The organism is Spirochaetota bacterium (genome assembly GCA_026415295.1).
Classification (GTDB): domain Bacteria; phylum Spirochaetota; class JAAYUW01; order JAAYUW01; family JAOAHJ01; genus JAOAHJ01.
The window spans coordinates 1-111320 of the sequence record JAOAHJ010000004.1; the positions used below are offsets into that span (position 1 = coordinate 1).

Annotated in this window: 98 protein-coding genes, 1 tRNA gene and 1 pseudogene; 72 read left to right on the plus strand and 28 right to left on the minus strand. The window is 22.2% G+C overall.

Translation table 11 applies throughout. The features are described 5' to 3' along the window. Positions 1-131 precede the first annotated feature (131 nt). Together N3A58_00905 and N3A58_00910 are read left to right on the plus strand one after the other, a co-directional pair. Complete coding sequence (locus N3A58_00905; protein ID MCX8057958.1) at positions 132-551, plus strand: DUF1232 domain-containing protein; 420 nt, start codon at positions 132-134, stop codon at positions 549-551. Positions 552-618: 67 nt separating this feature from the next. After that, positions 619-960, plus strand: coding sequence for a DUF3147 family protein (locus tag N3A58_00910; protein MCX8057959.1), 342 nt, complete (start codon positions 619-621; stop codon positions 958-960). Between the two features lie 16 nt (positions 961-976). Here the strand turns inward: N3A58_00910 and N3A58_00915 are convergent, their stop codons facing one another. Then, on the minus strand, positions 977-2098 hold the full coding sequence (locus N3A58_00915; GenBank protein ID MCX8057960.1) for a GGDEF domain-containing protein: 1122 nt from the start codon (positions 2096-2098) through the stop codon (positions 977-979). Between the two features lie 107 nt (positions 2099-2205). Between N3A58_00915 and N3A58_00920 the strand changes: the two genes are divergently transcribed. Further along, positions 2206-3168: a DMT family transporter gene (locus N3A58_00920; GenBank protein ID MCX8057961.1), complete on the plus strand. Its 963-nt coding sequence runs from the start codon at positions 2206-2208 to the stop codon at positions 3166-3168. Between the two features lie 57 nt (positions 3169-3225). Here N3A58_00920 and N3A58_00925 read toward each other — a convergent pair whose 3' ends face one another. Continuing rightward, positions 3226-4107 carry a DUF4349 domain-containing protein gene (locus N3A58_00925; protein ID MCX8057962.1) on the minus strand — a complete coding sequence of 294 codons (882 nt, stop codon included), beginning with the start codon at positions 4105-4107 and terminating at the stop codon, positions 3226-3228. Between the two features lie 96 nt (positions 4108-4203). Between N3A58_00925 and N3A58_00930 the strand changes: the two genes are divergently transcribed. Both N3A58_00930 and N3A58_00935 read left to right on the plus strand, forming a co-directional pair. After that, positions 4204-4276: transfer RNA gene (locus tag N3A58_00930), tRNA-Met, on the plus strand. A 256-nt stretch (positions 4277-4532) separates the two neighbouring features. Beyond that, positions 4533-4997 carry a hypothetical protein gene (locus tag N3A58_00935; protein ID MCX8057963.1) on the plus strand — a complete coding sequence of 155 codons (465 nt, stop codon included), beginning with the start codon at positions 4533-4535 and terminating at the stop codon, positions 4995-4997. Between the two features lie 24 nt (positions 4998-5021). Here N3A58_00935 and N3A58_00940 read toward each other — a convergent pair whose 3' ends face one another. Next, complete coding sequence (locus N3A58_00940; protein ID MCX8057964.1) at positions 5022-5318, minus strand: tetratricopeptide repeat protein; 297 nt, start codon at positions 5316-5318, stop codon at positions 5022-5024. 190 nt (positions 5319-5508) lie between these two features. On the opposite strand from N3A58_00940, the gene N3A58_00945 reads away from it, so the two are divergent. Both N3A58_00945 and N3A58_00950 read left to right on the plus strand, forming a co-directional pair. Beyond that, positions 5509-5910 carry a hypothetical protein gene (locus N3A58_00945; GenBank protein MCX8057965.1) on the plus strand — a complete coding sequence of 134 codons (402 nt, stop codon included), beginning with the start codon at positions 5509-5511 and terminating at the stop codon, positions 5908-5910. Positions 5911-6079: 169 nt separating this feature from the next. Continuing rightward, the gene (locus tag N3A58_00950) at positions 6080-8068 is read left to right on the plus strand and encodes an exodeoxyribonuclease V subunit gamma (GenBank protein ID MCX8057966.1); all 1989 of its coding nucleotides are present in this window, start codon (positions 6080-6082) and stop codon (positions 8066-8068) included. Positions 8069-8204: 136 nt separating this feature from the next. On the opposite strand, the gene N3A58_00955 is transcribed toward N3A58_00950, so the two are convergent. Both N3A58_00955 and N3A58_00960 read right to left on the minus strand, forming a co-directional pair. Continuing rightward, entirely contained in the window at positions 8205-9758 is a 1554-nt protein-coding gene (locus N3A58_00955) for a hypothetical protein (protein ID MCX8057967.1), read from the minus strand. Positions 9759-9829: 71 nt separating this feature from the next. After that, positions 9830-10072, minus strand: coding sequence for a hypothetical protein (locus N3A58_00960; GenBank protein MCX8057968.1), 243 nt, complete (start codon positions 10070-10072; stop codon positions 9830-9832). 172 nt (positions 10073-10244) lie between these two features. Between N3A58_00960 and N3A58_00965 the strand changes: the two genes are divergently transcribed. The 9 genes from N3A58_00965 to N3A58_01005 all read left to right on the plus strand — a co-directional run bounded on the left by N3A58_00965 (position 10245) and on the right by N3A58_01005 (position 20811). After that, positions 10245-11588 carry an ABC transporter permease gene (locus N3A58_00965; protein MCX8057969.1) on the plus strand — a complete coding sequence of 448 codons (1344 nt, stop codon included), beginning with the start codon at positions 10245-10247 and terminating at the stop codon, positions 11586-11588. A 36-nt stretch (positions 11589-11624) separates the two neighbouring features. Further along, positions 11625-12872: an ABC transporter permease gene (locus tag N3A58_00970; protein MCX8057970.1), complete on the plus strand. Its 1248-nt coding sequence runs from the start codon at positions 11625-11627 to the stop codon at positions 12870-12872. A gap of 63 nt (positions 12873-12935) precedes the next feature. After that, entirely contained in the window at positions 12936-13910 is a 975-nt protein-coding gene (locus tag N3A58_00975; GenBank protein ID MCX8057971.1) for an ABC transporter ATP-binding protein, read from the plus strand. Positions 13911-13938: 28 nt separating this feature from the next. Next, entirely contained in the window at positions 13939-15087 is a 1149-nt protein-coding gene (locus N3A58_00980) for an ABC transporter ATP-binding protein (protein MCX8057972.1), read from the plus strand. A gap of 61 nt (positions 15088-15148) precedes the next feature. Continuing rightward, complete coding sequence (locus tag N3A58_00985; GenBank protein ID MCX8057973.1) at positions 15149-16003, plus strand: 1-acyl-sn-glycerol-3-phosphate acyltransferase; 855 nt, start codon at positions 15149-15151, stop codon at positions 16001-16003. Positions 16004-16030: 27 nt separating this feature from the next. Beyond that, the gene (locus N3A58_00990) at positions 16031-16954 is read left to right on the plus strand and encodes a PHP domain-containing protein (GenBank protein MCX8057974.1); all 924 of its coding nucleotides are present in this window, start codon (positions 16031-16033) and stop codon (positions 16952-16954) included. Positions 16955-17012: 58 nt separating this feature from the next. Further along, complete coding sequence (locus tag N3A58_00995) at positions 17013-17831, plus strand: Mrp/NBP35 family ATP-binding protein (protein ID MCX8057975.1); 819 nt, start codon at positions 17013-17015, stop codon at positions 17829-17831. 78 nt (positions 17832-17909) lie between these two features. After that, positions 17910-19613, plus strand: coding sequence for a hypothetical protein (locus N3A58_01000; protein ID MCX8057976.1), 1704 nt, complete (start codon positions 17910-17912; stop codon positions 19611-19613). Positions 19614-19686: 73 nt separating this feature from the next. Continuing rightward, positions 19687-20811, plus strand: coding sequence for an LptF/LptG family permease (locus N3A58_01005; protein MCX8057977.1), 1125 nt, complete (start codon positions 19687-19689; stop codon positions 20809-20811). A gap of 131 nt (positions 20812-20942) precedes the next feature. Here the strand turns inward: N3A58_01005 and N3A58_01010 are convergent, their stop codons facing one another. The 10 genes from N3A58_01010 to N3A58_01055 form a co-directional block, all read right to left on the minus strand. After that, a complete protein-coding gene (locus tag N3A58_01010; protein MCX8057978.1) occupies positions 20943-22181 on the minus strand; it encodes an alpha/beta hydrolase in 1239 nt (412 codons plus the stop codon). Positions 22182-22246: 65 nt separating this feature from the next. Further along, positions 22247-22987, minus strand: coding sequence for an RNA polymerase subunit sigma (locus N3A58_01015; protein ID MCX8057979.1), 741 nt, complete (start codon positions 22985-22987; stop codon positions 22247-22249). Between the two features lie 86 nt (positions 22988-23073). Then, positions 23074-24132, minus strand: coding sequence for an aminotransferase class I/II-fold pyridoxal phosphate-dependent enzyme (locus N3A58_01020; protein ID MCX8057980.1), 1059 nt, complete (start codon positions 24130-24132; stop codon positions 23074-23076). A gap of 52 nt (positions 24133-24184) precedes the next feature. Beyond that, positions 24185-25159, minus strand: coding sequence for an adenosylcobinamide-phosphate synthase CbiB (gene cbiB, locus N3A58_01025; protein MCX8057981.1), 975 nt, complete (start codon positions 25157-25159; stop codon positions 24185-24187). Beyond that, positions 25156-25611 (minus strand): hypothetical protein, encoded by a 456-nt coding sequence (locus N3A58_01030; protein MCX8057982.1) that lies wholly within the window; start codon positions 25609-25611, stop codon positions 25156-25158. The genes cbiB and N3A58_01030 overlap by 4 nt, the downstream gene beginning before the upstream one ends. A 57-nt stretch (positions 25612-25668) precedes the next feature. Beyond that, positions 25669-26805 carry a 2Fe-2S iron-sulfur cluster binding domain-containing protein gene (locus N3A58_01035; protein MCX8057983.1) on the minus strand — a complete coding sequence of 379 codons (1137 nt, stop codon included), beginning with the start codon at positions 26803-26805 and terminating at the stop codon, positions 25669-25671. A gap of 38 nt (positions 26806-26843) precedes the next feature. Then, positions 26844-27428, minus strand: coding sequence for an NADH:ubiquinone reductase (Na(+)-transporting) subunit E (locus tag N3A58_01040; GenBank protein MCX8057984.1), 585 nt, complete (start codon positions 27426-27428; stop codon positions 26844-26846). Next, entirely contained in the window at positions 27425-28036 is a 612-nt protein-coding gene (locus N3A58_01045; protein ID MCX8057985.1) for an NADH:ubiquinone reductase (Na(+)-transporting) subunit D, read from the minus strand. The genes N3A58_01040 and N3A58_01045 overlap by 4 nt, the downstream gene beginning before the upstream one ends. Positions 28037-28159: 123 nt before the next feature. Continuing rightward, a complete protein-coding gene (locus N3A58_01050; GenBank protein ID MCX8057986.1) occupies positions 28160-28981 on the minus strand; it encodes an FMN-binding protein in 822 nt (273 codons plus the stop codon). 68 nt (positions 28982-29049) lie between these two features. Then, positions 29050-29985: an RnfABCDGE type electron transport complex subunit D gene (locus N3A58_01055; GenBank protein MCX8057987.1), complete on the minus strand. Its 936-nt coding sequence runs from the start codon at positions 29983-29985 to the stop codon at positions 29050-29052. A gap of 429 nt (positions 29986-30414) precedes the next feature. Here N3A58_01055 and N3A58_01060 point away from each other — a divergent pair, with 429 nt between their 5' ends. The 22 genes and pseudogenes from N3A58_01060 to N3A58_01165 all read left to right on the plus strand — a co-directional run bounded on the left by N3A58_01060 (position 30415) and on the right by N3A58_01165 (position 54051). Continuing rightward, positions 30415-31014: a MotA/TolQ/ExbB proton channel family protein gene (locus tag N3A58_01060; protein MCX8057988.1), complete on the plus strand. Its 600-nt coding sequence runs from the start codon at positions 30415-30417 to the stop codon at positions 31012-31014. Between the two features lie 37 nt (positions 31015-31051). Further along, complete coding sequence (locus tag N3A58_01065) at positions 31052-32065, plus strand: CNNM domain-containing protein (GenBank protein ID MCX8057989.1); 1014 nt, start codon at positions 31052-31054, stop codon at positions 32063-32065. 18 nt (positions 32066-32083) lie between these two features. Then, on the plus strand, positions 32084-33349 hold the full coding sequence (locus tag N3A58_01070) for a CNNM domain-containing protein (GenBank protein ID MCX8057990.1): 1266 nt from the start codon (positions 32084-32086) through the stop codon (positions 33347-33349). 20 nt (positions 33350-33369) lie between these two features. Continuing rightward, positions 33370-35070, plus strand: a complete 1701-nt coding sequence (locus tag N3A58_01075; protein MCX8057991.1) for a VacB/RNase II family 3'-5' exoribonuclease — start codon at positions 33370-33372, stop codon at positions 35068-35070. A gap of 94 nt (positions 35071-35164) precedes the next feature. Further along, a complete protein-coding gene (locus N3A58_01080) occupies positions 35165-35566 on the plus strand; it encodes a biopolymer transporter ExbD (protein ID MCX8057992.1) in 402 nt (133 codons plus the stop codon). Positions 35567-35625: 59 nt separating this feature from the next. Then, complete coding sequence (locus N3A58_01085) at positions 35626-36309, plus strand: TonB family protein (protein ID MCX8057993.1); 684 nt, start codon at positions 35626-35628, stop codon at positions 36307-36309. 72 nt (positions 36310-36381) lie between these two features. After that, positions 36382-37629, plus strand: coding sequence for a lysophospholipase (locus N3A58_01090; protein MCX8057994.1), 1248 nt, complete (start codon positions 36382-36384; stop codon positions 37627-37629). Positions 37630-37716: 87 nt separating this feature from the next. Beyond that, the gene (locus tag N3A58_01095; protein MCX8057995.1) at positions 37717-38205 is read left to right on the plus strand and encodes an NAD(P)H-dependent oxidoreductase subunit E; all 489 of its coding nucleotides are present in this window, start codon (positions 37717-37719) and stop codon (positions 38203-38205) included. A gap of 26 nt (positions 38206-38231) precedes the next feature. Next, complete coding sequence (locus N3A58_01100) at positions 38232-38774, plus strand: ATP-binding protein (GenBank protein MCX8057996.1); 543 nt, start codon at positions 38232-38234, stop codon at positions 38772-38774. Positions 38775-38894: 120 nt separating this feature from the next. Further along, positions 38895-39248, plus strand: a complete 354-nt coding sequence (locus N3A58_01105; protein ID MCX8057997.1) for a (2Fe-2S) ferredoxin domain-containing protein — start codon at positions 38895-38897, stop codon at positions 39246-39248. Between the two features lie 45 nt (positions 39249-39293). Beyond that, positions 39294-41081, plus strand: a pseudogene (gene nuoF / locus N3A58_01110) (NADH-quinone oxidoreductase subunit NuoF). A 440-nt stretch (positions 41082-41521) separates the two neighbouring features. Continuing rightward, a complete protein-coding gene (locus N3A58_01115) occupies positions 41522-43375 on the plus strand; it encodes an ABC transporter substrate-binding protein (protein MCX8057998.1) in 1854 nt (617 codons plus the stop codon). A 167-nt stretch (positions 43376-43542) separates the two neighbouring features. Next, positions 43543-44040 carry a CvpA family protein gene (locus N3A58_01120; protein MCX8057999.1) on the plus strand — a complete coding sequence of 166 codons (498 nt, stop codon included), beginning with the start codon at positions 43543-43545 and terminating at the stop codon, positions 44038-44040. 79 nt (positions 44041-44119) lie between these two features. Further along, a complete protein-coding gene (locus tag N3A58_01125; GenBank protein ID MCX8058000.1) occupies positions 44120-44818 on the plus strand; it encodes a hypothetical protein in 699 nt (232 codons plus the stop codon). Between the two features lie 36 nt (positions 44819-44854). Next, entirely contained in the window at positions 44855-47200 is a 2346-nt protein-coding gene (locus tag N3A58_01130; GenBank protein MCX8058001.1) for a Smr/MutS family protein, read from the plus strand. Beyond that, positions 47176-47973: a hypothetical protein gene (locus tag N3A58_01135; protein ID MCX8058002.1), complete on the plus strand. Its 798-nt coding sequence runs from the start codon at positions 47176-47178 to the stop codon at positions 47971-47973. Before N3A58_01130 ends, N3A58_01135 begins: the two co-directional genes overlap by 25 nt. Positions 47974-48258: 285 nt before the next feature. Then, entirely contained in the window at positions 48259-49701 is a 1443-nt protein-coding gene (gene gatB / locus N3A58_01140) for an Asp-tRNA(Asn)/Glu-tRNA(Gln) amidotransferase subunit GatB (protein ID MCX8058003.1), read from the plus strand. 78 nt (positions 49702-49779) lie between these two features. Beyond that, positions 49780-50445, plus strand: coding sequence for a hypothetical protein (locus tag N3A58_01145; GenBank protein MCX8058004.1), 666 nt, complete (start codon positions 49780-49782; stop codon positions 50443-50445). Between the two features lie 150 nt (positions 50446-50595). Then, positions 50596-51723, plus strand: a complete 1128-nt coding sequence (gene tgt, locus N3A58_01150) for a tRNA guanosine(34) transglycosylase Tgt (protein MCX8058005.1) — start codon at positions 50596-50598, stop codon at positions 51721-51723. A 44-nt stretch (positions 51724-51767) separates the two neighbouring features. Next, on the plus strand, positions 51768-52259 hold the full coding sequence (locus N3A58_01155) for an adenosine-specific kinase (GenBank protein MCX8058006.1): 492 nt from the start codon (positions 51768-51770) through the stop codon (positions 52257-52259). 104 nt (positions 52260-52363) lie between these two features. Continuing rightward, positions 52364-53578: a lipid-A-disaccharide synthase gene (gene lpxB, locus N3A58_01160; protein MCX8058007.1), complete on the plus strand. Its 1215-nt coding sequence runs from the start codon at positions 52364-52366 to the stop codon at positions 53576-53578. Positions 53579-53625: 47 nt separating this feature from the next. Continuing rightward, the gene (locus N3A58_01165; GenBank protein MCX8058008.1) at positions 53626-54051 is read left to right on the plus strand and encodes a hypothetical protein; all 426 of its coding nucleotides are present in this window, start codon (positions 53626-53628) and stop codon (positions 54049-54051) included. A 47-nt stretch (positions 54052-54098) separates the two neighbouring features. Here N3A58_01165 and mgtE read toward each other — a convergent pair whose 3' ends face one another. Further along, positions 54099-55976 carry a magnesium transporter gene (gene mgtE / locus N3A58_01170; GenBank protein ID MCX8058009.1) on the minus strand — a complete coding sequence of 626 codons (1878 nt, stop codon included), beginning with the start codon at positions 55974-55976 and terminating at the stop codon, positions 54099-54101. A 205-nt stretch (positions 55977-56181) separates the two neighbouring features. After that, a complete protein-coding gene (locus N3A58_01175) occupies positions 56182-56634 on the minus strand; it encodes an arsenate reductase ArsC (protein ID MCX8058010.1) in 453 nt (150 codons plus the stop codon). Positions 56635-56918: 284 nt separating this feature from the next. Between N3A58_01175 and N3A58_01180 the strand changes: the two genes are divergently transcribed. Further along, on the plus strand, positions 56919-57566 hold the full coding sequence (locus N3A58_01180; GenBank protein MCX8058011.1) for a class I SAM-dependent methyltransferase: 648 nt from the start codon (positions 56919-56921) through the stop codon (positions 57564-57566). Between the two features lie 106 nt (positions 57567-57672). Beyond that, positions 57673-58551, plus strand: a complete 879-nt coding sequence (locus tag N3A58_01185) for a GGDEF domain-containing protein (GenBank protein MCX8058012.1) — start codon at positions 57673-57675, stop codon at positions 58549-58551. Positions 58552-58640: 89 nt separating this feature from the next. On the opposite strand, the gene fusA is transcribed toward N3A58_01185, so the two are convergent. Further along, entirely contained in the window at positions 58641-60728 is a 2088-nt protein-coding gene (gene fusA, locus N3A58_01190) for an elongation factor G (protein MCX8058013.1), read from the minus strand. An 81-nt stretch (positions 60729-60809) separates the two neighbouring features. Further along, on the minus strand, positions 60810-62255 hold the full coding sequence (gene lpdA / locus N3A58_01195; GenBank protein ID MCX8058014.1) for a dihydrolipoyl dehydrogenase: 1446 nt from the start codon (positions 62253-62255) through the stop codon (positions 60810-60812). 253 nt (positions 62256-62508) lie between these two features. On the opposite strand from lpdA, the gene N3A58_01200 reads away from it, so the two are divergent. From N3A58_01200 to uvsE, 4 genes are all read left to right on the plus strand, one after another. Further along, entirely contained in the window at positions 62509-64278 is a 1770-nt protein-coding gene (locus N3A58_01200; protein ID MCX8058015.1) for a S1C family serine protease, read from the plus strand. A gap of 65 nt (positions 64279-64343) precedes the next feature. Beyond that, positions 64344-64916: an elongation factor P gene (efp, locus tag N3A58_01205; GenBank protein ID MCX8058016.1), complete on the plus strand. Its 573-nt coding sequence runs from the start codon at positions 64344-64346 to the stop codon at positions 64914-64916. Between the two features lie 170 nt (positions 64917-65086). Beyond that, positions 65087-66199, plus strand: coding sequence for a hypothetical protein (locus N3A58_01210; GenBank protein ID MCX8058017.1), 1113 nt, complete (start codon positions 65087-65089; stop codon positions 66197-66199). Between the two features lie 81 nt (positions 66200-66280). Next, positions 66281-67669, plus strand: coding sequence for a UV DNA damage repair endonuclease UvsE (gene uvsE, locus N3A58_01215; protein MCX8058018.1), 1389 nt, complete (start codon positions 66281-66283; stop codon positions 67667-67669). 8 nt (positions 67670-67677) lie between these two features. Here the strand turns inward: uvsE and N3A58_01220 are convergent, their stop codons facing one another. Together N3A58_01220 and N3A58_01225 are read right to left on the minus strand one after the other, a co-directional pair. Then, a complete protein-coding gene (locus N3A58_01220; GenBank protein ID MCX8058019.1) occupies positions 67678-68031 on the minus strand; it encodes a chorismate mutase in 354 nt (117 codons plus the stop codon). 24 nt (positions 68032-68055) lie between these two features. Beyond that, positions 68056-69957 (minus strand): hypothetical protein, encoded by a 1902-nt coding sequence (locus N3A58_01225; protein ID MCX8058020.1) that lies wholly within the window; start codon positions 69955-69957, stop codon positions 68056-68058. A gap of 119 nt (positions 69958-70076) precedes the next feature. Here N3A58_01225 and N3A58_01230 point away from each other — a divergent pair, with 119 nt between their 5' ends. Next, entirely contained in the window at positions 70077-71870 is a 1794-nt protein-coding gene (locus tag N3A58_01230) for an AMP-binding protein (GenBank protein MCX8058021.1), read from the plus strand. Positions 71871-72008: 138 nt separating this feature from the next. Continuing rightward, entirely contained in the window at positions 72009-72950 is a 942-nt protein-coding gene (locus tag N3A58_01235) for a radical SAM protein (GenBank protein ID MCX8058022.1), read from the plus strand. A gap of 59 nt (positions 72951-73009) precedes the next feature. Here the strand turns inward: N3A58_01235 and N3A58_01240 are convergent, their stop codons facing one another. Beyond that, positions 73010-74551 carry a restriction endonuclease gene (locus tag N3A58_01240; protein MCX8058023.1) on the minus strand — a complete coding sequence of 514 codons (1542 nt, stop codon included), beginning with the start codon at positions 74549-74551 and terminating at the stop codon, positions 73010-73012. 255 nt (positions 74552-74806) lie between these two features. Between N3A58_01240 and N3A58_01245 the strand changes: the two genes are divergently transcribed. Then, entirely contained in the window at positions 74807-75436 is a 630-nt protein-coding gene (locus N3A58_01245; GenBank protein MCX8058024.1) for a cyclic nucleotide-binding domain-containing protein, read from the plus strand. 2 nt (positions 75437-75438) lie between these two features. Here N3A58_01245 and N3A58_01250 read toward each other — a convergent pair whose 3' ends face one another. Beyond that, the gene (locus tag N3A58_01250; GenBank protein ID MCX8058025.1) at positions 75439-75801 is read right to left on the minus strand and encodes a cupin domain-containing protein; all 363 of its coding nucleotides are present in this window, start codon (positions 75799-75801) and stop codon (positions 75439-75441) included. A gap of 29 nt (positions 75802-75830) precedes the next feature. Here N3A58_01250 and N3A58_01255 point away from each other — a divergent pair, with 29 nt between their 5' ends. From N3A58_01255 to N3A58_01265, 3 genes are read left to right on the plus strand one after another with little or no spacing between them, the layout of a single operon-like run. Next, on the plus strand, positions 75831-76646 hold the full coding sequence (locus N3A58_01255; protein MCX8058026.1) for a hypothetical protein: 816 nt from the start codon (positions 75831-75833) through the stop codon (positions 76644-76646). Next, positions 76639-77256 (plus strand): DUF4230 domain-containing protein, encoded by a 618-nt coding sequence (locus N3A58_01260; GenBank protein MCX8058027.1) that lies wholly within the window; start codon positions 76639-76641, stop codon positions 77254-77256. Before N3A58_01255 ends, N3A58_01260 begins: the two co-directional genes overlap by 8 nt. Beyond that, positions 77243-77770, plus strand: coding sequence for a hypothetical protein (locus N3A58_01265; GenBank protein MCX8058028.1), 528 nt, complete (start codon positions 77243-77245; stop codon positions 77768-77770). The genes N3A58_01260 and N3A58_01265 overlap by 14 nt, the downstream gene beginning before the upstream one ends. Positions 77771-77871: 101 nt before the next feature. On the opposite strand, the gene N3A58_01270 is transcribed toward N3A58_01265, so the two are convergent. After that, positions 77872-78519 carry a hypothetical protein gene (locus N3A58_01270; protein ID MCX8058029.1) on the minus strand — a complete coding sequence of 216 codons (648 nt, stop codon included), beginning with the start codon at positions 78517-78519 and terminating at the stop codon, positions 77872-77874. A gap of 153 nt (positions 78520-78672) precedes the next feature. Here N3A58_01270 and iorA point away from each other — a divergent pair, with 153 nt between their 5' ends. The 20 genes from iorA (at position 78673) to N3A58_01370 (ending at position 103650) form a co-directional block, all read left to right on the plus strand. Further along, entirely contained in the window at positions 78673-80436 is a 1764-nt protein-coding gene (gene iorA / locus N3A58_01275) for an indolepyruvate ferredoxin oxidoreductase subunit alpha (GenBank protein ID MCX8058030.1), read from the plus strand. Between the two features lie 176 nt (positions 80437-80612). Further along, positions 80613-81188: an indolepyruvate oxidoreductase subunit beta gene (locus N3A58_01280; protein MCX8058031.1), complete on the plus strand. Its 576-nt coding sequence runs from the start codon at positions 80613-80615 to the stop codon at positions 81186-81188. Between the two features lie 374 nt (positions 81189-81562). Then, positions 81563-82477, plus strand: coding sequence for a UDP-3-O-acyl-N-acetylglucosamine deacetylase (gene lpxC, locus N3A58_01285; protein ID MCX8058032.1), 915 nt, complete (start codon positions 81563-81565; stop codon positions 82475-82477). Between the two features lie 222 nt (positions 82478-82699). Further along, on the plus strand, positions 82700-85432 hold the full coding sequence (locus N3A58_01290) for a hypothetical protein (GenBank protein MCX8058033.1): 2733 nt from the start codon (positions 82700-82702) through the stop codon (positions 85430-85432). Positions 85433-85468: 36 nt separating this feature from the next. Continuing rightward, positions 85469-86608 (plus strand): HEAT repeat domain-containing protein, encoded by a 1140-nt coding sequence (locus tag N3A58_01295; GenBank protein MCX8058034.1) that lies wholly within the window; start codon positions 85469-85471, stop codon positions 86606-86608. A gap of 93 nt (positions 86609-86701) precedes the next feature. Continuing rightward, on the plus strand, positions 86702-87784 hold the full coding sequence (recA, locus tag N3A58_01300) for a recombinase RecA (protein MCX8058035.1): 1083 nt from the start codon (positions 86702-86704) through the stop codon (positions 87782-87784). A 50-nt stretch (positions 87785-87834) separates the two neighbouring features. After that, positions 87835-88635: a 4-hydroxy-tetrahydrodipicolinate reductase gene (gene dapB / locus N3A58_01305; protein ID MCX8058036.1), complete on the plus strand. Its 801-nt coding sequence runs from the start codon at positions 87835-87837 to the stop codon at positions 88633-88635. 24 nt (positions 88636-88659) lie between these two features. Then, positions 88660-89088 carry a 2-amino-4-hydroxy-6-hydroxymethyldihydropteridine diphosphokinase gene (folK, locus tag N3A58_01310; protein ID MCX8058037.1) on the plus strand — a complete coding sequence of 143 codons (429 nt, stop codon included), beginning with the start codon at positions 88660-88662 and terminating at the stop codon, positions 89086-89088. Positions 89089-89165: 77 nt separating this feature from the next. Further along, positions 89166-89966, plus strand: a complete 801-nt coding sequence (panB, locus tag N3A58_01315; GenBank protein MCX8058038.1) for a 3-methyl-2-oxobutanoate hydroxymethyltransferase — start codon at positions 89166-89168, stop codon at positions 89964-89966. A 27-nt stretch (positions 89967-89993) separates the two neighbouring features. Beyond that, positions 89994-90848: a pantoate--beta-alanine ligase gene (panC, locus tag N3A58_01320; GenBank protein ID MCX8058039.1), complete on the plus strand. Its 855-nt coding sequence runs from the start codon at positions 89994-89996 to the stop codon at positions 90846-90848. A gap of 25 nt (positions 90849-90873) precedes the next feature. Further along, entirely contained in the window at positions 90874-91494 is a 621-nt protein-coding gene (locus N3A58_01325; protein ID MCX8058040.1) for a hypothetical protein, read from the plus strand. Between the two features lie 104 nt (positions 91495-91598). After that, on the plus strand, positions 91599-93260 hold the full coding sequence (locus tag N3A58_01330; GenBank protein MCX8058041.1) for a S1 RNA-binding domain-containing protein: 1662 nt from the start codon (positions 91599-91601) through the stop codon (positions 93258-93260). A gap of 28 nt (positions 93261-93288) precedes the next feature. Further along, positions 93289-94791, plus strand: a complete 1503-nt coding sequence (locus N3A58_01335; protein ID MCX8058042.1) for a sigma 54-interacting transcriptional regulator — start codon at positions 93289-93291, stop codon at positions 94789-94791. Between the two features lie 50 nt (positions 94792-94841). Continuing rightward, complete coding sequence (locus tag N3A58_01340; protein ID MCX8058043.1) at positions 94842-95582, plus strand: hypothetical protein; 741 nt, start codon at positions 94842-94844, stop codon at positions 95580-95582. 66 nt (positions 95583-95648) lie between these two features. After that, complete coding sequence (locus tag N3A58_01345; protein MCX8058044.1) at positions 95649-97730, plus strand: adenylate/guanylate cyclase domain-containing protein; 2082 nt, start codon at positions 95649-95651, stop codon at positions 97728-97730. Next, positions 97723-98283 (plus strand): hypothetical protein, encoded by a 561-nt coding sequence (locus tag N3A58_01350; protein MCX8058045.1) that lies wholly within the window; start codon positions 97723-97725, stop codon positions 98281-98283. Before N3A58_01345 ends, N3A58_01350 begins: the two co-directional genes overlap by 8 nt. 16 nt (positions 98284-98299) lie before the next feature. Beyond that, entirely contained in the window at positions 98300-98593 is a 294-nt protein-coding gene (locus N3A58_01355) for a hypothetical protein (protein ID MCX8058046.1), read from the plus strand. Between the two features lie 195 nt (positions 98594-98788). Further along, on the plus strand, positions 98789-99043 hold the full coding sequence (locus N3A58_01360) for a zinc ribbon domain-containing protein (protein MCX8058047.1): 255 nt from the start codon (positions 98789-98791) through the stop codon (positions 99041-99043). Positions 99044-99494: 451 nt separating this feature from the next. Further along, positions 99495-100853, plus strand: a complete 1359-nt coding sequence (locus tag N3A58_01365) for a UDP-glucose/GDP-mannose dehydrogenase family protein (protein ID MCX8058048.1) — start codon at positions 99495-99497, stop codon at positions 100851-100853. A gap of 127 nt (positions 100854-100980) precedes the next feature. Continuing rightward, entirely contained in the window at positions 100981-103650 is a 2670-nt protein-coding gene (locus N3A58_01370) for a glycosyltransferase (GenBank protein MCX8058049.1), read from the plus strand. Here the strand turns inward: N3A58_01370 and N3A58_01375 are convergent. The 4 genes from N3A58_01375 to ugpC form a co-directional block, all read right to left on the minus strand. Next, positions 103610-104203 carry a hypothetical protein gene (locus N3A58_01375; protein MCX8058050.1) on the minus strand — a complete coding sequence of 198 codons (594 nt, stop codon included), beginning with the start codon at positions 104201-104203 and terminating at the stop codon, positions 103610-103612. The two genes, N3A58_01370 and N3A58_01375, sit on opposite strands and share 41 nt — an antisense overlap. A gap of 594 nt (positions 104204-104797) precedes the next feature. Then, positions 104798-105628: a tetratricopeptide repeat protein gene (locus tag N3A58_01380; GenBank protein ID MCX8058051.1), complete on the minus strand. Its 831-nt coding sequence runs from the start codon at positions 105626-105628 to the stop codon at positions 104798-104800. A 154-nt stretch (positions 105629-105782) separates the two neighbouring features. Beyond that, a complete protein-coding gene (locus N3A58_01385; protein MCX8058052.1) occupies positions 105783-106616 on the minus strand; it encodes a LysM peptidoglycan-binding domain-containing protein in 834 nt (277 codons plus the stop codon). A gap of 641 nt (positions 106617-107257) precedes the next feature. Then, on the minus strand, positions 107258-108367 hold the full coding sequence (gene ugpC / locus N3A58_01390) for a sn-glycerol-3-phosphate ABC transporter ATP-binding protein UgpC (protein MCX8058053.1): 1110 nt from the start codon (positions 108365-108367) through the stop codon (positions 107258-107260). Between the two features lie 327 nt (positions 108368-108694). Between ugpC and N3A58_01395 the strand changes: the two genes are divergently transcribed. Then, entirely contained in the window at positions 108695-109930 is a 1236-nt protein-coding gene (locus N3A58_01395) for an extracellular solute-binding protein (GenBank protein MCX8058054.1), read from the plus strand. Between the two features lie 480 nt (positions 109931-110410). Then, a complete protein-coding gene (locus N3A58_01400; GenBank protein MCX8058055.1) occupies positions 110411-111310 on the plus strand; it encodes a sugar ABC transporter permease in 900 nt (299 codons plus the stop codon). Positions 111311-111320: the final 10 nt, after the last annotated feature.

Below are 111320 nucleotides of genomic sequence, written 5' to 3' on the forward strand. Positions count from 1 at the left end.
ATATTATAATTACACTAAATAAAATAAAAAACTACTAAATATTTTTTGATTTAATAAATTTAAAATTTAAAGAAGATAAATTTAGGTTAATTAAGATTTGAATTAAATAAAAAATGATATAATTTTTATTTATGAAATTAATCAATAGCAATAAAATCAAATTATTTAAGAATTATATTAAAAAAAGAATTTTCTTATTGAAGAATGATATTAAAACTATATATTTTGCTTATCAAAGAAAAGATATTGGTTTATTACCTAAATTAATTGCTTTAATAACAATTAGTTATGCTTTAAGTCCAATAGATCTTATTCCTGATTTTATTCCAATTTTAGGATATGTTGATGATTTTTTAATTTTACCTTTACTTATAATGCTATCAATTAAATTAATTCCAAAGGAAATAATAGATGAATGTAGATTAAAAGCTAAAAATGAAAAGATAGAATTTAAAAAAAATTGGAAAGTTGGTTTTATTATAATTCTTTTTTGGATATTTATTATTTTTTTATTAATATATAAAATTTTTAAGTTAATCGTAATTAAATAAAATTAATAGAAAATTAATTTAAATTAAAAATAATAAATAATAAAAAGAAATTAAAAGTTGATAGTTTATGATATATTTTTTAAAAATTATAATTTCAGCACTTTTAATATTTATTATTTCTGAAATTAGCAAAAAATATCCAAAAGTAGGTGGTTTAATTGCTTCTCTCCCACTAGTGTCTTTAATTTCTATTTTATGGTTGTTTTATGAAACAAGAGATAAACAGAAGGTTATAGATTACTGTAACTCTATATATATCTATATTTTCCCCTCTATTTTTATATTTATATTTTTGCCAATATTTTTAAAATTAAATATAAATTTCTATATTTCTCTTTTAATCTCATCATTTATTTGCATTATATTCTATTCTTTGGTTTATTTTATATTAAATAAAAAATTTTTCTAATTTTTTATTAGATTTATTAATTGTAAATTATTTTATTCTTACCTTCCTTTTTTGCTTTATATAATTTTTCATCAACATATTTTATTGCTTCTTTATAAGTAATTTTTTCTGGAATTTGACTTATACCACATGAAATTGAAAAATTGAAATTGTTGTTATCTATTGTGAGAGTTATATTTTCTATTATTTTTATAATTCTCTTCATTAATTTATAGCAATTGTATACTGAAATATTATTTAAAATTATTAAAAACTCATCACCACCATATCTGATACAAATATCAGATTTTCTAAGATTATTTAAAAAAATTCCTCCCAGTGTTTTTAATGTTTCATCTCCAGCCAGATGTCCATATTTATCATTAATTTCTTTCATATTATCTATATCAACTAAGATATAGACCTGGGTTTTTGATTGAACATGCTGTTCTGAGAAAAGTTCCTCAAATAAGTTTCTATTATATACCCCTGTTAAGGAATCTCTTAGTAATTTATTAAAAGCATAATATTGAATTGAATTATAGGATTTTATTATTTTAATTATAAATGATAAAATGAAATAACTAACAATCAAAAATGTTATTCTAATGATAAATCTCCCCCAATTTATATTTATAGTTTTTTCTGAAAGAATACATGATATTGCATAGATAAGAATTATATAAAAAATTGTTAAATTAATTGAACCTTTGTTAGGTAATAAAGTAAGATATTGCAAAATTAGAATATATCCTAAATAAAAATCAGATCTTATTCCTCCTCTCATTGTTATAATAATTGAAATAATTATAGTATCTATATAGATAGTATATTTCTCTATTTTTCTAAAAGAAATAGAATAAATTGTAAAAATTAAAAATAAATTAAATAATAAATAACTTATTAGTATTGCTTGAACAATTAGAAATGATTTAAAATAATTTGAAAAAAATAGGTTAATTATAGCAGTTGATACAGCTAAAAGTTTATAAAATATTATTTTTTTTTGAAGAATTACTTCATCGTTTATAAATATGTTAGAAAAAAGTGATTCTCTCTCTTTTTTTAATTTTTTATCAATATTCTCTCTATCAAGATATTCTGTTTTTTCTGATATTTTATTGTTTTTGTTATTTTCTTTTTCTTTCATATTTATCATATTATAATCTTTTTTTAAACAATTTAAAATTTAAATTTATTAAGTTTTATTAATCTTGTATATTTTTTTATTTTTATTAATTTAATTAAAAAAAATTAAAGATATGTATGACTGAAGAAAAAAATAACATTATATCAAATAATAGTTTTGGTAAAATAAATATTAAAGATCTTTTCATTACTATCTTTGCTCCAATATTATGGAGTTTAGGTGGTCCTGGGATAAGGTTAGTTTCTGTTTCACCCTGGACAATTATATTTTTTAGATCTATTTCAATGAGTATTACTATTTTTTTCTTTATAATAATGTTTTATAGGAAAAATTGTTTTAAAGTTTTTAAGGATTTAGGTATAGAAGGAACTTGGGTATCAATATTACTAGCTTTAACAACTTTTTTTTATGTTCTTTCAATTTCTAAAACTACAGTTGCTAATGCTCTTTTATTACAAGGGACTGCTCCTATTTGGGCTACTTTGTTTGGTTATATTTTATTAAAAGAAAAAATAAACTTTTCAATTATTTTATCTTTATTCTTTTCTTTTTTTGGAATAATTTTAATTTTGTTCAATAAAAATGAAACAAGTTTACTTGCAAACTTAAATGAGAATTTTTTTAGTTTTGATAATTTTTTCAAAGCCACTTTATCAGGTAAAAATTTATTAGGCAATATTTTTGCTTTAATTACTGGATTTTGTCTTGCAGGTCAAATTTTAATAATAAGAAAAAATCCAACTATAAATCTTATACCAGCTACTGTTGTAGGAGGTTTGTTTGCTGCGATATTATCTTTATTTTTTAGACCTGAGTTTTATATTAAATTCAAAGACTTTACTATATTGTTATTTCTTGGAGCAATTCAGATAGGTTTAGGTTATATTTTATTTTATAGGGGGAGCAAAAATCTACCAGTAAATTTGTCAAGTTTAATAACTTTACTAGAAACATTACTTGGGCCTTTGTGGGTTTTCTTGATCTTTGGGGAGTATATTTCAAAAAATACTATAATAGGTGGTATAATAATTTTAATTTCTTTAATTATTAATTTATATTCATATAAATTAATAAAGTAAAATAATAATATTTATATAAGCATATTTAATATTTAATATTAGATCAAACTTTTCTTATTATTTTTGTTTAACTTTTATATTTTTTTTTAATTTTAAAAATACTATAATTATTAAAGTAGCTAAAAAAATAAATGGCCACAAACTTACTATAAATAGAAATGTGTTTAATAAATATTTAGTTCCAGTTTTAATAGAAGATAAGAGTTTAATAAAAAAATTTGAATTTGATCTATCAAAAATTTCTGCTTCAATATTAACATTAGAATAATTTATATTATTTATTAAATAATTAAACTGGCCTTCAAGAACTTCAATTTCTTCCCTTATTTCCTTTAATGATTTTTCTATCTCTATTATTTCAGATACTTTATCTGTTCTATTAATTAAAAGTAATAATCTTTTTTCAACTTCTTTTTTTAATTTTAACCTTCTATCTATATCAATATATTGTAAAGAAACATCCTCAACAAAAAGATTTTTACTCTCAACTATTAAGAAAAATTTATCTATAATATCTAGAAATTGAAAAATTTTATTTGATGGTATTTTTAAATTAATATTAATCGTTTTGTTTTTATCATTAATTGAATTTATAATTTGATAAGATACTATATAGCCTTCAAAATTTATTGCTAATTCTTCTATTTTTTTATAAAAAAGATCTATATTTTCAACTCTTCCTTTAATATAACTATTATATATTAAAAAATCTTTTTTAATGAAATTTAGAGTATTTGAATTAGAATTATTACTTGAATTTGTAAATGTTTTTTTAATTTCTGAAGTTTTACTAAAATTAGATAAATTGTTTGTATTTTTAAATAATTTAGCATTATTTAAAGGTTTGTAATTTTTACATGAAAGAATTATTAAGGAACAAATAAAATAGAAAAGTACTATAAAACTTAATTTTAATAAATTATTATTATTTTTTAACATAAATTTATTTTAATATAATTTAAGAAAATTAAAAGTCTAATTAAAAAATTTATTGACAAAATATAATTTTTTGTTATATATTTTTTAGCAAATAATGGCGGCGTAGCTCAGATGGTAGAGCAGTCGGCTCATATCCGACCTGTCAGGGGTTCAAGTCCCTTCGCCGCTAATTTCTTAAATCTATAATAAAATAGAAAAATTTAAAAACAATTTTTTGAAATTTTTTGAAAGATAATTGTCTTTGTATAAGAATCTATATAATTTCTAATTTTTTAAAGTTACTTTTTTATTAAAATATATTTTTTTATAAAAGTAGAAATTTTTTACGTTAATATTTTATTTATTTTAATAAATTTAGGAATAGTTAAATAAATATTTTATACTAAATATTAAAATTATATTTAATTTTTTCCGAATATAAATTGATGAATAATTATTCTAGAGGAATCTATTTATTTTTATTTATTTTTTATGTCTTTTTCACTATCTTTTCTTCAATTAATTTAATTTATTTCTTTAATTTACAAAGTGAAATAAAGTATAAAAAGAATATTTTATCTGATTTAGAAAAAGAAAATAACAAATTACTAAGTGAAATCAATTATCTTAAAAATAACTCTAATCTAGAAAGTAACTCAAAAGCTATAATATTTAAAAAAAATAATAATGAAAAATTTATTTTTATTAATAATGAAAAAAAATATAAAGAATATATAAATACAGAAATAAAAAATAGAAGTATTTATATTTTAGTATATATATTTATTAACATAATAATTGGATTTATTATTGTTTATATAAAAATAATAAAAATATTAAATATTAATGGTAAAGAAGTAACAGCAGGCTACTTAATCGAAAAAAAAACAAAATATTATAAAGGTATATAACGAAAGAAACTTAAATAAATTATTTTATTTATTTTCTATATGTTTATCCTGTTTAATCCAATTACTTAAAATCTTTGCTATTAAAATACAAGTTTCATCTATTCTTTTTTGATAGTTTGCAAATTTATATAATTCTAAAGCTTTTAGTATGTTTCCTTTTTTGAAAAGATACAGATCACCTAATCTTATCAAACCATCTATATATTTAGTAAGTTTAAATAGCTTTTCTGCATTAATATAATCTTTTTTATTAAAAAGTTCATTTGCTTTTCTTATGAAATAGATTCTATATTGTGGTTTTAAAAAATCTTCACTTTTCATAAATAAATTATGATTACTATTCTATTTAAAAATTAATATAAAAATTTTAGTTATTCAATATAATAATATAAAATCTTTTTAATAAAAAAACAAATAAAAATTAAATTACAATTTTTAATTTAGAAATCCGATAATATTGACAAAAATGTAAATTACTTTAAAATTATATTAAATGGAAATGGAGTTTATTATGAAAAAAGGGATAAGATTTTTAGTTTTTATAATCTTAATTTTATTAATAGTATTACCAGTTTTAGCGCAGCAACAAGGAAGTAATAAATATCAGCATTTTGTATTTAGATTAAAAATTTGTCAACTATCTAGATATGGTGCCAAGATTCAATATTTTACGTATACAGGTTACGTTAAAACCATATATATTCCATCATCATTTGTTAATAAATTATTATTTATAAAAATTGATCCAAATACTCCATATTCATTTATGCATGTTGTTTTAAATGAAGGTAAGGTTTGGAGAATACACATTTATTTACCAAATATAATGGTTAATGAATATTCTACAATGGATTTATCTGAAGAAGAGATTAAAAAGATTCAAGAAGTAAAAGAGGTACAGATATATTTTTAACTAGGCAAATTCCTTCTTTATTAATTTTTAATAAGTTTTTAATTTTTTTTAGTCAATTTATTTTTTAGGTTTCTTTGTTTATTCAAAAAGAATTTTAAAATAAATATCAGTAAAATTAATATTTATATTTTACTAATTTATTATTTATATTTAATTAAAGTAGTTTAATATGATGAATTTATTTGAATTAAATGATAAACAAAAGGAAGCTGTTTTTTATAACGAAGGACCACTTCTTGTTCTAGCTCCAGCAGGTTCAGGAAAAACAAAAGTTTTAGCATATAAAATTGCTTACCTTATTTATAATAAAAAAGTTTCTTCAAAAAATATTCTTGCTTTAACTTTTACTAACAAAGCATCTAAAGAAATGCAATTTAGAGTTTCTTCTTTATTAAATTGTAATAAATTAGATATTAATATATCTACTTTTCATTCCTTTTTTTATAATATATTAAAAAAAGAAGCCAATTTAATAGGTTATAAAACTAACTTTTCAATATACAATGAGAACGATTGTATAGAACTATTGAATAAAATAATAGAAGAAAATGATTTGGATATAAATGTTTCTATTAGAGAACTTTATATGCAAATAAGTAAATATAAAAATTCACTATTTGAATTGAAATATGAAGACTCTAATCTAAAGAAGATAATAAAACTTTATCAAGAATATCTTCTTTCTTATAATGCTATGGATTTTGATGATATTTTATTAAACTTTTTTAATCTTTTGATTGAAAATAAAACTTTTTATAATAAATACTCTAGTATTTTTAAATATATATTAATTGATGAATATCAAGATACTAATATTATTCAATATAATATTATAAAAAAACTATGTGAAAATGGTTCAATTTTAACATGTGTTGGAGATGATGATCAAAGTATATATGGTTTTAGAGGAGCAAATTATAGAAATATATTTGCACTTGAAAGAGACTTTCCTAACCTCAAAACTATTATATTAACAATTAATTATAGAAATAGTAAAAACATTTTAGAAGCTAGCTATTCTGTAATAAATAAAAATAGATTAAGAAAAATAAAAGAAGTTACTTCTAATAGAGAAATATATGAAAAAATTGTGATATTTAAAAGCAAAAATCCAGAAAACGAAGCTAAATTTGTATATGATATTATTTATGAAAATTTGTATAAAAATGGTATAAAATATCAAGATATAGCTGTTCTTTATAGAAATAATTATCAATCTAGACCTATTGAGGAATTATTCAAAATAAAAAATGTTCCCTATAAAATTTATGGAGAAAAATCATTTTATGAAAGAGAAGAAATAAAAGATATTCTCTCTTATATTTTTTTCCTAGTCAATCCATACGATGAACTATCTTTATTAAAAATTATTAATAAGCCAAAAAGAGGTATTGGGGTTAAGTTGATAAAAAAATTAACAGAAATATCAAAAATTAATAATATAAGTATATTTGATATTATAAAAATTTTATCTAATGATAGATTAAAATTTTCATTCAAAGAGGAAGAAGTAGATAAACTTGTAGAATTTTATAAGCAAATTGAATATTTTATAGTATCAATAAAAAATATTGAAAATATGTATAGAACTTTAAAAGATTTGATAAATGTTATAAAATATGAAGATTATTTAAAAGAAAAATATGATGAAAAAACTTATAATTATAAAATTAAAAACATTAATTCTTTTATTGATTCTTTATTTTATCTTTCAAAAAATTTAAAGGATGAATCAGAGATAACAATTTATGATATTGTAAATAGGCTGAAATTTTTATCTTCAAATGATTTAGAAAAAGACGAAGAAAAAACTGATAGTGTAAATTTAATGACTATTCATTCTTCAAAGGGACTAGAATTTAGAATTGTCATTTTGATTGGAATTGAAGAAGAAATTATTCCTTCTTCTAATTGTTTAAATGATGAAGATTTAGAAGAGGAAAGAAGATTATTTTATGTTGCTATGACTAGAGCCAAGGATAAGCTTTACATTTCTTATAATGAAAAAAGATTTAAGTTTAATAATGAATATGAAACTTACCCTTCCCAATTTCTTGATGATATTCCAGAAGATTTAATATTATATGATTTAAAAGAACATGAGAATAAAGTTTCAGCGGAAGATTTTGCTAGGTTAAAAGATCTTTTAAGAAATTAAATAGAATGGTTTTTATTTTTAAAATTAAAAAATAAATAACAATTTTTTTAATTAAATATAATATTTTTTGAGATAATTTTAATATAATTAAAAAATAATCATAAAATTTTACACTTTAAAATTTCTATAATAAAATTTACTCAATTTCTTCTGTAATTTGTATTGGTACTATTTCTTTAATTATTTTATCAAGTAATCCAATAGTTTTTGAAAAATTAATTATCTCTCCAATAAAATTATCATCAAAAGATGAAGTAAGATTTTTTATTCTTAAATTTTTTTTCTGTTTATAATCATTAATTATTTCTAACAAAATTTTATTTATATAAAAATAATTATTAAATATTTCTTTTATTAATGCCAAACACTTATTATTTATTTCTAATATTTCTTGGTTGGCCAAATTTATAATTGTTTTATTTTTGTTATAAACTTCAGGTTTTTTTAATATTTGGTTGTATGTTTTTTCTAATATTGAGGCTTCCTCTTCAAATTTGTTAATCTTATTTATACTATCATTTAAGTTATGAATTGATTGATTGATTCCAGTGTTAAGATTATCATCTAAAAATATTGCTTTATAAATTATATTAAGTAGAATATTTTTATATTTACCTTCGTAAAATACTATTGTAAATGTTTTTATTATAGAATAAGGCTTTACAAATTCTAAATTTTTTAATCCAGTAGATAAAAAAATATTTGAATAGGTTTCATTATAAAAATTTGAAGTTATTATATCAACTTTATTAAATAGAGCTTTAATAGATTTATCTATATCTTTTAATTTATTGTCTTTTTCAATTTTTTCTATGTGTTCTTTAACTTTTTTTATTTTTTCATCTATTATAAATTTAGATAATCTTTCTTCAAGATTAACAATTTTAGATTTATATTCAATGGATTTATACATAAATTGTAAATATTTTTCAAACTTCATTGGATTAAATCTTACTTTTAATACTTCAAAAATATTCTTTATTTTTTTTCTATAATAATTATTTGAAAATTTTTCTCCTTTAAGAGCATAGTATCTAGATAAATATTTTTGCATAAAAATATCAAAATTTTCATCAGGATTAAAATTAATATTTAAGAAATTTAAATCTGCTAGTAGTTCTTTAAACTTTTCAGAAACTTTTATATCAGAAAAATTAGGGCTATATTTAGGATCTACATTTGAAATTAATTTAGCATCAAAAAGAGAAAGGATGCTAATGAAGTTGAACTCTACAATATCATAGAAAGATTTAAATTCATTTATTAATTTATCTACTTGATTTATAATAATATTTGTTATTTTTTCATTAATAATTTTGAATAATTTATCATAATATAATTTTGTTTTTTCAAGCCCATATTTTTCAAGTACTTTATTAACACTCTCTATCTCTAAAAGATTATAGTAGGTTAAGGTATCTTTATCTAGTAAGTCTTTTAAAAAGTTTTTAACAACAACTTCTTTTGCTGATTTATTTGAGAAAAGGTGTTCAAGTGGTTCTCTAAAATATGAAAGCTCATTTTTTAAGAAATATAAATCTTTAGCAAATGTTTTAAAAATTATTTCTTTTTTAGTATTATAATATTTAGGGGAATCTTTTAAAATTTCTTTCCCTATTCTTTTCAAAATTATTTCAGATGATGGTTGGGTTTTAAAAAGAGATTTAAAAAATTCAGAAAAAAAACTCATTAACGATTTTCTCTTTGTATATAATAATTATATATTAATTAAAAAATAAATTTAATTCCTGTATATTATTTTTATTTTGAAGTTTTCTTTTTATTTTTTGAATATTTTAAGTATTCTTTTCCTTTTGATAATTTATTGAAACCAATAATAGCAAAAAAGATAGATAAACCAAACATAAGAAAGATATAGCCAAGAGTAAAGTTACTAATAAGATATAAAGCATAGAATCCAAGAAAAGATACTAATGATAGAATAATTAATAAAATTCCTAATATTATTTTTAAATAACCATTTTTAAACAATAATATATCCATATTTTCTCCAATTTCTTAATATTTTAGATAAATTTAATTTAATTTTAATTAAAATCAATAATTTATTTTTTAATATTAATATTGACAAAAAAAAATTTATCTGTAAAAAAAATTTATAAAGAATCGTAACTTTTTATTATCCTTAAAATATTTTTATAAGGAGTAATTTTTTATGAAAATAAAATTTTTATTTTTTATTGGTATTATAGTTTTTTTATTTTCTTTTTTTCTTATAGGTTATTCATTTAATAGATTTTATGAGAGTTACTCATATAAAACATCAACATATTTTTATACTGAATTCCCCATAATATCTAATTTTTTAAAAGGAAATGTTAAAGAATATAATTCAAGAATTGACCAAATTTTCTTTTTTATACTGTTAATAGCTTCTATTTATTTTTTTATTTATAGCTTTAAATTAATTGGAGAAAATTTAATATTTAAGAGTGGAAAAACATTAGGGGGAACTATTAAATATTTTCTTATGAGCACATTACTTAAAGGAGTAACAAAGTATCCCTTATTTACATTTATTGTCAGAAGATTTTTATCTATGATACCAATAATGCTTGTTGTTGTTTTTATAACTATTGGTTTAATGGAACTTGCTCCAGGGGATATTTTAACTCAATTTAGATTTAATCCAGAAATTAAAGAAGATGTAATAAAGAAATTAGCTTCTCAGTATGGACTTGATAAGCCATTTATTAGAAAATTTTTAGATTGGATTAAAAGTGTTATAACAAAAGGCGATTTTGGAGAATCTTTAAGTTATAAGAGACCAGTTTATGAATTACTTGCAGATAATTTACCACATACTATATTTCTAAATTTCTTATCAATATTTTTTATCTATGCTTTAGCTATACCTCTTGGTGTAACGGCAGCTTTGAATCAATTTAAATGGAAAGATAGAACTATATCTTTTATAACCTTTATTTTTTTATCAACACCAGTATATTTTTTCGCGATAATGTTGCTTTATTTAGTTTATTGGATTAAAAATGGTTTAGGATGGAAAGATTTTCCTATACCAATTGGAAGTGGTACTCCGTATAACTGGATGGATCTAAGTATTTTCGAAAAAATGAAAAATTATTTTTTTAGAATGATTTTACCAGTTCTTGCAACTTCAATGGGAGGAATAGCATCATTTATTAGATTTATGAGAGGTCAAATGCTTGAAGAACTTAACAAGTTATATATTACAACTGCAAGATCTAAAGGATTGAAAAGAAGTCTAATTGTTTATAAACATGCTTTAAGAAATGCTGTTAACCCATTTGTAACTAATTTTGGTGGTATATTTGCATCTCTTCTATCAGGATCATTATTAACTGAAATTATCTTTAATTTCCCAGGAATAGGTTATATATTGTATCAAGCTTTACAAGCAGAGGATTTATTCCTTGTAATGGGAAACTTTATTTTGTCAGCATTTTTAACTTTATTAGGCATTCTTATATCAGATATTCTATTAACTGTTGTAGATCCAAGAATAAGAATTAGTTAATATCTAAATCTTCTATTAAATTAAAGGAGAAAGAATATGTTAGATTTTGATCTAAATGTAGTAAAAGAAAGAAAAGAAAAATTATATGGAAAAATAAAAAAGGAAACTGATAAACATTTAAGAAAAATAGTAAATTATCAAAAAAAGGAAAGAAAAGAAACTTCATTTACTCTTTTCATAAGAAAATTTAAAAAACATAAACTTGCTGTAATATTTTTTTGGATTTTAATGTTCTTCTATTTTTGTATGTTTTTATCTGGATTTATAGCTCCTTATTCTGCACAATATAAATTTAAAAGGAATTCTTATAATATACCAACAAGGATTCACTTTTTTGATGAAAGAGGAAAGTTTATTGGGCCATATGTTTTTAAATATAAAATGATTAACCCTATATTCAAATCCTATTCAAGAGAAGTTGAAGATGTAGTATTTTATAAAAACAAACAAATAAATATATATGTTAAATACAAAATTAGTTTTTTTGTTAAAGCAGAACCATATAAACTATTCTGGTTTATACCTACAGATATTCATTTGTTTGGTGTTAAAGGAAGTTACGATAGTAAAACAGGTGAGCATCAATATCCTATTTTTCTATTTGGGGCAGATGGTTTAGGTAGGGATATTTTTTCAAGAATATTGCATGGAAGTTGGGTTTCATTAACAGTTGGTTTTCTTGGAACTTTTATTAGTTTAATAATAGCTCTTATTTTAGGTGGAATAGCAGGTTATTTAGGAGGTAAAATAGACTGGTTGATAATGAGATTTTGTGAAATATTATTATTATTCCCTGGTTTTTACTTTTTATTATTTTTAAGATCATTAATTCCAGTTTCCATCCCTCCAGCTCAATCATATATATTAATAGTTACTATTCTTGCAATAATTAGTTTTGGAGGATTAACAAGAATTGTTAGAGGATTTTTTTTATCATTCAAAAATGAAGATTATGTTTTAGCAGCTCAAGCTCAAGGAATATCACAATCAAGAATTATATTTAAACATATTGTTCCTCAACTTTCTTCATACTTAATAGTTAGTGTTTCAATGTCAATACCAGGTTATATTTTAGGTGAAACTGGTTTGTCATTTTTAGGACTTGGAATAACAGAACCATCTGTATCGTGGGGTTTGCTTTTATCTGAATCAAATAATGTAAGTAATGTTTTTTATTATCCATGGATTTTGATTCCTTCGATTTTTATAATATTAACTACAATGTCATTTAATATGATCGGTGATGGTTTGAGAGATGCTTTAGATCCAAGAACAAAAATTTAATTTATAATTTTCTTATAAGTTATTATATAATTGATAAATTATAATAAATTAAAGGATATAAATATGCAGCAAAAAAATAAAGTAATAGAAGTAAAAAATTTGAAAACATACTATTATTTATTTGATCATGTAGCTAAAGCTGTTGATGATGTTTCTTTTGAAATATATGAGGGAGAGACTTTAGGGGTTGTTGGAGAATCTGGTTGTGGGAAATCGCAAACTGCTTTCTCAATTATGAGATTAATTGATAAACCAGGTTATATTATAAATGGTTCAATTTATTATAAAGGGGTAGATTTGCTTGGTCTAACTGAAGATGAAATGTTGACAATCAGAGGTAAAGAGATTTCAATGATATTTCAGGAACCAATGAATTCTTTAAATCCTCTATATACTGTTGGTGATCAAATAAGAGAAATGATATTAAACCATTTGAATATGACAGTTGAAGAAGCTGAAGAAAGATCTATAAAATACTTAGAACTTGTTGGAATTCCAAATCCTGAAAAGAGATTCAATGATTATCCCCATCAACTTTCAGGAGGTATGAGACAAAGAGTTATGATTGCGATGGCTCTTGCTTGTGAGCCCTCATTGTTAATTGCAGATGAGCCTACAACAGCTTTGGATGTTACTATTCAAGCACAAATATTAAAACTTATTGATGAATTAAAATCTAAGGTTAATTCTGCAATTATGTTTATAACTCATGATTTAGGTGTTATAGCCAACTTTGCTGATAGAGTTCAAGTAATGTATGCAGGAAAAATTGTAGAATCTGGAGCAAAAAGAGAGATATTTAAAAATCCACTTCATCCATATTCAAAAGGTTTACTTAATTCTATACCACCTATTGGTTTTACAAAAGAGAAGGGTAAACTTTATCAAATAGAAGGAAATGTTCCTTCACCTAAAAACTTTCCTGAAGGATGTAGGTTTAATACAAGATGTCCTTATGTAAAAGATATATGTAAAGAAAAAAATCCAGATTTAAAAGAAGTTGCACCTGCTCATTATGTAGCTTGTTGGCTATTCTAAATCATTTAAATTCATAGGAGGTTTATTTATGAAAATGTTACAAGTATATAATTTAGTTAAGCATTTCCCATTAAAAGCAGGTGGATTTAGTTTTTCTCAGTTTCAAGTTCATGCAATAAATAATATTAGTTTTTATATAAATGAAGGAGAAACTTTAGGTGTAGTTGGAGAATCGGGTTGTGGTAAAACTACAGCAGGGAGACTTGTTCTTAGAATGTACGAACCTACCTCAGGAGCATGTTATATTGATACAGAAGAAAATATTGTTAAAAAATGTGAAGAGTTGAGACAAATTTATCAAAATAAAAAAGATGAAATAAACAAAATGAAAGCTATGGGTTATAAAATAACCAAAGAGCAACTTAATGATTTTGATAAAATTAAAAAAGAATATGTAAATCTAGCTGATAAATATGATATTTTCCACATGAAACATGATTTATTGAAAAAGAAAAGAAAAGAGATGCAAATTGTTTTTCAAGATCCTTACTCTTCTCTCAATCCTAGAATGTATGTAAAAGATATTATTGCTGAAGGAATAGTAGAACATACAGGTATTCCATGGTCTGAAGCTTATAAGGAGGTGTATAAGCTTTTAGATATAGTAGGTCTTCCATCTCTTTCAGCAAATAAGTATCCACATGAATTTTCTGGTGGTCAAAGACAGAGAATTTCTATTGCAAGAGCTTTAGCAGTTAATCCAAGGTTTATTGTTTGTGATGAAGCCACATCTGCATTAGATGTTTCTATACAAGCACAAATTTTAAATCTTTTAATTGATTTACAAAAAGAATTCAAGTTAACTTATATGTTTATTTCTCATAATTTAACAGTAGTACAATATATGAGTGATAGAATTGCAGTAATGTATCTTGGGAAAATTGTAGAACTTGCATCATCAGATCAACTATATAATAATACAAAGCACCCTTATTCTGTGGCTCTTTTATCAGCTATTCCTGTAGCAGATCCAGATTATAAATTTGAAGTTATTCCTATAGAAGGTGATGTTCCATCTCCTATTTTTTTACCAAAAGGATGTTATTTTAGATCTAGATGTAGATATGCTATTGAAAAATGCGCTATAGAAGAACCACAACTAGAAGATATAGGCAATGGTCACTTAGTAGCTTGTTTTAATCCAATTAAAAATAAAAACGAGATAAAAACAAAATAATAAATAATTTAAAATAATTTTTTTAATATATAGCATTTAATTTTTTTGAGTAAAAGTAATTATGGTTGAAAATAATAACTATAAAGGAGGTTTAGTTTATAGTGAAAAAATATCTAAAACTAAATCTCCTTTTTTAGCACTTTGGAAAACTATATTTTTTGATTCTAAACAGAGAATTTTATTATCAAGATTATTTTTAAGGTCTTTTTTAGCAGGAAAAGATATTCCAAAAATATTTTTTTATAAAAATATTTCAAAAATTAAAAATTTAACATATATGGTTCTTAAATCCTGGGGAGAAGACATAATAAAAATTTTAAAATGCCAAATATATATAAATGGTTTAGATAAAATTGATAAGGAAAGGAATTATCTCTTTATTTCAAACCATTTATCTCCTGTAGATATTCCATTAATCTATTCTACTATTCCTGTTTTAGCAGGATTTGTTTCAAATTATGAACTTTCTTATTTACCTGTTTTTAATTTTTGGATGAAAAAATCTAATGCAGTATTTATTAAATTTGGAGATGAAAAGTCACTAGTAGATTCATTAAAAAAGTTAATAGATAATTTAAAAAATGGTTATAACCAAATATTATTCCCAGAAGGTAGAATGAGTCCAGATGGGTCAGTTCAAAACTTTAATAGAGGAGGCATCTTCTCTGCTTTAATTACAGGAATTCCTATAGTCCCAATGTTTATAAAAGGGACTAGGGAATGTTTGAAACCTGGTGAATTTAATTTTAATCTTTCAGTTCCTCTTTATATAGAATATTTTGATCCTATTGAAACTAATAATATAAGTAGAAATGATAAAAAAAATTTTGTGAACTACCTTTACAATTTATATAAAAAGTTTGAAGAAGAGTTTGAAAATAGAAAAGATAATTTAAAATTGTATAATTTAGAATAATTATTTATAAATTATTAAGGGAATAAATTGTTTATTGGTAATTTAATAAAAAAAAATATAAAAAATTATTTTAATTCATCAGTTGATCTTCATTTGCATTCAAATCTTTCAGATGGCACATATTCGGTAAAAGAAATTTATTTCAATGCTAAAAAGCTTAAAATGAAAATTATTTCAATAAATGACCATGATAATATAATTCCAGAAAATGAATATAACGAATTTTTAAAAGATTCTTCTCTTAAATTAATTAATGGTATTGAAACTTCATCTTTTTTGTATTACAAAGAAAAGAAATTTTCTGTTCATGTTTTAGGATATAAAGTAAAGGATTATAATAAAGTGTTAAAATTAGTTGAGGAATTAAAAAAATTTAGAAGAGAGAGAAATTTAAAGATTTTGAATAAAATGAAAGATTTTTTTTATAAAAATAATATATTATTTGATTTTGAAAGTTTTGAAAGAAATTCTGATTTTAATAAAATTTCTAGATTGCATTATGCAAAAATCTTATTTGATTTAAAAATTGAGAAATCAGTAAAAAAAGCTTTTAAAAAATATTTAACAAGAGATGGGGTACTATATTGTGAAAAGAAAAATTTTGATTTTTTAGAACTTATAAATTATTTAAAAGATTGCTTTGCAAAAGTTTTCCTTGCACATCCTTTTATTTCATTTCCGAAAGAGCTTATATCTAATAAAAAGCAACTTATGAAATATTTTGATAATATTATTTTAAATGGGATTGATGGAATAGAAGTATTTTATCCAGAATTTAAAAGTAATGAAGAAAAAATTTTATATAATTATTGCTTAAAAAATAACATTCCTATCTCTTGTGGTTCAGATTTTCATGGATTAAATAAACCATATATAAAAATTGGAGAAATATCTAAAAATTTGACAACTGAAATAGAAGAAAGAATTATAAATTATTTTATTAATATATAATAGTATTATTATTTAAAATGATAATTAAATTTTCTATATTAAAATAAGGATATTTATTATGAGTGATAAGGAAGAATATAAAGATTTTTTAATAAAAGAGAACCTTTCAAGAATTAAAAACAAAATAATAGTGCTTTCTTGCAAAGGTGGGGTTGGCAAATCAACTATTGCTACTAATATTTCATATGGTTTTGCAATTAAAGGTTTTAAAACTGCAATTTTTGATATAGATATGCATGGTCCATCAATTCCAAAAATGATAGGAAATGAATGTGTTAATCTTGAAGAAAAAAATGAAGATGGAAGGAGTAAGCCTTATAAAGTACTTGAGAATCTTTATGCTTTAAGTATGGGATTTTTTCTTAAAAACACCGATGATCCTTTAATTTGGAGAGGGCCAATAAAAGTAGGACTTTTGAAAAAGTTTTTTTCTGATATTTATTGGCCTGAACTTGATTTACTAGTTATTGATTCTCCACCTGGTACTGGGGATGAGATTATTTCATTATTTAATATTATAGGAAATATTGATGGTGCAATTATTGTATCAACACCCCAAGATATTTCTATGATTGATGTTAGTAAATCTGTAAAATTTTGTAAAATGTTTAATATAAAAATATTAGGGATCATTGAAAATATGTCATATTTTGAATGTCCCAATTGTAAAAATAGGATTAAGGTTTTTGATGGAAATGCTTCAGAAAAATTAAAAGAGTTATATGGCTTAGAGATATTGGGTGAATTACCCTTAGATCCTGATATTTCTAAATGTTCAGATATTGGAAGACCATATATTTATGATTTTGGTAAAAAAGAGGGAGGAATAATTTTTTCTAACATTGTAAATAAGCTAATTGAAAAGATTTATATTTGATTTTTTCAGTTAAATTATTTTTAGTAAAATAAATATTGAGTTTGAAAAATAATAATAAATAGATTAAAAATATTAAAAATGATTTTAAAAGTTAAAAAAACATTTTTATTTTTTATTTTTGTTATGCTTTTATTTTCTTCTTGTAATATTAGTGAAAAAAATTTAATAAAAGATAAAAATGAAATAAAAGAAGAAAAAAAAGAGACAGTTTTAGAAGATTTTAAAGAAGAAATTCCATTAAATTATATAATTAATTATAAATTTATTGATTCTTTTGAATATTCATATGAATACTTTAAAGTAAAAGAAAAATTTCCATTACAAAAAGAAAAGATCTATTTGTATTCTTTTTTATCTTTATTTTATTATATTTTCTCTTTTTATTCTGAAAGTAAAGAATTAAAAAGTTTAAATAAGATTAACGAAAAGATAAATATTGATGATATAAATAATCTATTTTTTGAAATATATTTGGAATATAAACATAATTTTAAAATTTCAAATAATAATATAATATTTGATTATTTCTTTATTTTATCTTTTTTTGTAAAAGGTGATTATTCTTCTTTTATTTTTAGAGTTAATGCTAATGATAAGTTGAAAGAGAAACTAAGTGAGGAAAAAATAGAATTCTTGTATTATCTTGTAGCATTTTCATATTTAAAAATTTATAATATATCTAAATCTTTAGAAAATTTAAAAGAAATTAAAAGAGAATTTTTAGCTAATAAAGTCAAATTATATATAGAATATTTTTTTTATAATAATCTTATAAATTCAAATTTATTATATGAAAAACTTGAAAATTCTGAATATTATATTAAAAATGATGGATATTATTTATTTTCTTTAATCGATCCATTAAAAAAAGAGATTTTTGATAATGTTAAAAAATTTAACTATTTAAATTTTTATAAAGAAGTTAAAACAAAAGAGTCATTGCCATATAGAGTAATATATTTTAAAGGATATTTTTTCGTAGGAACTTTTTTATCTGGTCTTTTTGTTTTTAATCAAAATGGAGAGCTTTATAAATATTATACACCTTACAATTCACAATTAATATCATTATTTATTAGAAATTTTTTTATTTATGAGGATAAGCTTTATATTGTTACATATGAAGGAATAAACGAGGTTATCGTTAATAATGGAAAAGTTGAAATTAGAAAGAATTTAAACTTTCCATTGAAATTAAATTATAATTCTATTTATGAGAATGAAGATTATATAGCTTGTTCAACACATTTTTATGGTGTTTTATTATGGGATAAAAAAAATAAAAAGTTACAAAAAATTTTAGATAAGTCAATATGTGAAACTGTTTTTATATATGGTAATTATTTATTTATAGGGCATCTCCAAAATGGTTTATCTATATATAATATAAAAGAAAAAAAAATAGTTAAATCTAATATTAAGGAAGCAGGGTTAGATATAAAAAGTTTTGAAGTTTACAATAATATGATCTTTATATGTTCTTATAGAAAAGGTGTTTGGATTTTGGATTATAACTTATTAAAAAGTGAAAATAAAATATTAATAAAAAATATTATTCCATCAAATATTATGGATTATATTTTGAAAATAAAAATTGTATTTGATAATTTATATATTATTTCTATAAATGGTGGTATATTAAAATTAAATTTAAAAAATTATAATTTACATTTTGTTAGTTTGTTTGATAAGATTAGGATTACAGATATAAATTACAATGACAATATTTATGTAATTTCAACATATGAACAGGGAGTTTATGCTTTTTTTGGAAATTTTTAAACTAAATAGGATTCAAAAATATCTTTTTAAACAAAATATTTTATATTATATAGGTTCTTTTTTTCTTTTTTTAATGTTATTTTTATTGGGATCTTTAAGATTAATTATAGACTCTATTTTAACGACAAGTTCTATATCTTTTTTTATTATATTGAAGCTTTTACTACTCACAATACCCCAACATATTATGATTTCAGCTCCTGTAGCAATGAATTTGTCTCTTGCTCTTCTATTTGGTAACTTGTCGGTAAATAATGAGATATTAGCAATCAAGAGTTTTGGTATAAATTTAAATGTTTTTATAAAGCCAATTCTCTATTTTTCAATTATAGTTGCTCTTTTTATATATTTTGATATGGAATATTTACTTTCATATTCAAAAAATTTATATCTTGAAGAACTGAATAAACACAGAGTTAAATCAATAGAATCTTCTATACAAGAAAAAAAAGTGGGTAAATATTCTAATTATGAAATATATGTTGATAAAATAGAAAACAATGAAAAAAATAAGAGAAAAGAATTTATTAATATTAAAATATTTGAAAAATCATCAGATTTTCAGAGATTAATTTATTCAAAAAAAGGATATATTCTTGAATTTGATGATGATGATGGAGAACCATCAATAGCACTTTATTTAGAAAATGGTTATGTTGTAAATAACATTTATAATAATGATAAACTTGAATTAATAAAAATTAATTTTTCTAATTTTGTTATATATTTCCCAAAAATTAAATATTATATGAGTGGAGATATTTTAGAAAAACGATTAAAAGATTTAAAAAATGAAATAATACAGATTAATGAAGAAAATAAAAAAATAATACATAATTTACTAAAAGAGAATCCAAATTTAAATATAAAAGAAGTTTTAAAAAGTCCATATAATTATGGATTAAATAGTTCAAGATATATAGAAAGTATATATTATCTTAAAATTGGCATAATCATTTCGACTTTTATTTTTGCTATCTCTGGATACTCTATTGTTAAAGGTTTTAGAAACTTAAATATTGGATTTTCTATTTTTATTTCTTTTATAATGATTATGTTATTTTATGGTGTATTTCTTATTTTTCTAAACTATATGGTTTCAAAAACTAAATTATCAATTCCTGTTTTATATTCAGTGGTTTTAGGATTTCTATTCTTTCTATCCTTAATTTTGATAATAAGAGGAAGAAAATTTTAAATTAATATTACTATAAATATTTTATAAAATATTTTAATATTTTTGTAAATATTATATGATATAATTATATGATTTGTTTAATATATTTATTTATTTAATATTCTTAATTTTAATAATTAAATAAAAAAGCTTTATTTATAAAAAATTTGTATTATTGGGCCAATAAATTGAAGGGTCTCTGTTTCCATTGGACAATGTCCACTTCCATTTATAATATAAAGTTTCTTGAATTTTAATCTTTCTATTATTTTTAAGTTTTCATCATTAAGCTTAACCACATTATCATTTTCACCCCATATAAACACAAACTCTCTATTAATTTCGTATATAAATTCATAAATGTTTATAATATCATTTATATCTAGCATATAGAGGACATTTTCAATTGTTTTAGGTAATATTAGAGGATTTAAATATCCATAAATATCTTTTTCTTGTGGAGATTTATTATATACAAATTTTAGTATTTTTTTGATAGAATCATAATTTAATTGAGTTTTAATAAACTCAACTAAAAACTTTTTTATAAATGATATTTTTAAAAATATATCTGATCTTTTGCTATTATTTATAGCAGGTGAAATTAATATAAATCTATTTTTGAGTAGAATTTTTTTGTATTCTTCATTGTTTGTAACTTCATTTATATTGAAAAAATTAAAAATTTTAAATAGATTTTTACTTTGTTTGATTTTTGATTCAAACAATATTTCAAAATTTTCAATAAAATTTTCATAAAGATAGATGGTATATAAACATATTCTACCGCCCATAGAGTGTCCAAACAATGTCCACTCAATATTTTCTAAATAATAATTTTTATCAAACTCTTTTAAAAGTTTTAAAATTATTAAAGAGAAATCAACCGAAGATAGTTTTATTTTTTTTCTTTCAGAATAACCAAAATTTGGTAAATCAATTGCAAATATAAAAAAAATTTTACTTTTTAAATTATTATTCTTTAAATTTTCATTGTTATTAATTATTTCTAAAAAATTTTCTGAAAAATTCTGATAAGAATATGTTGAACCTGCAAAACCATGAATTAAAAATAATTTTTCAATACATTTTTTGTCAAAATTTTTAATATTTTGGGGATATTTGTAAAATAGTTCATAATTTGTCCAGATTCTATAATGAATTTTTAATTCTGTTCTAATTCCTTTCAATGTGAAAAATTCTATATTTGTATAAAAACTGTTATTAAAGGGGGTTTTATTCTCTTTATTCTGGTTAGAATAAAAAAAGTTTATAATGTTGTCAACATTATTATTTAATTCATTTCCCATTATTATTTTACCATTAAATATTAAATAAAGGATTAATATTGTTAAAAAATTAATAATTTTTATATTTTTTCTGAATTCCATAATTGAACTCAAAATTTTTGTTTTTTGATAAAATAAATATTAAATATTTATTTTATTAAACAATATTATGTTACTTCAAGTTCTATTTTTTCCATAGCAATTGAAGCTTTTTCTTTTAAAAATATATCTACAATAGTTTTTGTAAAAATTGATTCTACAATATTTATTTCTACTATAAAGCAGTTATTTCTTTTTGCAATAAATGGTAAATTATTAGCTGGAGCAACTTCTCCTGAAGTTCCTATTATAATTAATAAATCAGCTTTATTTATTTCATCAATTGATTTTTTAATAGCATCTTCTTTAATAGCTTCACCAAAAAATATAATATCTGGTTTTAATGGAAATTTGCAATAATTACAAAATGGTGGTTTTTCTTCTATAGATATATTTTCTATGTTAAATGTTTTATTGCACTTTAAACAAATGAATTTATTAAGATTACCATGAAATTCTATAACATTTTCACATCCTCCTTCTTGGTGTAGGTTATCAATATTTTGTGTTATTACTGTTTTGACAAACCCTTTTTTATAAAGATTTCCTATTACTATGTGAGCTTTATTAGGTTTAATATTAGAAAAATAATCATAAAATATTTCTTTTATAACTTTCCAGCAACTAAATGGATTATTAAGATAATTATCAATATATAGAAACTCTGGATCGTATTTATTCCATATTCCATCTTTTCCTCTGAATGGAGGAATTCCACTTTCTACAGATATACCAGCTCCTGTAAAAATAATACAGTATTTTGAATCTTTTATTTTTTGTCCAACAATGTTATAAAAGTTCTTTTCCATTTTAGTTTTTTCTAACTTTTAAAATTAAAATCTTTAATTTATTGTTTAATTTTTTATTTTTATATTTCTATTTTTTAAATTTTATTTTATAAACAAATAAAATTTTTATTTTCTTTTAAAATTTTATAAAGAATAATATTTTCATCTTTTCTTTTTAAACCAATTCTAATGAAATCTTTTAATTTAAAATTATAAAGATCTCTAACATTTACAAAATTATTGTTTAATATTTCTAGAAATTTTTGCTTTTCCTTTAGTTTTATTATAAAAAAATTAGTATCAGATTTACAAAACATAAATCTAAAAAATTTCTTTTTCTCTTTTTCTAAAAATTTACAAGTTTCATTCCTAAATTTATCTAAATAATCAATATTTTCAATTATTTTTTCAACCAATAGATATCCACTAGAACCTATACCCCATAAAAGCCTATGTTTTTTAAAAACAGAACTATATTTTTTTGTTAAAACAAAACCTACTCTTATTCCAGGTGTACCTAGAAATTTTGTGAAGGTTTGAATATATATAATGTTGTTGTGGTCAATTTTTTTTATTTTATTTGAAAAAAGTGATTTTTTAAAATCTTCATTAATTTTATAAAAATTATCAGGAATAAAATGTATAAATGCTTCATCAATAATAGTTAAAGTCTCATATTTTTCTATTTCAACTAAAAAATCAAATAAATTTTTATATATTCCTGATGGATTATTAGGGTTTCCTATAATGATAGCAATTTTATTTTTGCTTTTTTTCCTAATTTTTTTTAATTTATCTAAAATAGTTTCTAATTCTAAATCATTTTTATTAAAGTAATTAATTTCATATAATTTATTTGTAGAATTAAATAAAGAAATTTTTTTATATTCTGAATAATTTGGACATGGAATAATAATTTCAAAGTTATTTAAGATATTATTTCCTATAATATGAAAAGCTTCTGTTGCTCCTGCAGTAATAATTGAATAATTGCCAAAATAATTTTGAAAATTATTTTCTATCCACTCTATATAATTGTATTTTCTATCTAAATAATTAAGTTCTTTATAAAAATATTTATTTATAAATTTTGGAGTTAAAGGGTTTATAGAAATTGAGAAATCGGTAAAATTTTTATTTTTTATTCCACCATGATCAATTTTCATAAATAAAAAATTTTTATTACTCAAAATATTAATTAAATTGTAAGAATTTTATTTATTTAATTATTGTTAAGCTAAAAATTGTAAATATAAAAATTAAAAAGATAATAATTTTAAAATGGTTTAATCCAACAATAATATTTTCCATTTCTGGAGGTTTTCCTTCAAATTTATAACAATTAGGTTTTTCAAAACTCAAATTTTGAATACCTGCAAATGCAGACATTGGATAGGTGCCATTTATTTTTATATTACCATATTTTTTAATATATTTTAAACTGTTTAATGGATTAATAGGAATAATAAATATTATGGACAATCGTGCTGGAATAAAGTTTAATATATCATCTGTTCTAGCACAAAATTTTCCAAAAAATTCATATTTTTCATTTCTATATCCAAATAGAGCATCATATGTATTTACAATTCTATATATTATACTTCCATATAGTCCGAATATTAAGAAGTAAAAAATAGGAGCAAGTATACTGTCAGGAATATTCTCTGAAAGACTTTCAAGGGCAGCTGAATAAAGTTGATTTTTATTAAGGTTTTCAACATTTCTACTTACTATTTTGGAAACTTCATTTCTTAATTTAAAAATGTCTCCTGTAATACAATTATTTACATGAATATAGAGTGATCTTATAGAAAATGTAGACTTTAATATTAAAGAATCTATTAAAATCTGTAAGCAAAATATTATTTTATAAACATTTTTATTAAAAATAATAGAAATTATTAATTCTAAGTATTTTTCTATTAATGATTTAAGTAAAAATATTATAAAAATCCAAAAACTTACTTCTATTATTAAAGAAAACATTCCGGAAAAAAAATAGATTGTTTTTCTAATTTTATCTTTTTTAAAATTTATTTTCTCGATAATTTTATAAGTTTTTTTCCCTAAAAACCCCATATAGCAGACAGGGTGAATAATTGAAGGATATTCTCCAAATATAATATCTATAAGAAAAGCTAAAATAAAAACAATAATTTTTTCTATAACTTTTCCTTTTTTTAATTTTATATTTCTAATACTTTTTTTAAAATTTCTGGTTCAAGTCTGTATATTGAACCTTTTCCACCAAAGAAATTATGCTTTTCTATAAGATGTATAGAGAGATCGGTATAATTAATTTCAATATTTTCTGGTAAATATTTTAATTTTATTTCAGTTTTTGGAAAAAATCCTTTATCTTCAAAAGGACATTTTGTTTTGCCTCTGGTTGAATTTACAGAAACAATCCATTTTTTATCAACTTCTACTTCCAATCCATCAAATTCAAATCCTTTTTCCCTAAAGTATTTTAGTTTAGAAACAATCTTTTCAACTGAAATTTCAAGCTGATTTAACAAAGAAATATCTTCAGAAATTATATCAAACAGTGTTCTTTTATCATTACCAAGAAAACCAACAATTGAAAACTTTCCAGGTTTCATGTTTTCTTCTATTTTTTTATATTGAGGTATACCTTTCATATAACCCCTCTTTTTAATAGAATTATTATTAAAATTAATAAATTGTAATATTCTTGATTAAGCAAATTTGTCATAATATATTTTATTAATATCTAGTCCCATTGAAGTTAGAAGTTTTACACAAGCATCTATCATACCTGGACTACCACAAAGATAAGCTTCAAGATTTGAGGTATCTTTAATATATTTTTTTACAGCATCTGTTACAAGGCCAGTTTCACCTTTCCAATCTTCTTCTGGTTTTGGTTCGGAAACGATTGGTATAAAAGTAAAATTTGGAAGTTTTTTTTCAATTTCTTTAAAATATTCAATTAGAAAGAGATCTTTTGTTGTTCTTGCGCCAAAAATAAATAGTGATTTTCTATGGGTAATATTTTTTCTTATCATGTCCAATATAATTGATTTTATTGGCGCCATTCCAGATCCACCAGCAATAAAAACAATATCAGAATCAGTCTCTCTTAAATAAAATTCTCCATAAGGTCCATTTATTGTTAATTTATCACCTACTTTAAGATACTTGTGTATATAAGTTGTGCAGATACCATTTTTTACATATCTTATCATTAATTCTATATTGTTGTACTCATAAGGTTCAGATGATATTGAATATGCTCTATAAACAGTATTTTCTGAAAGTTCATATGGAGGGACTTCTATTTGAATAAACTGACCAGCTTTAAATTCTATTTTATCAGGATTAAGTAATTTTAATTTTAATCCTTTAATGTCATATGTTAGATCAAAAATTTCAACAACCTCTACTTCAAACTTTTTAATATTAAAAAATTCTTCTGGAATAAATATTTCTAAATCTTCTTTAACCTTAAATTGACACGAAAGTCGTATATTTTGATTTATTTCATCTTTAGAAAGCCAAGGAACTTCAGTAGGTAAAATAGTTGTATTTTTTGGCGATAATAATTTAATTTTACATAAACCACAAGCACCTTTTCCTCCACAAGCAGAAGGGATAAAAATATTATTAGATGTAAGAGAAGCTAGTAAACTTTTTCCGCCTTCTACTTCTAAAGTTTTTTTGTTATTAATAATTATTTTTTTTATACCATAATTACCAACTGTTGAATCAATAATAATTATTATTAATGTTAAAATAGAAGTAAAAGTTGAGATTATTAAAATATTTTTTAGAAGATTATAAAATTCTGCTTGAATAATTAAAAAGTAAAACATAATATATCCCTTCTATCTTTTTTATAATTATCATTTATTCATATTTTTATAATGCCTGCAAAACCTGTAAATATTAAGGCCATTATACCAGCTATTATTAATGCTATTCCAGCATTTTCTAATCCCTTTGGTATTTTGTCTAATTTTAACTTTGATCTAATTCCCGCCATAACAATTATTGCAAATGACCACCCAAGTCCTCCACCAAAACCATAAATGACAGAATTTATAAAATTATAATTTCTAATAATCATGAATAAACATACTCCAAGAATAGCACAATTTACAGTTATTAAAGGAAGAAAAATTCCAAGTGAAATGTATAAATTTTCTGAAACTCTTTCAATAATCATTTCTAATATTTGAACAAAAGCAGCTATAACAATAATAAATATAATAAATCTTAAAAATTCTAATTTTAGAGGGACTAAAATAAAGTAGTATACAAGCCAATTTAAGCCAGTTGTAAAAGTCATAACAAAAGTAACAGCAAGACCTAATCCAGCTGAGGTTTTAATATCCTTTGAAACAGCCAAAAAAGAACACATTCCAAGAAAGTTAGTTAATAAAATATTATTTGTTAAAATTGATCCAATAAATATATATAAACTTATTAAATTCATTTTTTATCCTCCTCTCTAATTAAAAAAGCTTTTAGAAACCAAATTAACAAAGCTAAAACAAAGAAACCACCAGGTGCCATTACCATTAATGTCCATTTTGTGAAATTAGGATCTAATACTTGAAATCCAAAAACTGTACCCATTCCTAGCACTTCTCTTATAATAGAAATTGTGATTAAAATAATAGAATATCCAAGACCAGAAGAAAAACCGTCAATAAGTGATAAAAGTGGAGGATTTGATAGAGCAAAAGCTTCTGTTCTCCCAAGAACTATGCAATTAGTAATTATTAATCCAACATAAGGACCTAATTGTCTTGAGATATCTGGTAGAAAAGTTTTTAATATAATATCTATAACTATTACATAAGAAGCTATTATTAAAGTTTCAACCATTAATCTTATTTTAGAAGGAATACTTTTTCGCAATATAGATACAGTTAAGTTTGATAAAGTTGTTGTAAAAATAAGTCCAAAACACATTACTAAGGTATTTTTAACGAAATTTGTAACAGCAAGTGTTGAGCATATTCCAAGTATTTGAACAACTACTGGATTTTTATAAAATAAGTTATCTTTAAATATTTTTGTAATCTCTCCTTTTTTCATAAAATCCTCATTTTTGTAATCTTTTAACTAATGTTAATTTATTAATAATTAAATATTGTTTTATATAATAACACAGATTAATTTAATATAATAAAATTTTATTAAATATTTTATAAAAATTATCTATTCAAAGATCTCTTCAATTATTTTTTTTAATTCAAGGTTAAAAATAGATAAAATATAATTTGTTGTTATAGTTGCTCCAGTTATAGCTTCAATAGTATTTTTATTAATTTGAGAATCTTCTTTTTTTAATTCTAACGGTAATAGTTTCCCTTCAAAACTTCTTTTAAACCAATCTTCAGATATTCTACCACCAAGTCCAGGTGTTTCAGATTGTTTTAAAAACTCTATACCTGTTATACAATTTAAATTCTTTATAAAATTATCATCTATAGTAATAGATGGAATTATTTCTTGATTATATTTAACTCCAATAGTTGCAGTTATTTCACCCCATAATCCTGGTCCTATTACAATAAAAACAATTGAGTAAATTTTTCCATCTTTTATATATTCAAAAATAAGATTAATAAATGTTTTATTATTATTAAAATTATTATTTAAATTTTTAATCATATTTTCAAATTCTTTTTTAAAATTAAAGCTATTAAAAAAAAGATAAAAAGTATGATTTTTGAAATTTATTTTATAGAATAGATTTTTATATATACTTATTAATAAATTTTCATTTCTGCTTTCAAATAAAATATTTAAATTTTTTATTTCTAATTTATATTCTTTTTTTATTTCGTTTAAAATATTTGTATTCTTTTCAAAACCTGAAGATTTTAATAATGCTTTTATAAGAAAAATTTCTTCATTTCTTTTAATTTTCTCTTCAAAAACAAAGTTAACAAAACCTAGAAATCCAATAAAAATAAATGTTATAAAGAATATATATAGTATAGTTTTTATGTTTTCTTTTAATTTACTTTTATTCATAAAAATTTCCTTAAAGCTATTTTTTCTAAAATTAGATAAAAAATTAAGTATTATTATTTATCTTTTATTTATTTTTTGACAAAAAGTATGTCAAGAGTCGGTGCAATCATGTTACCAAAAAGAATTGCAAACATCATTCCTTCTCTCCAATTTGCAAATTCTCTTATTAATACAGTTAAAAATCCAATAATAATTCCATATAAAATTTTAGATTTGTCTTTATTTGGAGATGATACAGGGTCAGTAACCATAAAAAACAGACCGAATAAGAATCCACCAGAAAATATAGCATATATAGGGTTCATAAAGTCATTTTTATTAATTAGATAAAGTATTGTTTGAAAAATTAGAAAAGATAAAAGTGTATGGAAAACTGATTTAATATTTGCAACTTTTTTTATTAATAAAAAAATCCCACAAATTATAATAATTATTGCTGAAGTTTCACCTATTGATCCTGGAATAAAACCAGTAATTAATGATAATAGATTAAAATTTTCTGGTTTAACAAGAGGTGTTGCAGAAGTTATAGAATCATATTTTATTTTTATTAGTTTATTTATAAAATCTGAAATATTTATAGAAAAATTACTTTCTAAATTGATTATTGGGGTTACCCATTTTGAAGTCATTAAAACTCCAAAATTTATATAAATAAAAGCTCTGCCTGTTAAAGCAGGGTTAAAAATATTTCTTCCAAAACCACCAAAAACCATTTTTCCGATTACAATGGCAAAAACAATTCCTATAAGTGAAATATATAAAGGAATTGTGGGAGGTAATGTCAAAGTGTAAAGAAATGAAGTTACAAAAACAGCTTCTGATACTTTTTCATTTTTTTTATATAAAAAAAGGTACTCACATATATAAGCTACTATTGAATTTATTATTAAAAGTATAAGAACTTTTATACCAAAAATTAAAGTTGAGAATAAAATTATAGGAATTAAAGAAATTAAAACAATTGTCATTGGTTTTTGTTTTTGAATTTTCAATAATTCCATAAAATATTTCCTTTTTATAAAATTATAAATATTTTTGATTAAGTAAATCAAAGTTCACATTCCATATTTTTGATTTTGTCTATTTAATAATTGTTTAATTTATAATATAGGCTTAAAATAAATAATCTTTAAAAGTTTATTAATTTTATTGTAAATTGAAGGTATTATTAAATTCAAAATTCAACTTTATTTTATTACAATTTTGTAAAAAGTCAAAAATATATAATAAAAAATTCAATTAAGCTTGACATATAAATATATTTATAATAACTTATTTTTAGTATAATAAAATAATATTTTTTGAATAAAATTTGTTTTTATTTATTTTAAGTTTTAATAAAACAATTTTTGGGTAAATTAATACGAAGAAATTAGTTTGTAGATATTTCTTTGTTTTTGTCTAAAAAATATTAAAAAGGAGTATTTTTTATGAATAATATTTTTCAAGCTGGTGGTATTTTAATGATACCTTTATTTTTAACATCAATTTTTGCTTTTGCAATAATACTTGAAAGATTTGTTTATTATAATAAAATAAATGATTTTAAGGAAAATAATTTTTTAAGATTAAAATCTTTTATATTAGCTAAAAGTTATGATCAATCTATTGCTTATCTTAAAAATTTTAAATCTCCAATTTCAATGATATCTGAAACCTTAATAAAAGAGAAAAATTTAACAAATGTGGACCTTGAACTAGTAGCTGAGCTCGAAAACATAAAAGCTTCAAATAATATTTATAAATTTTTACCTATATTAAAAGTATTACCTAATCTTTCCACAATGCTTGGTCTTTTAGGTACTGTATTGGGAATGATTAAAAATTTTGCAATTGTAGCTCAAGTTGGGACTGGTGACCCAAAAGCTCTTGCATCAGGTATTTCTGAAGCTCTAATTACTACTGCTACTGGATTGTTTATAGCAATTCCTATAATGCTGTTTTATACAATTTTAGAAAACAAAGCTTCAAATATTGAAGATAATATTCAGGTTTATACCAGTGAAATATTAAAATTTTTAAAAGATTAAATGTTAAAATTTTTATAAGTTTATATATATTATAATTGTGGAAATTCAGATAATATTATTGATAATTTTAATTTCTTTTTCTGCTTTTTTTTCTTCTTCTGAAACTGTATTATATCTTGTTAAAGATTATTTTTTTAATAAAAAATCAAAAAATTATAGTATTTATAGTTTTATTAAAAGAAATGAAGAAAATATTCTTCCATTAATTCTTTTTTCAAATACTGTTGTTAATATATTTATAGGTTTGCTAACTGAAAATATAGGGTATAAGTTGTTTCCAACAGATACAAATATTTTTATAATAATAATTGGATCTACTATTATATTGTTGATATTTGGAGAAATACTTCCCAAAAAAATAGGTATTTCCCTACATAAAATTATATATCCTTTCAATTTTTTTATATTATATTATCTTTTTATTTTTCTTAAAAATTTAAATAAAATAATATCCTTCTTTTTGAAACCTTTTTTTAAAATAAAAAAAGAAAATAATTTTATTGAACAAAAGGAGATAATATTAATTTTGAATGATGCTTTTAAAAATAATCTTATTAATTATTATCAATATAAACTTTTTTTAAATGTAATTAATACAAAAAATAGGTTAGTTAAAGATATTATGATTCCATATAAATATGTTTTATTTATAAATGATTCTATGAACCTTAATCAAATCTATTCTATCTTTTTAAGAGAATATAATTTTTTTATACCCGTATATTATCCTGATAAAAATTTTATTTTAGGTTATATAGATAAAAGAGATTTTATAAATTATATTAATGAAGAATATGGAAATATAAGCAATTTATTAAAAATAAATAATGAAAAAGAGAAAACTATTGTTGAGTATTTAATTAAAAAATTTATTCGTAAACCAGAAATTATTTATGAGAAAGCTAATTTATCTAAAGTTTTGGATATAATTTTTAATAAGGGAGAAGAGATAATTTTTGTAATTGATGAATATTTTCAGTTTTCTGGAATAGTTTTCTCAAATTATTTAGTTAATAAAATTTTAAATGTTAATTTAAATAGTAATAAATAATTATTGAAAACTAAAGCAATGAAATTACATTATATTTTTTTATCTTTTATTTTTATTCTTTTAGAAGGTTTTTTTGCTGGTTCAGAAACAGGTTTTTTTTCTCTTGATCTTATACTATTGAAATTTAAAAGTTCATATAATAAATGGGCAGATATACTTCACAAATTTACAAAGAAAAGAGAGAAAATAATTCTTGTATCTCTTCTTGGTACCAATTTTTGTGTTATTGCTTCAACTCAATTGATGAGCTATTCACTTGGAGATATAAAATTTAAGTATTTTTTTATGATGGCAATATTCCCTTTTATTGTTCTTTTTATTGGCGAAATAATTCCAAAATTAATTTTTTCAAGAGTTCCTTTTTATTTATCAAAATATTCATATTACCCATTTAAATTTTTACAAATCATTTTTTATCCTATTATTTTTTTCTTTGAAAAATTCATAAGTATTGTTGATTTATTATTTAATATAAATAGAGAATTAAATGATGAAGTTTCGAAAGACATAGAAAGTTCTTTTATAAGAAAATCAATAAAAGACATTTTTGAAAAAGAGAGTTCAATATTGAATAATATTGTTGAATTTGAAAACCAAAAGATAATTTATTTTAAAAAACCATTTGCATTTTACCAATTAATACATTTTAATGAAGAAGAATTTCAAAATTGTTCTTTAATAAATTTAAAGGATAAAATATTAAATATTTTGAAAACAAAATCTGTTGATTATATTATTCTTATTAAAAAAGATTTTTCTAAAATATTTGGTTATATTGATATTAAAAAAATCTTTAATTTTCTATATTCAAAAGATGAAGATAATAATATAATAAAAGATAAATTTTATATCCTTGAAATACCTATCTATTTATTTGAAAGTTCAAATTTATTAAATTTACTTGAAATTTATAATAAAACCAATTCAAACTTATTTTTTTCAGTAAATCAATATGGTTCAGTTTCTGGTGTAGTAAATATAAACGATATTTTTAATTTATTTTATGGAGATATTTTTTTACAAAGAGAAAATAAAATATTTTATACTGAAAAGGTTTCTGAAAAAGTTTATATTTGTGATTCTAATTTGAATATTAAATATTTAAAAAATTTAATTAATATTGAAATAAAAGAAGGTAGATATTCTACATTAAATGGTTTTTTACAATACTTAACTGGGAAAATACTTTCCCAAGGAGATAAAATAGAATATCAAAATGTTATTTTTGAAGTAATTTCTGTTAATAAAAGGGTTCCAGATAAAATAAAGATTTCTTTAATTTAAATTTTTATCAAGGGTAAAAAATGAAAATTAAAAAGACAAACATTATTAAGTATTTTTTTACAAATGACTCTGGAAAAATCGATGATTTTAAAAAATATTTTAATGTAGATGAAAAATCAAAAATTAAAAAAATAAAAACTATATTAAATGGTCTTGTTAAAGAAAAAGTAATTTATAAAGAGAAAGATTTATATAAACCATATCTTTTTGCTATAGATAAAGATTTACAATATATAATAAAAAAAATAAAAATTAATCCATATTTCCCTAAAAAAGTAATAGACGAAGCAGTTGAAATTTTTCAAAATTATGAAAAAGACATTGAAAATGAAAAAATAAAAAAAGAAAGAGTTAATTTATGTGATTTGTTTACTGTAACCATGGATGGATTGAATGCAAAAGATTTTGATGATGCTATTGCTTTGTTAAAAGAAGACGATAATTATAAACTTTTTGTTCACATTGCTGATGTTTCTCACTATGTTAAAATAGGTTCCAGTCTTGATAAAGAGGCTCTTAAAAGAGGTAATTCCTATTATTTTGCAAAGTGCGTTATTCCAATGTTTCCATTTGAGCTCTCAAATATAGTTTGTTCATTAAATGAAGGAGTTGAAAGACTTACAGTTACGGTTGAATTGATCATTGATAAAAGAGGAGATATTATTAGTTCAAAATTTTATAACTCTATAATTAATGTAAAAAAAAGGATACCTTATGAAATAGGTAATCAGTTAATAAAAGATAAAAATAATCAATATTTTAATTTTCTTAATTTATGTTTGGAATTAAAAAATATACTTTATAAAAAAAGAATAGAAAATAATTCTATAGATTTTGATTTACCAGAAATAGAGATTGAGTTTAAAAAATCAAATATTTATCCTGATAATATTTATAAATATATTAGAGGAGAAACAGAAAGAATAATAGAGGAATTTATGTTGATTGCAAACCAAGCTGTTGCAAAATATCTCCAAGATAAGGCTCCCTTAATATTTAGAGTTCATGATAGCCCACCAGAAGAAAAAAGAGAAATAGTTTATAAATATCTTGATTTAATGGGTATTAAAAGACCTAGAAGATATAATCAAAGAGAGATAAATGAAATTTTAGAACTAATAAGAGGGAAAAAAGAGGAAAAGCTATTGTCTTCATACATTTTAAGATCTATGTCCCAAGCTATTTATTCAGATAAAAATATTGGCCATTTTGGTTTAAATTTTGAAGATTATACCCATTTTACATCTCCAATAAGAAGATATTCGGATCTAATTATACATAGAATATTAAAAGCAGTTTTAGCAGGAAAGAGGTCTCCTTATGACGAAAATAAATTGAAAAAGATAGCAGAATATGTTTCTTTTACAGAAAGAAATGCAACAGAAGCTGAAAGAGATTTTTTAAAATTAAAAGGTGCCAAATTTTTAAAAGATAAAAAAAATTTTATATTCAAAGCTTTTGTTTCTGGAATTATAGAAGATGGAATATTTTTTGAGCTCGAAGATTACGGTATTGAAGGTTTTGTTCCTTCTTTTATCCTAAATAAAAAAGGTTATTTTTTTGATAATGAATACTTGGTGTATGTAAAAAAAGATTACAAGGAAGATAGAAATAATCAAAGTATAATTAAACTAGGGGATTATTTTAATGTTTCTATATTTTATATAAATGAAAAAAGAGGTTTTGTTGATCTAAAAATAGAAGAAAAATTAAGTGATTAAATTAAATATAAATTCTAAATTGAAATAAATAAATTTTTGTCTAAGATTTATATAAATTAAAAATAAATTGTAAAATAAAAATAAGGTAGAGTTAATGAGAATTAAAAGAAAACAGAGAGAAAGATCTATTGCTTCTATTGAAATGACCCCCCTTATTGATATGGTTTTTCTATTATTGATATTTTTTTTATTATCAACAACATTAGACAATTTTAGGAGATTAAACATTAAATTACCTTCATCACAGACTGGAGAAAAAGTTAAAACAAAAGATTTATCAATATATATAGATAGGGAAAATAATATATATTTAGAAAATCAAATTGTTTCTTTAAAGATTCTTGATGAAAAATTGAAAAGTATAGATAAAGAAAGCATTTCTACTGTTTTTATTAATGGTGATGAAAATACACAGTATAAAATAATTATCGATATAATGGATATACTGAGAAAAAACGGTTTTTTTAATATATCATTAGGTGTGAAAAGTTATTAATAAAAATAATTAATTAATGAGGTTGGCTTATTAAAAAATATTTTGTTATTTCTTTAATTTTGCATCTTATAATTATTCTTTATTTATTTAATAGAAATATTTATAAAGACTTTAAAAATTCGGAGTTAAATAAAGATATAATAGTTAATATTGTTTTTACAGAAGAATCTGAATCAAATTTAAAGTTGGTAGGGAAGCAAGAAGAAATTATTGGCAAAGTAATTTACGAAAAGAAAGAAAATAAAAATAATACCAAATCCTCTGAGAATAAAATAGAAAAAAAAGAAGAAAATGCTAAAACTTATATTCAGTCAAATTTAGAAAATGAGAAAAAAATTGATATAAATAAGGAGCAACCAGAAGGAAAAGAAGAAAAAAAAGAGCAGGTTGTAGAAGAAGATAAAAGTATACTATCAGAACTTACAACAGTTAAAACTTCATCTGGTGGAGGTACCGAATCATCTGAAATTATATGGGATAATAATGTATCAAGAAAGATTCAGATCAAAATTATTCCTCAAGTACCCGATAGTTTGAAAAAGTTATCAGGAAAATTTATAGTTATAGTATATATTGAAGTTAATAAATTTGGATCTGTAATATTTGTACAAATATACCAGTCATCAGGTATACCTGAACTTGATAATATATGTAAAGAAGTAGTAAGAAAATGGGTTTTTAATATGATTTCTGAAGATAGGATAGATTCTGGGAAAGTTACTTTTATCTTTAATTTTAATTAATATTTATATAAATTTTTTTTGATGAATTTTTAAATTAAAATGCTTTTTGAAATTTTATATTAGGAGAATTTTTTGAAAATATTAGAATTTATAAAATACTTATTTCTTTCTAAAGATAATATTGATTTTAATTTGCAGAAAAAATTAAGAGAAAAGGTATCAATAGAAGATAGTTTTATTTTTAATGATAAAAAATATTATTATAAGATTGATTCTGATGAAGGTTTAGTTTTTTATGATGAAGGTATTAATAAATATCATTTTTTTGGTTATATAAATAATGATAGGGGTAAAAAAATCTTTTATCAATACTGGTTGCTTGACCCATTAAAACCAACTATTTTTTTTATTCATGGTAATGCAGAAAATTCATCTTCTCATCCATTATTCTTATTTTATTTTATAAAAAGAGGTTATAATATTCTTACTTTTGACCAGGAAGGTTATGGATCATCTGATGGCATAAGAGGTACAATTGAAGATTTAGATTATTATTTCCAAAATATAGATTTAGTATATAAATTTTATTATAACAAATTATTATTTTTAAAAAAAGGGGCTTTAAATTTAGTGTCAACTAATGAGCTAAAGGATCCAGAGTTTATATTTATTGGTTTTTCAATGGGAGGTTTTGAAGTATTTTATTATTTGTTTTTATTTTTAACAAAAACTTATATTAATAATAAAAATAACAACAAAAAAAAATGGGATAACTGTGAATTTAGATATTTAAATTCTGTTAAAAAGATTATATTACTATGCCCATGGCTGTACACTCATAAAAGATTAACTAACCATTTTATTTTGTTTTTAATAAGTATATTTTATAAATTTTTTAATCCTTATATTTTACTTTCTCAGAAAACACAAAATGAAATTTTTAAAAAAGGTGAAGAATTTTATATTGAACTTTATAAAAATTTGACTGATAATTATGATTATTTAAAGAGAAGATTTAAAGATAAGAGAATACACAGATTACGATCTATAAGGTGGCTTGCTTATATAACTAAATATCAAAATGATCTTTATAAATATATAAAAAAATTATCTATTTTGTTTAATAATAAAAAAAACAAAAGTGATTTATTAAATTTGAGAAATATTTTAGAATATTATTGTAAGAATATTATTTTTTATATTGGAGAAAATGATATAATAGTTGATCAGAAAAGAATATATAAAATTTCAGAAATAATACAAAGTATAAGTAAAGAAAAAAATTTATATTCTCTCCCTGGTTTTTGTCATGACTTTTTAGATTATGATGAAAAGAGATTAAATATATTTTTGGATCTTTTACAAAAGCATTCTTTATAAATTGAAATATAGTTAAAACAAAATTTAATTGACAATATATAAAAAAAATATTAAATAAAAGTGAAATAAATTTTTCAGGAGAATTTAATGGTTGATAAAAAAGAAATCCATGAAAAATATGATGAGTTAAAAGAATATATACTTAATGTGAAAAATAGTGCTGGTCCTTTAATTAATGTATTACATAAAGCTCAAGAAATATTTGGGTATTTACCAATAGAAGTTCAAAAATTTGTTGCAAGAGAATTAGGTGTTCCGATGTCTCAAGTTTATGGTGTAGTTACATTTTACAACTTTTTTACTATGAAACCTAGAGGTAAATATGTAATAAATGTTTGTTTGGGTACTGCATGTTTTGTTAAAGGAGCTAATAGAGTATTGGAGTATTTTGAAGAAGAACTTGGAGTAAAACATGGTGAAACAACTAAAGATTTGCTTTTTACACTGAGTTCTGCAAGATGTTTTGGTGCTTGCGGACTCGCTCCAGCAATTATGGTTAATGAAGAAGTTTATGGTAATGTTGATAAGAAAAAAGTAAAAGAAATTATTAAAAAATATAAAGAAGAGGGGAAATAGTTCTGGATGAATTATGTCTTCATATAATTGATCTTGTTGAAAATTCAATTTCTGCCAAAAGTACATTAATAAAAATAATAATAGAATTAAATGATAATAAAAATATATTGAAAATTAGAATTGAAGATAATGGGAAAGGAATAGAAAAAGACAAGTTAAATTTAATATTATCGCCTTTTTATACTACAAAACAAGAGAGAGAAAAAAAAGTAGGGCTTGGGCTTCCACTTTTCAAAATGAATGCTCTTTTAACAGGAGGTAATTTTAATATTTTTTCTGAACCAGGGAAAGGAACAATTGTAGAAGCTATCTTTGTTAAAGATAACATTGATAGACAACCACTTGGTAAATTATATGATACTATTTTTACTTTAATTATAGGCCATGAAGATATTAATTTTTATATAAAAATATCTAACAATGAGAAAGAGTTTATTATTGATACTAAGGTGATAAAAGATGAACTGCAAGGTATAAGTTTATCAAATCCTGATGTTATAAATTTTTTAAAAGATTATATTAAGAATGGACTTGAAGAGATAAATTTAAATTGTGAGAAGATTTATTAAAAAAAATAAATATTATAGTAAATATTAATATTTTAATATTTTTTAATATTTTAAGATTAAATAAATGAATTATTTGCAGTTTATTAGCGATATATTTATTAAAAAATTTAAGGGGGAATTATGAAATCACTTGAAGAATTAAGAAAAATAAGAGAAAAAGCACAAGCTGAATTACAGTTGAGAAACAGTGAAGCTAAAATAAAAATAGTAGTTGGAATGGGTACATCTGGTATTGCTGCTGGAGCAAGAGAAGTACTTAAAACATTCGTAGATGAAATATCAAAAAGAGGAATAAAAGATGTTATAGTTACTCAAACAGGTGAAAAAGGTTTATCTTCTGCAGAACCTATAGTTGAAATTGTTGAAGAAGGTAAGGAAAAAATTATATATGGTAATATTGATCCAAAAAAAGCTATAAAAATAATAGAAGATCATATTATTGGTGGTAAAGTAATTAAAGAATTTATGGTTTGATAGTGTTTAAAAAAAAAATAAACAAATATATTTAGGGAGAAAAAGATGGCAGTAAGATTGAATGTTCTTGTTTGTTCTGGGGCTGCTTGTTTATCTGCTAAATCAAAGGAAACAAAGGATGCTCTCTTACATGAAATAGATGCTCATGGTTTAAATTCAGAAGTTCAAATTATAGAAACAGGTTGTATGGGACCATGTCAATTAGGTCCTGTAGTTCTTGTTTATCCAGAAGGTATTTTTTATAAATTTGTAAAAGCTGATGATGCAAAAGAAATTGTAGAACAACATTTCTTAAAAGGAAGACCTGTAAAAAGATTGATGTATGAATCAGATGAAACTAAAGAGGTAATAAAATCGCATAAAGAAATTGATTATTTTGTTAAACAAGAAAAAATAGTTTTAAAAAATTGTGGTATAATTAATCCAGAATCTTTAGAAGAATATATAGCTACAGGTGGATATGAAGCTTTAGGAAAAGTTTTAAGCTCTATGACTCCTGAACAAGTTATAGAAGAGATAAAAGCATCTGGATTAAGAGGTAGAGGAGGAGGTGGTTTCCCAACTGGTTTAAAATGGAGTTTTGTTAAGTCTGCTAAAGGAGATGAAAAGTTTGTTATTTGTAATGCAGATGAAGGAGATCCAGGTGCATTTATGGATAGAAGTGTTCTTGAAGGCGATCCTCATGCTGTAATTGAAGGAATGACAATAGCAGGGTATGCAGTTGGTGCAAAGAAAGGCTATGTTTATGTAAGAGCAGAATATCCTCTTGCAATTAAAAGACTTCAATATGCGATTGAACAAGCAAGGAAATATGAGTTATTAGGTAATAATATATTTAATTCTGGTTTTGATTTTGATCTTGAAATAAGAATAGGGGCAGGTGCTTTTGTTTGTGGTGAAGAGACAGCTTTAATTCATTCAATTGAAGGTAAAAGGGGTATGCCACGGCCTAGACCCCCTTTCCCAGCAAATAAAGGTTTATGGGGGAAACCAACATTGGTTAACAATGTTGAAACTTATGCAAATATAAGACATATAATTTTAAATGGAGCAAAATGGTTTGCTTCAATTGGAACAGAAACTTCTAAAGGAACAAAAGTTTTTGCACTTTCAGGTAAAATAAAAAATTCTGGATTAGCTGAAGTTCCAATGGGAACAACTATAAGAGAATTAATTTATGATATTGGAGGTGGTGTTCCTGGAAACAAAAAACTTAAAGCTGTCCAATTTGGAGGTCCTTCAGGCGGATGTATACCAGCTGAGCATATTGATACTCCCATTGATTATGAATCTTTAATAAAACTTGGTGCTATGATGGGTTCTGGTGGATGCATTGTAATGGATGAATCAAATTGTATGGTTTCTACTGCTAAGTTTTTTCTTGAATTTACAACTTTTGAATCATGTGGAAAATGTGTTCCATGTAGAATTGGCTTAAAACAGATGTATGCAATTCTTGATAAAATAACAAAAGGACAAGGAACCCTGGAAGATTTAGAAAAATTAGAAGAACTTGGGAAAAATATAAATAAAACTGCCTTATGTGGTCTTGGCCAAACAGCTCCAAATCCAGTTTTATCTACCTTAAAATATTTCAAAAATGAATATTTAGATCATATAGAAAAAGGGTACTGTGAAGCAAGAGAATGTCGAGACCTTATTTATTTTGAAATAGATTCTGAGAAATGTAAAAAATGCGGTATATGTGCCAGGAATTGTCCTGTTAATTGTATTTCAGGGGAGATAAGAAAAAAACCTTTTATTATTGATCAAAGTAAATGTATAAAATGTGGAAATTGTTTTGATGTTTGTCCTTTTGATGCTATAAATAAAAATTCTGGAATAAAGATTAATATTTCAAAAGCTATAAAAAAATCTCCTTTAGAAAAAGCTGAAGAAGAGTATTATGAAATTTGATGATTGCTTATATTCTTGAATATTAAAATCAAAAAGTGGCATTGAACAAATAATAAATAAATAATAAAAAATTAATTTTAGTAAAGGAACTGAATAAATAAATTATTCAGTTCCTTTTTTTAAAAAAATTTCAATGTTATAAATTTTTAAATGATATTTGTTTATAAATAAATAACAATTAAAATAATTATCAAATAAATTTTATAAAAAATAATACATAAATATTATTATTATTAAACTTTTACTTTTTTTAATAAAACCTAATTTTAATAAAAAAATAAAAAAAATTATTGACAAAAAAAAATAATAATTTATTCTAAATATGAATTATTAAAATAATTTATGGAGGAACTGTAATGAAAAGAAGAGGTTTATCTTTTCTTTTGGTTGCACTTTTAATGGCTTCTTTTTTAGTTTTATTTGCTGGAAAAGAAGGGCAACCTACACCTGTAGCTGGTTCTCTTGATATGAGTATGTATCAGTTACAAGGAACAAAAGTTATTCAGTATCCTATTACATGGCAAATAGGAACTTATGGTGGCCAATTTAGAGAATCCATTTTAGGAGACCCAAAAACTTTTAATATGGCTGCCTCTGCTGATGCAACATCTAGTTTTATTATTGGTTTAATGTTTGATTCTTTATTTGAAATTGATCCAAATACTAAAGATTTTGTTGGTAATTTAGCTGAATCTTACCAGATAATATTGGATGAAAAATATGGTCAAACTGACCCTCAACTTAAAAAGCCAGCTGGTAAAATGGAAATAGTTGTTAAATTAAGAAGAGATGTTAAGTGGTCTGATGGAAAACCATTTACAGCTGATGATGTTGTTTATTATCACAATAAAGTTATATTGAATGAAAACATTCTTATTAATGGATATAATTCATATTTTTTAACAATGCCTGATAAGACTCAACAACCAATTAAATGTGAAAAAGTTGATCAATATACAGTTAAGTATTTATTCCCAAGAATAATTGCAAACCCATTATTAAGAATCTCTTATGCAGTTATGCCAAAACATATAATTGAACCTGTTATTTCAAAAGATGATGGAAAGACATTCAAAACATTCTGGAATGCTGGAACCAATCCAAAAGAATTTGTTGTTAATGGACCATTTATTGTTGAACAATATATAACTAACTCAATGATTGTAATGACAAGAAATAAAAATTATTGGAAGAAAGATGCAAAAGGTCAAAGACTTCCTTATCTTGATAAGATAGTTATTTCAATAGTAAAAGATCAAAATGCTGATCTTTTAAGATTTAAAAATGGTGAATCTGATATTTATGGAATGAGAGGAGAAGATTATAAGGCTCTTGTCAATGAACAAGATAAATTAGGTATTGATATATGGTCTGGGGGCCCAACACTTGGAACAACTTTCTTTGTATTTAACCAGAATCCAAATAAAGTTCCTGCTCAAAAATTAAGATGGTTTACAAATAAAAAATTTAGACAAGCTTTCTCAATGTTAATAGATAGAGAGACTATAGTTATTAACGTTCTTGATGGTATTGGAGCTCCTCAACTTTCACCAACACCAGTTCAATCTCCTATGTATGATCCTAATGTTAAAAATGTATATATGTATAATCCTGCAAAAGCTAAACAATTCTTTGCTGAGATGGGATGGAAAGATACAAATGGTGATGGTTTCCTTGAAGATGATAAAGGTGTTACAGTTGAATTTGAAATGTTGACAAATGCTGGGAACACTGTAAGAGAAAGAATATTAAATATAGTTAATGAAGAAGCTAAAAAAGCAGGTCTTAAAACAACTGCAAGACCTATAGATTTTAATACTCTTGTTTCAAAGTTAACATCTACATTTGATTGGGAATGTATACAAATTGGTTTAACTGGTTCAAGATATCCAGAAACTGGTGAAAATGTATGGATGCCAGATGGAAACTTACATATGTGGTATCCTTTACAGGAAGATATTTTCAATCCAGCATATCCATGGGAACTTGAAATTGTTAAAAACTTCTTACCATTTAAATATGAAGTTGATCAAGCAAAAAGAAAAGTTTATTGGTCAAATATCTTAAAAATATTATGTGAGGAATTACCACTTATTTATACTGTTCAATCTTTAGGTCTTGTTGCAGTAAAAAGAGGAATTAAAAACTTCTATTATGATGTTGTTATTGGAATTGATAGAAGATATTTATTCTGGGAGAAAAAACAATAATATTTAATTTAATACTTTTTAAAATAAAAATCGCTTAATTATAAAGGGGTTATCTCTTATTGAAAGGGGTAACCCCTTTTTATTTTTGAAAAAATAAAAAAATGATATATATTTTATTAAATCTATAAATATTATTTAGAATTAAGATAATATTTTAGGAGGGGGCTTTGGAAATATTTAAGATTATAAACTATTTTGATTTTTTTTCTTTACTTTTAGTTTTATCAATTTCAATCACTTCGTATTTTAAAGGATTTTTGAAAAAATTGTTTTCTTTAGCTTATATTATTGCTAGTTTTTTATTTACATTTTTTATTTCTGAAAGTATTAAAAAATTTGTTTTTTCAAAATGGGGGAAAATATACTTTTTAGTTATTATTCTATTTTTTCTTGTTTTTTTATTTTTTTATCTTATTTTGAAACTTATATTTAACCCTCTTCTTTCTGGTTATGAAAATAATGCAAATTATTCTTGGATTGGGGGATTGAATAGGAGTCTTGGATTTATAGTAGGATTTGTTGAAGCTTTTATAATAATTATATTAATATTGATTTTATATTATAAATATATAAAGAATCTTCAAATTAAATTTATCAATGATATATTTAGTTCTTCATTTTCTTATAAACTTTTTCTTAGATTGAAAGATATTTTTATTAAATAGAATAAGTTTTTATTATTCAAGCAATAACAAAGTTACAATTAATAATAAAAGAACATTCAAATTTAGTAAGAGTTTTAATATGTTATTAAAAAAGAGATTTGCAGAAAGGTTAAAAGAATTGATAAAATTAAAAAATTTATCAAATAAAGATATAGAAGTCCTTGAAAGGAAAAAATATATTCCTTTAATTGAAGAGATTATTGGAAATGGTTATATTATAAATGATGAAAAAATTAAAATTTATAAGAAAGACAAAATAATTGGAATAAAAATTGGAAATTTAATTATAAAATTAATTTACGATTTAACCTTTGATGATAATTCTAAAACTATGATAATTCCTTTATCTATTGATGAAGGTGATCTATTGATGGTTAAATTGATTGATGAAAAATCTGATATTGAATCTATTTTGAATTATATTATGAGTTATTTAAATGAAAAAGAAAAAAATGTGGTTTTAGAAAATATTAAAAATGTGGATGAAGAGTTATATTGGAAATTTTCAAAAAATTTTCCTCCAATTACAAAGATTTCTGGTATTCTTGATGATATTGTTGCTAAAACTTGTGAAAGAATGAGCAACTTAGAACTTGTTTCAATACTTTCTATAATGGATGGAAAGGAAAGAAGAAAAATTTATAGAAATGTTTCTGAAAATAGAAGTATTATTTTGCAGGAAGAACTCGATTACATAACTTATTTTACAAAAAGTGAAATAAGAAAATCTTTAAATAAATTTTATAAACTTCTTCAACAATTTTTAAATGAAAATTAAAATTTTAATTTATTTCAAATTTAAATTGTGGTGTTTATGGATTTTGATACTATAAGAATTTTAGAATTTAATAAAATAATAGAAGAATTGAGTTTATATTGTAAAACTTTTGATGGAAAAGAAAATATAAAAAATATAAAATTCTATTATGACAAAGATTCTTTAAAAATAGAGCAAGATATTATTGAAGAATTTTATAGTTTAAAAGTTAAAGGAATTAATTACAATCCAATAAATTTAGACTCATTTTCCCAAATTTTTTCTAAAATAGTTGCAGGAATTGTGCCAGAAATTGATGAATTCAAAAATATTTTTGTTTTATTGCAAGAATCGATAAATTTTAGAAACTTTTTTATAAAAAATAAGAATAATTTTATAAATTTCCTTAAAAAGTATAATATTAAGTTTTATGATTTTTCTGATATTTTGGATTTTTTCAATAAAATATTTGATAATGAATTTAATATAAAAGATAGTGCATCTGTAAGATTAAAAGAAATAAGAGTTTTAATTACTAGTATTGAGAGAAAGTTAAGAAACTTAATAGATAGTTATTTTAAGAGATCAGATCTGCAAGAAATACTTGCATCAGATTCATTTATAATTAAAAATAATAAATTTTTAATACCAGTAAAAACAAATTTTAAAGGAAAAATCAAAGGTATAATTTCAGAAATTTCATCATCAGGAAAAACTTTTTTTATAGAAACTTATGAAATGATTGAATTAAATAATAAACTTTTTAGCTTAAAGTCTGAGGAGATTATTGAGATCTATAGAATATTAAGAGAATTATCTATTAATTTAAGAAACGAAATTGATGATATAAAAGCATTTTATGATCAATATATTATTGTTGACATTTATATAGCAAAAGTTTCATATTTTTTTGATAAAAAATGGGAAAGAGCTTTTATTACTGAAAATGAAATTGTGTTAAATGATTGTTATCATCCATTTTTAAAAGATCCTGTAAAAAACAATTTAAAATTTAATAAAGATAAGCCTGTTATTATAATTTCTGGACCAAATACTGGAGGTAAAACTGTATTACTAAAAACTATAGGCTTAATTGCTTTACTTTTTCAAGCTGGTTTTTTTATCCCAACAGGTTATAATTCTAAATTGCCAATATTTAATAATATTTTTATTGATTGTGGAGATGAACAATCTATAGATAGATCTCTTTCAACTTTTTCTTCTCATTTATTAAAAATTGACAAAATAATAAAAAATTCTGACTCAAATTCTCTCGTTTTAATAGATGAAATTGGAACTGGTACATCACCTGAAGAAGGAGAAGCTTTATCTATTGCTATTGTAGAAAAATTAAAAAGTAAGGGTTGTTTTTCTATTATATCTTCTCATTTCGAAAAAGTTAAACTGTTAGGGTTAAAAAATGATAAAATTTTATCTTGTTCGATGAGGTTTGATTCTAAGAATTTAAAACCATTATACATATTTGATCAAAATATATTTGGGCAATCTTTTGCAATTGAAATTGCTGAAAGCTTGAATTTTGATAGTGAAATAATTAATACTGCTAAAAATCTCTTAAAAAGAAAGTTTGATAACTTTTTGGTACTAAAAATAGAAGATATTTTAAATGAGTATAATAGCAAAATAAAGGAATTGGATTTAATTAAGAAAGAATATGAAAAAAAATTGGAGGAAATAAAAAAATTGGAAGAGAAATATAGTAAAGATTCTAAAGAGATTAAAAATGAACTAATTAAAAATTTTTACAATGAGTTTTTAAATTTTAAGAAAGATATAGAAAAAGAGATTAATTTAATTAAAACTAAAGGTTATGATAAATCTATCTCTAAAAACATAACTCAAAAATTTAATCAATTTAGTGAAATGAATTTTATTAAAAATAAAGATGAAGAGGGTCCTTTTAAAAATCAAGTGGAAAATTTAGAAGATTATAAAGATAATAAAAAATTCAAGTTTAATATAGGGGATTTTGTTAAAATTAAAGATTTAAATACTATTGGGAAAGTTTTAGGAATAAAAGGAGATAAAATTAGAGTTAACATAAACAATATTATTTTTGAAACTATTAAGGAAAATCTCCAAATTGTCGATCATAATGATAAGAGAGAAACTTATTCTTTTAATTCATCAAGTAAAAATATAAAATATGAAATTGATTTAAGAGGATTTAAGGTATATGAAGCTGAAGCAAAACTTGATGAATTTTTGGATAAAGCTCTCCTTTCAAATTATGAAAAGCTTTATATCATACATGGAAAGGGAGATGGTATATTAAGTAGATTTGTCCATGAATATTTAAAAAGTAAAAAATTTGTGAAAAGTTTCTCTTTTGCCCCTATCGAGGAAGGAGGAAACGGATGTACAATAGTATTTCTCAAATAGTTAATATTCAAAAGGATATATTAAAATCTCTCTCTGAACAAGAAATTCTAGACATGCTTTATAGAATTTCTTCTAGTAATTGGTTTAAAGGAATTAAGCTTGGAACTGAAGTTGAAGGTAATACTTTTGAAGAAATCAAAACTGTCAGAGAACTTTTCCCAAAGCAAACAATAAAATTTAAAGTTGGTGGAGCTGGAGCTAAAAATGATATTAGAATGGCCTTTATTTTAAGAGTGAATTCAATTATTTTACCTATGGCAGAAACAGAATATGCAATAGAAAATTTTTTAGAAACTTATCAAGAGTTTAGAGATATATTTGGATTTGACATAGATTTATCTATTAATGTTGAAACTATAACTTTGGTTAAAAATTTTGAGAAAATAAAACATTTTCTAAAATATTTTAAACAAGTTACTATAGGTAGGACTGATCTTTCTCAATCGATGAAAGAAGATGTTAATAGTATGAGAGTTCTTGAAATAGTTAAGTATGTAATTGATGTTGTTAGAGGATATAAAAGAGATATTTTAATTTCTATTGGCGGAAAAATTACTCCCAAGGCGTCAAGAAGAATAAATATGTTATGCGATTCAGATTTTTTAAATACTCAATTTGTGTATGTTACAAACAATAAAAATGTAGAAAAAAATATTAGGCTAGCACTAATTTTTGAATCTCTTTTATATACTTTATTTTATAAAAGGAATTTAAGAACAGATTTTGAATTAGATAGATTTATTAATGACCATTATAACAGATTAGAAAAATAAAAATTAAATTAAATTAAAATATATATCTTTCTTAATTAGATTATCATATTTAATTTATAATTATTAATAGATTTATTTATAATTAATAATAAATCAAAATTTAATTTCAAAATATAAAAAATTAAATTAAAAGTGTGTTTTAAAAATTTCTAATCATAATATTATCATATAAAAAATTTATTTAATTTTAATTTTACCTTTTTGATTTTATTAAAAAATCTGATAAATTTTAGTGGAAATTGCAGTTTTATTTAATATTTTATTTATTTAAATGAGGTTTTTAATATGGAAAACTTTAATGTTGTTATTGGAATAGAGATCCATATACAACTTAATACCAAAACTAAAGCTTTTTGCAGATGTTCAACTAGTTCAAATATTCTTAAGCCTAATCAAAATATTTGTCCTATATGTGTTGGTGAGCCTGGTACATTACCAAATGTTAATAGAGAAATAGTTTTAAAAGGAATTAAAATAGGGTTAGCCTTAAATTGTAAAGTAAATAGCATTCTTAAATTTGACAGAAAAAATTATTTCTATCCAGATTTGCCTAAAGGATATCAAATAACACAATATGATATGCCTATTGCTTATGATGGATATATTGAAATACCAGATGAAAACTTGAATTTTAAAAAAATAGGAATTGAAAGGGTTCATTTAGAAGAAGATACTGCAAAAATGCTTCATTATAAAGATTATAATATTACTTATATTGATTTTAATAGAGCTGGAATTCCTCTTGTAGAAATAGTTTCGAAACCAGATATCAAATCACCAGTTGAAGCAGCAAATTATGTAAAACAAATAAAGAGAGAAATAGAATATACAGAGACATCCACATGTTCTTTGGAAGATGGTTCAATGAGATGTGATATTAATGTATCTGTCAATGAACCTGGGAAACCATTATCTTATAAAGTTGAAATAAAGAATCTTAATTCTATATCATCAATTAAAAAAGCTCTTGAATATGAAATAGAACTCCAAAAAAATAAATTAAGAAGAGGAGAAAAAATAGAAACAGAAACAAAACTTTATGATGTTGAAAAGGAGATTACCATTTCAATGAGAAGTAAAGAACTAGCTTCAGATTATAGATATTTTCCTGAACCAGATATACCTCTTGTAAGTATTACCAATGAAATTATAAATGAAGTTAAAGCTAAAATTTATGAATCACCAAATATGAAAATAAAAAGGTTCATAAATGATTACAAAATTTCTTTTTATTATGCAGATATAATAATATCAAGAAAAGATATTGCAAATTATTACGAAGAAGCTGTTTCTATTTCACAAGACCCTGTTAAAACAGCAAATTATCTTATATCAGATATATTTGGGGTATTAAATGATGAAAAGAAAGATTTTTCAGAAAATAAGCTTTCCTCAAAAGATTTTGGTTTGCTCATAAAAAAATTAAATGAGGGCAGCTTTACTCAAAAATCTTTTAAAGAAAACCTACCTAATATTATAAAAGGAAATCTTTCAGTTGATGATTTTTTGAACAAAAACATTAAAATAGTTGATGAAAATTTTATTTCAAGTATAATTGATAAAGTTATAGATAAAGAAAGAGACGATGCAATTAAAAAATATTTAAATGGTAAAACATCAGTTTTTGGTTATTTAGTAGGAGAGATCATGAAAGAGACTAAAGGTCAAGCAGACACTACTATTGTAAATAAAGTTTTAAAGGATAAACTTAACAAAATTGGGAAATAACCTAATTTTTTTTTTATTAAAAAAGAGGTATGCAAATAATAAAAAAACTTTTTATATTTAATAAGGAGTTATAAATTTATGAATAGTAATATAAATAATAAGAGCAGAGGTAGCTTCAGAAATTTTTTCAAAAGAAAAAATAGAGAGAATAAACCAAGAAATAAAGATTGGTTTGATAAAAATAAACAAGAAAGTAAAACATTTTCTTATAAAACTTCTATAAAGTATGAACCTATAACCAAAAAAAAAGATAGTTATTTAAATGATGATCAAGAAGAATTAAGAAATGAATATATTAATAATATAGGTGATAATAAGAATAATAATATTGAATTTCAAAAAAGCCCAGATAATTTTTTAATAAATAAAGAATCAGAAGAGTTAACTAAAGATGATACTATATTTAATAATATGAATTTTAAAGATAGAGTTTTTGAAACAAATAAATCAAATTGTTCTATTTGTGGAAAAGTTGTATTTGATAAATCTAGTGCTTTTTTAATTAATGATGAAAAAGGTGAGGAACTTATTTGTTTTGAATGTGCAAAAAATCAGATAGAAAAAAAATATAATATATCTCAAAGAAACAAAATAATTTATCTTGGGGCAGGGACCTTTGGAGAAATAAGACAAATTAAAGGAGAAAAAGGTTTTGTAATCCTAAGAAGATTTAAATTTTGCTCTCCAAAACATGAAAAATTTTCAAACGCTTATTTACCAGATAATATAGAGGAAATTAAATAGAAACAATAGATTTAAGTTATTAAATTAATATAAAAATTTTGAATTGCTTATAATTTATCAACATTTTTTATTAATTTAAAATAAATATTAATTAAAAATAAAAAAATTTTTAATTTATATTAGAAAGTTAACTAATTTTTTAGATAGTTTATGAAATTTAAAATAGTTAAAAAATCTAATAATTCAAGTGCAAGAGCAGGAATATTTAATCTTCCACATGGAGAAGTAGAAACTCCTGTTTTTATGCCAGTTGGAACAAATGGTATAATTAAAGCTCTTAATTTTGATCAAGTTAAAGATATAGGATTTAAAATAATATTGTCAAATTCATATCACCTTTTTTTAAGACCAGGTATTGATGTATTGAAAAAATCTGGTGGACTTCATAAATTTTCAGGTTGGGATAGAAACATTTTAACAGACTCAGGAGGATTTCAAGTTTTTTCACTATCTGATTTTAGAAAGGTTACTGATGAAGGTGTAATTTTTTCTTCTTTTATAGATGGTTCTAGACACCTTTTTACACCAGAATCAGTACTTGAATTTCAATCGATTGTAGGTTCTGATATAATGATGCCACTAGATGAATGTACACCAATACCTATAGATTATAATATTGCTAAGGAAGCGATGGAAAGAACTTTAAAATGGCTTAATAGATCATACAATTATTACAGAGAAAGAATAGATCATGATAAGCAACTACTTTTTGGTATTGTTCAAGGAAATAAATTTTTTGATTTAAGAAAAGAATCAGCCTATAAAACTTGTTCATATGATTTACCTGGTTTCTCTATAGGGGGGCTATCTGTTGGTGAAGAAAAAAGTTTAATGTATGAAATTATAGCATTTTTAGATGAATTGATGCCATTTGAAAAACCAAGATACTTGATGGGTGTTGGTACACCAGAAGATATTTTAAATGCTGTTAAAAATGGCATAGATATGTTTGATTGTATTTTTCCAACAAGAGCTGGAAGAAATGGAACTTTTTTCACAAAGTATGGTAAATCAAACATTAAAAATTCCTCATATAAATTTGATTTTAACCCATTAGATGATAATTGTAGTTGTTATACATGTAATAATTTTACAAAGAGCTATTTAAGACATCTTTTTAAAGCTTCAGAGATAACTGCTTTAACCTTGCTTTCAATTCATAATTTATTTTTTTTAAATAATCTTTTGAAAGATATTAGAAAATCTATACTAGAAGAAAGATTTGAAATCTTTTATAAGGAATTTTTAGATAATTATAAGAAAAATGAAAATTACTAAGTTTATTTAAATAAAGTTTAATAAAATAATTTGGGAGGTTTTTTATGGATATTAAAATTGTCGAAATAAAAAAGCCAGAAAATATAAATTTTATATTAGGACAATCTCATTTTATCAAAACTGTTGAGGATATATTTAATGCAATAACTTCTTCTGTTCCTTTTGCTAAATTTGGGATTGCTTTTTGTGAAGCTTCAGGAAAAAGACTTATAAGATATAGCGGTACATCTGATGATATGATAAAATTAGCTTTAGAAAATGCAAAAGAAATAGGGTGTGGACACTCTTTTATTATTTTTATTGAAAACTTTTTCCCTGTAAATATATTGAATACATTAAAACAGGTACCAGAAATATGTAATATTTATTGTGCTACTGCAAACCCTACAAAAATTGTTATTTTAGAAGAGGGGGAGCAGAGAGGTATAATAGGTATACTTGATGGTTATAGACCTATTGGTGTTGAAGATGAAAATGAAAAAAAGTGGCGACAAGATTTATTACTCAATTTTGGTTATAGAGAAAAAAAATATTAAATTTTAATGTTTATGATATTTTTTAATTTTTTAAGTTTTTTTTATATTAATTAATTTAACTATTTATATTTTTTACTTTATTTAATTTATGTAAAGGATTTTTAATGAAATATAAAAAAAAATTAAAAATAGGTTTTTCTGTAGGTGAAGTTTCGGGAGATTTTAACGCTTCACTTTTATACAGTAAATTAAAGGAGGTAGCCGAAAAAAACTCTATTTATATGGAAGCATTTGGACTTGGAGGAAGATTTCTAAGAGAGGAAGGTGTTAATATATTTGCTGATCTTACGCATAGGTCTTCTATAGGAGTTTTTGAGTCTATTCCTTATGCTTTTGATAGAATAAAAATTGCCAAAAATTTTATTAGAAAGGTTAAAAATGAGAAACCAGATATTTTTATTTTTGTAGATAATCAAGGTTTTAATATACCTTTATCAAAAGCTATTAAAGATGTTGATAAATCAATTAAAACTGTATATTATTTCCCTCCACATATATCTATATGGGGACAATGGAATGGTAGGAAATTACAAAAATATATAGATTATTTTATAACTCCATTTTATAATGATTATTTAGAATATAAAAAATTTAATGATAAGAATGTATACTTCTTTGGTCATCCCTTTTTTGATAACGAATATATTGAATCAAAATTAGCAGAAAAACCACAAATAATTTATAATACAACTAATATTAAAGATAGTTTAATTATTGATTATTCAAAAAATTTAAATTCAAATTTTGATTGTGTCTTTTTAATGCCTGGATCTAGAAATCAAGAAATTAATAATTTATTTAAAATTTTTTTAGAAGTTGCTGACAAAATATATAACAAATTTAATTTAATTTCAATTGTACCATTATCTAACGAAAAGTTTCTTAGTAAAATAATTAAATTTATAGGAAAAAGAAAGAATATAATAGTAATATCAAAAAATAATTATTCATTACTTAAAAATTCAAAATTTTGTATAATGTCATCAGGAACAGCTACTTTGGAAGCTTTAATATTAAATGTTCCAATGGCAATATGTTATAAGATATCTCCAATTACATTTTTTATTGGAAAATTTTTAGTGAACACTAAATGGGTAGGAATGGCTAATATTCTTGCAAATAAAGAAATTGGTAAAGAGTTTTTGCAAAAAGATTGTAATTCAAATAGTATTTATAGTTATGTTGAACAATATCTAGAAAATAAAGAGCTCTATTATAATCTTAAAAGAGAAAAGTTAGATATATTTAATAAACTAAAAGAAAAATATGGTGGTAATGTAATTGATAAAACTGCAAATTTTTTAATTTCATTAGTCTAATCTATTATTTTATTGACTGAACAACATAATTTTATTATTTTTAATTTATGAAAAAAAGTATAATAGTAAATTGTCCAAAATGTAATCAAAAATTAAAAATTCCTTATCTTGAAGGTAAAAGATTAAAAGTAAAATGCAGAATCTGTAACAATAGTTTTGAATACTTTTCACCAAAACTTAAAAAAAATTTATATAAAGAGATTAAAGAAAACATAGATTCCTTTTTATATGATATTAAACCATATATTCCAGATTTTTATAAGAAATTTAATTTGTTTTTAAAAAATATTTTAATTAAACTTAAGTACAACTTTGGTTATTTTTTAGGTAATATTAAATACACAGTCCATAAATTAAAAAATGATTCATACTATAGAAAGAATATTTTAAAGGGAGAAAATTCTGCTCTTTATATTCTTATTATTTTAATTTTAATATTTTTCTTTTTGAGATTATTAGTTAGGTTAAGATAACTTAATAAATTTTTTATTCTAATTTATCTTATATAAACCTATATTTTTTATTTAGGTAAATAGTGGAAAGCTTTAAGTATAATAGATGAAAGATTCATATATAAAATAATTCCAAGTATATCAGCTATTGAAGTTATAAGAGGTCCAGATGCTACAGCAGGATCTTGTCCAAATTTATACAATAAAAAAGGTAAAAGAAGTCCAATTAAGCTACTTATTACTATGATAGCTATCATAGAAATAGAGACAGCAAGCCCTATAATTACTCCAGATCTTATCCATCCAAGTATAAAAACTGCAATTCCCATTGCAATCCCCAACATAAGAGAAACCAGAAACTCTTTGAATGTTATTTTAATAAAATCTTTTTCACTTATTTCACCAAGTGCAATACTTCTTATTATAAGGGTAGAAGATTGTGAGCCAGCGTTGCCACCACTATCAACAAGTAGTGGAAGAAAAAATACCAAAGCAACAACAGTTTGTATAAGTGTTTCAAAATGTGCAAGCCCTGCACCAGAGAATATATTAATAAATACTAGGATAATAAGCCATGAGATTCTTCTTTTCCATAGATCAAAAATTGAAGTATTAATAAATTTTTTTTCTAATGGTAAAATAGCACTTCCCTTATGGAAATCTTCTGTAGCAACTTCTTCAACAACATCAATAATATCATCATGTGTAACAATTCCAAGGAGATGTCCATCTGAGTCAACAACTGGTAAAATATATGTATCATACTTTTTAAAAAGTTGTATTGCTTCTTCTTTTTTTTGATCTGCATAAAGACACACAAAACTTCCATCAAGAATTGATTCAAGTTTATCTTCTGGATTTGCAAGAATTATTCTTTTTAGGTCAATATCATCTATTAGTTTTCCTTTATCATTAATAACATAAATTGTTTCAATTGTTTCTGAATTATGTCCATTTCTTCTTATATATTCTAATACTTCCTTTATTTTCATTTCAGGGTTTACTGCAATATATTTATTTGAAATTAATCTTCCAACTGAATCTTCATTATAAGACAACTGTTCAAGTGCTTTTTTTCTTTCATTTATATCAAGTAAATCAATTAATTTTTGAACAATTTGAGAAGGCAATTCTTCAAATAAAGATATTCTATCATCAGATGGTAGTTTAGTAATAAGTTCTCTTATTTCTTCTGAAGCAAGATTTTTTATAAGATTATTTTGATTTTCAGGTTCAAGTAAAGAAAAAACTTCATCAGCTTTATTTTTAGGTAGTATTCTAAAAAAAATAATACTATAATCTAAAGGAAGATTATTCATTATATCTGCGAGTTGAAATGGTTCAAGTTCTGATATAAAAGATTTTAATTCATTAAGTTTTCTTTCTTTTATCAAATCAGCAATATCAGGCAAAATCATATCAGTTATTAAAGCTGTTTCTGCATGTAAAGATATTTTTTCGATATCTTCTTTATCTGCTTCTGGGTTTTCTATAATGTATATCCATTCAAGTATTCTTTTTTGAATAGCATTTAAATCATATATATTTTCAAAATCTCTTAAATTTTCATATTTTGTCCAAAACTTGATTAATTTAGAAATTGTTATTAAATATTCATTGCTTTTATTTTTAGGGATAACAAAGAGTATAATTAATTTTGCTTTATCTCCTTTTTCATTAAAAATTATTCCATTGTGTGAAAATCCTATAGAACAAATAATTTCACCTTCAAAGTCTATTCTACAATGAGGAGAAGCTATATTAAAGTCGAGATAAGTATTTAATTGTTTTTCCCTTTCTATTATTAAATTATATATATCATAATTTTCTGGAATTATATTTAAGTTTTTAATTTTTTCAGTTAAAAGTTTTAAAACCTCTTCTTTATTTAAGTTTTCAATTTCTATCAATCTTCCTTCTGTTACAGCACTTATAATTGCTTCCATTTTGTCCCTCTCTAAAATTAATAAATAAATAATATATTTTAAATAATTAAAAAAAATTAAGCTTATACAAAGAATTTTGTATTTACAAGTTTTTTAAGTAAATTTATAGCAAATAGTTTTTATGGAATAAAAAAATTTTTATTTAAGAAATTTATTTGAAATTTTTATTTTTTATTGCCAGAAGAAAATTATCATTTCACTAATTTTATTCAAGATATTTTTTATACTCATTAATAAATTCAATTATTTTTTCTTTTATCTGATCTCTTATTTTTCTTGTAAATTGAAGTTTTTCTTCTTCTGATCCTATAAAACTTGAAGGATCTTGAAATGACCAATGCAATCTTTTTACATTACCTGGAAATATGGGACATTTTTCAGCTGCCTCGGGATCACAAACTGTGATAACAAAATTATAAGTTTTACCAGATTTGTATAATTCAAAAACTGATTTTGTTTTATTTTGTGAGATATCATAACCTATTTCATTCATTGCTTTTACTACATACGGATTCAGTTGCCCAGGTTCTATTCCTGCTGATTCTGCTTCAAAAAATTCCTTTCCTAACTCATTTAAAAATTTTTCAGCCATCTGACTTCTTGCAGAATTATGAACACAAACAAAAAGTACTTTTACTTTTTCTTCTCTTTTTTTCATATTTTTCCCTGTAAGTATTTTTTTTATTTTAATTATCAGTCTTTTATTTTTTAAAAAAATTATTTAAAAAAAATTATTTTTTAAATTCAAAATAAAAATTAAATAATTTTATTAATTAATAATTAAATATTTGTTAAAAAATAATTAAGTTAGCTATTTAAATTATAAAACTATTGAAAAATTATTAAAAAAGTCTTTAAGAAGAATATTTTTATTAATAATTGAAAATTTTTAAAGAAATTATATTTTAATATAAGTGAATTATATAAATTATGATGACAAAAATGTTAAATACAGAAAATGGTTATAATTTATTTTATAAAAATTATAAAGATGAATATAAATATCTTGATTCTTTTGATTGGGATTTATTTTTGAATTTATTTAAAAAAAACATTATTGATAAGGATAACATAAACATTATGATTCTTGGATGTGGTGATGGTAGAGAAACATTAAGAATTTATAGATTACTCAAGAAGTTAAATAAAAATTTTAATCTTTATGGGGTTGATATTTCAGAAAAAATGCTTTCTGTTTTGAAAAAAAAATTAAAAAAATTAGATATTAATGAAAAAAATTTTTTTAAGTATGATTTTTTAGATAACTTTGATAAAAAGTTTATTAATTATTTTGATTTTGTAATTGGACTTTTTATTTTAGTACATATAAAGCCTATAGATCTAACAAAATTTTTTGACAATATTAAACAGATTTTAAAAAAAGAAGGCTATTTTATTTTTAATAATATACCTCAAAAAGAAGGGAAAGTTCTAAAAGTTAATAACCATAAATTTGTTATTGAGTTTTTTGATCATAATATTGATAAAGTTATTGAAGTTGCATTAAATAGTGGTTTTACATTTATCAAGAAAGAGTCTAATTTTTTTGAAAAGAAGTTAGTTTCAGATATTTTGCTTTTTAAAAATTAATTAAAAAATTAAAATGAAAAAATTTATTTAAAAAAATATTTTGTAAATTACTATATAAAAAAGTAAATTAAAATTAATTTTAATTTGATATTATATTAACTATTTTATGAAAAACATTTTAAATTTATTAAAAATATTGGAAAATTCTTCTGCTGGAATTTTAATTTTTGATAAAAATAAAAATATTGTATTTAATAATTTAACATTTAGTCATAATATTTTTAAAATCGATTTTGAAAATGAAGATTTCATAAGTTTTTTAAATAAATTTAAAGAATTTATATCAGAAGAATTTGGCAGATCCAATTTAGAGGATATATCTTATGAGTTTGAGTTTACATTAAAATCTGGGAATTTAATATGGATTAAATTTGATATAAAAAAAGAGTTTGATAATAATAAAAATTTGAAATACTTAATTATAACATTTTTTGATATTACTGAATGTAAAAAAAAGGAATTTGAATATAAAAAAAAGAGTCAGATAGATTTTTTAACAAATGTTTATAATAGAAATTATTTTGAGGAAAAACTTGACATAGAGATTCAGAGATGTACAAGATCAGAGAAACCATTATCTATATTAATGATAGATGTAGATAATTTCAAATACATAAATGATAACTTTGGTCATAATGTAGGAGATTTAATATTAAAAAATATAGCTAATATAGTTAAATTATCTCTTCATAGAAAATCTGATTTTGTATCAAGATATGGAGGGGATGAATTTATTTGTTTGTTGCCTTATACAGACTCAAAAGGAGCGGTAGTTGTGTCTAATAGAATAAATAAAAAATTTGATGAAATTAAATTTAATAACTCACTTTATGAAAAAATTACTTTAAGTATTGGTGTATATACTCAATTACCTGAAAAGAATATAATTAAAGAAAAAATAATTGAAAATGTAGATAAAGCTTTATATTATTCTAAAAAAAATGGTAAAAATTTAATTACCTTATATGATGATATTTATAAATAAATGAAATAAATAATTATTTTTTTATAAATAAAAGGCTACCCATTTTAATTAATTTAATATTAAATAGTTTATTGGGTAGCCTTCTTTTTTTATTCTTCCTGTTCTTCCTGAATCTCTTTCTTCCTCTGCTCTATAATATTCTCAGCTATCTTACCAGTAATTGGTGAATAATGGTCAAATTCAATTTCAAATGAACCTGTTCCTTGAGTTATTGATTTTAAATCAATAGCATATTTTAAAAGTTCAGCATGTGGAACTTCTGCTTTAATTAACTGGTTTTTTCCTGGAAGTGGATCCATTCCAAGTATTTTGCCTCTTTTTGAGTTCAAATCTGACATAATATCTCCAGTATATTTTTCAGGGGAATAAACATACAACTTCATTATGGGTTCAAGGAGAATAGGATCTGCATTTCTTAATGCTTCTTTTAAAGCTTGCCTTGCAGCAATTTTAAATGATAACTCAGAAGAATCAACAGGATGGTACATTCCATCAAATAATTCAACTTCAATATCTACTACTGGATAGCTTGCAAGAACACCTCTTTCCATTCCTTCTAATAATCCTTTTTCTACACCAGGTATAAATTGCTTTGGTATTTTACCACCAACAATTGCATTAATAAAATTAAATCCTTTTCCTCTCTGGTTAGGTCTAACTCTTATATGAACTTCTCCAAATTGCCCATGCCCACCAGATTGTTTTTTATGTCTATATTTTGCTTCTGATTCTTTTCTAATTGTTTCTTTATAATTAATTTTTGGTATAGAAATATCAATGTTTGTTTTTAATAATTTTTTTACTTTTGAAAAATATACATCAAGGTGTAGTTCTCCCATTCCAGAAGCTACATTTTCATGAGTTTCTGGATTAAAACTAATTTTGAAAGTTGGATCTTCTTCTGAAAATTTATTTAGATTTGATATTATTTTTTCAAGAACATTTTTATCTGCAGATGATATGGCAACGGAATATATTGGTTGTGGCAAATCAAGTTTTGGTAATAAAACATTTATATTCTTATCACATATTGTGTCAGAAATTGAGATCTGATCAATTTTCTGAAAAATAACAATGTCTCCACAACTAGCTTCATCAATTTCTGTATATTTATTGCCAATTGGAATTAGCAATTTTGAAATTTTTATTTTTGTGTTTTTCTCTGGAATGATTAATTCAGTTTCCTTTGTTATTTTCCCTGAAATGATATGTATATAAGAAAGTTTACCTGCAAATTGATCAATAACGGTTTTAAAACAAAAACCGATAAAAGGGGCATTTGGGTCTATTTTTATTCTTTCATTTTCATTGTTTCTTGAAACAAACTCTTTTTTATATGTAATGTCTGGGAAAGCTTCCTCTGCTATTCTTAACATTGATGAAAGTCCTATCCCTTTTTCTGCAGATCCACAGATAATAGGAATAAATTTGCCTTCTTCGACAGTTTTTAAAAGTCCTTCTAAGATTTCTTCTTTTGTAAGTTTTTCTCCAGCTAAAAATTTTTCAATTAAATTATCTGAAGCTTCTGCAACTGCTTCCATTATTGCTTCATGAGCTTTATTAGCATTGTCTTTATAATTTTGAGGAATATCTTTTTCTACAAAATTATTTCCCTCTTTTATATAAGATTTCATTTCTATAACATCGATAACTCCGATGAATTCTTTTTTTTCATTATAAATTGGCAATTCAACTGGAACAGCAGGTTTATTGAAGTTTTCTTTTATATCATTTGCAACTTTTTCAAAATTAGCAATAGGTTTATCTAATTTATTTATGAATATTATTCTCGGAATGTTGTATTTATCAAGTAGATTCCAATGTTTTATAGTTTCAATTTGTACTCCTGCTTCACCATCAACAACAAGTATTGCTCCATCTGCAACTCTTAAGGATGCTCTAACTTCACCAACAAAGTCTGCAGATCCTGGGACATCTATAATATTAAATTTAAAATTTTCATGCTCAATATAAGCAATTGAAGATTTTAGGGAAATTTTTCTTGCTTTTTCTTCTTCATCCCAATCTGATACAGTATTTCCTTTTTCTATATTACCTGGTTCTTTTATTATATTCTTTTGAAAAAGGATATTTTCAAGTAATATTGTTTTCCCCGATCCAGTATGCCCAAGTAAAACAATATTTCTTATTTTTGATGTAGGATAATGGTTAGCCATAATTCCTCCTGTATAATTTACAAAAGATAATTTTTAATAAAAATACATAAAAACAAATAATTGTCAAACTTTATTAAACATTTATATATGAGTTGGGAAGCCTTCTGCAACTTCAAAAGCACCATGTAATATTTCGTTTATTGTTGGATGTGGAAATATTGTTAAACATAATTGATCCAACTTAATTTTATTTTTACAAGATAAAATAAGTTGGGATATAAGCTCCGTTGCATATGGTGATACTATTGTACCACCAACTATAATATTATCTTTTTTATTATAAATAATTTTTGCAAATCCATCTTTTTCTTCCATAGTTCTAGCCCTACCGTTTGCTGATAGAGGAAATTTTGCAATTTTGAAATCTTCTTTGTTTTTAATTTTATCTGAATTTTCTAAATCTACTTCTCTTAAACCAGTACTTGCAATTTCAGGGATTGAGAATATTATTGATGGATAATAATCAAGTTCAATTTTTGTTTTTTTACCACAAATATTATTCGCTGCAACTATGCCTTCATATAAAGCAACATGGGCAAGCATTATTTTAGCTCTTATATCTCCTATAGCATAAATGTTATCTATATTTGTTTTCAAGTAATCATCAGTAATAACTCCTTTTTGAATATTTAATCCTAAATTTTTCAAATCATCATTAATATTTGGAACTCTACCAGTTGATAAGAGTACTTTTTCGACTAATATTTCTCTAGTTAAATTTTCATTGTGACCATTGTTAGTCTTTTTTTTATTATTCTTAATTATAAGTTTATATTTGTTTTCTTGTTCTAAAAAGCTTATGTCTTCTATATTTGAGTTTTCAAAAATTTCAACCTTGTTGCTTTTTAGAGATTTTTTAACTTCCTCTACAGCATCAGAATCTTCAAATGGGAGAATATGATCCATTAATTCAATAATATAAGTTTTAACCTTGAATATTGAAAAAAAAGTTGCAAATTCAACCCCAATGACACCACCACCTATTATTGCTATAGATTCTGGAAGATTTTCTAAATTAAAAATATCATCTGAAGTTAAGATACCTGAAATTTTTTTAAAAAAATCTGGGGAAGAGGGTTTTGATCCATTTGCTAAAACTATAAAATCAGTTTCTAATTCAATTAAAGAATTATCAGAAGTTCTAGTTACCAAAATTTTATTTTTGGAAATTACTTCCGCTAACCCATAAATGAGATTTACTTTGTATTTATTAAGTAGATATTCTATTCCTTTTCTTGATAAAAGGACACTTTTATTCATTTGTTTCTTAATAGCATTAAAATCGAAAGCTATGTTGTCAACTTTTATACCAAATTTTCTAAGTTTTTCATTTGCATCATAAAAATAATGGGCTGATTGAATTAAGCTTTTAGTAGGAATACATCCAACATTTGTGCATGTTCCACCGATATAACTTTTTTCAACAAGAGTAACTTTTTTCCCAAATTGAGCTAATTTGATAGCACAAGCATAACCAGCAGGTCCTCCACCTATAACAACTATTTCTGTCTTTTCTAAAATATTCATACTTTATAATCCTTTTGAATTTTGCATATTTTTAAGTTTTTAAGATAATAATAAAATTTTGATAATTTTCAAATAAAAAATATTTAAATTATCAGTTTGTTATTTTTATTTATTATAATTTTTGACAAAAAAATTATATTATTTAAAATCTATATAACTTATACAAAAAATAAATTTTAGGCTAAACTTTTAACAAAAATTATAAAAAAAATAATTATTAAATATTTAATTATTAAAATAAGGAGTAACTAGAATGTTTTATTCAATTAATAATAATAAATTTATAATGCTTTTATTTAAATATTTTAGAAAAATAACCCTTCTTTTATTTTTTCTATTATTTATTTTTTATAATTATTCTTGCGAATTAATAAATTACAATTATATAAAAAAACAAACAGTATTATATCCAACATTTGATATAAAAATAGTTGAAAAACATATAAATGAAAAAAATCTTGATTATATTATTGAATTATCTACTATTTATCCAGAGATTATTAATAGTTATAAAAAAGAAATTATATCACTAATTAAGTATTATTATGATTATTATAATCTTTCAAAAGACTTTTTTGGTTTAATAAAAATATATTTTAACATTCAAAATTTATTTATAGATAATAAGGAAAATATTAATACAAATATTATAAGTCTTGATAGTAGTGAAAAATATTTATTAAATAGAGTTGTTTTATCAATTAAAGAAAATTTATTTAATTTATATAATAATGAAAAAAATTATATATTTAAATATGCATTTTATAAATATTTAAAGAATTATATAAGTGATTTAGAAATAAAATTACCTGAGCTATCAGATAAAAACAAAATAATAAGTTCTTACTCTGATATAATGGATAATATTTTAACTGTTTATAATGATAAGGGCTTTAAAATTGTAAATGGAGTATCTATTCCAGATATTTTTATTGGATCAGCTTTTTTTATTGACTACAATTTACTAGTTACAAATAATCATGTAATTAGTAATGATGGCAAAGATTTTAATCAAATTTATGTTATATTAGCAGGTAATAAAATTAGATGCGAAGTATTGTATTCTGATAAAGATTTTGATTTAGCAATTTTAAAAATTAGTTATTCTAATAAAAAGTTTAAATATTTTAATATCAGAGAAAACATAAATGTTGGAGATGAGGTAACTGCTTGTGGTTCTCCTTATGGTTTAGAAAATACATTTACAAGGGGTATTATATCGAATACTAGGAGAAAAGTGATACCTCTGATAAATGCTTATCAAACTGATACCCCAATGAATCCAGGTAATTCAGGAGGTCCTGTAGTAGATAAAAATTTTAATTTAATAGGAATATCTTTTTCTAGTGTTTATGAATCTCAAAATCTTAATTTTATAATTCCTGTAGAATATTTGATTTATTCTTTAATCTATTCTAAATATTCCTATAAACCATTAAGATCTTGGCTGGGTTTTTATTTTAATAAAAGCAGGATAACATATTTAAATAAGAACAGTATCAATTATTTCAAGTTTAAAAAAGTTATTGGGGATAATTTAAATTTTGTAAATTTTAAAATAAAACAAATAAATAATATTGAATTTAATGATGAAGAAATACTAAACAATTTTGATTTAATTCAAAAATATATATTTTTCTTACCAGCATCAACAATTGTTAGTGTAATTTTAATAGATAATAAAGGATTAGAAAAAAACGTTAATTTTTTAACTTACTTGAGGCCTAAAAATGTTAATTTAGAAATATTTAAATACGATACTGATATAAATTTAATAACCCCCTACCTTGGAATAATTATTGTTAAAGAATCTAAAAATTATATGATAGTTGATATTTTAGATGAAGTTTTGAAGGTTTTATTGGGACTTGAATCAGGGGATTATGTAAATAGAGTTCAAATTTATATTGATGAAAAAAAAGAATACATTATTTTATCAGTAGAATTAACTATTAAATCAAAAAATTTAAGATCTTATGCATACTCTTTTTTAATATATTTTGAACAGGAGTGGTTTATATAAAAATAACTTGATTTTTTTTTCTTTTTTATTAATTACTCATAAAAATAATTTTAGGAGTTTTCTTCATGATTTTTGCAAATGATTTAAGAAGGGGAACTGTTTTTTTATTTAAAGATAAACTTCATATTTGTCTTGAATATCAACATAATAAAACAGCAAATAGAAGGGCAATGGTAAGAGCAAAATTGAAAGATTTAACAAGTGGTTCAATTTATGAATATGTATTTTCATCTGAAGAAAAAATTGAAGATGTTCAAATTGAAAGAAAAAAATGCGAATATTTATATTTTGATGGAGAAAGATACCATTTTATGGATCAACAGTCTTATGAACAATTTACAATTGAAGGTTCATCTATGAAAGAAGAATCTCTATATTTAGTTGAAGGAACTATAGTTGAAATAGATTTTTACAATGATTCACCTATTTTTGTTCATCCTCCAATATTTGTTGAACTTGAGGTGGTTGAGACAGATCCGGGTGTTAGAGGTGATACTGTTTCAGGGGGGAGTAAACCAGCTATTCTTTCTACTGGATTAAAAATTAATGTCCCTCTCTTTATTTCTGTAGGAGATGTTATTAAAGTAGATACTAGAACAAATGAATATGTTGAAAGAGTAAAAAAATCTGGTGATTAAAATTTTAGGATAATAAAAGAATTAGAAAATAATTATTTTTAATTTTTAATAAAAAAAAATTTATAATAAAAATTAATTAATAAAATATATTTATAAATAATGTAAGAAAAAAAATTTAAAATACAAAATTATTTATAAAGAATATACTTTAATCTTTTAGATTCCTTATAATGGAAATTTATCAAAATAGAATATTTCAACAAGGTGTTGAGGCTGTAAAAAAAGGATATGGGGAAGAAGCATTAAAATTATTTAGTGTATTATATAACACTTATCCCTTTGAAGAATCTGTAATAATATACCTTGGTTATTCATACTACCTTTTAAATGATTTGAAAAGAGCTATAAAAATATGGGAAAAGCTTGATAATCTATCTACAGATAAAATTTATATTAATCTCTTACTTGCTTTCGCTTATGCTAAAATAGAAAATATAGAACAGGCTATTGAATATTGGTTGGATATTCTTAAAATTGATCCCAAAAATAAGAAAGCGAAAAATATGCTTGAATTATTAAAAAGATCAAAGTCAAATAAATACTTTTCAAAAATGATTAATTTTAAAAATGCTGTTGGTTACTTGCCATATTCTAAAAGATTAGAAATCAAATATTTTTTTCAAAATAAAAAAATAAAAAAATATTTTATAATCGGTGGAATTTTTATTGCCATATTTTTAATAATAATATCTATGTATTCATATTATTTTTCAGTTTATAATATTTTTAGTAAAAAAGATAATCTTGAAAGTATTAATACTAATTATTTACCTTTAGAAAAAAAAATAGAAAAAGAGAAAACTTATATAATATATAATAATGAAAAAGAAATAGAGAAAGATTTTAATTATATTAAATATTATATAACAATAAAAAATTATAATGGAGTTTTATATTTTGTAAATAAAATTAATAATTCTAATGCAAAGTATATTACTAAAGAAAAAGCTAAAAAATATTTAGCTTTTATAGAAGAACCTTCTTATTATGATAATTTTACTATTCCTACATTTGATGAAATAACTAAATCTCCATATCTATACTTAAATTGTTTTGTAAAATGGAAAGGAATAATTAATAATTTAGACAAGAGTAAAAATAATTTTAAACTACTGGTATATGAAAAATCAGATATTTATATTAAAGGAATAATAAATTGTTATATTGATAATTCATCTTTTCTATTTAATAATATTAAAGTAGAAATATTTGCAAAGTTTATAAGTTTTGATGAAAATAGCCTTAATTTTGATATTAAATTTATTAGAATACTTGATAAATAATATATTATATGAATTTTTAAAATTATATAATTAAAATAAAAAATGCAATATATAAAAAAATAAATATTAGATAATAAAAAAGTGTTTAAAAACAGAATAGGATATGCATGTATACCTTTAAGAGTTGATTTTAGAACAAATAGAAAAGTTTTGTTGCAAAATTATAATGAAGACTTACTATTAAATTTAATAGAATTAAATTTAAAAGATCTTTTAAATATCTTAAAATATAATTTTGTTAATAAAATTTATCTTTTCAGAATAAGCTCAGAAATTATTCCTTTTGGTTCCCTATCTTCTAACAATCAAGTTTTATCTAATTATGAAAAAGAGTTTTCAAAAAAATTCATTAAAGTAGATTATAGAAAATATTTTAATGAATTGTTAAAAACAATTGGAGATTTTATTAAAGAGAATAATTTAAGAGTTTCTATGCATCCAGGCCAATATCTCGTATTAAATTCTGAAGATGAAAATGTTATTAAAAATTCAATAGATGATCTTATATATCACTGCAGTTTTCTTGACTCTCTTGGGATAGATTATTCTCATAAAGTTATTATTCATACGGGGGGTAAGTTTAATAATAAAAAATTTTCTATTCAAAAATTTATAAAAGTTTTTAATAAATTGGATAAAGATTTAAAAAAAAGAATTATTCTTGAAAATGATGAAAAAAGCTTCAATTTTGATGATATATTTTTTATTTATGAATACACTGGAGTACCTCTTGTATTTGATTATTTTCACAATCTTCTAAATCCATCAAATAGAAGTTATTCTGAGATATTTAATTTGGTTAAAAAAACATGGAAAAAAGAGGATGGAATTCCTAAAATTCATTATTCAGATAAATCCTCTTATAAAAAATTTGGAGCTCATTCTGAATTTATTATATTAAAAAATTTTCTTAAATTTTATAAGTTAATAGATGAATATAATTTTGATATTATGCTCGAAACTAAGGATAAAGATATCTCTGCAATAAAAGTAATAAATTCATTAATTTATAATTATTTAAATAAACTTAATGTTAATGAAAATTATGAAAATATTTACTCTAATGAAAAATCAAATGACTTTAACAATGCTGATTCAAAAAAAATAATTAAAAAAATGTTAACTGATGAATGGAGTAGATATAAATATCTAGTTATGCTCTTTAGTTACTCAAAGTATAAAGAGATATCTTACCTTGTAAATCATAATAATAATATTAATGAATTTTATTTTAAAATAGATGAGATTTTATCTGAAAAAAAATTTGAAAATATAAAATCAACTTATGAACATTTAATTGGTTATTTTAAAGAAGTCTTGAATAAAAAGGAAAAAGAAAAGTTATTAACATTTTTAAATCAAAATAAAATTATACCGTATGGATTGAACTATGTTTATAATTTATCAAAAAAATATAATTTAAAATTTATTAAAGAACAATACTTGTTTTTTTATTATAAATACTTTTAATAAATTTATTAAGACTTAATATTAGTATTTTTTGAAATGTAAAAGATTATTTCATATATTCTTTTTATTTGGTTAAAAAAATTTATTTCTTTTTTTTTATTTTCAAATTGATTTTTAGTCTTAAATATTTTTTTTAAAAATATTTTATTTATATATTTCTCTACATTTTCTAAAATTTCATTTTCTCTTTTACTATCATTAATATCAAAACCTAATTTCTTTTTTAATTCTATAATATCATTTGCTAAAATTGTTCTTTTAATTAAAAGGTTAATAATATTTCTATCTATTATATTTATTTTTTTTCTTTTATTTTCAATTATTTTTAAATATTTTTTTGTATTTATTAAATTTTTTATCATTAAATATCTCCAGTTTTAAAAATTTTAGTAGTTTCTTTGAAAAAATGAATCAGCAATAATCTTTAAAGCAAGATTTATCCCATCTATTGCAGAAGAAACTATTCCTCCAGCAAATCCAGATCCTTCTCCTATAGAATAAAGGTTTTTTACATTTGTTTCATAGTTTTCATTTCTTAGTACCCAAACAGGAGATGAACTTCTGGTTTCAACTCCTGTTAAGAAAGCATAATCATAATCAAAATTTTTAATAAGTTTACCAAATTTTGATAATCCAAATTTAATTGCTTGTATAACTTCTGGAGGCAAGATATCATCAAAATTAGTATATGTTATGCCTGGTTTATATGTAGGTTTTATTATAATTTTTTTAATATTAACTCTTTTATAGAAACAATCTTTTAATGAAAGTTCATTTTTAATAAAATCTTTAACATATAATCCTGGTGCATTAAATGGAGTTTTTTCAATATTAAAAGTTTTCTTAAAAGCTAATTTTTCTATATTTTTTCTAAAATTTATAAAATCTATAGGATTTTTTATATTATAATCTTCAGGATAAATATCAACTAAAATAGCAGAATTTGAATTTTCTCCATCTCTTTTATTAAAACTCATTCCATTTGTAACTATAGTATTGTTTTCAGTCATAGAAGGAATTACATAACCACCAGGACACATACAAAAAGTATAAATCCCCCTTTTTCTTAGAAATTTACTATCGTAAAAATGTGTTGCTAATTTATAAGTTGCAGATTCTATTAGTGGATGATTCCTGAAATTTCCATATAAAGAATTTTCTATCATTTCTCTTTTATGTTCAATTCTAACACCAAAAGAAATGGGTTTTGGTTTAGAAGAAATTCCTTTATTTATTAAAAGTTCCATTATATCTGTAGCTCCATTTCCAGTTGCAAATATTAAGATTTCAGTTTCATATGTTTCCTCATTATTATTATAAATAAAATTATTATTAAGATTTTTAATTCTTAATAAGAAATCATTTTTTCTAATTTCAAAATCATCTAATTTTTTATTAAAAAATATTTTGCCTCCAAATTTTTCTATCTCTTTTGTTATATTTTTAACTACATTTTTTAATAAGTCTGTTCCTATATGAGGGTTTGAACTATAAAGAATCTTGCTTTCAGCACCAAAATAAACTAAAGTATTAAATAAAATTCTTATTAAATTGTTGTTTAAATTGGTTGTTAATTTTCCATCAGAATAAGTACCAGCTCCACCTTCTCCATATTGTATATTTGAATTTTCATCTAATACTCTATTTTTCAATAAATTGTCCACCTTTTTATCTCTTCTATCAATATGATCTCCTCTTTCTATTATGATTGGTTTATAACCAGCATATGCTAAAGATAAGGCACAAAAAATACCTGCTGGCCCACAACCTATTATGACTGGGTTGTTTTTTTTAAATTTGTTATTGTTAGTAATATTTTTTAATTCAACTATATTTAAAAAATTTATTATTAAATTATAAAGATTTATTTTATTAATAGTAGAATAAATATTGAATTCTTTTGATATGATAATTTTATTTATTAAATTATTAAAATTGTTTTCTTTTTCATCAAGCAAAATATTTCTAAAATTATTATTAATTTCTAAAAATTTTTTATGAATTTTTATGTTAACTTTTCCATATTTAGTAACTACAATAAGATCATTATTTTTTACTAGTTTTCTCTTAATTTCATTATTATCATAAAGGCATACGATGAAATTTAAAACTATAAAAATATTGTTTTTATTTCTTGCGTCTATAGATCTTTTTTTAAATATTATTTTTTCTATTAAGTATTTAGGTATATTAAGATTTTTTAAAATAAAATCTTCAATTTTATATTTTTCTTCTTCTTCATTTGTTAATTCTATTATAGGAATTTTAAAATTTTCAATTTCTAACATAAAAACTAAAATAATATATATATTGCATTTTTCAATATTATGTTTAAAATAATTATGTCAATTATAAAATTTATTAAAAATAATTTTTAATATAATTTTTTTAGGAAGAGGTATCTGCTATGAGTTTTAAAAAAGTAAATTATGATTATTTTGAAATCGATGAATTAAGAGATTTTAGAGAATTAATAAGCAGAGCAAAGGAAAAATATAAGACAAAATTATCATTTTATGAAAAAGATAATAATGATAATTATGTTGGTATTTCATTTGAAGATTTTTACAACTATATTTCTTATCTTGGAGAAGGTTTGTTAAGTTTAAAAAATATAAACCAAAGAGACAAAATTGCATTAATTGGTAGAAACTGTAGAAAATGGGCGATTTCATATTTAGCCATAACGACATCTAATTTTATAGTTGTTCCTATTGATAAAGAACTAAAAGATTTTGAAATAGATTCAATAATTAGAAAAGCTAACTGTAAAGCTATTATTTTTGAAAACAAATTTTTTGAAATATTAAATAATATTCAACTAAATAATCCAAATCTTATCTATTTAATACCTTTTGAAAATGATCATAGATCTGAATTTAGTTTTGATAAATTAATAAGTTTAGGTATTGAAAAATGTAAAATAGATTCAATATATAATAAAATAAATATAAATCCAAATGAAGTTACTTCTATTTTGTTCACTTCAGGTACTACTGGGATTCCAAAGGGAGTCATGTTATCTCAAAAGAATATTTTGTCAAATATAAGGCAAATGAGGTCACTATATTGGATTGACGAAAATGATACTTTTTTATCAGTTTTGCCTCTTCACCATTCATATGAATGTACATGTGGTTTTTTATGTCAGATTCATTCAGGAAGTTCTATATATTATGCTCAATCTTTAAAGAAAATAGCTGATAATTTAAGAGAATCAAAAGCAACAATAATGCTTGGAGTTCCACTTTTATTTGAATCTTTTTATAAAAGAATTATTGAAGTTGGTTTTTCTGGCATTTTAGGAAAGATTAAATATTTCATTGCAACTCTAATTTGCGATATATTTGAAGGTATATTTAAAAAAAATATAAGAAGAAAAGTATTTAAGAAAATTCATGATAAATTTGGTGGTAAACTCCAAAGATTTATATCCGGCGGAGCAGCATTACCAAAAGAGGTAGAAAAATTTTTCAATAAAATTGGAATAATCCTATGTCAAGGTTATGGCATAACAGAATGTTCTCCCCTTCTTTCTGTAAATAGAATAGAAAAGGATAAATATCTTGAATATAAGATATCATCAGTTGGTAAAATAGCATCAGATGTTGATATTAAAATATTTGATCAAGATTTAAATGGAATAGGAGAAATTGGAGCGAAAGGGCCTAACATTATGTTAGGATATTATGATGATCCAGAATCAACAGAAAAAGCTTTTAATGAAGGTTATTTTCTTACAGGAGACTATGGTTTTATTGATAAGGAGGGATTTTTATTTATTTCAGGTAGAAAAAAAGATGTTATCATTACAAAAAATGGTAAAAATGTATATCCTGAAGAAATAGAATATTTCTATAATAATTCAGAGTATATATCAGAAATTATAGTTAAAGAAGGCAAAGAACCAGTAACAGGTGATCCTGTTATTATATCAATAATAAGACCTAATTTTGAGAATTTTTCAAAAATTTTAAATGTACCTTTTGAAGAAATTCAAAGAAGAGAAATTTTAGACAAAAATATTAATTTTATAATTGAGCAAATTAGAAAAGAAATAAAAGAGAATAACAAGAAACTACCACCTTTTAAAATGATAAAATATTTTTATATAACTTTTACAGAATTTGAAAGAACTACAACTAAGAAAGTAAAAAGATATAAAATTATTCCCAAAGGACCGATTTATAATGTTTATTGATAAAATTTATTAAAAAAATTATATAATGAAAAAATAATTTTAAATCATATGTTATATTTAATTTTTTTTTATTAGAATATGTTTCTATATTTTAGCAAATTTAAATAATTTTAATTACGAAAATTATGAAGGAATGTTATGAGAAATTATAAATATATTTTTGGCCCAGTACTCTCAAGAAGACTTGGAATTTCACTTGGTATAGATTTATTACCTTATAAAACATGTTCATTAGATTGTATATATTGTGAATGTGGTAAAACTACAAATTTAACTGTTAAAAGAGAAAATTATTATAATTTAAATGAAGTTTTTGAAGAAGTTAAAGATTTTATGCTAAATAATGATGAACCTGATTTTATCACTTTTTCAGGTTCTGGTGAACCAACTTTATTTAAAGATTTTGGGTTACTTGCAGATATGATTAAAAATGAATTCCCTAAAGTAAAATTATGTCTATTAACAAATTCAACCTTTTTTAGCTTAGAAGAGGTAAGAGAAGGTGCAAAAAAATTTGATATAGTTTTACCATCGCTTGATGCTGCTACTGATGAAGATTTTTATAAGATAAATAGACCTCATAAAGACTTAAATTTGAAAGATATTATTGATGGTTTGATAAAATTTAGGAAAGAATTTTCTGGAAAAATATGGCTTGAAGTTTTTTTTGCAAAAAATGTAAATGATAATGAGGAAAATATAAACCAGCTTTATTATTATATAAAATTAATATCTCCAGATAGGGTACAATTAAATACTCTTGATAGACCTCCTGCTTATGAAGGAGTTGAGGTTGTAGATAAAATTTTTTTAGAAAATTTAATAGAAAGATGGAAAGATTTAAATGTAGAAATAATTTCAAGATATAAGAAAAGAAACAATATTAAAGATTATTCAGAAGCTTTTGAGCATTTATTACTAAATTCATTAAAAAGAAGACCTTTAACAATTGAAGATTTAGAGAATATTTTTCATATTGACAAAAAAACAATAAATAAATACCTTGATGTACTGGAAAATGAGAAGAAAATAAAGAGTATAATAATTGATGGAAAAATATTTATTTCTTATAATAGCTAGATTTTTTTGAAATAATTTAATTTTATTAGTGTTATTATATTTTAGTATTTTTAATATTTTTATTTGTTTCTAATAGATGAATGTAAAAGATAACCAAGTTTATTTCTATCCATAATTTGAATTTCAGGGAAATTTTGAGAGTAATTAATAAAATCATTATCAAAATTAAAATTACAGATAAAAATTAATTTTTTTGCTTTATATTTATTCATTAAATCATATAAATATTGTAAATATCTTTTATCAAGATTATATTTTGTAAAGATTCTAATGCAAACTATTTCTCTACTTATATAAGGATAATCTTTGGTACATATTATATTTATTCCTTTTTCTTTTTCTTTGGTTCTATAAAAATACCTATAAAATTTGATTTTATAATTAAATATAGAACATATTTTTAAACTGTAATTTATAAAAGATTTTTTTGAAAGTTTAATAAAATCTTTTATAAGTTTTTCCCTTATTTCTAAATTTTTATCTTTATCAAAAAAAATCTCAAAATCTTCTTTTATGTAACTTAATTTAAGATTTAAGGGCTTTTTATTTGATAAAAGTAAAAGATCTGTTATAATTGTTTTATTTTTTAACTTTTTAAAAAATTCTTTTGCCTTCTCTTCAAATTCATTAAAATTAAAATTTTTATAATTGTTATTAATTTTTAATAAAAAAGTTTTATAAAAGTTAAAACTTTCTCTATCATCAAGAATATAACATGTGCATAAAATATAGTTTATTATTTTTTCCTTATAAAACTGCGTAATTTCTGATTTTATAATGTTTTGTATATATATATTATAAATTTTGAGATTGTTTTCTTTTCCAATTTCTCCATAAAATTTAGCAAGTTCAGAAATAATAATTCCAAAGATAACATAGAAATCTTTATAATTATTGTTTTCAGAAATTTTTTTAATTGACTCATTTGAAAACTTATATGACTTATCAAAATCATTTTTAGAAAAATATATAACAGAAAGAATAAGATCTGACAAAAAATATTTATTAAAAGCTGAAAAACTTAAAAAATCATAGATAACATTTTCAGGTTTTGATATAATTGCGTTTACTGAATAAAATAAAAATTTAGCTTCAAAATTATTTTCTTCAATGTTAGTTGCTTGAAAAAAGTATAATCTTGCTTTTTCATAAAAGTTTTGTGAAAAATAAATTTTACCAACCAATATACACCACAAAGGATCATATATACCAGTGTCTTTAATAGAAAAAAGTTTATTAAAAGCTTCTGTTGTTTGGTTTAATTCAAAGAGAATAGCAGCCATTTTAATTTGATAATTATGAAGTTCAAATTTGTCTGTAATAAAACCCATTTCTAACATAATTTGCATATAATGTAATGCTTTTTGTTTATTATCTAATTTATTATTTAATTCAATCAATAAATAGAGAAAATCTTTAGTATATGGTTTTTTTTGTTCAATGTTTTCAAGATAATTTTTAGCTTTATAAAGTTCTACTATATTATTTTTATAAAAAACTGTATCAAATAGTTTTAAATATTTATATCTATTATAAAGAATAAAAATTATTGAAGGGGAACAAACTATTGAAAAAATAATTATTATATCTATTAAATTCATTTTTTATTTTTTTATTATTTTAGTCTTTAGTTTTTTATTTTTATTTTGTATTTTTATTAAATTAATTTACATTTTGTTAATAAAATAAATTGAAAAAAAATAATTTCAAACTATTTTTTATTGTGTTGTTGCACTTTTGATAAAAATTTTATTTTTTTAAAACATTTTAATAAAATTTGATAAAATTAATTTTTATTAAAAACTGATTATAAAAAAATTTTTTTAAAAAACTTTAATAATATGTAATGGTATTATATGTTTAATAAAGAATTAATAGAAAAATATTCAAAATCTTTTAAAGAAGGACAAATTATATTCACTGAAGGAAGTTTTGGAAGAGAGATGTACATACTTCTAGAAGGAGAGGTTGAAATATATAGAGAAATTGATGGTAAAAAGAGAGTTCTTGCAGTATTAAAAAAGGGTGATTTTTTTGGAGAGATGTCTATTATAGATAAATTTCCAAGAAGTGCTTCTGCTTGTGCAAAAACTAATATAACTGTTATAGTAATAAATGGTATTTTATTTGCGAAATTACTTCAAACTAACATTGAATTTTCTATTAAAATTATAAAAATGTTAATTTCAAGATTGAGAAATACAAATGAAATTATAGTAAGTTTATATAATAAAGATAGAGAAGATAAAGTTATTTCTGCAATAAACGAATTTTTCAATTATGAGGTAAAAGATCCGAATTTAAAAAATAAAAAAATGATCCCTAAAGATCAATTTATTCAATATTGTGAAAAGAGTAAAAATCTACCAAAAAATATTGTTGTTACTCAATTAAATGGTTTAAAATCAAAAAATATTCTTGATTATGATAATTCTGGTAAATTTATTTTTTGTACTAACATAGATAGAAGATATAAAAAAAATTAATATTAATTTTTCATTCCTCTTACTCTTGGTATTAAACAAATAAACTTAAGTATTTTGTTTGAGTTATTAACATATTGATGTTCTTCAAAAGGTGGTACAAATATCGCATCTCCTTCTTTGATCACAATTTCTTCTCCTTTACTATTTTTTAAAACACCTTCTCCTTCTAGGATGTAATTTTCATGTTCCCAATCATGAGAATGTAAAGGAGTATGGCCACCTGGTTCAATTATAAAAACTCTTAATATGAAGTTTGGAACATCAAAATTATCACCAAGTAAAACTTTAAATTTAGAATTTTTAGCACCTTCCATTTTTACTTCAGACCATTCAATATCATTGATATTTAGTTTTTTTATGTTCATAAAATCCTCCTTTTGTCGATAAAAATAATATGAAAGATAAAATAAAAATTTCAATAATAATTCAAGCTAGAATTAATTCAAAAAGATTTAAAGCAAAAGTTTTAAAAAATTTTGGACCTTATAACATAATAGAATTTATTCAGAAGAGATTTCTTCTTTTAGAAAATGATAATCTGTATAAAAATAATTTAAATGAGCATTTTAAATTTAACTTTATTCTTGCTATACCATATGATGAATCAAGATATTTTTATCCATATCTTCAAAAAGGTTTTAATATTGTTGAAGGAGAACATTTTAATGTCTTACAAAGATTTTATGATGCTTTTTCCCAATTTGAAGGTGATTATTTAATAAGAGCAACCGGAGATAATCCATATTTTTCATTATTAAGTATTTTGGATTCTTTAGAAATTATTTATAATAGTGAAAAGCTAAATAAGTATGGAAGAATAGATTATATAGTTAAAAATGGGCTTCCTTTAGGTACAGGTGTTGAATTTATTTCAAAAGAAGCTTTCTATAAAGCATATAATTGCTCCGATAAGGAATATCAATTTGAACATGTGACACCGTATATATATGAAAATCCTCATCTTTTTAATATATTCTATAAAGATTTAAATCAATTTTATAATATAAAAAACTTAAGATTAACTTTTGATGAAAAAGAGGATTTTGAAGTTATTAATTTTATAGGAGAAAAAACAAACTTTTCTTTGTTTACTGATCTAATTGAAATAGAAGATATTTTTAATGAAAATCCAGAAATTTTCAAAATAAATCATAATATAAAACAGAAATCTTTTAAAGATACTGAAATTGAAAGAATTAATAATGGATGATTCTATTGTTTTTATCTTAAGACTTTTATTAATTTTTTTGGTAATATTTTTATGTGCAATTATTTATGTTTTTTATAATAAAAATAAAAATAAATTAAATTTAGTAAATGAGTCAACAATTGTTGAACAGATAAAAAAAGTATTTAAATTATCTATTATAGAACTAAATATTTCAGAAATATATAATTATGAAAAAGCAAAAAATATTCTTTTTATATCATTCAAAAAGAAAGCATTGATTATTGTAAATGCAAAAGTAATTATAGGATTTGACTTTGAAAAATCAAAGATATCGTACATAAAGGAAGATAAAAAATTAATTTTTGAAAAGTTGGATGGTCCTGAAGTAATTTCAATTGATACCAATTACAATTTTTATGATATTCAATATAGTTTTTTTAATAAAATAAGTGAAAAAGATATTAATGAATTTCTAATTGAAATAAAAGAAAAATTAAAAAATAAAATATTAAATGATCAATACAAAAAATATTGTTTTAATATATTAATAAATGGATTAAAAAATTTATGCAATATATTTGATTTAAAATTAGAGTTTTCAAATAAGATATTAATGATTGAAGAGGGGAATAAAAATGACAATTCGTAATTTTAACAAGAGTTACTCTAATAAAGATAATAATTATACTCAAAATATTTTAATAATTTATTATACATTAACTGGAACATGTGAAAAAGTTGCTAATTTAATCAAAGAAACTTTTGAAAAAAAGAATATTAACATAGATTTACTTAAAATTAAAGATGTTAATGAAAGAAAAGGTATCTTGGGTTTTTTAAGATCAGGTTATGAAGCTCTGTTTGAAAAATTGCCAGAAATAGAATATGATGAAATTGAATTCAATAGGTACAATTTATTTATAATTATTTCTCCAACATGGGCTGGAAGATTAGCATCTCCAATGAGAAGTTTCCTTAATAAAAATGGGAAAAAATTAAATAATGTAGTATTTATTTCCCTTGCTGCTGACAAATATAGAACAACCTTTTTAGATATGGAAAAATTTACACAATTTCCAAAAGCTAAACTATTTTTGAAACAAAAAGAAATTGATTTAACAAAAATTACTAATTTTTTCAAAAATATTGAAGATCAAAATTAAATAAATAAAATAATTAAGTAAAGAATTTGATAAAATTAATAAAATTAATAAAATAAATATTATAAAAAATAAATAATTAAAATTATAAAATTAATAAAGTATTAATTATTTATAATTAAACCAACATAGTCTGTTTCATCTGAAAAATAAATTTTTTTATTTTTAGAATCGTAGAATCCACTTACAAAAAATAGATACAATTGTTGATTTTTATTATTTCCAAAATGTTTTTCTTTATTTAATATAAAAGTTACAATGGTTATATTTTTGTATTTTTCATCAATTGACCAAGCTTTAATGTAATCATCTACTTTCTCAAGATCAATCTCAATGTGTTCTTTATATGCTCCTTTTGCATCATATAGTATTGCATAAAAAGCACCATCAGATGGATAATATCTATATTCAATAGAACCTTCTTTTAATAGATCATAAAATCCATAAAAAACATCATATTTTAATGAAATAGGATTTTTATGGTATAGATCAAATCTAACATAATTATCATCTTCAACGCATGTAACACCAATTATATCTGTTTCTCCCATTTCTGAATATTTGTGATCATTTTGTGGATCATTTAAAATTGCTTTCATTTGGTCAAATGTAGTATCAAAAACACTTTTTACTTTTGTTGCATTAAAATTGTATATTTTAGTTTCTTCTTGATTTTTATATTGAGTAAGTCCACATGAAAAAAAAGTTAAAATCAAAGGAACAATTATGAATAAAATAAAAATTTTTTTCATTTTTTCTCCTTTGTAAATGTATATAATTAAATAATAAACTAAAATTAAAAAAAAACAATTGAAGTTTAATATAGTTTATTATTTTTCTTTAAATAATTTAATTCTATGTTAATTTAATTCTGTAAAATAATAATTTATTTATTAGGAGCCAAAATGAAAGAGGTATTATCTGGAAATGAAGCTATTGCAAGAGGAGCATATGAATCTGGATGTAAAGTTGCTTTAGCATATCCTGGTACACCTTCTACAGAAATCTTACAAACTATAGCTGATAATTATAAAGATAGCATCTATTGTGCATGGGGATCAAATGAAAAAACTGCATTTGAAACTGCATTGGGTGCTTCAGTTGCAGGAGTTAGATCACTTGTTGCTATGAAACATGTTGGGTTAAATGTTGCTGCAGACCCACTTTTTACTGCAGCTTACACTGGGGTAGGAGGTGGATTTGTTATAATTTCTGCAGATGATCCTTCTAATCATTCTTCTCAAAATGAGCAGGATAATAGATGGTATGGAATTCATGCTAAAGTTCCTGTTATAGAACCATCAGATTCACAAGAGTGTTTAGATTATGTTAAATACGGTTTTGAAATTTCAGAAAATTTTGATATTCCTGTTATTATAAGACTTGTTACAAGAGTTTCTCATTCAAAATCAATATGTACATTGTCAGAGCCTATAAAAAGAGAAATTAAATTTAATTATAAGAAAGATGTTAGAAAATACATTATGGTTCCTTCTCACTCAAATCCACAACATGTTATATTGGAAAAAAAACTTTTAGACATTCAAAAATGGAATTCAGAAAATAATCTTACAAAAGAAGAAATTTTGGATACTGAAATTGGCATTGTGACTTCTGGCTTAACTTATCAATATGTAAAAGAAGTTTTCCCTCAATATTCTGTTCTAAAATGTGGCATGGTTTATCCAGCTCCAATAGAAGCCATAAAAAAATTTAGAGAAAAAGTTAAAAAACTTTACTTTATTGAAGAATTGGAACCGATTTTAGAATTTCAAGCCAGACTATCAAACATTAAAGTAGATTTGGGAAAGGATAAAATTCCATATTACCATGAACTTTCAGTTGAAAGGCTGAGATCAATTTTTTATGAAAATATTGATTTTGAAGAAAAAAAACAAAAATATAATTTTAATTTACCTCCAAGACCTCCTGTATTATGTGCAGGTTGTCCACATAGAGCTACATTTTATAACTTAGGGAAAAATAAAGAATATATTATTCATGGTGATATAGGTTGCTATACATTAGGTTTTATTGATCCTTTAAATGCAATGGATACAACGATATGTATGGGTGCATCTATAACAATGGGAAACGGTTTTTCTATCGTTAATAAAATCTCAAGTGAAAAAAAGAAAGTGATATCAATTCTTGGAGAATCAACTTTTATGCATTCTGGTCTAACAGGTACAGTAGATGCAGCCTATAATATGCTTTCGAATACTATAATAGTTCTTGATAATTCAGTAACAGCTATGACTGGACATCAAGATAATCCAATGACTGGAAAAACATTAATGGGTGAAGATGCACCAATCTTTGATATAAAAAAATTTGCTGAAGCTGCAAATATTAAAAAAGTAGATATTGTTGATGGATATTTCGTTAAGAAAATAGGTGAACTTATAGAAGAACATCTCAATTATGATGGAGTATCAATGATAGTGGTTAAAAAACCATGTGTATTAAAAAAAGGAGTTAAAACCAATCCTCCATTGAGAATTAATCAAGAAATATGTAAAAAATGTAAAGTTTGCCTAAAAGTAGGTTGTCCTGCTATAATGCTTACTAATGAAGGAAATATTATTATAGATGAAACAATGTGTGCTGGATGTACTGTTTGTTATCAAGTTTGTCCTTTTAAGGCAATTGAACACACAAAAAATTAAATTAAAAAATTAAAATAAAATAATAGAGTTAATAAAAAGAAAATATATGAAATAAAATAAACTTACATAGTTAAAATAGAATAAACAAAAAATAGTGATTGAATTTTTAAGTTAAAAAATTAATGATGTTAAATTTATAGTAATTTACATTAATAAAATAAATATTGGGAGAAAATATGGTTAAAAATATATTATTAAATGGAGTAGGTGGGCAAGGAATTCTTCTTGTTTCTGAAATTTTAGTTGAAGCTCTTTTATTATCAGGTTTTGATGTTAAAAAAAATGAGATACATGGAATGAGCCAAAGAGGAGGAGTTGTTAATTCTCATATCAGATATGGGGATAAGATTTATTCTCCAATAATACCAGTCGGAGAAGCAGATATAATAATTTCTTTTGAATATTGTGAGACTTTAAGGTTTATTAATTATTTAAAAGAAAATGGTTTAATTATTTTTAATCTTCAAAAAATTATTCCAGTTTCAGTTTCTTCTGGAAAAGCAAGCTATCCACAAAATATAGAAGATGAATTAACAAAATACTATATAAAATATGATTCTTTTGATGCTTTTTCTTATGCTAAGAATTTTGGAATGCCTAAAGCTACAAATATAGCTCTTTTAGCTTATAGCTCAAAATATTTAGAGGATATTAAAGATGAGATATGGGAAAAAGCTATGAGGAAATATATAAAAGAAAAATTTTTTGATAAAAATTTTGAAATTTTTAAGAGTTTAAAAAAGAGTTATTAAGAAAAAACTTAAAAATATATTAAAAATAAATAATATAAAAATATATCAATTGAAATTATTGTAGAAAATTTTCTACACTTTTGTTGATTTTTTTCAACATTTTCTATGTAATTCTAAGATTAAATTTTTTACCTAATCTTAAAAATTTAATTTTCTCTTTTTCAAAAATTCTAATTGAATAGCTCAAATAATTGAATAATTAAAGTAAATTTGAATTATAAGGAAAATATTTTTTTTAAAATAATATTATTTTAATCTTTTTTGGTATAAAAATTGATGTATTTAATTTAAATTTTTTATTTAAATTTAGTTTATATTTTTTTATTAATTTTATTATTATTAATATTTTTTAATAATATAGAATGAGGTAATAAATGAAAAGAAGGACAATATATAAAATAATTGAAAAGGAAGGAATTGCATTACATTCTGGTAAAATTTCTAAAATTAGATTTTTGCCTTCAGAAAATGGAATAATATTTTATAATACACTCAGGGATAAAAATAAAAACTTTCCTATTAAAATTTCCCCTTTTGAAGTTATAAATACATCATATGCAACTGTTATTGGTAGAAACTATCCTATACAAACTGTAGAACATGTTTTAGCAGCACTTCATGGATTAAATATTACAGATATAGAAATTGAAATATTTGGAGATGAACCACCTGTATTTGATGGTTCATCAAAATATTTTGTTGAAATTTTATTAGAAGCTGGATTAAAAGATTTAGAATATGAAATTTCTCCTATTACATTAAATTATCCAGTATGGGTTATCAATAACGATTCATATCTTATAGCTATACCATCTGATATATTTGAAATAACTTATAGTATTGATTTTACTGAAAAATCAAAAGTTTTAGGCTTTCAACATGTAAACTTTAAAATAGATGAAGATACATTTATTAAGAACATTGCAAATGCAAGAACTTTTGGTTTTTTGGAGGAAATAGAGTGGCTAAGATCAAATAATTTAGCTTTAGGTGGATCATTAGATAATTCTATCGTATATCATAAAGATGGAATTGTCAATGGTAATTTAAGATATCATAATGAAGCAGTAAGACATAAAGTTTTGGATTTAATTGGTGATATTTATTTATTAGGTAAACCAATAAAAGCTCATATTTTTGCTCATAAAGCTGGTCATAAACTTGATGTTGAACTTACCAAAAATATATATACAATGATCAAAGAAGAAATTACTGCAACAAAATTAATTCAATTAAGAAATGAATTCAAAAAAATAAGTGAACAATTAAAATTAAATATAGAAATTTAGTTTTTATTTTATCTTTAATATTTAAAATTTAATATTTTTATAAAATAGCTTAATAATTAAAATATTCTCTGTAATTTTAATATCCTTATTATAATTCAATATTTCTTTAATTTTTTTACATAAATTTATTATGATTTTAAAGATATTAATTTTCATGTTTTGGCTGTTTTTGTAGTTATTTATAAAGTTGCAATTTTATATAAAAAGTTTAAATATTTTTTAGTGGATAAAAGAAATCAGAATTTTGAAGATATTTCCAAATATTTTAACGAAAATCAAATTAAAATATTTAAAGAAAATATTGAAAAATCAGATGGTGCAGAGGTTTTTTTTGGAATAGATGAAAATGATAATATCCAACCAATATTTTTTGGAAATGATGATTCTGTAATAACTGATTATGATTACATAATAAATTTTAAGACAATTATTCATAATCATCCATCAGGGAACTTAAAGCCTTCATATAATGATAATCATTTTGCAAATTTTGCAGCTAAAAATGGAATTGGGTTTGGGATTATAAATAATGAGGTAACAAAAATTTATTTTGTTGTTCCGCAAACATCTGTAAAAAAAATAATAGAAATAGATTCTCAAGAAATAGATGATTTTTTAACAGAAAAAAACAAAAATATTAGCAAAATTATACCATCATTTAAGAGAAGAGATTCACAAATTTTAATGGCTAAGACTATATTAAAAGCTTTACATGAAAATTTAAAATGTGCAATTGAAGCAAATACTGGTATCGGTAAATCTTTTGCATATCTTTTACCTATTTTTTTAAACATTAAATATAATAAAATTAAATTCTTGATCACAACTAATACTATATCTTTACAAAAACAACTTATAGAAAAAGATATTCCTTCAATGATAAAAATTACAAATATTGATATTAAGTATGACTTTCTTTTAGGAAGAAATAATTATATATGTTTGTTTCGTTTCCAGCTTTTAAAAGAAAAAGAGATTAATCAATCATTATATGATGATACAAATATATATACTGATGCTATTGAAAAATTTATTCAAACAACTTCAACTGGGATACTTGATGAGCTTGATAAAGATATTATTGGCAATATAAAAAATGAAATAAATTCTAATTCAGCAATTTGTCTTAAAAATTCATGTAAATTTTTTCCTAACTGTTTCTATTATATTTCAAGAAAAAAATTAGCGACTTGTGATATAATAGTTCTAAATAATCATCTATTTTTTTTAAATGAAAAGTTTAAAGAATTCTCAGAATTTATACCAAGATCATCTTATGTTGTTTTTGATGAAGCCCATAATATTGAAAATTGCATTGAAGATATATTAACTATTTGTTTTGACTATCAATATTTTGAAAATAAATTAAAATTTTTATTTAATAAAAATAATAAAAATGAGAATGGTTTGTTGATTTTGCTTAAAAGAAAAATTGAAAACAATCATAAAATATTTAAGAAATTTATTGATAATTATTTTGTTGAATTGACTAATTTAATTGAAAATGTAAAAGAAGAAATATATCTTCTTTACAAAGAATTTGGAAGTTTTCTAAATTCATATAATTTAGAAGAAAATAATTTTTCAAAAATTAATAGTAAATCAAATAAAAATTTTTATAATGACAATTTAGTTGTTGATATTCTTGATTTTTATAAAAAAATAAATATAAATCCTGAACAATCTAATAATTTTAATAATATATTAAAAAATTTTTTCAATTTAATAAAAAAACTTGATGAAAAACTACAAAGTTTAATAGAAGAAATTTTTTATAATGAGCTTAGACTAGATGAAAACGAGGAAATTAATAAAGATAATTTAATGAATTTAGAATCTAATTCTTCTCAAAATGAAAATAATATTTTTTCAGAGAAAGAAAAAAACATATTTTTATTTATAAAAAAAAATATAGATTTTATAAAGAGTTATATAGAAGATGTTATTAAGATAATTTACTTATTTTTAAACTTTGATGAAAATTTATATTTTGAAGAAGATAATGTTTTATGGATAAACCTAAATAAAAATAATTTTCAGCTTTATTCTTTATTTTTAAGTGAAAAAGAAGTAATAATTGAAAAAATTTTTCAAAATTATAAATCATTAATATTTACTTCAGCAACTCTCTCTTTTAATAAAGATTTTGATTATTTCATAAAATCATTAGGTTATAGTGATTTTGAAAAAGAACTTTCAATTGATAATAATGATAATAAGAAATTTATATATACTTTAAAATCATTAGATAGTAATTATTTGGAAATAAATACTTTTATATTTGATTCTCCATTTAATTATCTAGAACAAAGCGAATTAATGATAGTTAAAGATTCACCTGATCCAAATTCAAGTGAATTTATAGATTTTGTTTCTAATTGTTCATTAAAATTAATAGAATTATCTTCGGGAAGAGCTTTTATTTTAACTACCTCTTACAATGATTTAAACTATATTTATGAGTTTTTAATAAATAGTGGTGTTGAAAAAAAATTAAATATTTTAGCTCAAAACAAAAAATATAGCAATTATAAATTAACAGAATTATTTAAAAAGACTGACAGATCTGTTTTAATTGGAACATTAAGCTTTTGGGAAGGAATAGATATTCCTGGTGAAGCTTTAGAACTTATAATAATAACAAGATTACCTTTTCAAGTACCATCTTCTCCAGTAATTAGATTTAAATCGAAAAAAATAGAAAAAAATGGTGGAAATTCATTTTTAGAGATTTCATTGCCTTACTCATCAATAAAATTAAAACAAGGTTTTGGTAGGTTAATAAGAAAAGATGATGATATAGGTGTTTGTTTTATTTTTGACAATAGAATAAAGACAAAAACTTATGGAAATAGCATATTAAATACACTCCCAGAAACAAAGGTTTATTTTGACAATTTTGAAAAATTATATATTAATTATAATAGATTTTTAAAAAGGAATAACAGAATTTAGTTTTATTAAAATCTAAAATGATAAAATTTAATAACTATGAAAAAAGTCAAAATATTTTTAGATAAAAAAAACAATTTTTATTTATTGCTTTTTATTGCATTAATATTGATTTTTAATTTAAGTTTATTTGCAACTGGTAAAAATCCAATACCTCAAGAAAAAATAAATTACTATAAAGATGTTTTAAAATTTGGAACAATTAATGATTTAAAAAAGATTCTAGCTGAATTAATTATATATGACTGTAGACCTTTAATTGATGAATTAATACAGGTATTATTAACAACGAATGATATAGGTATAAAATCCTCTGTTTTAAGTATAATAAAAGATATACAGGAAGCTAAAGATAAAGTTAAACCATATATAATTATGGTAATAAATGATAAATTTTCAGATAGTTCTTTACTAAGATTAGTTATTATAGCTGCTGGCAACTATAAAATAATTGAGCTAGAAGATAAAATTTTTGAGATATTTAATAAAAAAGAGTATGAAACAGAAATCGAATTAAGAAAGGCATGTATTGAGTCACTTGGCAATATGTTGTCAACAAAATATATGGAACAAATTTTTAACTTTTATATAGATACTAAAAACAACGCTGATTTAAGGGCTATTTGTGCTTTATATTTTTCAAAATTTGATTCTATTAAAAAAGAATATATTGAAAAAATGAATCAGATAGTAGCTGATAAAGCAGAAAATAGTATAGTAAGAAGATTTACTATATACGCTTTATCAAAATTTGGAGATCAATCATCTTTTGAAGCTTTAATAGCAGCTTTGAAATCGGATGATCCATATATACAGATTTATGCTGCACAAGCAATAAAAAAATATAATGCAGATGAAGCAAAAAAAGTTATATTTGAACTGATTAGAAGTAATAATTCAAAAGTAAGACTTGAAGTTGTTAAGGTTCTTGGAGAATTTAATGCTATAGAATATATAGAGGCTATTATATATTTGTCTCTCTATGATTCAGATAATAATGTTAAAAAAGAGGCTAGAGATGTTTTTTTAAAAATGATTTCTTCTCTATCTATATTAAATTTTAGTAATGAAATAAAGGAAAAAATAAGATATTTATTAGATTATATTTCTAAATATGATCCATCTGAAGATAATAGAAATAAAGCAAAAACTTTATTACAAAAATTTTTTCCAAACTGAATTTTTATTTTGATTAAATAATGAAACAATTTTAATTTTAAATAGTATAATAAAATATAACTTAATTTATTCAATAATAAAAAGGAGATATAAATGGCAAAAGAAAAAGAAAATCAGAAAGATGATATTTTGCAATCAACAATTGATTCTATTAAAAAGCAATTTGGCGAAGGTTCCATAATGAGATTAGGAGAAAAAATTAATCAGGAAATCGATGTAGTTCCTACAGGTTCTTTATCGCTTGATATAGCTTTAGGAGTTGGTGGTATCCCAAGAGGTAGAATTATTGAAATATATGGTGCTGAAAGCTCAGGAAAGACAACTTTAGCATTACATATGATAGCTGAAGCTCAAAAACTTGGTGGAGTTGCAGCTTTCATAGATGCAGAACATGCATTAGATCCCACATATGCAAAAAAAATAGGTGTTCAGGTTGAAAATCTTCTTATATCTCAACCAGATACAGGAGAACAAGCTCTTGAAATTTGTGATGCTTTAGTAAAATCAGGACAAGTAGATATTATTGTAATCGATTCTGTAGCTGCCTTAGTTCCCAAAGCAGAGATAGATGGTGATATGGGGGATTCTCATATTGGGTTACAAGCTAGATTAATGTCACAAGCTTTAAGAAAATTAACAGCTTCAATTGCAAAAACAAATACAATAGTTGTTTTTATTAATCAAATTAGAATGAAAATTAATACTATGCCTTTCGGAAATCCAGAAACTACAACTGGAGGTTTAGCATTAAAATTCTATTCATCAATAAGAATAAATGTAAAAAAAATGGATTCAGTGAAGGACGGAGAAGAATATACAGGAAATAGCATAAAATTAACAGTTAAAAAAAATAAAGTTGCTCCTCCTTTTAAAAGTGCAAATATTACTCTTACTTTTGATCGAGGAATAGATAAGACACTTGAAATTTTAGAACTTGGTGAAAAAATAAATCTTATAAAAAAAATTGGGTCTTGGTATAGTTATAATGACATAAAACTTGGACAAGGTAAAGCTAATGCTACTAAGTTTTTAGAAGATAATCCAAAATATATTGAAGAAATTGAGGAAAAAATAAGAGAATTTTATGGTTTAAAGAAGCCAAAGAATGAAAGTGAATCAAAAAATATCGAAGCAAACAAAGATTTAAATAAAGAAAAAAATAAAGTTTCTAAATAATTGATTTAATAAATTTATTGTATAATAGAACTAAAAATAGAGGATGGGATATGATAAAGATAGGAATTTGTGGTTCTAAAGGTAGAATGAGTCAAGAGATAATTAATCTATTAAAAAATAGAGATGATTTAGTTATTAATGGTTTATGGGAAGACTTTAAAAATATTGAAAAAGAAGAGTATATAACTATTAATAATGAAAAAGTTTTTTATTCTAAAGATATTAACTGTTTAATTAATTCAGATATTATTATTGATTTTTCGCACCCTTCAAAGCAAAAAGCAATATATAATTTTTTAAATGAAAACAACAATATTAAGTTAATCTGTGGAACTACTGGTCTCGAAGAAAAAGATCTAGAAAATTTAAAATTGCTTGGTAATAAAACAACTATTTTTTATTCTCCGAATATGAGCTATGGATTAAATTCTTTGATTTTTTTACTAGATGGATTTTTGAAACTTTATAAGGATTATGATATTGAACTTTTAGAAACTCATCATATTAATAAAAAAGATGCTCCATCAGGAACTTTGAAAAAAATATTATCTAAAATTAAAGAAATTTATCCAAATAAAAAAGAGGTCTATGATAGACATAATTTATTTAAAGAGAAAGATATTAATGAAATAGGAATAAGCTCAATAAGATCTGGTGGTGTAAAAGGGATTCATCAGATAATTTTTGGAAATGAATTTGAAATAATTAAAATTGAACATGAAGCTTTAGATCGTAAAGTTTTTGCAAATGGTGTTTTAGAAGCTATAAACTTTATTAAAGATAGAAAAAATGGATTTTTCACTTATGATGATTTAATTAAATTCAAAATAAATTATTTAGAAAATAAATAATTTTTATAAAAATATAATTATTATATGAAAGAATTTTATTATGTAACTTTATCCCTTGGTTCTAATACTAATAATGCAAAGCATTATTTAAATTTAGCTTTTAAAGCATTACAAAGTTATTTTGAAATAGTTGATAATACTGGAATATTAAAAAGTGAACCTTTTGGATATAAAGATCAAAATGATTTTTATAATGCCCTTTTAATCATAAAGACTAAATATTTACCTGGCAAATTATTAAAAATATTACAAAATATTGAAAGAAAGTTAAATAAAAATAAGAATAAAAATATTTTCTGGGGTGAAAGAATTATAGATATAGACATAATTAAATTCGAAGATTTTAATATATTTTCTAACAATTTAACTATTCCTCATCCTGGCTTAAGAGATAGAAAATATTTAAAAATATTAATGGAGAAGTTAAATAAAATTGAATTACTAAAAAGCTAAAAAAATTTAATAAAATTTATTTTTTTAAAGTATTAGGATTATCTATTTATTAAATTTTGATTAAATTGGATTCATTCATGAAAAATTTTAATAGTTTACAAAAGAAAAAAAAAGAAAAAATACCTATTATAATGGTTACTGCTTATAATTTTTACATTGCTAAAATAATTGATCAAATTGAAGAGATAGATGCTATTTTAGTTGGTGATTCGATGGCAAATGTAGAATATGGTTATGAAAGCACAATTCAAATAACTTTTGAACAAATGCTTGATAGAGTTAAAATTGTTTCACAAAATACATTAAATAAACCAGTGATTGCTGATATGCCTTTTCTATCTTATGGTGTTGAGATTAAGTATGATATTTTAAATTGTGGAAGGATGATAAAAGAGGGATATGCAAATGCTATTAAAATTGAAGGTGGTAAAGAAAAAATAGAATTAATTAAAAGACTTTCTGATATTGGTGTTCCTGTACAGGGGCATATAGGTCTTAAACCTCAACATCATAATAAAGAAGGAGGTTATAAAATTGCAGGTAAAACAGATAAAGAGATTGAGGAATTACTTGATGATGCAATACAGCTTCAAAATGCAGGAATATTCTCATTAATTTTAGAATGTGTAACTGATGAAGCTTCAAAGATTATAACAGAAAGCCTTAAAATTCCAACTATAGGAATAGGTTCAGGTAAGAATGTTGATGGGCAAATTGCAGTGATAAATGATCTGTTGGGATTATCTTATTACATTCCAAGTTTCACAAAAAAATATGTAGATTTAAATACTATAATAAAAGAAACCTTAATTAGTTGGTGCAATGATATATATTCTGGAAAATACCCTGAAAAATGGTTTAATAAAAAAGATAAATAAAAAGTTTTAAAAAAATGGAGGACATAATTGAAAGTTATAAAAGATATTAAAGAAATGAAAGAATATATTAATAATTTAAAAAAAAATTATAACTCTATAGGTTTTGTTCCAACAATGGGAGCTTTGCATGAAGGTCATCTTTCTTTAATAAGAAGAGCTAGAAATGAAAATGACATAGTTATAGTTTCTATATTTGTAAATCCTTTACAATTTGGACCAAATGAAGATTATAATAAATATCCTAGGACTTTTGATTCTGATTCATATTTGTGTGAAAAAGAAAAAGTAGATATTATATTTGCACCAGATGAAAATAAGTTTTATGAAAAAGAACATTTGACATATGTATATGTTAATGAACTTTCAAACTATTTATGTGGAAAAAGTAGACCTGGGCATTTTCAGGGGGTTTGTACTGTAGTAAATAAATTATTCAATATAATTAAACCAACTAGAGCTTATTTTGGGAAAAAAGATTATCAGCAATTAATAATTATAAAGAAAATGGTAGAAGATCTTTCAATGGATATAGAAATAATAAGTTGCAATATTGTAAGAGAACTAGATGGTTTAGCTTTAAGCTCTAGGAACAAATATTTATCTGATGATGAAAGACTTGAAGCTCTAAATATTTATAAATCATTAAAATATGCTAAAGATAAAATATTAAATGGAGAAAAAAATTCGGATATCATAAAGAAGGATATTGAAAATATTTTAAAAAGTGGTAAAAAAACTAAAATTGATTACATTGAAATAGTTGATAAATATTCTCTTAAGCCAAAAGTTCTTATAGATAAAGATACTTTAATAGCAATAGCATGTTTTGTTGGTTCAACAAGGTTAATTGATAATATTTTAATAGAAGATTTCATAAATTAAAAAATTTTACATAAAAGGTTTGTGGATGTATATAAGTTTTAAAAATTTTACTTATTTTACAAATGACTTTTATAATTTAACTAATATTATTTATTTGTTTCTAGTTTATTTTTTAAGTGTTTTAACTTCTTTTTTTATCAGAGAAAAGAGCAAGTTTTTTATTTATAAAAATTTAACCAGTGATTATATTCTTTCAGAAAAGAGAAATTATTCTTCAACATATTTTTTAAGTCTTGCAGGAATATTTCTATTTATGTTTACAGGTGTTGGATATTCTAAAACTTATCCTTTTAATTATAAAAAATTAAATTTATCTAAAAGATTTTTCATAATTTTTATCCCAAATATATTAAACCTAATTTTTTCTTTATCTTTCTATTTTCTCTCATTAAACGGTGGTGAATTTTTTAAAATTAAATTTATTAATGACTTTTTAATATTATCTGTTTATGCTAATTTTATTTTATTTCTAATAAATTTTTTACCTTTCCCTTTTTCAGATACCTTACTATTTTTTACTAAATTCGATACATCTATTTATGCATTTGACTTTTTAGAAATATTTTTTGTTTTATTATTTGTAATATTCAGGTTTAATTTAAAGTCTTTTGAGTTTTATCTTTTAATTTTAGAAAAAATTTTTTAAAAATAATATTGAAAAAATAAAATAATTTTTTGAAACATTTATTGACTTTAATAATGAATAATATACATTTTTTTAGAAAAATTAATTCATTAAGGGGTTATTAAATGAGTGAGAAGATTGTTAATTTTGAAGAAGAGTTAGAAAAATCTCTTCAAACAATACAAGAACCTCAGGCTGGCTCAATAATAGAAGGGAAAATTGTATGTGTTAATAATAGTGAAGTATTTGTTGATATTGGTTGGACACAAGAAATAACAATTTCAATAGATGAATTTGACTCTAAACCCAATGAACTAGATAAGGTATATATTTATTGTTTTAAAGATAAATATGATAGGACTATTTTTTCTAAGAAAAAAGCAGACGAAATTCTTTTAAAAAGAGAACTTTCAAGACTTTTAAAGGAAGGATTACCAATTAAAGGTTTTGTAAAAAGGTATATAAAAGAGAAAAAACTATTTCAAATTGATGTTAAAGGAGTAAGTGGAATATGTTTTGCAGATAAAATTGACTTAAAAGATTTTGATGAAAAATTAGTAAATGATTATATTGAAAAGGTTTTTGATTTCAAGATATTAAGCTATAATAATAATAAGCTGGTTTTATCAAGAAAAGATTATTTAATAGATAAAGCTAAAATTGAAAAAATTAAATTTTTTAAAGAGAGAAATAAAAAAGATATTGTAAAATGTAAAGTTAAAAAAATACTTGAAAATGATAAAGGGGTTATAGTTGACATAGATTCTTTTGAAGGATTCATTCCAAGAAAAGAAATTTCTTATTCTAAATACTTTAACATTTCAGATATCCTTTCGGAAGGACAAATAATTGATGCTGAAATAATTGAACTTAATAAAAAAGAGGATAAAATAATTCTCTCTTATAAAAATACAAAGAAAGATCCATGGGAAAATTTAAAACTAAAAGAAGGTGATATCGTAAAAAGTAAAGTTGTGAAGGTTTTTCCTGAAGGTTTGTTTGTAAATATTGAAGAAGGCCTTGATGGATATATTTATAAAAAAGATCTTTCCTGGTTTGAAGATTTTGAAAATGAAAAAAATATTGCAAAAGAGGGTAATATAGTAGAAGGCAAGATACTTAGAATAGATAGAAAAAATAGAAAAATAATAATTGGTATAAAACATATATTGCCTAATCCATTTGAAAAATATATTAGTGAAAATGGTATTGGAAAAAAAGTTAAAGGTAAAATTGATAAAGTTACAGATTTCGGAGTTTTTATAGAGCTTGATAGAGGAGTTACTGGGTTATTAAAACAAGAGGACCTTTCATGGACAGAAGAACTAAACCCATCAAAATTATATTCAGATAAAGTAGGAAGTGAAATTGAAGTAGTTATCAAAAATATTGATACAAAAAAGAAAAGAATTGATTTATCTCTTAAAGACCTTTTTGATAATCCTTGGGACAATTTTCTTGCAAATAATAAAATTGGTTCAAATGTTGAAACATTAGTATCTGAAGTTGAAGAGAGAAAATTAGTGGTAAAACTTAATCAAGAAATTAAGGGTATTATCCCGGCAAGTGAAGTTTCAACTGAAAAGGTATTTAATTTAGCTGAAAAATTTAAAATAGGTGATAAAATAATAGCAAAGATTAAAACACTTGAACCAAAGAAAAAAAGAGTTGTTTTATCAATTAAAGATTATATTGAAGAGGAACAAAGTAAAGAACTTGGAAAATTTTTATTTGATCATCAAGAAACAAAAATAACTCTTGGGAAACTATTAAACAATAATAAATAATTTGCTCAATCAATAATTTTAAAAATTTATGATTAGTATAGATAAAGTAAAAAAGATCTTAGAAATTATTAGCCTTTTATCAAGAAATAATGGTATAGAAGATTTATTAAGTGGTATAATAAATAATGCTTCAAAGGTAATAGATGCAGAAGCTGCTTCTTTACTTTTGTTTGATAAAAATAAAGAAAATTTGTTTTTTTATATAGCATTAGGGGAAAAGGGAGAACAGGTAAAAGAGTCTTTTAGTTTAAAAAAAGGACAAGGTATAGCAGGATGGGTTGCTTTATATGGGGAACCATTAATAGTTAATGATCCACAAAATGATCCAAGATTTTTCTCTAAAATTTCGGAAGAAATTAACTACAAAACTAGAAATTTATTATGTACCCCTATGAAAATTGATGACAATATCATTGGAGTAATTGAAGTTATTAATAAAATAGATGGACCATTTACAGAAGAGGACAAAGAAATACTACAAGCTTTTTCAAATCAATGTGCAATACTTGTTTTTAATGCTAAAATATTTAATGATTTAATAAAAACAAATATAGCTTTGAAAGATGAGCTGGACAAGGTTAAAGATTCAAGAAAAATAATAGGGGAATCTCCTATCATTAAAGATAAAATAAAATTAGCAGAAATGGTTGCTCATACTGAATCAAATGTTTTGTTACAAGGAGAATCAGGAACTGGGAAAGAACTTTTTGCTGAATTAATTCATTACCTTTCCCCTAGGAAGAATGCTCCATTTGTAAAAGTTAATTGTGCAGCTATACCAGAGAATTTACTTGAATCTGAACTTTTTGGTTATAAGAAAGGAGCTTTTACTGGTGCAGTTAAAGATACAATGGGTAAAATTGAGCTAGCAAATAATGGAACACTTTTTTTAGATGAAATAGGAGAATTACCTTTATCGATTCAAGCTAAATTGCTAAGATTTATTGAAAATAAAGAGATACAAAAATTAGGTGACTCAAACCCTATACCTGTTAATGTAAGAATTATTTCTGCTACTAATAAAGATCTTCCAAAAGTTATTGCAGAGAAAAAATTTAGAGAGGATCTCTATTATAGAATTAATGTTTTCCCTATATATCTTCCTCCTTTAAGAGAAAGAAAAGAAGATATAGAAATTTTAGCTAATTATTTTCTCAAAAAATATTCGATTGAAACAAAAAAGAAAATAAGAGGATTTTCTGAAGAAGCAATTGAGATAATTAAAAATTATACATGGCCTGGAAATGTAAGAGAGCTTGAAAATGTTATTGAAAGAGCTTGTGTTTTAACCAATAGTGATATTATAAATTCAGATGTGCTCCTATTAACAAGTATTGATCCAAAAAATAGCTTTTCAGATATTTTTAAAGAAATGCCTCTAAAAGAAGCAATAAATGTATTTAAGAAAGAATATATAAATTATTTGTTGAATAAAAATAATTGGAAACAAACAAAAGTTGCTAAAATTCTTGATATACAAAGAACATATCTATCAAGATTAATAAAAGAACTAAATATAAATAAGTATTAAACTATAAAATTAAATTATTTAAATAATTAAATTATTATAAGGAGTTTTATGTGAAAGATATAGGATTAATTAAACCAGTTAAAGAAAAATACAGATCAAACTACGAGTTTATAATTGATTTGTTAATCTATTATTTCAAAAAATACCAAATTTTTTGGGTTATTGCAGGAATAATTATATTAGTATTTTTAATTTCTATATTAATTTTAGATTATAATTTGAAAATTAAAGAAGAGAAAGCAACTGTAGAATTAGAAAAGATATATGATAAAATTGAGCTTTTTATTACTCAATCTCAAAATATTTCTAATTATGAGAAAATTAAAGAAGAACTAATCTCAAATTTAAATATTATAGAAAAAAAATCTAAATTTACAAAAGTTTATAATAGAATTGTTTATTATAAGGGCTTAATTTTCTTTATCGATGGAAAATATGAAGATTCAATAAAAGAATTTAAAAAAATATATTCAAATAAAAGCTTTCATGCTTATTTTTTAGCTAATATTGGAATTATAAGAAGTTATATGCAACTGAATGATTTAGATAATGCCATAAAATATTCAAAAAAATTATATAATAATAATAAAAATAATGTTTATGGAGCTTATGGCGCTTATTTCTTAGGATTTTTATATAAAACAAAAGGAGATATATTAAAATCTATCCAATATTATAATATAGTTGAAGCTAATTTTTCAAATTCTAATTTTTCAAAGGATTCAAAATACTTTTTACTTGAAAAACAATTAAATGAAATAATTAATGAAAAGTATATTAAAGTTAAATAAATCTAATTTGATTTAAATTAGTTAAAAAAATAGTTGATAAAAAAATTTTTAATAAAAGAGATAAGTATGATAAATTTAAAGAAAAAAGACTTTCCTGTCCTTTTCATTTGTATAGGAGTTATTCTATTGTTCTCATTTTTATCACTAATTTTTTACAATGTAGATAAGACTTTTATTTATGATATTTTTGTTAATTGGAGAAATCCTGGTAAACCTACTGAAGAAATAAATGAATCAACTTTTGTATCAACTCCTAATAAAAAAGCAAGTAAAAAAATAGAAATTATAGGCATTGATAATTTCTCTTTAGAGAAAATAGGTAGATTTCCATGGTCTAGAGACACATATGTAAATATATTTAATTTTTTTATAAATCCTGAAGGAAAGTCTTATCCTGAATCTATACTTTTCGATATTGCTTTTCTTGAAAAAGAAAAAGATGATAAAGAAAATGATATATTATTAGCGAATTCTATTAAAAAAAATGGAAATGTTATTTTAGAATATTATCTTGATTTTGAAAAAGGTTTTGAAAAAAGTGGAGAACAAAAAGAAGTTGTTGATTATATAGAGAAAGAATTTACAATAGATTTAAAAAAAGCAAAAATTAAAGGAAGAAAAATAGATGAAAAAATAATTAAAAATAGGAATTTTGGAATTACCTTTAATGATATTACTCCCTTACTTAAAGAATATGCTTTAACTGGCTCTTATGCAGGAACAGTAGGTTTATTTCCTGATTCAGATAAAAAATATAGAAGATTACCACTTGTTTATATATATAAAAACCGAATACATTTTCATGCAATAATTTTTATGTTATGCCATTATTATGGAATAAATATAAATGATATAGAAGTAGATTTTGGAAGATATATAAAATTAAACAATATAACTAAAAATTCTAATAACAAAAAAGAAATAATAATACCTATAGATTTACATGGTAATCTTTTTATAGATTTCATTGGGAATTCATCTCAAATATGGCCTATTAGATCAGCTTATGATATATATTCTAATAGAGCTCCTGCTGAATATTTTAAAGATAAGTTAGTTTTTTTTGGAATATATTCACTTGGAGCTGCAAAAGATATTTGGTTAACTCCATCTGGATTAATGTTTGGAGTAGAATTTCTTGCTGTTGCAACAAATCAAATAATCAATCAAAAATTTTTTAAATTTTTTAATTGGTTTTTTATTTTTTTAGTTATTGTATTAGTTTCAGCTTTTCTTTCTTTCTATTTCTATAAATTACCAATTATTAAAACATATATTTTAGCGATTTTATTTTTATTTTTTTATACTTTATTTGCTTATATTGCTTTTATTTATTATTTAATTGTTCCATACTCTGGAATAATTATTCAAGTATTAACTTTATTAATTTCTATAATTGTTTATAGAATTTTAACAGAAGAAAAAGAAAAAAGATTTATTAGAGCAACATTTTCAAACTTTGTTTCAAAAGTTGTTGTTGATGAATTATTAAAACATCCAGAAAAAATAAAACTTGGTGGTGAGAACAAAGAAATAACAGTTTTATTTTCTGACATTAGAGGTTTTACATCAAGATCAGAACAAATGAAACCAGAAGAAGTAGTTGATCTATTAAATAAATATCTCTCAAGAATGACTGAGATTATATTTAAATTTCATGGAACTCTTGATAAGTATATTGGGGATGCAATAATGGCATTCTGGGGTGCTCCTATACCACAAGAAGATCACGCTTTACTTGCTTGTTGCACTGCATTAGAAATGACTAAAGAGCTTGAAAAATTAAATAATGAATTACCAGAAGATTTGAACCTTGATATAGGGATTGGTATAAATACTGGTTATGCAATTGTTGGTAATATGGGATCTTCATCAAGGATGGATTATACATTAATAGGTGATACAGTAAATACTGGTTCAAGATTAGAAGGTGTTAATAAATTTTATAAGACAAGAATTATAATTTCTGAATATACCTATGAAAAGGTTAAAGATTTTTTTTATATAAGATTAATAGATAAAATAACTGCAAAAGGTAAAACAATACCAATTAAAATATATGAAATTTTAGATTATAAAGAAGATTTTGATCCTTTTAAAATTGTTGATAAATATAATAAAATTGGAAACAAATTGAAAAGTGAATAAAACTTTTTCTTTTGGGAAAAAAATTTCACTAATTTTACATTTATTCTTCATTTTTTTAATATTAATAAATTTTAATTGTTGTGGTATCCCTGAACCTATAAATTTTATTAATTTACCAAAATTAAGATATGATACAACAATAAATTTTATATGGTTTATTATTGAAAATAAAGAAGCAGGATTTAAAGGTTACGATTTTCTTTACTCAGTTCAGGATAATTTAAATCCAATTTATTTTAATTGTAATGTCAAAGTTTATATCTCAAATAATTTTAATGTATCATCATCGAGTCCTAAATTAATTTGTAATCCTTCAAACTTAAATTTTATAGTACAAATTTATTTTAATGATCCTAACCCCTCTACAATTACACCTGAACCAAATAAGCTTTATGTGAGTATTTATGATAAAGATTGGATACCATTCTCTAATTCAATTTACAATGGAAGTAAGATCTTTTTTTTGGTAAGACCATATGTTGTTGATATAAAAGGTGAAGTTATTAAAACAATAGATTCATTAGGTACAAATATAATTTCAATCAATTTTTAATTGAAAGGGTATTAATATGGAATCCATATTAAATGATGCTGTTGTAAAAAGTGTAGTACAAATGATATTTTATATTTTTGTTGGTTTGTTTGCTTCTTTTTACTTTGTAATAATCTTGAAAAAAAAATTTTTAGGTTCTTTTTTATTGGGAACTTTAATAGGTGTTATGGGAGCAACCATACTTGGTGCTTTTCTAAACAATTTCATTAAATTTTTAACATCGTTTCCATTAGGATTAAATTCAATTTCTACAATTTTAGGTGCTTTTATTCTACTATGGTTTTATTCAAAAATTTCAGAAATAGAATAAAAATATTGACTCTTAGTTATAATTTTTTTATATTTAAATTGTTAAATTCTATATTTTCAATTTTTTAATATTTTTTAATTTTTTACTTATTTTTTCAAATTTTTAAGTTTTATAATAAATAAGTTTAAAATAATAAATTAATTTAATAATATATTAGATTAAGAGTTTAAACATTATTATAAAGGAGGGTGATTAATGCCAACTTATGATTACATTTGCAATTCATGTAATAAAAAATTTGAAATATTTAGACCAATTTCAGATGAAAGGGAAGTAACCTGTCCTGAATGTAATTCAACAAAAACTAAAAAAATAATATCAGCTGGTTCAGGAATAATATTTAAAGGTAGTGGTTTTTATACTACTGATTATAAAAAATCTGATATTAATAAAAAAGAAAATACAAATGATCAAAAAACTACTGTAAACAATAAAAATTGTAAACAATAAAAATTAAAATAAATTTTAAAATAAAAAAAATTTTCTAAAATTTTAATAATTTTTACAATGTTTCAAAATATTATACATCAAAATTTCTTTTATGTATACTTAATAATAACATATAATCATTTATTAACAATTATAATTTTTTTATATTTATCAGTATTTGTAATCAAATAATGTTATAAATTAATATAATATTTTAATTTATTATTTGATAAATGTATTTTGATTAAGTTAAAATCATACAATATTTATTTTTTTCTATATATATAGTATCCAAATATCAAATTATTAATCAATTTAATTTTATAAACTCTATTATTTAATTTATCAATCTCCTATAATCCCCTTAACAATTTCCTAATAAAAAAATTATTAATAATTAGTTTTTTATTCATCTAAATTTAATTTATATAATTGAATTTATCATTGTAATTAAAATATAAAGGAATTAAAAATGAAATTAAATATTGGAGTTTTTGGTTTAGGATATGTTGGTTTAATTACAGCTGTTGGTTTTTCCTATATTGGTTTTGATGTAAACTGTTTTGATATAAATAAGGAAAAATTAAAAGCTTTAAGAGATGGTAAAATTCCATTTTATGAAGAAAATATAGAGGAGATTTTAAAAGATTCAATTAAACAAAATAAGATTAATTTTCTTGATGACTCAAAAGATGTAATTGAAAAGTCAGATATAATTTTTATAGCAGTTGGAACACCTCCAGATAAAGAAGGTAAAGCAGATTTAAAATATATTTATGAAGTTGTTCTTGAAGTAATAAAATATATTAATAGTTATAAAATTATTGTTATTAAATCAACTGTTCCGCCGGGAACATGTAAAAGAGTCGAACTTTTTATAAAAGATAATATTAAAAATATTTCTGAAGAAAAAAAGATTGATGTAGATGTTGTTTCAAATCCAGAATTTTTAAGAGAAGGGAGAGCATTTCATGACTTTATAAATCCAGATAGAATAATTATTGGTACAAACAGTGAAAAAGCTAAAGAAATGATGTGTCTTTTATATGACTATTTTATTAAAAGAAATTTTAAAATAGTCTTAACGGATAGGGAGAGTTCAGAATTAATAAAATACGCTTCAAACTGTTTTTTAGCTACAAAAATAAGTTACATAAATGAATTATCAATACTTGCAGAAAAAATAGGGGCTAACATAAAAGATGTATCTTTAGGAATGGGTCTTGATTTAAGAATAGGGAATAGTTTTCTCGATGCTGGTCCTGGGTATGGAGGAAGTTGTTTACCTAAAGATACAAAAGCACTTTTTAATTTTGCAAGAGAGAATGGAATTAATTTAAAAATTTTAGAATCAACAATTTTAGCAAATGAAAATCAAATTAAATTTACTGTAAACAAAATATTAAAGAACATGAATGGAGTTGTAAACAAGATTATATCTGTTCTAGGATTAACATTCAAACCCAATACAGATGATATAAGAGAATCTGTTTCAATCAAAATCATTAATTTACTTTTACAAAATGGAGCATTTATTAAAACATACTGCCCTAAAGGAATAGAAAAAACGAAAGAACTCTTTAAAGATGAAAACAACATTATATTTTGTGAAAATGTATATGAAACTTTTAAGGAGTCTGAAGCGATTATTATAGCAACAGATTGGGAAGAATTTAATAATCTAGATTATAATTTTGTTTATTTTTTAATGAAAGATTACTTTCTATTTGATTTAAGAAATATGTTTTATAATAATCATAAAATTAAACAAATGTTTTATTATTATGGTACAGGTATAATTTGTTCTAAAGCAAAAGATTTAATTTTTTAATTTTTTTATTTATATAATTTTAATGGTATTTTTTATTTTTATTAGAGTTAAAAATAAAATGAAGAAAAATTATTAAAAACAAATTATTATAACATTTTTATATAAAAAAAAATAAATGGAAAGGAAAATGGAAAAAATAAAAACATATAAGATGGATATGCATGTTCATTCAATTTTTTCTGAAAGACCCTCAGAATTGTTGTTAAAGTTTTTAGGGACAAGAGAATCTTATGTAGATCCATTTAAACTTTTTAAATTCGCTAAAGAAAAAGGTATGGATTTTATTACAATTACAGATCACAACAAGATAGATGGAATAATAAAATTAAAAGAAAAATATCCAGAAGAGACCATTTTAGGTGTTGAGGCAACAACTTATTTCCCAGAAGATGGAACTAAAATACATATTTTATTATATGACTTTGAACCATACTTGTTTGAAAAAATTGATACTATAAGAAGTGATATATATAAACTAAGAGAATTTATTTTTGAAAATAATATTTTCTATTCAGTAGCTCATCCTTTATATTCTATTAATAAAAAACTTAATCTTAATCATTTTGAAAAATTAATACTTTTATTTGATAATTTTGAGGTTGTAAATGGAGGTAGAAATTTAGATGTAAATAATATTACTGAGAAATTTTTTAATAATCTTAATGAAGAATTAATTTATAATTTAATTAGAAAACATAAAATAAAACCTTACAGTAAAAATGCTCATAAAAAAATATTTACTGCTGGAAGTGATGACCATACAGGTCTATTTATTGGAACTTCTTATAATTATATTAGATCGAGTGAAAATTTAAAGATTACAATTAAAGATTTTATAGAAACTGTTAAATCTGGAGGTTCTCAATTTGAAGGAAAAAGTGTAGATTTTGAATCCCACGCTTTTCAAATATTGAAAATATCATTTGATTTTTATAAATCAAAATATCTACAAAAAAAAGATGAAAATATTTTTAATGAGAAAAATGAATTTAATTTATTTAATAATTTAAATAATAATAAGGTTTACGAAGAAAATAAAGATCTTCTTTATAATAAAAATAACAAAAAAAGAGATTACATTAATCTTTTACTAAAAACTTTTGATAAAATTATTTTTGAAAAAAGAAAATTATCCTTAAAAGAATATATTTTTTTAAGAAGGTACCTAACAAAAAATAAAAATAAAAATAAAAAAATAAATATCAAAATTATTGAATTTTTATTAAAAATAAATAGATTAAAAAATTATGATCCATTAATAGTTTCTTATGAATTGTTTAGAAGTATTTCAAATATTATAGATATATTAATAAAATCATTTTTAGAATCAATTACTACATCTTCAAATTTAATAAAAACAAATTTATTACTTTTTATTGAGAAATTGATATCATCTTTAGTTACATTTGCTTTATCTATTCCATATATTACTTCTATAAGTCATATTTGGCAGGACAGAAAAATAATTGATGAGCTAATAAATAAGTATTTTTTTCATGAAAAAAAGGAATTTAAAAAAATAGCATGGTTTACTGACACACTTATAGATTTAAATGGTGTTTCTGTAACATTAAGAAATATAGGAGAATTTTCAAAAATTAAAAATAGGGAACTCTTTTTCGTAACCTCAATAAAAAAAGAAGATTATGAAAGAAATAATTTTAACTTTAATATAATTAATTTTGAACCTATTTTTTCATTTAGAAGTGATATTTACAAAACCTTTGAAGTTAAATTTCCCTCAATCATGAAAATAATTAAAGAAGTATATGATATGAATCCTGATGAAATAATTATATCTACCCCAGGACCAGTAGGATTAACTGGCTTATTACTTTCAAAAATTTTAAATATACCTTCTAAAATGGTTTTCCATACAGATTTTTCTAAAGAAGCGTCAGAAATATTAGGTGATAAAAAGATTTCAGATATTATAGATTATATCTTAAAGATTATATATAATTTATCAGACCATATATTAGTAAATACTTATGAATATATAAAAATTCTTAAAGATAAAGGTTTCAATTCAGATAAAATGTCATTATTTAGAAGAGGAATTGATTTAAGTAAATTTTATAAAATAAATAAAGAAAATAATAAAATGATTAATAATTTAGAAATAAAAAATAATGATTTTATTTTATTGTATACTGGAAGAATCTCAAAAGATAAAAATCTAGATTTTATTTTAGAAGTATTTGAAGAATTAAAAAATAGCAAATATTTGAAAGAAAAAGATATTACATTAAAATTTATAATAGCAGGTGATGGACCTTATCTTGATGAATTAAAAAACAAATATAAATCTTTCAGAGAAATCTACTTTTTAGGTAAAATAGAAAATAAAAATTTACCAGAACTTTATTCTCTTGCTAATTTATTTGTTTTCCCAAGTGTAACTGATACCTTTGGAATGTCTGTTCTTGAAGCTCAAGCATGTGGATTGCCAGTTTTAACTTCTAATATTGGTGGACCAAAAGAAATTATAATTAATAATGAAACAGGTTATTCATTGAAAATTGATAAAAATCTTTGGAAAAGAAAAATAATATATTTAATTGATGATAAAATAAATAACAATTCTCTTTTATTAAATTATTTATCAAAAAATGCCTTAACTCATGTTCAAGAAAAATATGATATCGAAAAAGTAATTGACTATTATTTTAGGAAAGAGAATAATAGAATAAAACTAAAAATAATAAAGGATAAGGTCAAGATAAATAAATACAAAATTAAAATAAAAAATAACTTTACAAATAAAAGCTATAAGATACACCAAATCCAATTTTGAACGAATTTAAAACTATTCCTAATCCATTTAATAAAATAGCTGCTATTAATTTTTGAAAAAAATTCCCCTCTAATTTTGGTTCAATTGCTTCCATTGATGTAAAGATCATTGCAGTATAAATATTTATATTGAAAGTACCACTGTTTACAATTGAAAGGACAATATCCCAGTTCAAGCTAAAATATGGATTCCACTTTTTCTCAAATTGAATCATATTATAATTTGAAGAGGGAAGTTTAGCTTGATATGAAGCCCCACCTTCTATAAAAAGTCTACCTAAACCAATTTTAATAAAAAAATTTAAATATGAATCTTTATACTTTAAATTATTCAAATAGTCAATACCTCCCCCTAATCCAAACCAACCAAAGTAGTATAAATAATCAAAGCCAATCATTAAGTTTTGTGGACTAAAAAAACATGATACATAATGTAGACTAAAATTAAGTAAGGAAAAATCTTTTTCTTTCTCTTGAGCTAAAATAATGTTGCTAAATAAAATTAATAAAACAAATGCAAAAAAAAATATTTTAAAATTTTTAAATAGTTTCATTTTAACCCCCTTTTTTATAAATATAAAAAAAATATTAAATCTTTATTAAATAAGTTAGATTATTTTTTTTAAAAAACAATTACAATCAAAAAGATTATTAGATTAATTATTAAATAGTTAATTTATATTTTATATTGAAATTAAAAATCTACTAAATTAACTAATATTAATAATTACTATTTTTTATTTATTATTATATTACTATAAGAATATTATATTAGTATATTAGTATGAAAAAAATAATAAAAATAAATATAATTTTTAATTTAAAATTTAACTTAACATAATTTATATTATGTTTACTATTGATTTAATAAAAAAATATTATTAAAAAACAATTATTAATTATATAATTCTTATTTCTATTTCTATTAATTCTAGTAATCTCTCTTATTTTCTTAATAATTTAATATTATATAATAATATTTAATATCTTATTTTTTCTACATAAAAAATTAAAAATATTTATAAATGTATAGAAAATAAATTAATAATAAAAATATAATCTTATTTTATTTGATTATAATTGGTTTAACTTGAAATATATAATTTTTTTATAATTTTAATAAAATAAATTCTTTATTAATTTTTTAATTACTTATTATATTTTTTATTTTTATCTTGAAGATTTAAATAATAGTAACCATTAAATTCATTTATAAATTTTTCCATTTCCAGTAAATAATTTTGATCAAATGGAATCTTTTGCCATTTAAATTTTTTATCAAATTTTGCTATTTCAGGATTTAAATTTATTGCTATTTTTTCATATTCTTTATGTTGAATGTAACCACCTTGAATATACATTAATTTTGAAAGTATCCAGTGTGTAACATCAGGTCTATATTTATAAATTTTGGAATAAATAAAATATTTTAGAGAATTTTCATAATTTTGTGAAAAAAAATAAAAATACCCTATTCTAAAATAAGCTTTTGAAAAAATATTTTCACCTTCAGGTACAAGATTTAATATTGAAAAAATTTCTCTAGAAAAATATTTGAAATAATTATCATTTGAAATTAAAAGGTTGTTATAATTTAAAAAATTTGAGAAATTTCTTGTAAAAAAAAATATTTCAGAAATATCATATAAAAGATAAAAATACATCTCTTTTATTTTAAAATAAGCTTTATATGTTTCTGCATATTTATAATAGTTTAATGCGACATCAAATAATTTTTTAATTTTATATATATTCCCTAGCATATAATAAACTTCAGCATATTTTGGATTAATCTGTAATGCTTTTTCATAATATTCAATTGCTTTAGAATAGTTTTTTAGATAAAAATATTTATCTCCTTGCTCTTTATAAACCCATGATTCATCATTGAAGTCTACTTGAGCCAAAGATATTATATTTAAAGAAATAAAAATGAAAATTAAAAAATAAAAAATTAATATTTTGAAAATATCTTTCATCTTAAATTAAAAAATCTTTATATTTTTATAAAAATGATTTTATTTTGTATTTCTAAAATTATATATTAAAAATTTAGTATTTAAATATTTCCTTTTAATTTTCAATAAAACAGTTTTTTAACTATTTAATATTTTATTTTTAAACTGAATTTTTTTAAATCAAATGAAATAGATATTCATATTTAAAATATTTTGTAAATTCAAAATTCTTTTTATTATTCTCATAATCTAATACATTGTCTTCATTTTCAATATTAATACAATTATAAGAATAATTTTTATTGAAAATTACATTATTTTTGTTATTAAACCCTGTTTTTTCCTTCTGAATTAATTCTGTTAGTATACTATTAGTTCTTGTTTTAGAAAGGACAAAATTAACTGGAACTTTTATAATTGAACCACAAATTATTAAATCGGGATCATCAAATGCATTTAATACATAAATTGTGTGAGCAGAAGTATTATACCTTAAAGCTATTTTCCATAAAGTATCTCCCCATACTACTTTATAGTCAACAGTTTTAACACCTTCAAATTCTTTTAAAAGTATAGAATGAAATTTTTTAATATTTTTTGCATTAATATAATAATTTGAAGGTTTAGTTTCTTTTGATGTTTTTACAGTAGTTTTAGGTTTTGATGGTTTAACAGTTGTTTGTTGCTGAGTTGATGGTTGAGTAGATGGTTTTGTTTGAACCTGTGGTTGAGTTTGAGGTTTTTGTTGAACTTGAGGTGTTACAGGAACAACAGGAGTAACCTGGGTTTCTTGTTTTTGAGCTGTTTCCTTTTTTTCTTGTTTTGCCTCTTCTTCTATTTTAGATATTTTAATTTCATTACTTTTTTCAATTTCTGTTCCAGCTCTTTTAGAAGATATTGAAAATCTTGAAAATATGATTATTGAACTAATTATTAAAAAAACAAGGAAAAATATTAGTACTATTAATATTGTATTATTTTTTCTTTCTTCATTGTTTATTGTTGCCATAATTCTCTCCTAAAAAATTAAAATTAAGAAAAACTTAAAATAAATTATTTTAATTCATAAAACTCTATTATTTTACATCTATTTACATCTATTTATTCGTTTCTTTTCTAAAAGAATGAAGGCAATTTCTATTAACAATTTTTAATAAGAAGTAACTTTTTTTTTACAAATTAAAAAATTGTTAATCATTACAAAAATTTTATATATTTATAACTAAAAAATTATTCTAAAACATAAAATTAAATATAAAAATATCAGTTAATTATTAATACAATCGTATAAACATTATACATCAATTGTTATAAAAAAGTATAAATTAAATATTAACAATTTTTAACAATTAAATGTTATAAATAAGTATACTTATTGATTTTATTGAAATTATTTGAATTATAAAAAAGTATAGCTTTTTATTTATTTCTATTTTACTCTTTAGAAACAAATACTAAATATAATAATTAAGCATTTATTTTTTTAATAAAATAGTTGTTTTTTTATTGCAGATAATAAATAAAAATAAATTGAATTAATCTAATTGAAAAAAATTAAAAAAAGAAATAAAAAGAATTATATTATAAAAAGTAACATTTTATAGATAAATAAAGAATACAATGGGAAATAAGACTTAAATTTAATACATACTATTTTTTTAGAATATTTTTAAAATCATTTTCTGGGTCAAAAAAATATATTTTACTCATATCAAAATAAACTTTTCTATTTTTTTCATTGTGATGAGCTGTAGTAGAAGCTCTAAAAGTTGCAAGGAAAGAAACATTTCCTAAATTAAAATGGACATAAGTATCAGCACCAAGTGGTTCAATTATTTCAACATTGGCTTTAAGAGAATAAAAATTACTTTTTTTATCATCATGAATATCTTCAGGTCTAATCCCCATAATTAAAACTTTATTATTATAAGCTTTCAATAAATTGACTTTTTCTGTATCATTAATTTCTATTTTAAAATCTCCATTAATAAGTTCTATTAAATTATCTCTATAGTTAATATTAACTTCAATAAAATTCATTGGTGGTGAACCTATGAAACCAGCAACAAATTTATTAATAGGATTATTATATAATTCAAGAGGGGATCCTATCTGTTGAATAATACCATCATTAATAACTACAATTTTATCTCCCATAGTCATTGCTTCTATTTGATCATGAGTTACATAAATCATAGTGGATTCTAATTTTTGATGCAAAGAAATTATTTCAGCTCTCATTTGCACCCTTAATTTTGCATCAAGATTTGAAAGAGGTTCATCAAATAAAAAAACTTTTGGATTTCTAACTATTGCTCTTCCTACAGCTACTCTTTGTCTTTGACCACCAGATAAAGCTTTTGGTTTTCTATTTAAATAATTTTCAAGATGTAGAATTTTTGCAGCTTCTCTAACCCTTTTGTCAATTTCATCATTAGGAATTTTTCTAATTTTTAAGCCAAACGCCATATTATCATAGACTGACATATGAGGGTATAATGCATAATTCTGGAAAACCATAGCAATATCTCTATCTTTTGGAGGAAGATTGTTTACGAAAATATTATCTATATATAGTTCACCTTTAGTTATAGATTCCAATCCTGCAATCATTCTTAGAATTGTTGATTTTCCACACCCAGATGGTCCTACGAGAACTACAAATTCTTTATCTTCAACTTTAATGTTAGCATTGCAAACTGCAGGTTTATCTGAACCTTCATAAATTTTATAAACATTTTTTAATTCAACTGTTGCCATAAATACTCCTATTTTTTAATTATAATATTAGATAACTATATATTTTATAATATGTATAATATTAATTTAATATTTTAACAATTTATTTTTAAAAATAATTTTATTTATCTTTAATTTTATTTTTAATATTTGATTATTTAATCATTAATTATATAATAAATCTTATTAAAAAAAATTATTTTTTCAATATTATTTGTTAAATATTTATTATTTAAAACTAAATTAGTTATTTTTTGTAAAAAAATTTGACAATTTATTAAAAACAATTTATAATTTTAATGAAAAGTGTATTATTAAAAACAATTAAATAATATTTAGGAGGTTTTAATGAAAAAAATATTAATTTTTGTACTTGTTTTCTTTATATTTCTATTTTCATGTGGTACAAAAAAAGCTGATCTTATTATTCAATCATACATGTCAGATGAGAAACCAAAACAAGTTTTTGCTGAACTTGTAGCTGAATTTGAGAAACAATATAAGATGAAAGTTGAAGTTAACACTACTGCTCATGAACAGTTCAAAACTCAAATTGTTAACTATTTAACTTCTAAAGATGCTCCTGATGTTTTAACATGGTTTGCTGGTTTTAGAATGCAACAATATGCTATGAAAGGTTTACTTGAACCAGTTGATGATGTTTTCCCAGGTGGAAAATTTGAAGCTGAATTCCCAGCTTCTTTTAAAGTTGCTGCAAGTTATAATGGAAAAATCTATTTTGTTCCTCAATCTTGGTATTGGTGGGCAATTTATTATAACAAAGAAGTTTTTGATAAATATGGATTGAAGGTTCCTCAAACTTGGGAAGAACTACTTAAAGTTTGTGAAGTATTAAAAAGAAATGGTATAACTCCATTTACTATTGGTGCAAAAGACACATGGACTGCTGGTGGTTGGTTCGATTATTTAAATGTTGCTGTTAATGGTGGTGAATTCCATCAAAAACTTACTGGTGGTGATGTTGCATATACTGACCCAAAAGTTGTTAAAACATTTGAATATTTAGCACATTTAGCTAAAAATGAATATTTTATTAAAGGTGCTGCTTCATTATCATGGCAAGAAGCTGTTGCTCCTATGATTGAAGGAAAAGCTGCTATGTACTTAATGGGACAATTTATAATGGATGTTATTCCTGAAAAAGATAAAGGAAAATTTGATTTCTTTAGATTTCCAATTATAGGCAACCAAACAGCATATGGAGTAGATACACCAACTGATGGTTTTATAGTACCTGCAAAAGCTAAAAATAAAGCAAATGCTAAGAAATTTTTAGCTTTTATTGCTTCAAAATTTGCACAAGAATATTTTGCTACTAAACTTGGAAGACTTGCTGCAAATATTCTTGTACCACCACCAAACCCTGCTGCTGAAAAAGGATTAGCAATCGTTAAAGGTGCTGCTATTGCAATGCAATTCTATGATAGAGATGCTCCAGAAGAAATGGCTGCAATCGGTATGGATGCTATTGTTAGAATTTTACAGAATCCAGCTGATCTAATTAAAATATTACAGGAAGTTGAAACTCATAGACAAAGAATATATGCTGAGTTTAAAAAATAAAATTGTTAATTTTATAAAAAATAGTTTGTCTTTATTTTAAATAAAATTTGTAAATTTTAGAAGAAGGAAGTATTTCTATAAAGTAATACTTCCTTCTCTTTTATATAAATTTTACATTAAGGAGAATAAAAATAAAGTGTTGAGTTATTTTAGTAATTCATATAAAATTAATTAATATATTTCATTAAGTAAGATATTTGAAATAAATAATAAATAAAATACTTATAATACTTATTCTAGAAATCTTAAAAGTTACACAAAATCAGACAAAAAAATATTTTATAAATTTTGCAAATTAAAAATTTTAATGGAATATATTAGTTAAGTTAATATTTATTAACAAAATTTAATAAATATAAAAAATCTGATATGCATTTATATTTAAAAAATAAAATAGATTTAATAAATAAAAAATAAAATGTTTTTAATGATATTAAAGTCATAGTAGATAAACTAAACAAAGATATATGAAGGAAAATTATGAAAAAACCTATTCTAAAAAAAATAAAAATTAATTATTATTCAATTGTTCCATGGGTATTTCTTTCTATTCCTTTAACAATGTATCTTTTATGGGTTATAATTCCTGTTTTTCAATCATTTTTATTTGCTTTTACAAAAACAGATTCAATAGTTACGAATCCAATTTATATAGGATTCAAAAATTTTATAAGATTTTTTTCTGAAAAACAGTCAATGATTGCTTTAAAAAACAACCTATTCTGGCTTCTTTTATTTGTTTTTATTCCGATTCCTTTAGGACTATTAATAGCTATGTATTTTAACACACCATTTAAAGGAACAAAAATATTTAAAACATTGTTTTATTTACCAATGACTCTCTCTTTTGCTATTATTGGAACTATATGGATGTGGATATATAATCCAAATTTTGGAGTGTTAAATACAATTTTAAGAAGTATTGGATTAAATTCTCTTGCAAAAGAGTGGTTAGGTGATGAAAGGTACATGACTGGAGCTTTAATAGTAGTAGGAATATGGAGACAGGTCCCTTATGTAATGATTTTATATTTAGCTGGTTTAAAGAATGTGCCATCTGAATTAATAGAAGCTTCGATGGTAGATGGTGCAAATTGGTTTCAGAGATTTAAATATATACTAATACCTACTCTTACACCAGCAACAATTGTTGCTATAACTATATCCATTATAGATTCCTTAAGAACATTTGACATCGTTTATGTTATGACAAATACAAAAGCTAGAGCAGCTGAAACTTTAGCAACATATATGTACACAAATTCTTTTGGTTACTCTAATTTTGGTTTTGGATCAGCTATAAGTGTAATACAGTTTTTAATTACCTTATTGTTTATATTAATTTACATAAATAATACTTTGAAAAGTGAAGAAAAATAAGAAATTTTAA

Bases quoted from the DNA above. Each gene is read 5' to 3' on its own strand.
- lpdA (MCX8058014.1), bottom strand. From the start codon at position 62,255: ATGAATATTTTAGAAAAGACAGAAATAGTTGTTATAGGTGGAGGACCT.
- N3A58_01335 (MCX8058042.1), top strand. From the start codon at position 93,289: ATGATTAGTATAGATAAAGTAAAAAAGATCTTAGAAATTATTAGCCTT.
- N3A58_00935 (MCX8057963.1), top strand. From the start codon at position 4,533: ATGAATAATTATTCTAGAGGAATCTATTTATTTTTATTTATTTTTTAT.
- N3A58_00970 (MCX8057970.1), top strand. From the start codon at position 11,625: ATGTTAGATTTTGATCTAAATGTAGTAAAAGAAAGAAAAGAAAAATTA.
- N3A58_01080 (MCX8057992.1), top strand. From the start codon at position 35,165: ATGAGAATTAAAAGAAAACAGAGAGAAAGATCTATTGCTTCTATTGAA.
- N3A58_01035 (MCX8057983.1), bottom strand. From the start codon at position 26,805: ATGTTTTACTTTTTAATTATTCAAGCAGAATTTTATAATCTTCTAAAA.
- N3A58_01010 (MCX8057978.1), bottom strand. From the start codon at position 22,181: ATGGAATTCAGAAAAAATATAAAAATTATTAATTTTTTAACAATATTA.
- N3A58_01395 (MCX8058054.1), top strand. From the start codon at position 108,695: ATGAAAAAAATATTAATTTTTGTACTTGTTTTCTTTATATTTCTATTT.
- fusA (MCX8058013.1), bottom strand. From the start codon at position 60,728: ATGGCTAACCATTATCCTACATCAAAAATAAGAAATATTGTTTTACTT.
- N3A58_01155 (MCX8058006.1), top strand. From the start codon at position 51,768: ATGGATATTAAAATTGTCGAAATAAAAAAGCCAGAAAATATAAATTTT.
- N3A58_01345 (MCX8058044.1), top strand. From the start codon at position 95,649: ATGATAAATTTAAAGAAAAAAGACTTTCCTGTCCTTTTCATTTGTATA.
- folK (MCX8058037.1), top strand. From the start codon at position 88,660: ATGAAAGAATTTTATTATGTAACTTTATCCCTTGGTTCTAATACTAAT.
- N3A58_01075 (MCX8057991.1), top strand. From the start codon at position 33,370: ATGAAAATTAAAAAGACAAACATTATTAAGTATTTTTTTACAAATGAC.
- N3A58_00910 (MCX8057959.1), top strand. From the start codon at position 619: ATGATATATTTTTTAAAAATTATAATTTCAGCACTTTTAATATTTATT.
- N3A58_01145 (MCX8058004.1), top strand. From the start codon at position 49,780: ATGAATAGTAATATAAATAATAAGAGCAGAGGTAGCTTCAGAAATTTT.
- N3A58_01375 (MCX8058050.1), bottom strand. From the start codon at position 104,203: ATGAAACTATTTAAAAATTTTAAAATATTTTTTTTTGCATTTGTTTTA.
- gatB (MCX8058003.1), top strand. From the start codon at position 48,259: ATGGAAAACTTTAATGTTGTTATTGGAATAGAGATCCATATACAACTT.
- N3A58_00955 (MCX8057967.1), bottom strand. From the start codon at position 9,758: ATGAGTTTTTTTTCTGAATTTTTTAAATCTCTTTTTAAAACCCAACCA.
- N3A58_00945 (MCX8057965.1), top strand. From the start codon at position 5,509: ATGAAAAAAGGGATAAGATTTTTAGTTTTTATAATCTTAATTTTATTA.
- N3A58_01050 (MCX8057986.1), bottom strand. From the start codon at position 28,981: ATGAATAAAAGTAAATTAAAAGAAAACATAAAAACTATACTATATATA.
- N3A58_01130 (MCX8058001.1), top strand. From the start codon at position 44,855: ATGGATTTTGATACTATAAGAATTTTAGAATTTAATAAAATAATAGAA.
- N3A58_01125 (MCX8058000.1), top strand. From the start codon at position 44,120: ATGTTATTAAAAAAGAGATTTGCAGAAAGGTTAAAAGAATTGATAAAA.
- N3A58_01255 (MCX8058026.1), top strand. From the start codon at position 75,831: ATGAAAGATAAAATAAAAATTTCAATAATAATTCAAGCTAGAATTAAT.
- N3A58_01105 (MCX8057997.1), top strand. From the start codon at position 38,895: ATGAAATCACTTGAAGAATTAAGAAAAATAAGAGAAAAAGCACAAGCT.
- N3A58_01265 (MCX8058028.1), top strand. From the start codon at position 77,243: ATGACAATTCGTAATTTTAACAAGAGTTACTCTAATAAAGATAATAAT.
- N3A58_01070 (MCX8057990.1), top strand. From the start codon at position 32,084: ATGAAATTACATTATATTTTTTTATCTTTTATTTTTATTCTTTTAGAA.
- N3A58_01185 (MCX8058012.1), top strand. From the start codon at position 57,673: ATGAAAAACATTTTAAATTTATTAAAAATATTGGAAAATTCTTCTGCT.
- N3A58_01020 (MCX8057980.1), bottom strand. From the start codon at position 24,132: ATGAAAATTGATCATGGTGGAATAAAAAATAAAAATTTTACCGATTTC.
- N3A58_01045 (MCX8057985.1), bottom strand. From the start codon at position 28,036: ATGAAAAAAGGAGAGATTACAAAAATATTTAAAGATAACTTATTTTAT.
- N3A58_01260 (MCX8058027.1), top strand. From the start codon at position 76,639: ATGGATGATTCTATTGTTTTTATCTTAAGACTTTTATTAATTTTTTTG.
- N3A58_00960 (MCX8057968.1), bottom strand. From the start codon at position 10,072: ATGGATATATTATTGTTTAAAAATGGTTATTTAAAAATAATATTAGGA.
- N3A58_01245 (MCX8058024.1), top strand. From the start codon at position 74,807: ATGTTTAATAAAGAATTAATAGAAAAATATTCAAAATCTTTTAAAGAA.
- mgtE (MCX8058009.1), bottom strand. From the start codon at position 55,976: ATGGAAGCAATTATAAGTGCTGTAACAGAAGGAAGATTGATAGAAATT.
- N3A58_01400 (MCX8058055.1), top strand. From the start codon at position 110,411: ATGAAAAAACCTATTCTAAAAAAAATAAAAATTAATTATTATTCAATT.
- N3A58_01270 (MCX8058029.1), bottom strand. From the start codon at position 78,519: ATGAAAAAAATTTTTATTTTATTCATAATTGTTCCTTTGATTTTAACT.
- N3A58_00905 (MCX8057958.1), top strand. From the start codon at position 132: ATGAAATTAATCAATAGCAATAAAATCAAATTATTTAAGAATTATATT.
- lpxC (MCX8058032.1), top strand. From the start codon at position 81,563: ATGAAAAGAAGGACAATATATAAAATAATTGAAAAGGAAGGAATTGCA.
- N3A58_01000 (MCX8057976.1), top strand. From the start codon at position 17,910: ATGATTTTAAAAGTTAAAAAAACATTTTTATTTTTTATTTTTGTTATG.
- N3A58_01380 (MCX8058051.1), bottom strand. From the start codon at position 105,628: ATGAAAGATATTTTCAAAATATTAATTTTTTATTTTTTAATTTTCATT.
- N3A58_01005 (MCX8057977.1), top strand. From the start codon at position 19,687: ATGTTATTTTTATTGGGATCTTTAAGATTAATTATAGACTCTATTTTA.
- iorA (MCX8058030.1), top strand. From the start codon at position 78,673: ATGAAAGAGGTATTATCTGGAAATGAAGCTATTGCAAGAGGAGCATAT.
- N3A58_01240 (MCX8058023.1), bottom strand. From the start codon at position 74,551: ATGAATTTAATAGATATAATAATTATTTTTTCAATAGTTTGTTCCCCT.
- tgt (MCX8058005.1), top strand. From the start codon at position 50,596: ATGAAATTTAAAATAGTTAAAAAATCTAATAATTCAAGTGCAAGAGCA.
- N3A58_01235 (MCX8058022.1), top strand. From the start codon at position 72,009: ATGAGAAATTATAAATATATTTTTGGCCCAGTACTCTCAAGAAGACTT.
- N3A58_01055 (MCX8057987.1), bottom strand. From the start codon at position 29,985: ATGGAATTATTGAAAATTCAAAAACAAAAACCAATGACAATTGTTTTA.
- ugpC (MCX8058053.1), bottom strand. From the start codon at position 108,367: ATGGCAACAGTTGAATTAAAAAATGTTTATAAAATTTATGAAGGTTCA.
- N3A58_01095 (MCX8057995.1), top strand. From the start codon at position 37,717: ATGGTTGATAAAAAAGAAATCCATGAAAAATATGATGAGTTAAAAGAA.
- N3A58_01175 (MCX8058010.1), bottom strand. From the start codon at position 56,634: ATGAAAAAAAGAGAAGAAAAAGTAAAAGTACTTTTTGTTTGTGTTCAT.
- N3A58_01360 (MCX8058047.1), top strand. From the start codon at position 98,789: ATGCCAACTTATGATTACATTTGCAATTCATGTAATAAAAAATTTGAA.
- N3A58_01230 (MCX8058021.1), top strand. From the start codon at position 70,077: ATGAGTTTTAAAAAAGTAAATTATGATTATTTTGAAATCGATGAATTA.
- N3A58_01030 (MCX8057982.1), bottom strand. From the start codon at position 25,611: ATGAAAGGTATACCTCAATATAAAAAAATAGAAGAAAACATGAAACCT.
- N3A58_01325 (MCX8058040.1), top strand. From the start codon at position 90,874: ATGTATATAAGTTTTAAAAATTTTACTTATTTTACAAATGACTTTTAT.
- N3A58_00980 (MCX8057972.1), top strand. From the start codon at position 13,939: ATGAAAATGTTACAAGTATATAATTTAGTTAAGCATTTCCCATTAAAA.
- efp (MCX8058016.1), top strand. From the start codon at position 64,344: ATGATTTTTGCAAATGATTTAAGAAGGGGAACTGTTTTTTTATTTAAA.
- N3A58_01210 (MCX8058017.1), top strand. From the start codon at position 65,087: ATGGAAATTTATCAAAATAGAATATTTCAACAAGGTGTTGAGGCTGTA.
- N3A58_01370 (MCX8058049.1), top strand. From the start codon at position 100,981: ATGGAAAAAATAAAAACATATAAGATGGATATGCATGTTCATTCAATT.
- N3A58_01180 (MCX8058011.1), top strand. From the start codon at position 56,919: ATGTTAAATACAGAAAATGGTTATAATTTATTTTATAAAAATTATAAA.
- N3A58_01250 (MCX8058025.1), bottom strand. From the start codon at position 75,801: ATGAACATAAAAAAACTAAATATCAATGATATTGAATGGTCTGAAGTA.
- N3A58_01295 (MCX8058034.1), top strand. From the start codon at position 85,469: ATGAAAAAAGTCAAAATATTTTTAGATAAAAAAAACAATTTTTATTTA.
- N3A58_01220 (MCX8058019.1), bottom strand. From the start codon at position 68,031: ATGATAAAAAATTTAATAAATACAAAAAAATATTTAAAAATAATTGAA.
- N3A58_01060 (MCX8057988.1), top strand. From the start codon at position 30,415: ATGAATAATATTTTTCAAGCTGGTGGTATTTTAATGATACCTTTATTT.
- N3A58_00975 (MCX8057971.1), top strand. From the start codon at position 12,936: ATGCAGCAAAAAAATAAAGTAATAGAAGTAAAAAATTTGAAAACATAC.
- N3A58_00965 (MCX8057969.1), top strand. From the start codon at position 10,245: ATGAAAATAAAATTTTTATTTTTTATTGGTATTATAGTTTTTTTATTT.
- N3A58_01365 (MCX8058048.1), top strand. From the start codon at position 99,495: ATGAAATTAAATATTGGAGTTTTTGGTTTAGGATATGTTGGTTTAATT.
- N3A58_01280 (MCX8058031.1), top strand. From the start codon at position 80,613: ATGGTTAAAAATATATTATTAAATGGAGTAGGTGGGCAAGGAATTCTT.
- N3A58_01115 (MCX8057998.1), top strand. From the start codon at position 41,522: ATGAAAAGAAGAGGTTTATCTTTTCTTTTGGTTGCACTTTTAATGGCT.
- N3A58_00995 (MCX8057975.1), top strand. From the start codon at position 17,013: ATGAGTGATAAGGAAGAATATAAAGATTTTTTAATAAAAGAGAACCTT.
- N3A58_00950 (MCX8057966.1), top strand. From the start codon at position 6,080: ATGATGAATTTATTTGAATTAAATGATAAACAAAAGGAAGCTGTTTTT.
- recA (MCX8058035.1), top strand. From the start codon at position 86,702: ATGGCAAAAGAAAAAGAAAATCAGAAAGATGATATTTTGCAATCAACA.
- N3A58_01385 (MCX8058052.1), bottom strand. From the start codon at position 106,616: ATGGCAACAATAAACAATGAAGAAAGAAAAAATAATACAATATTAATA.
- N3A58_00920 (MCX8057961.1), top strand. From the start codon at position 2,206: ATGACTGAAGAAAAAAATAACATTATATCAAATAATAGTTTTGGTAAA.
- N3A58_01330 (MCX8058041.1), top strand. From the start codon at position 91,599: ATGAGTGAGAAGATTGTTAATTTTGAAGAAGAGTTAGAAAAATCTCTT.
- N3A58_00915 (MCX8057960.1), bottom strand. From the start codon at position 2,098: ATGATAAATATGAAAGAAAAAGAAAATAACAAAAACAATAAAATATCA.
- N3A58_01355 (MCX8058046.1), top strand. From the start codon at position 98,300: ATGGAATCCATATTAAATGATGCTGTTGTAAAAAGTGTAGTACAAATG.
- N3A58_01225 (MCX8058020.1), bottom strand. From the start codon at position 69,957: ATGTTAGAAATTGAAAATTTTAAAATTCCTATAATAGAATTAACAAAT.
- N3A58_01040 (MCX8057984.1), bottom strand. From the start codon at position 27,428: ATGAATTTAATAAGTTTATATATATTTATTGGATCAATTTTAACAAAT.
- N3A58_01135 (MCX8058002.1), top strand. From the start codon at position 47,176: ATGTACAATAGTATTTCTCAAATAGTTAATATTCAAAAGGATATATTA.
- N3A58_01165 (MCX8058008.1), top strand. From the start codon at position 53,626: ATGAAAAAAAGTATAATAGTAAATTGTCCAAAATGTAATCAAAAATTA.
- N3A58_00925 (MCX8057962.1), bottom strand. From the start codon at position 4,107: ATGTTAAAAAATAATAATAATTTATTAAAATTAAGTTTTATAGTACTT.
- dapB (MCX8058036.1), top strand. From the start codon at position 87,835: ATGATAAAGATAGGAATTTGTGGTTCTAAAGGTAGAATGAGTCAAGAG.
- lpxB (MCX8058007.1), top strand. From the start codon at position 52,364: ATGAAATATAAAAAAAAATTAAAAATAGGTTTTTCTGTAGGTGAAGTT.
- N3A58_01200 (MCX8058015.1), top strand. From the start codon at position 62,509: ATGTTTTATTCAATTAATAATAATAAATTTATAATGCTTTTATTTAAA.
- N3A58_00940 (MCX8057964.1), bottom strand. From the start codon at position 5,318: ATGAAAAGTGAAGATTTTTTAAAACCACAATATAGAATCTATTTCATA.
- N3A58_00985 (MCX8057973.1), top strand. From the start codon at position 15,149: ATGGTTGAAAATAATAACTATAAAGGAGGTTTAGTTTATAGTGAAAAA.
- panB (MCX8058038.1), top strand. From the start codon at position 89,166: ATGAAAAATTTTAATAGTTTACAAAAGAAAAAAAAAGAAAAAATACCT.
- N3A58_01015 (MCX8057979.1), bottom strand. From the start codon at position 22,987: ATGGAAAAGAACTTTTATAACATTGTTGGACAAAAAATAAAAGATTCA.